This window comes from Lacihabitans lacunae, from assembly GCF_042649125.1.
GTDB lineage: Bacteria > Bacteroidota > Bacteroidia > Cytophagales > Spirosomataceae > Leadbetterella > Leadbetterella lacunae.
The window spans coordinates 4,094,674-4,210,016 of record NZ_JBHRYQ010000001.1; the positions used below are offsets into that span (position 1 = coordinate 4,094,674).

The following is a 115,343-nucleotide window of genomic DNA, read 5'->3' on the forward strand; positions in this document are numbered from 1 at the left end:
CTAAAGTAGCTGCAGATGTACTTGTGCAAGAGTATGGCCGTTATTTTGGAATGAAAACGGGTGTATTTAGAGGTGGTTGCCTTACAGGCCCTAACCATTCGGGAGCTCAATTGCACGGATTTTTGGCTTATTTAATGAAATGTGCCATAACGGGCAATCCATATACTATTTTTGGTTATAAAGGAAAACAAGTAAGAGACAACATCCACTCATGGGACCTAGTGAATATGTTTTGGCATTTTTACCAAAATCCTAAGCCAGGCGAAGTATATAACGCTGGTGGTGGAAGGTTCTCTAATGTTTCTATGATCGAAGGGATTCATCTTTGTGAGGAAATCACGGGTAATAAAATGAATTACTCGTATGCCAATGATAACCGTATTGGAGATCACATTTGGTATATATCAGACCTTACGAAATTTAAGGAGCATTATCCGACGTGGGATTGGAAATACGATTTGAAAACTACAATGGTTCAAATGTATGATAACATTAGCACTAGGGTTTAATATAATTATTTTGTTGTTTTTATAGATACAAAAGATCGTTCACTCGCTTTTTTGGATATATTTAGGTAGGTTTATTGAAAGTATATTTAAAAAGATAAAAACGCTTTATGCAATTTTTGTTTCCTGGAGTTTTATGGGGTTTGTTGGCTTTGAGTATCCCGCTCATCGTACATCTATTTAATTTTAGACGAACAAAAAAGATATTTTTCTCCAACGTATCGCTATTAAAAGCGGTAGACACCCAAACTTCTTCGTTTAGGAAACTCAAAAGGTGGCTAATTATGGCTGCCAGAATGCTGTTTTTAGCATGTTTGGTTTTGGCATTTGCTCAACCTATATGGTTCAAAGGGGCCGAAATAAAAGCCCAAAGCAGCGGAATAAATGGTATTTATATCGACAATTCATTGTCGATGGAAAATGTCACTGAGGGCAAGCATTTCTTTGACTTGGCTATTATAAAGGTTGACGAGCTTCTTTCTATTTTTAATAGGTCTTCTAATGTACAGCTCACCACCAATGATTTTGATGGGCAAGATCAGTTTGTGCAAGGAGCAAATAAGATTAAAGACAGACTTACTACACTTAAATATTCTGAAGCTCCACGCACGCTTGAACAAGTTTATAAAAGACAAAAAACGGTTGCAAACAAACATAACCCTTCTGGTGCAAATCACTTTTTTTGGTTTTCTGATTTTCAAAAAAGTACAGCAGGCAAGCTTTCTAATATTAAAGTAGATTCTTTAGATCAAGTTCATATTATTCCAGTGTTGGGCAAAGTTTCTCAAAACGTTTTTGTGGATTCTGTCTGGCTAAGTGTGCCTGTGGTTAGGGAGATGCAAAACAATGTTTTGAATGTAAAAGTCTTTAATTCAGGTAATACAACAGTTGAAAAGCTGCCACTTAAGTTAATTTTAGATGGAGTTCAAGCCTCTACATCTTCGGTTAATATTTCTCCAAACGCGTTTGCCTCAGCTACTTTTAATTTTACGGTAAAAGATAGAGGAACACATAAAGCCAAAATAGAATTTGACGATCAACCCATCACCTTTGACAACGATTATTTCTTTGTTTTAAATGCTTCTCCGACCATTCGGGTGCTGCATCTTTATGGAAATAAAAGTAAACAAGACTACATTGGTAAAATGTATGCCAACGATAGCCTTTTTAATTACACTTCGGCGAGTTTATCTAATGTAGATCCGGGTGTTATTCAAAACGCAGACTTAGTGATTTTAGAAGGAGCAAACAGTATAGATGGCGGTGTTAAAGAAAAGCTTGAGGCTTTTATTGCGGATGGTGGTAGTTTGGGGATTATCCCTGGTGAAAATATTTCAGTGAGTAGTTATGCCACTTTTTTAGGTAAATATGGCATTCAGTCTTTTTCGGATATTTCTGATGTGCCCACCGCACAGACACTTTCAGAACTTGCGGAGCCTGAGAAATCTAACATTTTCTTCGAAGGAGTTTTTGAACGAGCAGCTTCTAATATGGCCGTTTCTTTGCCTAAAAGTTCGCCTAAAGTCGTTTGGTCTGGTATTGCTAATAAGCTCTTGGTATATAAAAACGGTAAGAATTTTCTAACTCAAACCAAAGTAGGGGATGGTAATATATACCTATTATCGAGTCCGCTTAGTAGTGCCTACGGTAATTTCCAAGAGCATGCTTATTTTGTGCCTACTTTTTACAAAATGGCCTATTTGAGTGCCAAGCCAGAGCGTCTTTCATATAGGTTTAATGACCAAGTTCTAAAGTTTTTTATGCCTGATGCACCTAAAAATGCTACTTATAAACTAAAAAATGGCAATTTTGAAATGATACCTGTGCAGCGTTTGTATGGTAAGACGTTAGAATTGACTTTGCCTAAAAGTGCTGAAGTAAATCATGACCCAGCTTACACTTCAGGTTTTTATACTTTAGAAATAAACGGACAGGCCAAAAAGGTAATTGCTCTCAATCACGACCAAAACGAGTCTCGCCTAGATGTTTATACATCTGACGAACTGAAAGACATTTTCGAAAACAACCCAAATGTTATCGTGCACGATGACGTAACCGACGGCAGTTTTGTGCAAGCATTTAGAGACACTACATTAGGTACGCCACTTTGGAAATACTTTATTCTACTAGCCTTGGTGTTTCTTTTGATGGAAATACTATTAGCTCGTTTTATGAAGTCTTAATGTGATCCAGAAATGGTTTGAAGGCTCATTTCTAATACCTCGCCCATATTTTGACAACTCATAAACTTCTCCAATTTGTAGTGCTGAGCTAAGTCTGTTTTGAGTTTTAATAAGTTTTCGTCAAAAAAAATCTTGTCTCTTTTCATACACTCAATTAGGTCGTGTAATCTAACTTTTTCGGCTTTCATTCTATTCGAAATTAGTGATCGCTCTTCGGTTTGATATTGCTTGACAGACTCAGGCGTCATATATTTCATTCCTAATTCTATAATCGGCAAATTCTGTTTAAAATATTGCGGCATATATACCGACTTTGAGCCTTCGTATGACTGTTGGTCAAAATCAATGGCTCTTATACGATAATGGAAATCTTCGAAATCAGGGGTAATAATGACCACAAAATTAGAAGAATGCATGTCTCCAAGTAATCTTACAAAGCACCTTTCGTTAAATTTTATGAACTCTTTGGCTAACCTAATGGGATTTGAGTTGGTATCGTGTAAGTGGTTTTGGATAAAAAGGTCACCCGTTATACCTGCAATATGCTCTTCTACCAAAGTTTCATTATGAGTTACATAAGATATCACATTGGGAGATAACAAATGTTCGAGTTCTAATCCATACACTCGCGACGCATCTGCGTTTTTGATATAAAAATAATCGTAGTTGTCGTTTACTTTGTTGATTATCCGGATTCTGAAAGGGAGTGTATTGGCGTACGTACAAATATCTACGCGATCTACTACTAAGTGCTTAATTACTTCTTCGTTTCCATCGGTTTTTAAGTCGGCATATATAGATTTTAGGTTTTCATAAATCTCGTTCATGTCGTTTTGGGGGTAAAAAACCGTCTCCCAAAGGGTGTCATTACCGTTTTTGTCGTAAAGTATTATTTTGTTGTTAAACCTCTGAAGGTCATTGTATCTCAAAGGCAATTCTTTTTCTCTTTCATACTTAACTAAGTATTTTCGCAGTCTAGGTGAAATCTTAAAAGGGATTTTTTTCTTTGAAATTAATGCCATATCAGTCTAGATAGTCTAGGTTTTTGTGAAAAGTGTCTTTAATAAAAAATGTAGCGGTAAATGCCAAGATAAAACATATTACTCCCGTTACTGTTGCAGCATGTAGTGTACTTAACTGAAATTGGTCGATGGTCCATTGGTAAAATATCGCAATGGGTACTACGGCACCTCTTGCAAAGTTTGGAATAGTGGTAGCCACTGTAGCTCTAAGGTTTGTACCAAACTGCTCGGCCGCCAACGTGATTAAACTCACCCAATATCCTGCACCTAATCCCAATAAAACATAGGTAATATAAAGTGTTTCTTTATTTATTCCATGGCTATTTAGATGGAATAAAATTATGGCTAAGCCAAAAAGTAAAAAATATTGAATTGTACGTTTTCGATTACTTAAATATTGGCTGATAAGTCCAGAACTAAGGTCACCCAAAGTAAGTCCCAAATACACCAACATTACGGCCTTTCCTGAGCTAATTTCTTCTTTTATGCCTAACTGAACCGCTACTTCAGGTGCTAGTTGCATCAATATAGTTATGGTAAAAAAGATAGGTAAACTTATCATAATGCTGCTCAGGTAACGTTTTCGTTTGTCTGAGTTTGTAAATAAGGATAAGAAATCTCCGTGCTTTTTGTTAGAGCTTTTTGCGGATTTAAATAACGAAGATTCAAAACTATTTACTCTTAAAAATAATAAAAGTAGCCCCATGCTACCGCCTATGAAATAGGAATATCGCCATGGAGTAATATCCCCGAGTAATCCTGCCGCAAAAGCTCCTGCAGCTCCAGTGGCTGCTACTATTGCCGTTCCATATCCCCTGTATTTTTGAGGCATGACCTCTGACACCAAGGTGATGCCCGCACCCAATTCACCGGCCAAGCCAAACCCCGCAATAAATCGGAGTGCATAATATTGCCATAGCTCCTGCACCTGGGAGTTTAAAAGATTGGCAACTGAGTAAACCAATATTGAGCCAAACAAGACCGATAGTCTTCCTTTTTTGTCTCCTAATATCCCGAAAAAAATACCACCGAGAAATGTCCCGACCATTTGGGTGTTAAAAAGTGAGAGTCCAATCTGACTTAGATTTTGCTCGGATATTCCCAAGTCAATTAAGCTGGCTTTTCTTATAACCACAAATAAAATGAGGTCGTAAGCATCTACAAAATAGCCAAGTGCGGCTATTAATACTATGAGGTATTCTTTTTTACGAAAAATGGTATTCAAGGTGATTCGGGTTTTCAATTGTCGTAAAAATAGCTATTCTAAGAGAATATCAACCGCTATATCTCAATATTGCATGCGAAAATTCGTTTTTAGTATGTTATATAAAATAAAAGGCTATTTTTGCTTTAATAATCTAACCTAAAATAACAATTTACCTATGGAAGAAAATAATCAAAGTAGCAATACAGTAGTAAAAGCTGGGTTGATTTTGGCTCTCGCTTTGGCTGGAATATTTGGATACTTGTATTTTAATGAAAAGCAAGAGTCAACTCAAAAGAATGTTTCGATAACCGAAAAAACACAGGAATTACTCAGAACAAACACCAAGCTTGACTCTATTTCGGCTCAGTTAGATGCCAAAATAGCAGAAGTAACAGCTTTAGGCGGACAAGTAGAGGAGTTAGAAGCACTAAAGGCTCAGCTAGAACGCGACAAAAAGCAGTTGATGAGTTCAAAAAACTTCAGCTCAAAGGAGTTTCAAGCTAAAATCAAAAACTATGAGGCTTTGCTCTTAGAAAAAGACGCGGAATTGGCTAAGCTTAGAGAAGAAAATGCAATCTTAAATAACCAAAACCAAGTTCTAAATTCTGAAAATTCAGGTTTGAAGTCATCAAATTCAGAATTGAAGTCTGTTAAAGAGGCTCTATCTGACTCGGTGTATAGGGTAGGAGTTCAAAATAAAGAACTTTCTGAAAAAGTTACCTTAGCGGCTGCACTTAGACCAATGAACTATTCGGTATCTGCAATTAACTCAAGAGGTAAAGAGCGTGACGGAGAAGAATTTAAGGCCAGAAGAGTTGATAGAGTTAAAGTGGCTTTTAAACTTGCCGAGAACCCATTGACAAAAAAAGAGAACAAAACGGTTTATATGCGTATGGTAGATCCAACGGGGAGCGTTATTTCTGACATGGCTACTGGCTCAGGAGCATTTAACTTCGGTGGCAAAGAAACTATTTACACGGCCAAGCAAAATATCATGTATTCTAACTCAGGTCAAACGGTTGAGTTTATTTATAACAGAGGTTCTAACTACGAAAAAGGAACCTATAAAGTAGAGCTTTATGCGGATGGTTTCAGAATTGGCCAAACGAGTTTTACTATTAAGTAAGTACTGAGAAATTGACATAATTAAAAAAAGCGGCTTTCGGGTCGCTTTTTTAGTTTTAAAAATCTAGATATATTTTTTATTGTAAATCAGACACGTATTTTTGTTTGAAATTTTATATTCAACCCTACAAATATTATGTTTAAGAAAACCAGTTTTTTGTGTTTGTTGACTTTATCAGTTGTGGCCCAGCAGAAAGTTAAAATCTCTGAAAACCTTTCGGAGAAGAAAATCTCCGTAACTATTGGAGATAAGTTATTTACTAATTATTTCTACCCGGGGAAAGACGTGTTAAAAAAAGCAGTTTTATACCCTGTGTTTTCGCCTCAAGGAACCGCCGTAACCCGGGGGTGGCCTTTAGACCCCAGAAAAGGTGAGCGTGTGGACCATCCGCATCATGTGGGAGTTTGGTTAAACTACGAAGACGCCAACGGTCACGATTTTTGGAACAACTCCATAGAAATAGAAAAAGAAGGAACAAATCGCGTTTTTGGTACAATTGTGCACACGGGCGTATCGAAAATTAAATCAGGTAAGAAAAGCGGAGAAATAGCCGTTACGGCAGATTGGTTAGACAAAAAAGGAGAGCTGATGCTTACAGAAAAGACCGAATATGTTTTTTCGGGCGACGGTACTTCGAATGTGGTGGACCGCATAACCACATTGACTGCAGCAGTGGACAAGGTAGTATTTAAAGACATCAAAGACGGATTGTTTGCCATAAGAGTAGCTCGCGAACTTGAGTTGCCAAGCACCAAGCCCGAAATATTTACAGATGCTTCTGGTTTGGCTACCAAAGTGCCAAGTCTTAACAACGACGGCATCAGTGGAAACTACGTAAACGCACAAGGAATAATGGGAGAAGACACTTGGGGCAAAAAATCAGAATGGGTAAGTTTACAAGGAAATATCGGAAGTGAGGACATTTCTATAACTATACTTGACCACCCTAAAAATGTTTCTTATCCATCCTATTGGCATACCAGAGGTTACGGACTTTTTAGTGTAAACCCACTAGGCGTAAAGGTGTTTACTAATGGAAAAGAAGAACTCAACTTAACGCTCAAAAAAGGAGAATCAGTCACGTTTAGATACAGGATTGCGGTCAGCTCTAAAAAACTTTCAAAGGAAGAAATAAACAAGTCTGCGGACGATTTTAGTAAGAAATATTAAAAAGTGTATTTTAATAGAATAAGCTAACAGATTAATTTTATTTTTGTGTAAAAAATTAAACAACATACATGGAAGAACTTCTCACCACAGCCGCTTTTACCAGTATTTTTACGCTTACGTTGCTTGAAATTATACTTGGGGTAGACAACATCATTTTTATTTCGATTATTGCTGGAAAGCTAGAGCCTGCAGACCAAGCGAAAGCAAGGAGACTTGGATTGCTGTCAGCTATGGCTATTCGTGTTGGGCTACTTTTTGTTTTAGGGTTTATTTTAGGATTAGAAAAAGACCTATTCAATCTGCAAGACTTAGGCTTACCTGTAGATATGGGTATGAGTGGAAAAGACATGATCTTGTTGATTGGAGGCGTATTTTTGTTATATAAATCCACTTCAGAAATTCACCATAAACTGGAAGGTGAAGAAGACGATATGGATTCTAGCAAGCCTGGTGTAGTTGCAAGTCTTTCGCGTGCGGTAATGGACATTACGGTTATCAATGTGATTTTCTCTATTGATTCTATCATAACGGCTGTGGGTATGACAAACTCTATTCCGATTATGGCCGCTTCTGTGGTATTGTCTACCATTGCGATGTTGTTATTCGCCAAAAACGTGGGAGACTTTGTGGAGAAACACCCTACCGTAAAGATGCTTGCACTTTCGTTTTTGGTAATGATCGGTACCTTATTGGTAGCTGAGGCATTCCATGTGCATGTACCAAAAGGATACGTGTATTTTGCAATGGCGTTCTCGTTTTTAGTGGAAATGCTAAATATCAGAATGAAGAAAAATACTACAAAACCTGTTGAGTTGATTAAGCACGTAAAAGAAGATTAAGAAGCCATAATGAAAGTGATTTCAAAAGTATTGGGTTCTGTTTTATCTAAGATTTATAATATTTGGTGTATATTTTGGTTAGTTGCTATATTTTTAGTGCTCTTTCCATTTATGCTTTTTTGTATAAAAATAAAACCGCTCAATAGGTACGGTACAAAGCTTACCAACCTTTGGGCGGATTTGTTTTTTCCGATAGCCGGTATGCCTGTGAAAATTGAGCATAGGTTTACGCCAGACAAAAGCAAGGCCTATGTTTTTGTAGCAAACCATTTCTCATATTTAGATGTAGCCATTGGTATGCGTGTGGTACGCAACTATTTTTCCTATATGGGGAAAAGTTCTGTTAAAAACATTCCGCTGCTCGGGTATGTGTTTGCTAAGCTGCACATACAAGTTGATAGGAGTGATAAAAACAGCAGGAGTACCTCGCTTTTGCGATCTAAAAGAGCCCTTCAATCAGGCAGGAGTTTGTTTATAATGCCAGAGGGGGGCATTCTTTCTAAACACATTCCGCAAATGCTCCAACCATTTAAAGACGGAGCTTTTTTGTTAGCGATTGACGCTCAAGTACCTTTAGTTCCGATAAGTTTCTTAAATTTGTACGAAATTATGCCAGAGGCCAGTCTCAATTGGGGCATTCCGAAAGTTGTAGTGCATGAACCCATAGAAACTACGGGGTACACAAAGGTAGATTTAGATTACTTTAAAGCCAAGGTTTATCAAATAATCCAAAGCGAATTAGACAGTTACGTAGAAAAAAAGAACGCCAGCAAAAAATGAAGATAGAATTAAAGACAATAGAAAAAATGGCCCATTTGGCACGTTTAGCACTAAGCGAAGACGAAAAAACTAAAATGGCAGGTGATTTTGAGAAAATATTAGACTGGATGGATCAACTAAACGAAGTAGATACAGAAGGAGTGGAGCCCCTTATTCACATGCATGCCGAAACCAATGTGTATAGAAAAGACGTGGCGGATAATAAATTAACACGAGCAGAAGGTTTATTTAATGCACCTCAAAAAAACGAGTCATATTTTATGGTTCCAAAAGTTATCGAGTAGTTTTTTCTTTTGAAATAAGACATAAAAAAAGAGGAGATTTCGGTCTCCTCTTTTTTTATGAAGTAATATTGAATATTAAACAAAATGCTTTCCATGACTTTCAGCGTCAGCTACGAACTGCTTCACTTTTTGCTCATCTTCGAGTTTGCAAATCATTAGCACATCGTTAAACTCGGCTACTATATATCCACTCAGATCATTTATTACTACTAGTTTGTCTTTTGGCATTTTTACTACACAATTATCTGTTTTGTAAAGCATAGTTTTACCATCTATTACATTCTCATTTTCATCTTTGTTTGAGTTTTCATATACAGACTTCCAAGTACCCAGGTCAGACCAGCCAATGTCTGACAATACCACATAAACGTTATCTGCTTTTTCCATTACGCCATTGTCTATGGATATTGCCTTGCATCTTTGGTAGGCTATATCTAAGGCTTCGTGCTCTTTAGGTGTGTAAAAATGTTTTTGGGCTATCGCAAAAGCGTCTGCTATTTCAGGCAGATAAGCTGTGAATGCATTTTTTATCGATTTAAAACTCCAAATAAAAATACCGCCGTTCCATACATAGTCGCCACTCGAAAGAAACATTTCAGCTAATTCTAAATTTGGTTTTTCGGTAAAAGTTTTTACTTTATGTACACCATGATCTGCTTTTTCTTCGAATTGAATATAACCGTATCCAGTATCTGGTCGTGTAGGCGTAATACCCAAAGTTACCAGCACGTCATTGTTTTTAGAGTAATCAAGTCCCACATTTACGCGTGCCTTAAACTCTTCTTCTTTAAGAATGATATGGTCTGCCGGTGCCACTATAATATTGGCATTGGGGTCTTTTTTTGCTATTTTATAACACGCATAGGCTATACATGGAGCAGTATTTCTTCTACTTGGTTCTAATAAAATTTGTTCGTCACTCAAAAAAGGCAATTGCTCTTTTGTGATAGCGTAATAGTCTTCGCTAGTTACCACAAAGATGTTTTCTTGTGGGCAAATTCCATCAAACCTACTAGCGGTTTGTTGGATAAGTGTACTACCAGTACCTAAAACATCATGAAACTGCTTTGGGAAACTTTGTCTACTAAAAGGCCAAAATCTGGTACCCACACCGCCAGCCATGATAATCAAATAGTTGGTGTTGTTCATATTATTGTTGTTTATTTTTGAACTGTTTTATTCGTAAAGCTACATTTTCTCTTGTGTTCATCCAAAAAAGATTATAGTCTGCAAAATGCCATATTTTTATATTTAATAAACCTGCACCAGGTATGTGTGGCTTGCCTATCCAAAGCAAACCTTCGTGGGTTTTTGCGTCTACCGCTTTATTTATTAAATTAAACTTTCTGCCTACTCCTCCTAAATTTTTTTGTCTGCTAATTTCCTTTGGGTTGTCTGTACTCCAGCTTAATGGATTGGTGACAGTTGCCTTGTCTAATCCATTTTTATAATAGGTTGGAATATACCCTTCCGCAAAAGTATTCCAAGTTACAAAACCTCCCGTATCTTTTTCATTTTTGCTAACAGGAATTTCCTTAAATATATTAGACGGTATCGGCATGCCTACAAGGTAAGCTTCTACCAATTGTTTCTTTAAAGGTTTCTCGTCAAAATAATCTTTCAGTAATCGTATAGCATGAATCGTGCCTTGACTGTGACTTGCTATCACAATTGGTCTTCCTTCATTAAAATTTTCTAAATATTTATCAAAAGCAACCTTTATATCCTCGTATGCCAAGTCGAGAGATTTTTTACAGCTTTCTTTGTCAGAAGAGGTAAAAGCGGAGTAATGTGCTTGTCTATATCGGGGGGCAAAAACCCTACAAGAACCATTAAAAATGCTCGCTTGGTTTTTAATAGTTCCGTTATCTATTGCTTGGTTTAAATCGGTATCATTAATGTCCGCATTCCAAGTATAATTGTTGTTCGGTTCTTGGGTATAGATAGTCGGGTAAATAAAAAAAACATCTGCCTCAGCTACACTCTGCTGGTTTTTTAAACCGATCCTATTTTTAGGCACTAAATCTGCCGGATCTTCCTTTCCTGGGTGTGCTGCCCACTCATCTAGACTTTGATAGCTTGGAGCTGCAGGGATGTTTTTTTCGTCAAATGGGGTCGTGAGTTCGTATTTTTTTTGTGAATGAGCACCAAATGCCATAAAAATTATGGCAAAAGTCAAGTAAATGTTTTGAAGTTTCATTTTTTATAATTTTTTTTTGAAAAAATTGTATTGAAATAATTTATCTTTCTTAAATTTGAAGGTACGATACATCAATAATGATTTACTAAATAACCAAAATGTATGACGAAAAATTACTTTTTCCCCAAAAAAAACCTATTGGGATTAATATTCCTACTAGTGCTTCCATTTTTGGCCTCGGCCCAAACCGTAATAACCGGTGTTATTACAGACTCTGAAACTAAAGAACCTCTTGTAGGAATTAGTGTTCAAGTCAAAGGAAAAGTGATAGGTACTATCACTGACATCAAAGGAAAGTTCGAGTTCTCGACAACTACTCCTTTACCAATTCCATTGGTGATTTCATCTGTGGGATACCAAACACAAGAGTACACCGTAAACTCTGAAAATGCGACTATTAACATCAGCCTAGTATCGCAAGATATATATGGACAAGAAGTGGTAGTTTCTGCTTCAAGAGTAGAAGAGAGCATTATGAAGGCTCCGGTAACTGTTGAAAAAATGGATATCAGAGATATCAAACAAACAGCTTCGGCGAGTTTTTATGATGGTCTTGCGAATATCAAAGGTGTGGACATGACCACCCAAGGGCTATTATTTAAGTCTATTAACATGAGAGGATTTGGTGCTACGGGTAACCCTAGAACAGTCCAAATGATTGATGGAATGGATAACCAAGCTCCTGGTCTTAACTTCCCGATTGATAATATCGTGGGTATTCCTGAACTTGACGTAGAAAGTGTTGAGATTCTTCCGGGTGCAGCATCGGCACTTTATGGACCAAACGGTATCAATGGTTTAATCTTAATGAATTCAAAAAGTCCATTTTTATACCAAGGATTATCGGCTAATATAAAGTCAGGTATAATGAGTGCAAGTAACAGAGATGTTAAAACTACTCCTTTTTATGATCTTTCGGTAAGATATGCTAAAGCGATCAATAACAAATTTGCATACAAAGTAAACGTAGCATATATCGGAGCTCAAGACTGGCAAGCATCAAGCAATACCAACCTTAACGTAGGTGGTGTTGAAAACGGATTGCGTGGAGCTGGTGTAGACAATGACTACGATGGCGTAAACACCTATGGAGACGAAGTTCAATCTACTTTAGGTGCAGTTGCAAATGGTATTTTAGCTAATCCAGCTGCTACTGCCGCTCAAAAAGCAGGCATACAAGGTGCTTTGAACGCAGGTTTAATACCTGTAAATGAAATTGTAAGTAGAACAGGTTTTGCAGAGAGAGACTTGGTAGACTACAACACTAAAAGTTTAAAAGCAAATGCTGCCCTTCACTATAGAGTTAATGAGAAAGTTGAATTAGTAGGACAGGTTAATTATGGCTATGGTACTACAGTTTATACAGGAACGGGTAGATATTCACTTAGGAACTTTAACCTTACACAAGGAAAGTTAGAACTAAGAGGAGATAACTTTACACTGAGAACCTATACTACACAAGAAAGATCTGGGCAATCTTATGTGGCAGGCCTTGCAGCAGTAGGTATGTTAAATGAAGTAAAGCCTCATGCTTTATGGTTTGCTGATTATTTAGGGACTTATGTTGGAGAAAAATTGGCTGGACAAAGCAATGATGCAGCTTTTTTAACAGCTAGAGCTAAAGCGGACGACAATTTGCCTAAGCCAGGTACTGATGCTTACAATACCTTGTTTACTAAATATAGAGAGACAAATATTGCAAATAACGGTAGTGCGTTTTTAGATAGAACTAACTTATACCATGCTGAAGGGATCTATAATTTCAAAAACCAAATTAAGTTTATGGACTTAATGGTAGGTTTAAACCACAGAGTTTACTCACTTAGGTCTGGTGGTACTTTATTCTCAGACAATAAACCTGACGAAAACGGTAATGCAAGAAATGGTGTAATTAACATTAACGAAACTGGTGGATTTATTCAAGCTGGTAAGAGTTTATTTAATGACCATTTGAAACTTACGGCTTCATTGAGAGGTGATAAAAACCAAAATTTTGACCTTCAATTAGCTCCTAGAGTATCAAGTGTATTCTCTTTTGGTCAAAACAACATCAGATTATCATACCTTTCTGGATACAGAATTCCTACTACTCAAAACCAATACATCGACTTAAAAACTCCACAGGGTGTTTTGATTGGTGCATTGCCTGAGTTTGATTCAAGATATAACTTGGCTTCAGGAGTTTCTCTTCAAGTGTTAACTGATTTTGCAAAAAATGGCTTAAACTCACAGTTTCTTTCATCAGAAGCTAAGTCAAGAGCCATAGCCAGTGCAACAGCATATGCCACAGCAGCTGTGACTCCAGCTATACCTCAAATACAAGCTGGTGTAATCGCTGCTGCTCAAGCTTCTGTTACTGCAGCTGTTACAGCCGCTATAACTGCTCAGGTTCAGGCGGGAACAATTCCTGCTTCACAAGCTCCAGCTTTAATAGCCGCAGAAGTTACAAAACAATTAGGAGCATTGGTTACTGCAGAAGTTACTAAACAAGTCACTGCTGTTGCCAATCAAGTTGCACCTGCATATTTAGCAAAAGAACTTCCTAAGTATCAGAAAAAAGACCTTGTTCCTGAAAGAATCAGCTCATACGAGATTGGGTATAAAGGTTTGATTGCTAAAAAATTATTTGTGGATGCATATTACTATACGAGTACTTACAAAAACTTCATTGGTGGTGTAAGTGTAATCGTACCTACTGCAGCTGCTGGTCCTGGCTTACCAATTGAGTCTGGTGTAGCTAGTGCTTCTACTAGAGTTGGATATAGCAGAGTAGCAAATACTTCTGAAACTATCAAAGTAGATGGATGGGCTACTAGCTTAAACTATGCTATCAAAAACGGATACAACGTGAGTTTCAACATTGCGAATAACAATTTGAAAAACTTTACGCCATCTCCAGAGCAACAATACGCAGGATTTAACACTGCCAAATACAGATATAACTTAGGATTTGGTAAGACTATCGGTAGCGGAGATAAAGTTGGTTTCAATGTATCATTTAAACATCAAGACGCATTCTTATGGGAGTCTAGCTTTATGGTACCTACCACTACTAGTGTAAATCAATTCTCTAACACTACAGTACCAGCTATCAATAACATTGATGCTCAAGTTAGTTTCAAAGTGCCAACTATCAAGTCGGTAATTAAAGTAGGAGGTAGCAATATTGGAGGTAAGCCTTACGTACAAGCGTTTGGTAGTGCTTCTGTAGGTTCTATGTACTACGTGAGTTTATCGTTTGACGAGTTGTTGAATAAATAATTATTAACTCAAACCAAAAATTATCGGGACAAGGGAGGGTAACACCTCCTGAACTTCATAATTTTCTTTGGTTTAAGTAAAAAAAAGGCTTCCATTGGAAGTCTTTTTTTTTGGTTTTTATCTAAGAGACTTTACGTAAGTAACAATGTCTTCCTTAAGATTTTTGGAAGTGCCAATGATTCTTACAAACTGACTGCCTATTATAGCTCCTGAGGCATATTTAGCAGCCTTTGAAAACGTTTCCTTGTCTTTTATTCCAAAACCTATTAGGCGAGGGTTTTTGAGGTTCATGGCATTTACTCTGTTAAAGTATTCTTCCATTCCCGCATTTATGCCAGACGTGGCCCCAGTCACACTCGCAGACGACACCATATAGATAAATCCATCTGATATTTCATCTATTTTTCTGATGCGGTCTTCGCTCGTTTGTGGCGTAATCAAGAATATGTTAAGGATACCATAGCTTTCAAAAATCGCCTTGTATTCTCTAAAATATTCGTCTACTGGCAGGTCAGGAAGTATTAATCCATCGATGCCTATTTCTTTACATTTTTTACAGAAATTCTCAATTCCATATTGATATACGGGGTTTAGGTATCCCATCAAAATTATTGGAAGGGTAACGCCCTCGGCTCTGATGTTTTCAAGCTGTTCAAATAGCACTTTTATCGACATACCGTTTTCGAGAGCCGCCTGGTTAGAGTCTTGTATGGTTTCTCCATCTGCCACTGGGTCTGAATATGGCATACCTATTTCTACTATATCAGCTCCACCTACTTGCAGAGCCTTTAATATGTCAGGCGTATCGTTTAGCGTCGGAAAACCAGCTGTAAAATATATGTTTAATACGTTTTGGCTTTTTTCTTTAAAAAGAGAGGTAATTCTATTCATCTAATGGAAATTTCTGCAAACTTAATTATAATACGAATTATTGGAAAGGCATTTCTGAAAAATGCCCTTTTTATCTTTAAACACAAAAACGGAAAGCTTGTTTTTTTAATATCGTTCAGACAGTAAGCCAATCATAGTTTTTATACCATCGAAGTAATTTCCCAAGCGGAGGTTTTCGTTGGCACTGTGTTGGTTGTTGTCAGAGTTTACGGTCGGAATAATTACAGCCTCTACCCCAAGTTCGCTTACAAATGGCGAAATAGGAACCGAACCACCCATAGTAGGGAGTTTTACAACCTGAGCATTTGTAGTTTTGCTAATTGCTTTTTCAAGCCAAAGTCCATTTTTGCTTTGCATTTCAGTGCTAAATGCACCATAAGCTGGTCTTGTGTTAAACTTACAGATTAAGTTATGTTTTGCTCGTTCTTCGGGGCTGGGATCTTCGGTGGTGATGTAAAAGCCTTTAGAAACTATGTATTTCTTGAGCTTAGAGAGCAATGAGTCTGGATTACTTTGTTTTACTATCCGAATGTCTATTTCAGCTATTGCTGTATTTGGAATAATGGTAGCTGCAAGTTTTTCAACTTCACCAGACTTCAATCCTCTGATATTCAAAGAAGGGTAAATCAATGACTCTTGGTAGTTTTGGCCCACTTGGTCCGGGATTTTTATTCCCATTCGGGTGTTCAAGGCCGCGAGGTCGTCTGGTACAGTACTAATTTTCAGGCGAGTGGCATCGTCTAATTTAATACCTTCATAAAATCCCGGAATGGTGACTCTTCCTTCGTCGTCTTTCATGTCTGCCAGCAGCTTGGCCATACGGAGTGCCGGGTTAGGAATGTAGTTTCCATAGTGGCCGCTGTGTAGAGGCAAATACGGCCCGTAAGTGGTTAATGTAACTGTGGAAATGCCTCTTGCTCCAAATGTAATAGTGGGCAAGTTAGACGCATGAGCGGGTCCGTCAAATATCAGAAGCAGGTCAGACTTAAGGTCAGATTTATATTGTTTTATTAGGGAAGGTAAGCTTACAGAGCCTTTTTCTTCTTCAAAATCTACCACAATTTTTAAATTGTAATTGGGGCTAAGTTTTGAGGCCTCCATGGCATCTAAAGCAGCCAATAGCATCACGCCAGGCCCTTTGTCGTCAGATGATGCCCTTCCGAATATTCGCCATTCAGGGTCAATTTTCCCTTCTAATGAGCTGTAGGGTATTTCTTTCCAATCACCATTTGCATCTTTTTGTTTCAAAACAGGCTTAAATGGGTCTTCTTGAAACCATTCGCTGTTTTTTACGGGTTGACCGTCGGAGTGGTAATAAAACATGAGGGTAGGAGCCATCACATTTCTAGATTTTTTTTCTAACAGCAACACCGGTAAAGTTAGTGTAGGAAGCGTTCGGGCAGTAAATCCTCTTTGCTTAAACTGATTTTCTACCCAAGTGTAATTTTTTAAAATATCGGCTTTGTAGTTTGCATCGCAGGGAATAGAAAGGTATTCTTTCAAAGTGCTTAGATGCTTTCTTCCAAATTCTTGCGATAGTTTTTCGTAATCTAAATTTTGACTATAAGTTACTTTTGAAATCAAAAGGAGTACTACGACGATACTTTTTTTCATTTTTTTAGGTAGGTTTTATTTGGGCTTTACAAGTTTGCGTTTTCTTTCAGAAAAGTAAACATTAATGTTTTACCAACCGCACTTAAAGTGGTTTTGTCTATGGTGTCTATGTTATCACCATGTGTATGATGATGTTCAAAAAAAGTATTTTCTGTAGGTCTTAAATCTATGATGTCTATCATCGGTATTTTAGCATTTTGAATCACAGGTACGTGGTCGTCAGTAAGGGAGCCGCCTTCTTGCGAAACAAAAAACTGACTGAAGCCCAGCTCTGAGGCATTGGCCCAGATGCTGTTTACCACACTTGGGGCAACTTGCATAGAAACACCTTCATGTCTAAACGTAGCATCTTTGGCACCCACCATATCTAACAAAATGCCATAAAAAGCAGTATAGTTTGGCTTGTGGAGGTTTTTAGACCAATATTCTGACCCTAAGCAATAGCCTCCGTATGGGTGCTTAACTTCTTTGGTGTAGCTTTCGGGTGCACCCCAGTCTTCGGCGTCAAATAATATAAAGTCAACGCCTAGGTTTGACATGGATGAGTCTGCGGTAAGTTGTCTCGCTATTTCTATCATAACCCCAACGCCACTCGCTCCATCGTTTGCTCCATCTATAGCTCCGGTCTTGTTTGAGGGGTCTTTGTCTGCAAAAGGCCTAGAGTCCCAATGCGAGCTTAAAATTATTCTTTTGGTAGCTTTTGGGTTAAAACTAGCTATGATATTTCGGGCAGGAATTGACTTATTATCGTAAGTGATAGCCGTAAAGTTTTGATTTATGACCTCTAATCCCATGCTTTTAAATTTATTTGAAAGCCAATCGCCACATTTTTTATGAGCAGCAGTGCCAGGTACTCTCGGCCCAAAGTTTACTTGTTTTTCTACATAAGCAAAGGCCGAGTCAGAATTAAACTCGGGAGCTTTTATAGGTGTGCTATTGGTTTTACTATCAATTATTTCTGAGTTTGAGGTTGTGTTTTCGCTGCTGTTGTTTTTGCAGTTAAATAACGTGAGTGTAGTAAAAAAAACTACACATATTCTACTGAATTTAGATTTCATTTCGTTCTTTATTTTTAACAAAAATAATGTAATTCTTAAAGTAAATGAATTTTTTGGCACAGTATTTGAAAATTGTACTATCAAACGTCGAATAATATCGATTGTTGCTTTTCTAATATAACCCATAAAAAGATGAAAAAAACTGTATTCTCTTTCCTAAGTATTGTATTTGTGTTTGTCCTGTGTTCATTTTATAATCCCGAAAATAATTCTAACGTTTACGAATATTCGATTTTTGGTGATAAATACGCAAATACCCCAGTTTTAGATAATAAGCTAACCAAGCAAGTTTATTATATCATAAGCGGCCACGGTGGGCCAGACCCAGGTGCGGTAGCTACTGTAGACGGCAAAAAAATATGTGAAGACGAGTATGCTTACGACGTAAGTTTACGCCTAGCGAGAAATCTGATAAGTCATGGAGCTAAAGTGTACATGATTGTTAGAGACGAAAACGACGGCATTAGAGACGACATGTATTTAGAAATGGACAAAGACGAAGTAGTTTGGGGCGGAGACGCTATTCCAAGAAACCAGTCGGAGCGATTACGTCAAAGAACAAGAATCATTAATGACCTATATGCTGAAAATGCTCGTAAAGGATACAAAAAACAACGCGTAATAGAGACACACGTTGACTCAAGATACTCAGATCATAAAGTAGATATATTTTTCTATTACAATGATCAAAATCACGAGAGCCATATTATGGCAAGCAAAATGTACGAAACAATAAAAGGTAAATACGAAGAAGTGCAGTCAGGAAGAGGGTATTTTGGAGAAGTGAAGCCACGAAGCCTTTGGACTATCAAGCAGTCAGAGCCACCAGTAGTATTTATAGAATTAGGAAATATTACAAACGAGTTTGACAGAAAGAGATTGTTAGTCGCAGACAACAGACAGGCAATTGCCAACTGGTTTGCACTCGGCTTATTAGACGACTAGGATTAATTATAACAATAGATTGAAATTTGCTGGGAGCCACAAGCTTCTGGCATTTTTCGTTTTAGACCTTATGCTTTTTTTACACAAAAAAAAGGAAGAACCGAGGCTCTTCCTTTCTGTATGAAAATACGATTTTCTTTTATTCTTCCCAAGCCCAGTCTATGCGGTGTTTCATGTCTTTTATGGTCATGCCGTTAGCTTTAAAATAAGCTCTGATTTGGTCAACTTTGTCGTACTGCTGGTTGGCTTTGTATTCTCTGTAAAGTTCTAACATACCAAGTACCACCACTTCGTCGTTGCCAAGTTGTTCTTCTTTTAAACCTAAAATTTCTTCTATAAAAACCACATAAAATTTAACGAGCTTATCGAAAACTTCCTCGCCCAAGGCAGCAGGAGCCAATTGTTTCATGTATAACATGTTGATATATTTCAAAAACGTAAACAACTGAGCTATGGCTACAGCCGTATTTAGGTCGTCGTTTAGTGCTTCGTAAAAGGCATCGTATGCTTTGTTGATTTCAGCTATTTTTTTCTCGTCTAATGCTATTGTTTCCTCAGAAGTTTCATAAGTCAATGTTTTCGAAATTCGAAGTCCATTTATTAATCTCCTGTATCCTTTCTGAGCGGCTTTTAGGGCGTCGTTAGAAAAGTCTAAAGTAGACCTATACTGCGACTGAAGCATAAAGAATCTAACGGTCATTGGGCTGTAGGCTTGCTCGAGTAGTGGGTGACTTCCTGCAAAAAGTTCAGCAGGCAAGAAGCTGTTGCCGAGCGACTTAGACATTTTTTGCCCATTTACGGTTAGCATATTAGAGTGCATCCAATATTTAACCGGATTGATACCCGTTAGGCCAGTTCCTTGAGCTATTTCACATTCGTGGTGTGGAAACTTTAGGTCCATGCCGCCACCGTGAATATCAAATTGGTTGCCCAAGTATTTGGTGCTCATGCAGGTACACTCCAAGTGCCAGCCTGGAAATCCCATTCCCCAAGGCGAAGGCCACTGCATGATATGTTCAGGAGCGGCTTTTTTCCAAATTGCAAAATCTAAAGGATTCCGCTTTTCAGACTGCCCGTCAAGTTCACGCGTTTCATTCAAAAGGTCCTCTAATATTCTTCCTGAAAGCTTGCCGTAGTTATGGCCACCTTCGTTATATTTATTTATGTCAAAATACACCGAACCGTGTGATTCATAGGCCAGGCCTTTTTCTATCAAGCTCTTCACAGCTTCTATTTGCTCTACCATGTGACCGGTAGCCGAAGGTTCGATATTTGGCGGTAAAAAATTGAAACTTTCTAATACTTTATGGAAATCGTTGGTGTAGCGTTGTACAATTTCCATAGGCTCCAGTTGCTCTAGTTTGGCCATTTTGCCTATTTTGTCTTCGCCTTCGTCGCCATCACCTACTAAGTGACCCACATCGGTTATGTTTCTTACATATCTGACTTTATAGCCGCAGTGAAGGAGGTATCTATAGAGCACATCGAAAGTTAAAAATGTGCGGACATTGCCCAGGTGTACGTAGTTATATACAGTAGGACCACACACGTACATGCCCACATATCCAGGTGTTATCGGTTCAAAAACTTCCTTTTTTCTATTAAGGGTATTATATATTTTTAGATTTTGCATCAATTTGATTTTATCTTCGTTACAAATTTAGTGTGATTTGCCTAAATATTTTATGTTTAAACATCCATTAAAGTTAATACAAAAAAAATACATAAGTTTTAGTTCCAATTTAAACCTTTCTAAAGTTTAAAGAGTACATAAGCTATATATCTCCCTAAAAACAAATATGCAAAGTAGATTAGTTTTCGTTGTTTTCGCTTTCATCTCTATTTCCGCTTTCTCACAAAATGCCGATACTCTCAAACATAAACTACTTAGAGACAAAAGTATTGTGGTTTTGCCTGTAGTTTTTAGACTGCCCGAAACCCGCTGGGGAGCAGGAGTTGGAGGGAGTGCGAGTTTTAACTTTACCAAGGATTCTTCGTGGGCGAAGCCTTCGCAGGTAACTTTTGGCCTTACTTTTACCCAAAATAAGCAGATATTGTTTTTTGTGCCTTTTAAGATTTTCTCAAAAAATAATACATATTATTTTAACTCCGAAAACGGATGGTATAGGTATAACTACATTTATTCGGGCATAGGAGAAAACAAAGTGAAAGACGAAAAGTTTGATACCGATTATTTTAGGTTTAGATTTTTGGCGGCAAAACATATTAATGCTACTACGTATTTGGGAGCAAGGATAAATTTTGAAAATTATAGAATCACTGGAACCCAAGAAGGGGGCGAATTAAGCTCAGGAATTATAAATGGGTCGGATTATTCAAGGACCTCGGGTATAGGTTTAAGTTTAATTAAAGATACGAGAGATGCGGTTTTTTACCCTACGAAAGGGATTTTTGGTGAAGCCTACGTAGTGCCTTCCAATAAAATTTTCGGAGCGAATCGGAATTTTGTAAAAATATCAGTAGATGTTTCAAAATACGCCAGTTTGGGCAAAAAGACCGTTTGGGCAAACAATGTGGTGGGTATTTCTAATATCGGCGATGTGCCATTTAATCAGTTGGCTTTTTTGGGAGGTCAAAATCGACTCAGGGGTATATACGAAGGATATTTTAGAGATAAAAATGCCTTGATACTGCAAACCGAGTTTCGTCAGGAAATTTGGAAGATTATTGGAGCCGCTGCTTTTGGTAGTGTAGCTTTTTTAGGAAATGAAACGAGTATATTACGAATGAACCTTCCAAAATACACCTATGGTGCAGGTCTTAGAATAGCCACAAAAAATCATTTGAATTTAAGACTTGACTATGCACTTTCGCCGTATCACAGCGGGAATTTTTATGCTACTATCGGCGAAGCTTTTTAATTGTTTTTTTGGTAGTTATTAAAACTAAAACAATCTCTTCTGGTGTATCAGGCAAAATAAAGGCTGTGCAAGAGAGATTGGGTTACCTAAGCTAAAGATTTTTGTTAAATTGCATCTCAAAGAATATTATCCTTTCAAAATGAAAAAAATAGCAGTTTTTTTACTTTCTGTAATCGTGTTTTCGTGTTCCCCAACTCGTAAATACGAGAAAACGGCTAAGTCATGGGAGCCCGAAATTCAGAAACTAGAGGCCAAAGACAAAATTGAAAAAGATCCTGAAAACGCTGTTTTGTTTATTGGAAGTTCGAGCATTAGGCTTTGGAAAAACATAGAAAAAGACATGGCTCCATATCCGGTGATTCAGCGTGGATATGGTGGGGCAAAATTTACTGATTTAATTGTTTTTACCAAAAGAATAGTGGAGCCTCACAAGTTTAGAGCGGTTGCGATTTTTGTAGCAAATGATATCAGTGGATCCAAAGACGACAAAACTCCAAGAGAAGTATTGGGTCTGTTTAAAGGCGTTGAGAAAATCATCAGAAAGAAAAATAAGAATCAACCTATATTTTTTATTGCCATAACGCCTACCATGTCTCGCTGGCAGGTTTGGCCACAAATAAGAGAGGCAAATGCTTTGATAGAATCTTACTGTAAAACCAAGAAAAACCTGTTTTTTATAAATACAGAAGCAGCATATTTGGGTGCTGACGGAAAACCAATCGACGAGTATTTTATAAGTGATAAATTGCACCAAACCCAAAAAGGATACGATGTTTGGGCAAAAGCCATAAAAAGTGAATTTGATCAGGTTTTGAAATAAAAACTGTACCGATATTTGTGAAATGATTCGAAGAATTTAATAACCTTAGAAAGCCCAAAAATGAAAATTAAATTAATTGTTGCCGTATTAATCTCCATGTTAGTTTCTTGCTCAGTAAGCAAAGAGTCAAAGCAAAAGGGAAAAACCTATAGGTTTTTAGTTGGAGATTATTCTAAAAAAGGGGCTGAAGGGGTTTATTTCTGTGAGTTTAATCCCACCGAAAAAAGCACGAAAATAATTAGTCATTCTCCCGAATTAGAAGACCCTTCGTTTTTGGCCATAAGTGCCGACCAAAAACACGTCTATGCCATTTGTGAAACCAAAGGCGGAAGCGTGAAAAGTTTTGGGTTTGATGAAAAAACGGGTGCATTTACCTTTAAAAACATGGTGAGTTCGGGTGGAGCACATCCGTGTTACATTACATTAGACAAAACTGGCAAGTGGGCGTTTACTGGAAACTATACAGGCGGTAGTTTGGCTGTATTGCCTGTCAAAGCCGACGGCAGTTTAGAAGAGCCAAGTCAAACTATACAGCATGTAGGTTCGGGGCCAAACAAAAGTAGGCAAGAGAAGCCGCATGTGCATTCGGTTAATATTTCACCTGATAATAAAAATTTGTATGTAGCTGATTTGGGTACGGATATCGTGACCAATTATGCATTTGACGAGGTTACATGTAAGTTAAGTAAAGTGCAAGAAATGCCCGTAAAGGCGGGTTCGGGTCCTAGACATATTGCGTTTCATCCGAACCTTCCACTAATGTATGTGATACAAGAAATGGCGGGTATCATTACGCAATTTTCTGTAAAAGACGGAATGCTTACCAAAGTGGAGGAAGTGAGTACCTTGCCCAAAGACTTTAAAGGTGAAAACTCGTGTGCAGACATACACTTTTCGCCAGACGGAAAGTTTTTGTATGGCTCAAATCGCTTTTACGACATGATCGTTACTTTTGCAGTAGATGAGCAAACAGGAAAGTTAACGCAGCTTTCGCAAACTAGCGTAAAAGGCAAAGTGCCGCGTAATTTCGGAATTACGCCTGATGGCAAATACCTATTGGTGGCCAATCAGGAAACCGACAATATTGTGATATTTGAGCGAGATGCTAAAACCGGAGCTTTGAAAGACTTAAACCTTGAGTTAGAGATTTCGATGCCAGTTTGTATTAAGTTTTTAAAATAATTTTAAAGAAAAAAAATCTTCAGAAATAACAGATATGCAGAACATTTGTGCCGTCTTTGACATCGGAAAAACCAATAAAAAACTGTTGGCTTTTAATGAAAGCTTTGATGTAGTGTATGAACATCAAGTGGTGTTTGAAGAAGTCTTGGATGACGACGGCGATGTCTGTGATGACCTAAAGGCATTGACAGAATGGGTACTTGCTCAAATAGAGGTCCTTAAGTCTAACACTGAATTTACGCTTAAAGCCTTAAATTTTTCGGCCTATGGTGCTAGTTTGGTACATATTGGTGCTAATCTACAGCCTGTTACGCCACTTTACAATTACCTCAAAGTAATGCCTCGTAAACTCAAAGATGAGTTTTTGGCGAAGTATGGCCCAGCTGAAGATTTCTTTAGAGCGGTGGCTTCGCCAAACCTTGGCCTTTTGAACTCGGGCTTGCAGCTGTATTGGTTAAAATACGAGAAAGTGGAGTTTTTTAAACATGTCCGCTACTCGCTACATTTGCCTCAGTACCTTTCGTTTTTGTTTTCAGGAAAAGCTCAGGCTGAATTTACGAGCATAGGCTGCCACACTGCCTTGTGGGATTTTGATGCATTTAAATACCACAATTGGGTAGAAGCAGAACGCCTAAAATCTATAAGCTTGGAACCTGTAAAGGCCTCAGAAACTGTAGAAGCGGAACAGGTGGTTGTTGGTCCTGGTATTCACGACAGCTCAGCGGCTTTGGTGCCTTATCTTAAGTCGGCTGAAGACTTTGTTTTGATTTCTACTGGCACGTGGTGTATAACGCTCAATCCAAATAATCATACGGCATTGACCAATAAAGAATTGGAAAATGATGGATTGAATTTTATCAGTTTTGAAGGAAAGACCGTAAGAGCAGCACGGTTGTTTTCAGGCAATGAGCACGAGAGACAAGTAAAGCACTTGGCTAGTTACTTTAGTGTATCCGAAGATTATTATAAAAACGTTAAGTTTGATTATAAACTGATTCAGCAGCTACGCAAAGCCCACAAACAAGTCATGCCTGACCAAGTGGAATTGGGGGAGCTTAGAGAATGTCCTTTTGTAGAGCGAAATATCAATATGTTTAGAACTTATGAAGAGGCTTATCACCAGTTTATAATGGATTTGGTAACGCAACAAATAGCATCTACAAAACAAACTTTTGGAAACAATGCTCCTAAAAAGATATTTGTAGATGGAGGTTTTTCACGCAACGAAATCTTCATGAATTTACTTTCAGAGGCCTTCTTTAATATTGAAGTATACGCCTCAGAAGTAGCACAAGCTTCTGCATTGGGTGCGGCACTCGTTATCTCAGATGCCTGGACCAAACAGCCATTTGAAACCTCAAAACTTAAGCTAAAGAGGTATTTTTAAGAACTGTAAAATTAGAGTTTATATAAAGTCATGTGTTTTTTGTTTTATATAAAAGCCCTGTTTTTTGCTAAAATGCTGAATTTTAAATAAATATTTGAGTTTTAACAACCAAAACCTTCTGACTTCCGTAAGTGTTACAAATAAAAAAAAAGTAACATGGAAAATAAAACAGTAAACAGAGGACAGTTTTTAAAGACATTGGGCTTGTCTAGCAAGGCTCTAATCGCTTTTTATTGCATTGGAGCAGTAACTGCGTGCAGCAAAGACGAAGTTATGGCTGACGGTAACACCGGAGGCACTACTGGAGGTGGCACACCCAATATGGGCCTATCGGGCACCACCACTGGTGACTCGTTAGATTTTACTTTAGATCTCACAAGTGCAAACTACGGTAAATTAAAAAATGTGGGTGAATTTGTAATAGTTGGCGACGCATTGGTGGCAAATGCAAACGGCAATTATATCGCACTTTCTAAAACTTGTACGCACCAAGGCACTCAGTTGCAATACCGTAAAAACGAAGGAGATATCTGGTGTAATAACCATGGTTCGGAGTTCAACCTGACTGGTACGGTTAAAAAATCGCCTGCATCTATGAGTCTTAAAGTTTTTAAAACTACTTTTGACGGTACAACACAATCTTTGAGTGTTAAGGCGTAAATTGTTAGATTTGGTAAAACTAAACGTATAAAATATGAAAAAGCTATTGATTTTTTTGGTGATGTTTCCTTTCATGGCCCTTTGCCAAGAGATTAATACAGATAGCCTCTTACTTGATATTACAGGTGATTTAAGTCTAAATCAGGAACCACAAAGTTTACTACCTGAGCGAATGATGTTTACCCAAAGAATGCTTTGGGGGGAAAACGGGCTGTATCGTAAGGTGGGAATAGCCCCAAGGGTACTTACACCAGAAACCCGCGAACATGAGCTAAAAATAAGAAGAACCATGTTTCGTATTCATCAAGCGGTGGGTTTGACCACCGCAGCAGCTATGGTGGCACAGGGGTTCTTGGGCTCGAGGTTGTATGACGACAACAGGGAGTATAATCCGCAAGTAAAAAAATGGCACGAAGGTGTGGCTACGGGTATCAATATTGGTTATGCTACTACGGCTTTGATGAGTTTTACCTCGCCACCTCCTTTTATTAATCGTAAGAAATTTGACAATATTAAATTGCATAAAATACTCTCTTATGTGCACCTGACAGGTATGATTACGACCAACGTTTTGGCAGGTCAAATAAGTAATAATTTTACCTTAAAGAAGTACCATAGAGCAGCTGCCTACACAACTTTTGGGGCGTACGCTTTAGCGATAGCCTCTATTAAATTTGAATTATAGAAACGATTTAATCTTAAAATTTTATGAAAAATATATTAACCGCATTGCTACTGTTAGGAGTGCTATTAAATGCCAGTGCCCAGTCTAAAAGAAAAATAGAGGCAAACAAAAAATCATCAGAAATCGGCTATAGCATGAAACACCCTTTGCATGAATGGACTGCATCGGCCAAAGATGGGAAGTGTATCATAGTTTTTAATGACGATACACAAAAAGTGGAAGTTGTGGCTGTGGTAGTGGCTGTACGGTCTTTTGATAGTGAAAACTCAAATAGAGATTCACATGCTTTGGAGGTTTTAGAAGCTTTGAAGTTTCCCAATATTACATTTTCGGCTAACAATATCACAGATAATGGAAGTTCATTGCAAATAAAGGGGAATTTGGTTTTTCATGGAGTTACTAAACCCGTAGAAGTTACAGCAAAAAAGAGTATTTCGGGTAAAAAACTTTTGGTAGAGGGGGCTTTTGATATTAACATGACCGACTACAATGTGGTACCTCCAGGCTTGATGGGACTCAAGACCGAAGAGTTAATAAAACTGAATTTTAAATTCAATTTTGATATATAAGTTTTCGTTTTTGTAATAAATAAGGAATTCAATAGTTTTTTTTAACTTTTGATGTCATTATGAGGGTGTTTTGAAAGAAATTTTGAAATAGAAACAATATTTGATTTATTTTGAATCCGAATTCAAACTATCATCAATAACCCTAGAAAATGAAAACAAAGTATACCTTGCTTGCTATCGCTATTAGTTTAGCGTTAGCGTCTTCCACCACACTCTTAAATTACTTTCACGTAGTAGACATTTCGGAATCTGTTCTTGTAATTTTTAGGTACTTGTTTATCGCCGCTATGGTGCTTTTTGCATATCAGCGAAAGTCGCTTACCGTATGGATTTTGATAAGTATGATTATCGGTGCCGAAATAGGGCATGACTTTCCTGAGTTTGCGGTAAACCTTAAAGTTGTAAGTAAAATTTTCATAAAACTTATTAAGGCCATCATCGGGCCCCTGCTTTTTGCTACACTTGTGGCGGGTATTGCGGGTCATTCTGACCTAAAGCAAGTAGGCCGTATGGGCTGGAAATCGCTCCTTTATTTTGAAGTAGTTACCACGTTGGCCTTATTTATAGGTTTGTTTTTTGCCAACTGGATTAAACCAGGTGCGGGTATCAAGCAAATGCCAGGAGTAGCGGAAGAGCTCCCTCATGTGGATCCTCAAACGTGGCAAGACGTACTTCTTCATGTATTTCCTGAAAACATTGCTAAATCAGTAGCTGAAGGACAAACGCTCCAAATCGTAATATTCTCGGTGTTATTTGGTATAGGTTTGGCCATGCTAGAGAAGAAAAAACGCGAGAAAATGGTAGGCGGTATCGAACTTCTTTCTGAAGTGATGTTTAAGTTTACTTCTATCGTAATGTATTTCGCTCCTTTTGCGGTAGGTTCGGCCATCGCGGTTACAGTTGGTCACATGGGTTTTGAGGTTCTTAAAAATCTCGCTTTGTTACTTATGACACTTTACTTGGCACTAATAGCCTTCGTTTTGTTGGTTTTAGTACCTGTCATGTTAATCATCAAAGTTCCTGTAATAAAATTTGTCAAAAACATCTCTGAGCCACTTTCTATTGCCTTTGCTACTACCAGTTCAGAGTCAGCTTTGCCTAAGGCCATGGAGCAAATGGAGCGTTTCGGAGTGCCACGTCATATTGTGTCTTTTGTAATGCCAACGGGTTACAGTTTTAACTTGGATGGATCTACGCTTTACCTTTCTTTGGCGGCTATATTTGTTACACAAGCTGCGGGTATTGATTTTCCGGTGGAGCAACAAATCGTGATGTTATTAACCTTAATGCTAACCAGTAAAGGTGTAGCCGGAGTACCTAGAGCCACTTTGGTGATTTTGTTGGGAACTTTGGCTTCGTTTGGTTTGCCTGAGTGGCCCGTATTGTTAATTATAGGAATAGATGAGCTAATGGATATGGCCCGTACCACTGTAAATGTGTTTGGTAACTGCTTGGCTACTACAGTGGTGGCTCGTTGGGAGGGAGAGCTCGACGATGAGAAAATGCACGCAGAACCAATTTTAGATTAATAGTTTTTTTCGAATAAATAAAAGACCCTTGAGCATATGGCTGAAGGGTCTTTTATAGTTTTATTTGATTGCAAACCTGGCTGATAGCCCGAAGTTTTGAATATATAATCCCGGATAGTTTATCAGATTAAATTCTGGTTTCCAGTCAATACTCATGTTAAGTGGTATTTCGGTAAAGTTATATTCTAAGCCTACGATACCGTCAACTCCTACCTGAAAATTAGACTCAACGTAGTCTTTGTGTCTGTAATATGGAGCAGAGCCTAAGTGACCACCAAAACCATAGTACCATCTAAATCCGCCACCGTTAAATGCCGCTTGATTCCACTCAATCAATGCGGTTCCTTTTAGGCCTCTTCCAAAGCCATCAAGTAAAAACTCGGCACCTGCTTTCCCAAGTTTATTTGCTTTTAGGGTTAATCCCGGACTTCCATCAAATCTGGCTCCGACAGCGAACTTATATTGGGCCTGAACCGAAATGCTGAGTAATAATAAAAAGGTTATTTTTTGTAGGGTCTTCATAAAAATTAATTGTTTTTGATTAGATACGATAAAGTTCTCTAATTAGCCTAAGTTGGCTTTGAGAACTTAACAAAGTACTTTCTCGAAACTTAAAATAAGATTAATTCAACCTTAAATTTTTATTACTGTTAAACGGTTAATTTTTATTTTTAAAGAAAACATAGCTCAAACCTACCATTGAAGCCATTTTTTAATCATTTTGAAAAACACCCCCCTTTCATTAACTGGGTCGCCTGCCAGCGGGGCCTCCATTTTTTTTCGAAAAAAAACGGAGCAAAAAAAACTGCACCCTACAAACTCGCACAATTAAAATTCTTATTGTCAATGTTCTAAAAAAAAATATACTTCCCAAAAGAATTTTAACAGTGCTCAAACAGTGCAGGGCGATGTAATGATTTATTTTCTATTTTTTTACCTGTTTGACAGTGAATTTTTATTATACGCTTCTGCAAAAAATAATTGCACGGTTTATTCAAAAAAAACTAAAAGATTCTCGGGTATTATAATGCCTTCTTTGAGCATTAATTGTTTCTTTTTGAGTCCGTTTTCGCCGGGTAACCTAACTGGATTTTGAGGGTTAAGTGGTGTATTGTTTTTTGCATTTTCGACAAAATGTTGCATTTCAGATAAAAAATAATGCTCACCTCCAAATTTTGAAGAATCTATCACTTGTACAAATACCGAAGCACCCCATCTGCTCGGGTCGGAAACCCTTCCATGGCCGCCTAATGCTCCTGTTAGGGCTTCTATCATAATACCTAAGGCAAAGCCTTTGTAGCCGAGGTCCATGCCGCCTAAAGGCAAAACTGTGGCCGGCGGGTTGTCAAATATAGCCTGGGGGTCATCTGTAGCATTTCCGGTTTTGTCTAAAAGCCACGGTCCGCCCAGTTTTACATTATTTTTTGCGGCTCGGTTTACCACACCATTTGCGGTGGTTGACATGCTTACATCTATCAGTATAGGTTCACTTTCTGTCGGAATTCCGATAGCCAAAGGATTGGGCGAATACATGGGGATAGTACCACCAAATGGAGCTACCGCCTTATTTTTTGGGTCAGAGCAGGCCACTATTACAGTTAGGTTTTCTCGTGTAGTTTTTTCTAAAAAAGCTGCCAAGCAGGCTATGTGATGCGATTTTTGAATCGTTATGGTGCCAGTGCCGTATTCTTTGGCCATTTCGGTTGCTTTTTCTATGGCTTTCTCGGTTAGCCATGTGCCCGGCAGATAGCGTCCGTCCCAGGCTTCGGCCACAATGGTTTTGTTGAGCACTTCGTAGCTCCCGGTCTTTTCCATGGTGCCGCCTGCGAGTTCGTCTAAGTAGGCTTGCACCAATGCCAAGCCGTGTGTGGTATGCCCCAAAAGTTCTCCTTCGGTCAAGATTTCGGCTATAGATTTAGCCTTTTCGGTATCCAAACCTGCTTCTTTAAATTTTTTTGTGAGGGTTGAAATTATTTCTTCGTAACTTTTCTTTATCATTCTTTGGCTAGTGTTTTATCTATTTCTTATTTTAGAAAACAAGATAGCACAGAAGACTTAATTTTGAAACGGAATGTACATTTATTGAAAAACAGATATGTTTAGATTGTTAGTATTTTTAATCTTGGGGTTATTTTTTTCTCCAAAACCAAAACCTACGCTATTTTTAATAGGTGACAGCACCGTAAAAACGGGACAAGGAAAAGGCGAAAGCGATATGTGGGGATGGGGGAGTGTGCTCGATGCCAAGTTTGATACCACTAAAATAAACATAGAAAACCATGCGATTGGTGGCCGTAGTAGTCGCACGTTTTTAACGGATGGTAGGTGGGAACCACTTTTGGCTAAATTTCAAAAAGGGGATTATTTGATTATGCAGTTTGGTCATAATGACGACTGGGCCATCAATGACACCCTAAGAGCACGAGGAACCATAAAAGGCATAGGAGAAGAATCTGTAGAAATTGATAATGTAATCACTAAAAAACACGAATTGGTACATACTTTTGGGTGGTATATGCGAAAATTTGCGACTGAAGCTCAGGCCAAAGGCGTGGAGGTTTTTATCTGTTCGCCTGTACCGAGAAATAATTTCGAAGGAAATAAAATAAAAAGAACCGTAGAATATTACCCCAAATGGGCGGCCGAAGTAGCCAAACAGACCCATAGCCATTTTATAGATTTGCACGAAAGTTCGGCTGAGGTTTACGAAAGTTTGGGTACGGGAAAAGTTAAAGAACTATATTTTACCCAAAAAGATAACACCCATACCAATTTGGCAGGAGCAAAGCTAAACGCTGAAAATGTGGCTTTAGGTATTAAAAATACAAATAAAACCACGCTGAAGAGATATTTACTAAAATAGAAAAAAATGAAATTGAAACGCCTTAATTTATTTGTAATATTTTTTATTGGAATGAGTTTGCATGCCTTGGCTCAACGGACTCCTACCAAAAAAAGTGTGATAGATGTGATGGAGAAAACCAACGCATATTTTATGCGTGTTTGGCCAGATCCTGCTCAAAAAATAGTCTCTGATAAAGTACGAACCTCCAATCTTTGGACCCGCGGTGTGTATTACGAAGGCTTGGTAGATTTCAATAAAATTGCACCAGATAGTGCCTATTTAAAGTATATGTTAGATTGGGCAGAGGGCAATAATTGGAGTTTAAGATTCGGGCGGAATTCGAGACATGCCGACCCGATGTGTGCAGGTCAAACCTATTTGGATTTGTACCAACAAGACCCTCAGTCGCACAAGATTTTGGAGATACAGTATGCGGTAGATATGATGACGTACTCAGACAAAGCCGACGACTGGACTTGGATAGATGCATTGCAGATGGCGATGCCGGTATTCGCAAAGCTATCGGTCATGAAAAACGATGCCCGTTACAGCGAAAAAATGTATGATTTATATATACATTCAAAAAACATAGAAGGCGGTGGATTGTATAACTCAGCAGAGAAGCTTTGGTGGAGAGACAAAGATTTTGTGCCGCCATATAAAACGCCGGGCGGTCAAAACTGCTATTGGTCACGTGGGAATGGTTGGGTTATTGCGGCTTTGGCTCGTGTGATGGATATTTTGCCAGAAACTGACCCGCATTATCAAGAATACAAAACGACCTACCTAGAAATGATGGACGCACTGCTTCCACTTCAGCGGAAAGACGGTTTCTGGAATGTGTCGCTCACTGATCCGAGTGATTTCGGTGGGCCAGAATTATCCGGCACGGCACTGTTTGTGTATGGCTACGCTTGGGGAATAAACAAAGGATGGCTTTCAGAAGAAAAGTACTTATCTCCGGCACTAAAAGGCTGGAATGCCATGACAAAAAAATGTGTTCACAAAGACGGCATGCTCGGCTATGTGCAGTCCACGGGCAAAGAGCCCAAAGATGGGCAGCCACTTAGCTACGATAAAAAAGCAAATTTTGAAGACTACGGTTTGGGGTGTTTTTTATTAGCGGGAAGCCAAATATATCACCTAAGCAAATAAGCCAATTATAATGGCCTAAGTGCTTCTCCTTCGTAGTTTATGCCGTCCCATCCGAAGCTCATGAAGTTTCTGATATTGGCGTGGTCTTCCCCTTCAGGATTACCCAAAACATCGTTTCTGTAATAGTCTCCAAAACAGGTTAGGGTTTCCTCTTTGCTAAGGTTTTGGAGCTTCGCGAAGGCAAAAACCTTGCATGAACCTGAGTTTTGACCGGCTTCGTTAACAGCGTTTCCATTCGTGAACTTTGTGGGAGTAAACGCATAGTTTGCATCTATGGCACTTATAATTTCTTGGAAATTTACTTCGCTAGGCGAGTTCTTTATTTTCGATATTAATTCTTTCAATGTATTTTCTTTTTTGCAAAAATAAGGCAATCGCACAATATTCAGATTATTTTCTTCTAATTTGTACACACAAATCTTCTTTAACCTACTATGAGTCCAAAAGATATTTTTTTACACCTTAGGTTTCCATTTTCGTTTTTTTTGATGCCCATTTATTGGTTGGCACTTAGTCAGCAGCAGGCAGGGTACACCTTTGTCAATATTCTGATTTTTATTGTATTACATATCTGTATTTATCCGGCTTCTAATGCCTATAACAGCTATTTTGACAAAGACGAAGGCAGTATCGGAGGGCTAGAAAATCCACCTAAAGTGGACCGTAAACTCTGGAAAGCCGCCAATTATTTCGATGCGGCGGGTATTTTAATCGCCTTTTTTATGGTTGATCGCTTTTTTGGGCTTGGGGTTTTGTTTTATGTGGCGGTGAGTAGAATGTACAGCTACACCGGTGTTAGGTTAAAAAAATATGCGGTAATCAGTTGGCTCATTGTGGGTTTATTTCAAGGGGCTTTGGTGTTTTTTTTAGTGTTTACTTTTGGTCAAAAGTTAAATCCTGTAGAGTTTTTGGAGGCAACTACTCAAGCCGGAGAACCGGCATATTTGGGGGCAATCATGTCAGCATTTATCCTGTGGGCGGTTTATCCGCTTACGCAAGTGTATCAACATGAGGCTGACTCAAAAAGCGGCGATCGAACCATTAGCATGCTTTTGGGGGTTAAAGGTACTTTTGTTTTCAGTATGATTTTCTTTGCCTTTGCGTTTGTGGTGGCGTACCTATTTTTGCCTGCCTTTGAGTTTTATCGTTTCGTAGGTTTCTCGCTTCCGGTGGCTGGTTTTCTAAATATTTGGTTTGTGAAGGTCCTGAAAGACCAAAGCATGGCGGACTTTAAACACACTATGCAGCTCAATGTGTTGTCGTCAGTGATGCTTAATATTTGTTTTTTGCTTAATATTTTATGGTAAAAAACACGTAAGTAAAGCAAAACAATAAAAAACAAAAGCATTTTTAATCGGTTTGTCTTTTTGGTGACATCGAAAAAGCGACGAAGCCGTAAATTTTCCAAAAATAATTATGAGCGTAATAACACATATAGGTACGGCCGTTCCTGCATATTGTAATCAGCAGTCAGATATCCGCGACTTTATGTTGGGTATTTCTCAAGCCAGCGATTACGAAAAAAGAAGGTTGAGGCTAATGTATGCCAAGTCAGGAATAGACCAAAGATATTCGGTAGTAAAAGATTATGCATGCGATATAAATGAGCGAACGTTTTTTCCTAAAACACAAGACTTAGAACCATTTCCATCGGTAGAAAAAAGGATGGGCATATATGGCGAAAACGCTACCAAATTAGGGGTGTCGGCTTTTGAAGATGCGGGAATTGGAACAGATTATTCAAGTATTACACATTTGATAAGCGTTTCGTGTACGGGAATGTCTGCTCCTGGTTTAGATGTTAGTTTGGTAGAGAGCTTAGGGCTTTCGCCCGAAATAGTACGAACATCCGTAAATTTTATGGGCTGCTATGCGGCCATTCATGCACTCAAACTGGCGGATGCATTTTGTAAATCAGAGGCAAATGCCAAGGTGCTCATTGTGTTAGTAGAATTGTGTACCCTTCATTTTCAAAAAGAAGATACTTTAGATTATCAAATGTCAAACTTACTTTTTGGCGACGGGGCTGCAGCTTGTTTGGTTCAAAACCACGGTGAGGGATTTGATATCACCTCTTTTTATTCGAAACTATATCTCGAAGCCCAAGACACCATGGCGTGGCATATTAGTTCTACTGGTTTTTTGATGAGTCTAAAAACCGAAGTGCCGGAGGTAGTAGAGCAAAATATCAAAGAGTTTGTGGAGTCAGCTTTACACAAGTCAGGTCAAAAAATAAGCGATATAGATGCTTGGGCCATACACCCAGGAGGTAGAAAAATAGTGGAAGCCACTGGTAAAGCCTTGGCATTGAATGCCACAGATTTGGGTGAGTCATATGGCGTACTCAAAGACTTCGGTAACATGTCGTCATGTACGTTAGTATTTATTTTAAAACGAATGATGGCTAAATCTGCAAAAAAAGTCTTTGTGGCGGGGTTTGGACCAGGGATAACCATGGAAAGTATTTCTTTGCAAAAAATAGGATAAATGGCTACATTTAGTTCGAAATCAATCAATTAGGATGAAAAAAAGCAGGGAGTTAGAACTTTTAGACGCAGAGCACATTCCAAAAGAAGCACTTTATCAAAACCTGAAGGAGTTAAAAACAATCAATAGCTTATTGGGCGGGCACAAAGCGGTTTTGAGCGGATACATGAATTTTTATGCCTACGCCAACTATAAAATACTAGAAATCGGCTCAGGCGGTGGAGATAATTTGGGCATGTTAAAAAAGAAATTTCCGAATAACACGTATGCCGGATTAGACCTAAAGGAAGATTGTATAAGCTACAGTAAGTTGCAGGATGCTAACATAAACTGGATTCAAGAAAACTACAAACACCATACACCCGAAAAACCATACGATATCATATTTAACTCGCTTTTTTGTCATCACTTTTCTGATTATGAGCTAGTTGAGATGTTAGTTTGGATGAATAAAAATTCAAAAAAAGGTTTTTTTATTGCGGACTTACATCGACATTGGCTGGCCTATTATTCTATAAAGTTTTTAACAAAGGTATTCTCAAAATCGTATTTGGTAAAAAATGACGCACCCCTATCGGTTAAGCGTGGTTTTACCCGAAGCGAATGGGAGAAACTACTGGAAAGGGCAGGTATTCAGGATTACAGTATTCGCTGGGTGTGGGCGTTTAGGTATGTTATAACTGTTTACAAATAAGGCATATGGATACTCAAAAGCAATACGATTTGGCTGTAGTAGGGGGTGGACTTGCAGGGCTTAGTTTGGCTATTTTACAAGCCAAAGCAGGTAAAAGGGTTGTACTTTTTGAGAAAAATAAATATCCTTTTCATAGAGTTTGTGGCGAGTATATCAGCCTTGAGTCCTGGGACTTTCTAAATTATTTGGGACTAAACCTTGAACAACTAAGTCTGCCCATAATTAAAAAACTGCACGTATCTTCTCCTAAAGGAACGGTGCTTTCAGCTCCGCTCACCTTGGGAGGTTTTGGCGTAAGTAGGTATTTTTTGGACCAAAAGCTAGTAGAAATAGCTCGAAAACTGGGTGTAGACATTCATGAAGGCACCACTGTAAAACAGATAGAAGAGACTTCAAGTGGATTTGAAATAGCCGCGGATGCTTTGCGAATTTCGGCAAAGATGGCGGTTGGAGCTTTTGGCAAAAGGTCTAATTTAGATGTAAACTGGAAGCGAGAGTTTATCAATAAAAACCGTACATCGCTCAATCAGTTTGTGGGCGTTAAGTATCACATTGATTTTGATTTTGCGAAAGACACCATAGCTCTGCATAACTTTAAAGACGGCTATTGCGGTATCTCGGCCATCGAAGGCGATAAATATTGCCTCTGCTACCTGACCACCAAGAAAAACTTAAAACTAGCAGGAAATAGCATTGAAAAACTAGAGTCACAGATTTTGTCCAAAAATCCGTATTTAAAAAACATATTTCAAAATGCAACCAAACTGTGGGATGCACCCGAAGTAATTTCACAAATCAGTTTCGAAAAAAAACAGGCCTTTTACCAACATATCCCTTTGGCAGGTGACGCTTCAGGCATGATAGCTCCGCTTTGTGGCAATGGAATGAGCATGGCGTTTCACGGAGCGTTGCTTCTCAATGAGTCCTTGCTTTCAGGGCAAAGCCTCGACGATTATCAGCAAAAATGGAACAAGCAGTTTGCGGTCAGACTCAGAGCAGGGCGAATAGTGCAGAGACTCTTTGGCAACGAAATTACAACGGACCTGTTGGTTCGTAGTCTTACGTACTTCCCTTCGCTTACGCAAAAAATAATCGGACTTACGCATGGTAGTATTATAAAGGTGTAATAATTGGCTTTTTACAAGACTTTTTAAGATGAAGGCCCTTTTTTAAAAAAAATCCGCTCGGTTTTATTTTAGTTTTTCTCCAAAAACAATAGATTAGAAATTAATTTCACTTTATTTTCAAAAGAAAACCGCTCTAAACTTTAAAACATGAAATATTTCTTCAGTTTATTTCTCGTTTTTGGCCTACTTCAAATTAGCCTTGGGCAGCAAGTAGAGCAAAAGCTCAAAGAGCTAAAGATCGAGTTACCGACGGTATCAAAACCAATAGCCAACTACGTTACAGCTAACCGAGTAGGAAACCTGATTTACTTGTCGGGCAAAGGTCCTCAAAATGCGGACGGTAGCTATATAAAAGGAAAGTTAGGTAAAGACATGAGTATAGAAGAAGGTCAAAAAGCTGCGAGAATAACCGGAATCATGCTTTTGGCTGCTTTAAAATCAGAAATCGGCGATTTAGACAAAGTAAAAAGTATTGTAAAAGTGCTAGGCATGGTAAACTGTACACCCGATTTTGAAAGTCAACCGATGGTGATAAACGGATTTTCTAACTTGATGGTGGAGGTTTTCGGAGAAAAAGGAAAACATGCCCGCAGTGCAGTAGGAGTGGCGGCCTTGCCATTTGGAATGCCCGTAGAAATAGAAATGATAGTGGAGGTGATGCCTTAAAAAAAAACGATATTTAAATATACCTATAGATAAATTTTGAAAGGGTCAGAAGTTTTTTTTCTGGCTCTTTTTTTTGTGATTGTTAACAAATGAAATAAAATATTTCTAATTTCATGGATAATTATTCAACCAAAATATTCTATGAAATTTAAAACTTGCCTGCTACTTTTCTGTAGCTTTCTCACATTTGCCCAAAAAGAAATTAAACTATATAATGGGCCAGCTCCAGGCTCAGAAAATTGGACACGAGTAGAGAAATCTACATTTGGCCCAGATTCTAACCTGATTGTGTATAATGTGGTAGACCCCACTTTAACGATGTATTTGCCCGAGAAAAAAAATGCCACGGGAACTGCAATGTTGATTGCCCCAGGTGGAGCTTTTCATATACTTTCTATGGATTCTGAAGGGCACAAAGTAGCCAAAATGTTACAAAGCAAAGGTGTGGCCGCGTTTGTGCTAAAGTATAGATTGTCAGAAATAAAGACCGATAATCCCTTCGCGGAAGTCATGCAATTGATAGGAAACAGTAAAAAACTGGATGAAATAAATGCTCCAACCATAGAAATGGACATCAAAGATGCCCAAACGGCATTAACGTATATCAGGGCTAATGCCGAAGAATTTGATATCAATATCGACAAAGTGGGTATGATGGGTTTTTCGGCTGGAGGAACGCTCACGTTGGGCACTTTCTATGCCTCGCCACAAAATCAAAAGCCAAATTTTATAGCTCCCATTTATCCATATATTCCTGCGGTAGATTATCTCAAAAAAGTACCCACTTCGCCTACGCCTATTTTTATTGCCTTGGCTTCTGACGATCAGCTGGGTTTTGCTCCTGCTAATACACAGCTGTATTTAGACTGGCACAAAGCCGGTAACCCTGCCGAGCTGCACGTGTATGAAAAAGGCGGTCATGGATTTGGTATGAATGTCAAAAATATACCGACAGATACCTGGCACGAGCGACTAACTGACTGGATGAAAGCACAAGGGCTTTTGAGTAGAAAACACAAGGCAGATTGGGAAAAGCCATATACAGATTTGCAGCTAGAAGAAATGGCCAAAGCACAGGCCCTCAAACGCTCACGTGATTTTGCTAATCTCGAAAAATATAGAGAGGCAAATGCGGCTTTAGAGGTGCCAAGCAAAACCAAAAAGCGAGTGGTTTTTACGGGAGATTCTATAACAGAAGGTTGGGTAAGGGCTGATCCTGAGTTTTTTAAAGAAAACAATTTTGAAGGAAGAGGCATTAGCGGCCAAACGTCGCCACAGACCTTATTGCGTTTTCAGCAGGATGTAGTGGAGTTAAAGCCAGAGGTGGTAGTTATCAATATCGGGATAAACGACATAGCCGAAAACACAGGCGACTATATGGAGTATTACACGTTAGGAAACTACAGGTCTATGATAGCCGTGGCCAAGGCAAATAATATAAAAGTGGTGCTTGCCTCGGTGATGCCAGCGTATCAGTTTCCATGGAGAAAAGAGATAAAAGATGTGCCAGCAAAGGTGATTTCGCTTAACAAAGGAATTAAGAAGTTAGCAGACGAAAACGGCTTGGTGTATCTCGACTATTTTAATGCTTTAAAAGACGAAAGAAACGGATTGAGCAAAGAAATGGCGGGCGACGGCGTACATCCAACATTACCTTGTTATAAAATAATGGAGAAAATGGCTAAAGAAGCAATAGGGAAGGCAATGGTCAAAAAGTAAAAGATATTTTTTGCAATTAATAAACCAATTAAAATCATGGCAGAAGTAGGATCAAAAGAAAACCCTTGGAAACTCCAAACACCACCTTTATCATCAGAATATGATATGTATAAAGAGCAAAAAGACGGCAAGGACGTGATAGTTTGTGTGGTAGGAAAAACCACTCTTCTCTATGATTTTAATTGTATTGCAGATTTACACCAAATGCTAAAGCAGCATAATGACTGGATGGAGCTAGGCAGTGCAGACGAGCAGAAACCCGCCAAAGAAGGCACAGTGGAAGCATGGGGCAGGTCAGAAAGTAATCCGGTAGGTGGGTGGTATGGACTTAAGAAGGGTCTTCGAGGTAGATTTGGTATGTATATCCCACCTTTAATGGAACTCCTTGGTCTGGCAGAAGTAACACACGAAAAACGCGGTAACAAAATGAGGGCTATTTAAAGCCCTTTTTTTATACCCTTTTTTATATGAAATGGTTCGGGGATATTGGTTTTTCGAAATATTATTTTGGACTATTTAATTATAAAAAATAATAACAATTAGATTATTTCAGAATTAAAAATAATACGAATCCATTTATATAATTTTGCGAATTAGTTTCAATGTGATTTTTGTAAAAGCAGGAAAAACCTTGAATCGAATGACTTGAACAAACTACTATAAAATCGAGCTGTAAATATTTCATTAACTGAAACCTATGAATCTAGAATTAGCTCAGTTCGAACTCCCCTTTTTTACTAATCTCCTTATACTTTTGGTGACTGCTAGGCTTTTCGGTGAGCTATTTGAGCGGTTTAAACAACCCGCCATGATAGGCGAAATAGTGGCAGGAATTGTATTAGGTCCAAGTGTACTAAACCTAGTTCACCGCACCCACGACATAGAGGTTATTTCTGAGCTAGGCGTGTTTATGTTGGTTATTATCGCCGGTTTAGAAATCAATATCGACGAAATACTGAAGTCGTTTAAGGGCAAGAATATCTTCATTTCCTTTTCAGCGTTTTTCATTCCTGTGCTAAGTGGCATTTGGCTTGGGGTAGTTTTTAAACAAGACCTAATGACCACTGCGTTTATTAGCTTGTGTGTGGCTATAACGGCACTGCCAGTAAGCATTCGGATACTTATGGACCTCGGTAAACTCAATACCGAAGTGGGGCAAAAAATTATCTCGGTGGCTATCTTTGACGATGTTTTGGCATTGTCTATTCTGGGAGTTTTGCTTAATCTCAAAAACACAGATTTGTCTTTTGGAGCTGTAGCTGAGGTGGCTTCTATTTCTATTTTAAAACTTTTACTCTTTATCGCGATATTGAGTGCCAGTTATTTTGTACTTCAAAAAATCACAAACAAAGGAAATTATGTAGAATTATATTTAGACAAAATCCTTTCGGTTATTCGAGGTAAGGAGTCTTTGTTTGCCTTGTTTTTTATATTCATACTTTTGTTTTCTACCATCACCGAAACCCTCGGGTTTCATTTTATAATCGGGGCGTTTTTTGCGGCAATGCTCATCAGCGAGAAAGTGGTTGGGAGCGTGCATCTCAAAACGGTTGAAAAAACAACGAGCAGTTTGGCGATGGGATTTTTAGCTCCCATATTTTTTGCTGGAATCGGATTAGAATTCAACTTTTCGGCCATTCAAAACTATAGTTTATTGGCTGGAATACTGGCAGTATCGTATTTTTCAAAAATACTAGGTGGGCTATTTGGAGGATATTTGGCCGGGTTGGAAAACCGCATCTCTCTAATTTTAGGAATAGGACTAAATGCCCGTGGAATAATGGAGCTCGTTATTGTCAATATTGCCTTTAAGGCAGGTTATATCAATGCCGAAATCTTCTCGATTTTAATCGTAATGGGTGTGCTCACTACACTTACTACGCCTATAATGCTAAAGTGGAGTTTTAATAGATTCAAAATCTAAGGTTTGATTTATATCAAAATAAAGGTCAAAAAATATTGTAAAAAACAAAGTCTTTTATTCTTACTTTTGGAATCAATTAGTGATATGACTTTAATTTTTTGTATCTAAAATAAAAAAAGAACCTTTTGAAATTAAGAAAAGCCACTCAGGCCGACTATGACCAAGTCTGGGAAATATTCAAAGCCGTGATATCAACGGGGGATACCTATGTTTTTGACCCAAATACAGCTAAAGAAGACTTACAAAAACACTGGTTTGCAGACTACATGGATACGTTTGTGGTGGAGGAGCAGGGCAAAATATTAGGAACTTATATAATCAAACCCAACCAAATTGACTTTGGAAACCACATAGCAAACTGTAGCTACATGGTAAGCCCCAATGCTCAGGGCAAAGGCGTAGGCAAGTTGCTCTGTGAGCATTCGCTCGCATTTGGAAAAGAAAAAGGCTACAGGGCCATACAATTTAATATTGTAGTAAGCACAAACATAGCTGCCGTAAAACTTTGGCAAAAATACGGCTTCCAGATTATCGGAACCACACCGGAGGCATTTCGCCACCACTCACTCGGTTTTGTAGATGCGTATATTATGTATAAGCGGTTGTGAATTTTTTTAATAAAGACTTTAAGTTGGTTAATAAAAACCTACCCAATTCAGCACAAAAACAAGCACCTATCAAATGCTGCCACTTGATAAATAATAATTGCAATTAGCTCAGGTTTTGGCTAAATTTGAATAAGTTCCCCTATGCAAACGGCTATGCTATGAAAAAAAATCTCCTTGTTTTATGTCTTGTCATTTTGTCAATTCAGACTTTTGCCCAAGTAAAAACCGAAAAAATAACCGCAATAGGACAAGCCACCATAAACTTATCTGAGGTATCAAAAAATTTCGCTAGGCAGACAGAAGTCTTTAGTATTCCGGATATGAGTAATTCTACGCCCAAAATCATACCGTTGCCACGTAAATATCCAGACAGTCAGTCGGTTGAGTTTTATAAAGGCCCAAGTTATGCTGCTAAAACCTTAAACACGGTTTCGAGTGTAACTTCTCCTGCACCGAGTTTTAATTTTACAGGATTTGTAGACAATATCTCAAGTATTCCGCCTGATGTTCACGGGGCAGTGGGGCCAAATCATGTAGTTACAACTTTAAATGCACGAGTTATCATTCATAATAAAACCACAGGGGCGGTTATTTCTTCTGTCTCATTAGATAATTTTTGGAGTGGGTTAAACAGTGGCAGTTTTACTGCGGACGCATTTGACCCCAAAATATATTATGACCCATTTAGCAACCGATGGGTTTTTGTGGCTTGCGGAAACTCCCGCTCACCGGAGTCTTCGCTTTTGCTTGGTGTAAGTGCAAACACCGACCCTACGGGTGATTGGAATCTCTATCGATTTGATGTGGATGCTACCGATGTCAATTGGTTTGACTATCCGAGTTGTGGGTATAACAAAAACTGGTTTGTGGTCACAGGGAATATTTTTCCGACGGTTTCAGGGCCATTTGTGGGGGTTAAAATTTTTGTCTTTGACAAAACAGATTTATATAATGCTGGTGCTTTGTCAGTTACTACTTTTGACGATGAGGACGGCTTCACCATAGTACCTGCAGAAACCTTCGATAATTCCTTAAATACCCTCTACATGATGGAGGAATACTCTGGTGATGGGTACTGGCGAATGACCCAAATAACGGGTACAGGCCCGAGCCCCACATATTCTGTTTTAGGTGGAATTAGCATCGGGGCTGCCAATGAATATAGTTATACTTCGGGTGCTGCCAATAGCAGCTCTTTGCCTCAGTTGGGTTCTGTAAACAAAATTTCGTCAAACGACGCCCGAATACAGAATATGGTGTATAGGAATGGGTTTCTTTGGGCTACGCAAACAGTTTTTAAAGGCAACACCGTGCCAAAGCCCGCTGCCGTTCAGTGGCTTAAGTTTAACACCTCGCCTTCGTTGTCACTCAATCAGTTTGGTAGGGTAGATGACCCCACCAATGCGGTCCAGTTTGCCTATCCAAGTATAACGGTTAATGCCAACGACGACGTTTTGTTGGGGTTTTCTAAGTTTTCTGATAGTCAGTATGCCAGTGCGGCGTATGCGTATAGGAAGTCGAGTGATGCGGCAGGCACTATGCAAGACCCGTATCAATATAAAACCGGAGAGGCTCCCTATTTTAAAACCTACGGAGGCACTCGTAATCGCTGGGGAGACTACAGTGTAACCGCCATTGATCCATCAAACGACCTTGATTTTTGGACCCAACAAGAGTTTGCTTCTACCCCAACTACTGGTGGTACGGTGTATGACAGATGGGCCACCCAATGGGCCAAAGTGTGTGGTACACCCGACCAACCCGATGCATTTACGGTTTCAAGTGCGACGGTTTGTTCGGGTCAAAATGCGGTGCTTTATACTGCTTCTGCAGTTTCTGGAGCCACGAGTTATACCTGGCAATTTTCCGGAACTGGGGCTACATTTAGCAGTACTACCAATAGCGTCAGCATTTCATTCTCTCCAAGTGCTACTTCGGGTACTTTGAGCGTAACCGCTAATAATAGCTGTGGCCAAAGCACAGCTTTAACTTTGGCTATATCCGTGAGCGAAATCCCTGCTACACCCGGTGCTTTTACAACATCTACCACCCCAGTTTGCAAAGGTCAGAACGCCGTGGCGTATGCTGTTGCAAGTGTGAGTGGAGCCACAAGTTACACATGGGGGTATTCGGGAAGTGGAGCTACTATATCGGGTACTACCAATAGCGTAAGCGTTTCATTCTCTCCAAGTGCTACTTCGGGGAGTTTGAGTGTTGTGGCTAACAATGCAACTTGCTCGAGCTCACCTCAAACCTTGGCCATTAATGTAAACGATGTGCCAGCGGTGCCCGTAATTTCAACAAATAAAATCAAGATTTGCTCGGGCTTGGGTGCTATTCTTACGGCTACGGGTTGTTCGGGAACTGTTATTTGGTCAAATGGTGCTAGTGGAAACACCATAACCGTAACACCTACCGAAAACGCAATTTATAATGCTTATTGCAGTGCCATTCCGTGTGCCAACTCTGGGCCTTCAAACAGTATTTCTATTACGGTTATACCCCAAAGTCTCGCGGTTAGCTCTGCTACTCCGGCTCCTTTTGAGGCTACCGAACATATCACCACTACGGGCTCTGTAACTATTTCAGGTAATAAAACATACAAAGCCGGTAAAAGTATACTGTTAAGTCCATCGCCTACTACTACAATTGGTACAAGTCCGGGGGCTATTTTTGAAGCAAAAATAGAAGGATGTAACTATTGATAAACGGGTTACAACTTTTTTGCATGAAAAAGAATCATCATTATGAAACAAAACAATACGAATATGAAAACGAATAAAATTTGGGTGTTTTTGAGTTTGTGGAGTTTAATATTAATTGCGTGTGGCAGCGATGTCGTGACTCCTGATACGGGAGCCTTAGAAATAAAGATAACCGTAGGGCCGCTATGTCCGGTAGAGCCATGCAATAAAACCAAAGATGAGCTCAAACAGATATATGAAACCTACAGCGTGGTGTTATCAAACGAGCAAACAAAAAATGTGGTTTCTACTCAAAAAGTAAGCTCCGTAGAGACCTACGGCGAAGTCAAAATGGCAAATCTGCCGGTTGGGGAGTATGAACTAACTATAAAACCTTCCAATTTATTTACCAGTCAAAATTTCCCCAAAAAAGTAGGAATAGAAAAAGATAAAACCACGAGTCTTCAAATAGATATCGATACCGGTATTCGTTGAGGTTTTAATAGAAAGAAATTCTATTTTGTGTTTCACAAACAAATACCCTACATGGCAAATACCCAAAAAGCACTATTGATTATTGACATGCAGAAGGGCTCTTTTAACGCCTCTTCGCCTCGGCTGGATACTGATGGTGTAGTTTTTAGAATAAATGCACTTGCCGCTATTTTTAGAGAAAAGAATTTACCCGTAATTTTTATTCAGCACGACGGCACAGGTTCAGGCGATTTTGAGAAAAATACCACATCGTGGGAGCTTTTAGATGAACTTGACGTGTATGCTAGCGATATTTTGTTTGATAAATATGCCAACGACGTATTTTACGAATCGGGTTTTCAGTCGAAACTAAACGAATTGGGAGTAGGCGAACTATATATCACAGGCTGTGCCACAGAATTTTGTGTAGAATCTAGCATTCAGTCTGCTTTGGTAAAAGACTACAACATTACAGTGGTTTCAGATGGCCACACCACCGCCGACCGGCCGCATTTGGATGCCGAAAAAATAATAGAACACTACAACTGGGTTTGGCAAGACATGGTGCCCACCAAAGGACGCATAGAAGTAAAGCCATTTGATGAGATTGTGGTTGGTTTTTGACAAATAAAAGACGGTCCTTACTGTTTGGTTGGTTCTATAAGGTTATCTAATCATTGTTTTTTTTGAATGATATGAATCAAATGGTTTCGTTATTTCGTTTTAGGTCAACTAATAAGAGATTTTAATGAACAGAACCGAATTTCTAAAACTTTGCGGAATCCTTGGCGTGGGGCTGCCCATGCAGTCGGCTTTGGCATCTTGCCAGCAGAGCACGGTTGCACCCTCAAGTTTTACGGGCAAAGTGCTCATAATCGGTGCAGGAGCAGGTGGCTTGTCGGCTGGGTATTTGCTTAAACAGCAGGGTATTGCCTTTGAAATTTTAGAAGCCTCCTCTCGGTTCGGCGGTAGAATGCGGATAAACACCACATTTGCCGACTTTCCCATTCCCTTGGGTGCCGAATGGCTCGAAACCTCTCCTTCGGTATTTCAGGAAATAGTAAACGACGCCAAAGTAAGCGTCAATATAAAAACGGTGGCCGACGACCCCGACCGAAAATTTGTGGGCTCGTCGTGGTATTCCTTCTTTGAAGAATACATTGTTCCTGCTGTCTTGCCGCACATTCGGTACGACCACGTAGTGAGTTCTATCGATTATTCTAACCTAAAAATACAGGTAAACAGCTCAAAAGGAACATTTGTGGCCGACAAAGTGATAGTCTCAGTGCCATTGAAAATCTTACAAGACAAAGCCATTAGCTTTAGCCCGAGTTTACCCGCCGAAAAACTCAATGCCATCGCCAATACCAACATTTGGGAGGGTTTTAAAGCCTTTTTTGAGTTTTCCGAAAACTTCTATGGCGAAGGCCACGAGTACGCCATTTCTCCCAAAACTGACGGACAAAAGATCTATTATGATGCCAGCTTAGGCCAAAACACCCAAAAGCATATCTTGGGGCTTTTTGTGGTCGGCAAACCCGCACAAGTCTATCTTTCGCTTTCTGACGCAGCCCTGAAAAAATACGTGCTGTCAGAACTCGACGCACTTTATGCAAACAAAGCCTCGTCAAAATACCTCAAACACATCAGTCAAAACTGGAACGCTGAGCCCTATATCAGAGGCGGTTACATGTCAGACTATGCAGATTGGCGAACGGTAAAAATTTTGGGAGAACCAGTGGCCGACAAGCTTTATTTTGCGGGCGGAGCCTATACCGACGGCGAAGACTGGGTTTCGGTGCACACAGCGGCACGGTCAGCCAAGGTGGCGGTGGGCAATTTGCTCAAATGAGCATTTTCGGCTAAATAACAATTAAATTCTATTTTTAAAGGGCTATTAAAGTCGTTTATTTGGTTGATTTTCAGTCAGATGGTTAAATTGTTTTGCTTATTATTAAAACAAGAAACGCCACTTTGCTTAAAAGTAAAATATAGGTTTCTTCGTGCAAAAATCAATTTTTAAGACTAAGTTCGCACTCAAATACAGAATACTACCTATAATAATAAACATGTCGAATTTAAATAACATCAGCAATGGTGTGATGCTAAACGCATATCCGGATAGTATCGGAGGCAGTTTGCATGACAGCATTACCATGCTAAAGCTCCCCCAATTTAAGGATGCCTTCTCTTTGTTTTATGTGCTGCCCACTTTTTTTAACAGCGACCTAGACCGGGGTTTTTCTATCATAGACTATGACCTTAACACCGAGCTCGTTTCTGAGGCAGACCTTGCAGACCTCGAGCAGCTAAACATAGAGCTCAAGTTTGATATCATCCTCAACCACCTTTCGGTGGCGTCGCCGCAGTTCAAAGACCTCCTTGCCAACGGAGATGCCTCGCCCTACAAAGATTTCTTTATAAACTGGAACACCTTTTGGCAGGGCAATGGACAGATGGGGCCAGATGGCATTATGATACCCAATCCCGAGCACCTCAGCAAGCTGTTTATGCGAAAGGCCGGGCTGCCCATACTAAAAGTGAGGTTTCCCGACGGCTCCGAAAAACCCTTTTGGAACACCTTCTATCAGCAGATATCGTATCATAAAATAACCGCCGCCGATGTGCCCAACTGCACTCCGGCAGAAGCTGAGGCCATAGCCAACATCGTAAATGCCGCCATAGACGCCCAGCAGCCCATTCACAACATAGACTTGGGTGACCTGGAGGCCCACAAACCAGCCGTGATAGAGCTTTTGGAGCAAAAACGAACCTATTTGGGGCAAATGGACGTAAACGGAGAGTCGCCACTCGTGTGGGAGTTTTATGAGCAAACCCTCCAAAAACTCAAAAGCTACGGCTGCAAAATACTCCGACTAGACGCCTTCGCGTATTTGCACAAAGCCATAGGACAGTCTAATTTTTTCAACAAACCCGGCACTTGGCAATACCTCGAGCGGTTTAAGCAGCTCGCCACCAAATATGACCTCATCCTATTGCCCGAAATTCACGCCGAATATGGCCTGCACCTGCATGATGAGGTAGCTCAGCAAGGGTATTTCATCTACGATTTCTTTTTGCCGGGCCTCATGATTCACGCCCTCGAAAGCGGCAGCAACCAAGCCCTCCTAAAATGGGCAAATGAGATCATCAGCAAAGGCTACAAAACCGTAAACATGCTCGGCTGCCACGACGGCATCCCCGTGCTAGACCTCAAAGGCAAAGAAGTAGACGGCCACTACCAAGAAGGCCTCTTGGCAGACAGCGAGATAGAAGAAATAATGACCAAAATAATGGAGCGAGGCGGCCGCGTAAAAAACCTCTACGGCCCCTCAGGCGAAAAAATCTCCTACTACCAGATAAACGCCACGTTTTTTAGTGCCATAGGCGAAAATGACCAAAAAATGCTCCTCGCCAGAGCCATTCAGCTTTTTATGCCCGGCATACCCCAAGTGTGGTACCTCGATATTTTTGCGGGCAAAAACGACTACGCAGCAGTAGACAATGGCGGCTCAGGAGGCCACAAAGAGATAAACCGAACCACCCTTAGCCTGACAGACATAGAGGCAGGGCTCCAAAAAGATGTGGTGCTTAAGCAGCTCGAAATGATCCGCCTTCGCAACACCTCCAAGGCGTTTTTGGGCACGGTACAGTTTAACCCTTCCGCCCCACATCAGCTAGACATCACATGGCAAAACCAAGGCGAAACCGCCAACCTCAAAGCCGACCTACTCACTCATGCATTCACGGTTAGCCACAGCACCGCGGCAGGCACGAGTCACTAGGCCACAGCCACCCAAATATATACGAAACCTCCCCCTGACAGCTAGCAGGCGGAGGTTTTTTTATATCCCGCTATCACTCCAAGGGCGATAGAATTAACCTAACCAAAACAAATAGGAGACCCAAGTTTTTTTGGGCGGCTCTCGGCACAGCCGAGACCTGGCTATCCGTTCCCGCTTTTTGGCGGCCAAAGGCCAGCCAAAAGAGCTCCACTACTATCCATGCCGCAAATCGGAAAATACACGAGTAGTTTTTAACGGATAAAAACGCCTAACTTTTGCTATCTCAGTATAAAAAAACAAACCAAAGGACAGAAAATCCACAGCTCCAAAATCCCTGTAAAGCCTTCTAGATAGCCCAATAAGCCAATAAATACCACTCCATTGCAAATCTTAAAACCTTTGCATACATTTACAATAAATTCAAAAAATCCAAGCAGCCAAAATCCATTTACAGAAACCTTTAGCTGCCCAAAAAACTCACTGCTGGCTTATGCAATATGGATGCAAGTTTTGGTGTGGGTTTGATGTATTACTATGTTGTGCCGCATAAAATTATGAGCAGAGAAGATTTAACAAATTGGCTAATTCACTTTACCAAAGCAATTGATGCTAAGGACATAGTGGATGTGTTTTATAAAGGTGAATTTAAAGAGGAAGATTTCAAAGAGGAAAATTTTGCTGAAGATGACATTTCTGGGGATCAATTAGAATTAGATTTTACAAATCAACTTCCAGGTGGAATAAGTCGGTTTAGTGCATATGAAGCTTTGAAAAATATAATTGAGGAATGTGGAATAAGATATAATTTTTCGTTCCGAGATAAGATCACAACACTATATGGAGGCGAACCTGTTGTTTGTTTTACAGAAATGCCAATTCATTCCTTAATTGAGTATGCTAAAACTAGAAATGAAAAATCTAATTCAACTTATGGAATAGCTATACGAAAAAAGGATGCATACAGGTATGGAGCCCGACCTGTTCTTTATGGATTATCTGAAAGCAATACTTTTGAATATTTGGAAAAAAGCAATACCCGCAGGATCTTAAAGGAAAATGTTTTACCTCTTGCAGAACAATTTCGTCTAGTTCCACTTATGTTAGACAAAAACATAGATTGGACTCATGAAAGAGAATGGAGAATTAAACGAAGAAACGATATTCACCATCATACTTATATCAAGAATGACGTTTATCTTGAAGAAATAGAACATTTAAACATTTTTGAAGATGGTGGTCATTGTGAACAAATCATTGTAATTGTGAATTCTGAACAAGAAGCAAACGAAATGTTCGATATAATATTAACCTTGAAAGATGGTTCTGGGAATGAATTCGATACAAGCTTTAATCCAAAATCTATTGCAATACTAGTGCTTCAAAATCTAGAGAAAGAGGAAAAGGTTATTCGAAGAATTGAAGATATCAGTAACAAGTCCTATTTCAAAGTAGAACTAGAAGGTTTGTCTCAAGAAGAGCTTGATTGGTTAAAAAGACTTATTAGTCGATGTCAAAATCAGATCTCAAAAGATGCAACTGAAGAATACTTACAAAAACATAAATTAGATCCTAGATATAATGATTTTAAGGATTCTGCAGGCTTTAGTTCAATCGTTACTTACGAAGTACGGAACAAGTATCTGAGAGGATTAATTAATTTGGGAATAGCGTTTCCAATTGGATATGGATATTCAATACGTGCAGTAGGAACACATTTTCGTTCTCAAAGCATAAGCTTTCATGAATATGTGACTAAAAAAGTCTGCGATGAATTAAACAGAGAAATAGGTAATATATTTTATGTACATTCAAACTTAGATTAAAATACGCGGCATAACATGTGACATGACGATCATGCTTCCTTTGTCAGCACGCCGCATGTCACTGAGACGTTATACTTAATTAAAATAAAATATGACTAAAGAAGAATTCGAAACAAGATTATTCAAGGAAGTAGATTTCTTGAAAGATAATGGGAAAGAAAAAGCCATTAATTTTTTAATATGGTTTTTAGTCAATTATTTCCGGATAGAAGAGGAATTAGCTGTAGATTTAGTTTGTGATCATAAAAATGATAAAGGAATAGATGGTATTTATGTCGACAAACAATCCAAAGAAGTAATTCTTTTACAATCTAAATTAAGAGAGAAATTTAACAAAAGTGACGGAGATGGAGAACTAAGAAAACTTGTTGGTTCAGGCAAGTGGTTTAAGGCTGAAAATCTTGACAAACTTGAGCAAAGCAGGGCCGCCAAAGAACTGAAAAGTTTAGTTTCTGAATTGAAAGTTTTTGATTTATTAAATGAGGGTTATACATTAAAATTACTTTTTGTCACTACAGGTTATTTCGACTTTAGTGCTAAAGATTATATAAAGGTCACTCCTGAAGTTGAATATTGGGATAACAACAGACTATATTCCAACTTCACTTATAATGGCACTGAGGAACTAGTAAATGAAGAATTTATATTAGAAGCAACAGATAAAATAATTGAAAATAAATACACAACAGAAAATTCTGCATTTACTTTAGCATTAAAGGCCTCTGAACTATTAAAATTGAACGGAATTGTTGACAGATCCTTATTCTCAAAAAATGTTAGATATGGCTTAGGTAAAACAAATGTCAATAGATCAATTGCAAAAACGATAAAAGATAAAACAAAACACAATAAATTTATTTTGTTCCATAATGGAATCACAGTTGTTTGTCATAAGGCTGAAAAATTAATGAATGAAAAGTTAAAAATTACTAATTACTCTGTAGTGAATGGTTGCCAATCAACATTGACTCTTTATGAGAATAGAGAATATATTTCAGATGATTTACAGGTTATGGTTAAAGTTGTAGCTACTGGTGAGAATACAAAACTTTCGGATGAAATAACCTATTTTGCAAATAACCAAAACCCTATCAATCCAAGTGATTTAAAATCTAGAGAGAAATTTCAACTTGACCTTCAAAAACAATTTCAACACGAATATAATAGTACAGTTCATTACAAAATTAAACGTGGTGAAAAAGTAAATGATGGTGCTGTAGTAATTGAGAACACATTTGCAGCTCAACTAATCCATTCTTTCTCTTTAGAAAGTCCATTTAATTCACATTTAAAAACTTCAACTTTTTCAAAACAATACGACAAGATATTTACAAGACATACTGATATTCATCTAATTTATTTTTTAAATGAAACGTTTGATCTCATACAAAATAACTTAGATAAAATAAATGAACCTATAGTTAGATCGTATCAACCTACCAAATTCTTTATTCTATTCGTTTTAAAAAGAATTATAAACGAATCGGGTATTAACGAGGAGTTTAATGAGTCTACTCAAAAATTTCTATCAAAGTACAGTTCAAAACGGAAAGCTGGTTTTGAAAAGTTAATTCAGATAATAATGATTCAACTAAATTCAGACTTGGAAAATTTAAAAGATGAAGATGAGTATATTGATTATAAAAACATCTTAAGAAATTCAACTGAAGGTAAAAAATTGGCAAATTCGATTATCAAGGGATATAAAATACTCTTAGTCCACAATCCTGAAAACAAGTTGGAAGAATTATTAAAATAAAAACTAATCACAACCATGTATATAAAAAATAGGCGAAATAGTAATAAAATCAATGCTTTGGGCTCGTATCAAACTTTGTGCTTAACCTAAAATTTCGTACTTCGAAATCGCCAACTTTTCATATACTAACCGTTACACACAAAAAAATGAAAAAACTTGCTTTATTGTCAATCGTAATGTTTTTAGTAATTGTTTGTAAAGCTCAAAAGACTCCTTCAAAAATTGATGTGAGATTTGGTTTTGGCTCCTCACTACTTGGATCAGGCGATATGCATACCTTGATGTTTGAAAATGAATTAAATTTGAAACTTAGCAAATATTGGACGGTAGGTGGCGGTTTGGGTTTTGCAAAAAGCAATAAAGGTGTCTTTGAGCAAGCGTCATTTATTCAGGCAAATTCAAATATTTACATTTCGCCATTAAAAAACAATGGGAAAAATGATTTTAGATTAGGAACAGGGCTTAGTTGGTATACTGTTTCGGATGTTTATCTATCATCAGCCAGATATCAAAACGGTCAACTCATTAGTTCAGGATACGAATTTGATAATCGAAAATCCATAGGATTAAATGTGATTATTGAAAACACGTATTTATTATCAGCAAAATATATGATAGGTATCAAATTATTTACACAGCCTTATCAGAATGGTGACATAAATTCTGGAATTCTATTGAAATTTGGCACCAAAATCTAAAACATGGGTTATCCCTTTAAATGCGAAAAGACCCTCTAAACAGTCGCTCTTCGCATATCTTTTATAGATACAATAATTTAATCAAAAAAGAAGAATTATGAAGCACTTAATACAAGGGTTTACGTTTGGAATATCGATATCATTCATATCTTGGATAGTTGGAATGATAGTTAATAGTATACTTATGAAAACAAAACTCTATTTTAAGCTTTCTAATCTGAATTTTATTAAAAATAAAGATTTGAACAAAAAAATCGGAATGAAGCCTTTTAAATGGATTGTTAAAAATACATTTTTCAAATACTTCAACCAGAAAATTAAGGTGGAAAACCAAAATGTTGACTTAGCTGAAATACGTAAAGAAATGACATTCTCTGAAATAAGTCATTTAATCGGATTTGTTTTCGTAGCGATTGTGGCATTTTATCAAATTTATAGTAAAGGATTACTTTTTGGACTGACAATGATGATTCCTAATACTTTAATGAATTTGTATCCTTCTTTGTTACAGCAAGAGAATAAGAGACGAATTGATATTTTTCTAAAAAGCAAGACAACTTTAACACACAATAACTAAACCTTCATAGGGGCTAACGTCTAACCGGCAAAAGCGATCAGGCCCCAAAGGCTTGAAATCCTTCCTTCTTTAACTTTTAAGACAAAAAACAGAGAAATCATTCATCTCTCAAATGGCTACTAAGTGTAGTTTTAGCTAGTTTTAAAAACATTTCGCTTTCATTCGTGCATTCGTGGCAATAGCTAACGAGTTCAGTAAAAACAAGTCTTCAATCCTAAAATAAAGGTATTTGTAAAGCATAAAACCTTTGCATACATTTACCAAAAGATCCAAGCAGCCAAAATCCATTTACAAAAACGTTTAGCTGCCCAAAAAACTCACTGCTGACTTAAGCGATATTGACGCAAGTTTAAGTGTTGGTTAGATGTATTACTATGGTGGCAGTAATTCAAGAAAAGCATTCAAAATGACTAAAACATTACTAAAAGGAAAACTCACCACTTACGCTGAGCAAGGAATGGAAGGTGGAGTTTTATGCTTTCAAGATGCAAGTCAAATCAAAATGACTGATATAAAAACGCCATTTGGATTACATGAAAACAGAAAAGTCTGGGATAAAAATGACACTAAAAGAATTGGTGTGATATCGAATCTTGAGCTATTAATTGAAGGAGAGTGGAAAAATTATATAGATCCTATAACCAAAGATCAAGATTATAAAATTTCATCATTGTACTGTGGAGAATTAAAGGGTAATAAGAACGCTGATAAACGTCTTGCAGATAAATATGGTTTTAAAATAAAATATTCGACGGAAAGACTAAATGACTCTTATGGTCAAGGTAATTGGAAAATAGTTGGGAGTTTACCAAATGTTATTCTATTGGATGGAACTAAAGTTCATTTTGGTGATAGCCCATCCACATTACCTCAAAGACCTTATGGCATAACTCAAGATGCACAAACAAGGGTTTCTGTGGATTGGAATGATGGTATAACAGAAAAAGAAAAACTTACAAAAGAATTATTGATTGAAATATGGGATTTTAAAGGACTACATCAATTAAAGGAAACTGATTACTTGAAGGTCTTTTCAGTGGATAACAAGATTGTTGTTTGTGAAGGTCTAGTAAGTGAAATTCATTTAAGGTTATTTAGTCAAACTTTTAAAGGTCATTTTGACCAAGTCGTTGATGGAGATTATAAAAAGTGGGAAACATATTTTACTGATAAATACAATGCTGAATTACTAAGATAAAGAACTACTAACAATACTATATATATCAAATAGGGCGTTCAGCGGTTTTCGGAAGTTCAGTGCTATTTACAACCACCTCCAAATCGTTGATTTGGCTTTTAAGAATGAATAAATTAAAAACAAAATACAACGTTTTGGCTCAGTGCAAACTTGATACTTTAATGGTATCTTATGCCCTACTTGCCATATACTAAACGTTAGCGAGCATATGCAAATGAAATTCAAACCTTTATATAGCTCAATTCCTGTATTAGTCTTGGGACTTTTAATAACGTATTTGTTATTTCTGACAGGATGCGGTGGAATTGTTGAAATCTATTCTTCTATTTTTCTTGCAGCAATATTAATAATGTATGTAGTTGGTTATTCCTTGTACAGTATTGCGACCCACTTTGACAATAAAACCAAGATAAATTGGAGACCTTTATTATTAAGTCTTATTTTCATCGGACTAATATTCATTTTTAATTATTTCGACTCTGAAAAGTTTAATAGTAAGGTGATTTTAAAAGCGACCAATAATAAAGCATACGGGACAATTGACATAAGATTAAGGGAGAACAATAAAGTAGAGTTTTACTATGGACACATAGAAGAGAAATGTAGTTGTGAGGGTGAATATTTATTAAAGGGTGACACCATTCAAATCAAGGGAATTCAGAAGTCGAATAGACTTGAGACGTTTGACAGATATTTAATAACTAACGAATATGTTATACCGATAAAGGAGGGCAAACTTGAACAGGACACATCAAAGTATTTAAAAAGATTTGGTGAAGCAAACGCTCGCTAACAAAATGGTTCTGCAATGGTGCCGTGACGAGTTGTTTTTAAGTTTTATCTTCGTTCAACGTTTTCGTTTCGTGGGACAGGACGCGGCTTCGAAAAGGCACCACTGCAGAAACACAACCTTTGGCAATAAAACAGCATGCCATAGATTTTTTCTCCCCCATAAAAATAAAACTAGCAAAACTCTTTGCCTTATAGACAAGGACAGTGAGCTGAGAATGATTTTGTATATTCGGGTTTCAAAATCATATCTGATGAATAAGAATAGCCTAGCTCTCCTGTTTTCTATATTTACTTTTTCGGCATTTGGGCAATTTACCTCACCACGCTCCACCGAACCATTTTTGACCAAAACTCAAGTTGGAGCAGCGGCCATGCCTGAAGACATTGCCCCCATAGTGGCTCCTTTTGATATGCCACAGCTCAAGAAACCTAACTTTGCGGCTTATTCGGTAAATATTATTGACGCCGGAGCCAAGTCAGGCACAAAGGTTACCAAAGCCATACAAAACGCGATCGATAAAGTAAACCAACGTGGCGGCGGCACCGTAATAGTGCCTGCGGGCATTTGGCATATTGGTCGTATCAACCTAAAAAGCAACGTGAACTTACACCTGCTGCAAGGGGCTGAACTGCATGTCGGAGGCGAAATCGCCGATTTTCTTCCTGCCGTGTTTACACGTGTAGAGGGCATAGAGGTGATGTCGAGCGGCGGGTTTATTTATGCCTACCAAGCAGACAATGTCGCCATCACCGGCAAAGGAAAAATAATAGGCCCCGGACTAGACGCCCCCGTAAGAACCGCCCCCAGTCCACCCGAAGTAGTGGAGGTGGCAATAGACCAAAACTTACCCGTAAAAGACAGAAAATATGACAGCCACGAAGGGCGATATTTCTATAAACCGAAGTCGATCTGTTTGGTGGAATGCAAAAACGTTTTGATAGAAGGCATCACGATAGAGCGGAGCGTAACCTGGAATGTGACGCCCATTTATTGCGACGGCGTAATCATTCGCGGCATAACCGTAAACTCCGTAGGCATACCCACTGGCGACGGCATCGACATAGAGTCTTCGCGAAATGTGCTGATAGAATACGCCATCCTAAATAACGGCGACGACTGCTTCACCATGAAGGCGGGCAGAGACAAAGACGGCCTAAGGGTAAACAGACCTACCGAAAACATTGTGGTGAGGTATTGTCTTTCAGAAGCCGGCCACGGAGCCATAACCACCGGTAGCGAAACAGCAGGCTGGATTCGGAATGTGTACTTGCACGACTGCATTTTTGACGGTACAGACAGGGGGTTTCGGTTTAAAACCAGACGCCCGCGTGGGGGAGGGGTCGAAAATGTTTTTTACGAAAGGGTAATTATGAACATCAGCAAAAACGCCTTGGAATGGGACCTTTTAGGCAGCAGAACATACGTGGGTGCCCTCGCCGACCGTCTGCCCAAGTTGCCAATTAATGAGCTGACGCCTGTATATCGGAATATTTTTATGCGAGATGTAAAAATCACTACCAACAATAAATTTATAGTGGCCAACTGTATTCCCGAAGTACCGATGACCAATGTCATCATGGAAAACATGGACGTAAGCTGCAAGGAGTCTATTCTGATGCGAGATGTAAAAGACTTCACTATTCGCAATAGTACAATCAGAAGTAAGTCCCAGAATATCGAAATAACCGAAGGCCAAAACGTGAATTTTGAAAACGTAAAAATGATGTATAAAGACTAAAGTCTTTGGTGGTTTGATTGGATTTTAAGGATGAATAGAGAAGGGATGCAGATTATTTAGTAATAAGACAAAGCTAAATAATAGTTTTGAGTCCAAATAAAATTTGATTGGGGTATTTTGCTTTACGTTAAATATTTTTTGAATATAAATGCATTTTTATTGTTTATCAATAAATATTTATTATGTTTGCTGCATAATTTAAACAAATACAAATATGTCAAAAACAAATAACCTTGTTTTTTTAGGGCTAAAGATTGTCTCTTGGCTCATTTTTGTGGGCTTGTGTATTGAATCAGGTGGCCTAATTGTCAATTTTGTTTTTAGCCTTTATAAACCTGAAATGGTAGACAGGCTGTATCAAAAATTAGATTTGAGCGAAATGTACGCCAGGAGCGAATGGGCGTTTTATTGCATGTATAGTTTAATTTTGAGCATCTCTGTCTTAAAATCCGTGCTTTTTTATGTAGTCATAGTTTTGGTAACCAAAATAGACCTCGCCAAACCATTCAACAGTTTTGTGGCCAAGCAAATTTCTCAAATCAGCTACTTTACTTTATCTATCGGACTTTTGAGTTACATAGCGAGGCAGTCTTCCGGAAATTTAAAGAAACAGGGATTTGAAATCGATATTCTTAATCAGTTTTGGGCTGACAGCCAGGCATTTATATTGATGGCGGCGGTTATTTATATTATCGCCACAATATTTTCAAAAGGAGTAGAAATACAAAACGAAAACGACTTAACCGTATAAGCCATGCCAATTATTGTAAATTTAGATGTAGTAATGGCTAAGCGAAAAATCTCTTTAAATGAGCTTTCTGAGCGAGTCGATTTGACCTTGTCGAATCTTTCAATTTTAAAAACGGGAAAAGCAAAGGCAATCCGATTTAGCACTTTGGAAGCCATCTGTAAAGCCTTAGACTGCCAGCCAGCAGATATTTTAGAATATGTGAATGATTAGAACCTTAGCCCCGAGTAGTGGGCATATAGAAACCCGAAATACCTGTATAATAAAGCCAAAGGAATGTGATTTTACCAAAAACAGGATTGAAAAAGTGAGTTCTTATTTTTGTTTGTAAAATAAGAAGAATTGAATGTGGATATTCTGATTTTTTGTAGTTTAATTGCGATAGTATTTTACTTGTAAAAGTAAATCCAAACAGCAAAGTTTACTATAATCCAAATTCCAACATGGACCGCACACACTACAAAAAGCTTTTTAGAGCAGCAGCCATTCAGCTCCACAAAGAGAAATTCACCGAAAGGGGACTAGAAATAGCCGTTGGTGTGGTATTAGATTCTGTATGTTTAAAAGTGTACAAAAAATCATGGGCAAATCCGGCAATAGATCCCGTTACATCAGCCTCACGAGTATTCTTTTCTGTTTGGGTAAATGAAAGTTCCATCGCCAATCAAAGGATTTGTTATAACATTCACGCCCTAAAACTCCGACAGCTGAAAGGCTATAAAATTCAAAGTAGGCAATTTGCCGAAGTCTTCAGAGCAAGTTTCAAAAGCTTTGAAGCAAATTGGCCAAATGTGAGTGTGGACTTTGGTCCGCAAACCCTTATGGAAGGCTGGGTGAACTTCGAGGTAGATAACATAGAATCGAAAGTGGCCAAACTAGCTAATAATTTCCTAGAGATAGAAAATCTGATAGACGCAACTTTGGCAAAGTTTGAGGTCCAAGTGGCTATGGTTTAAGTGTTTTTGGAGGTTTTTTTATTAAAAACTCTTGCAAAAGTTTGAATAACGCTAAGATTATGAAATGCTATTAGAAAATCAAATTATTAAAATGCTAGTGTGCTCATAGCCAGCATATAATTTGCTCTGTTTTTTATAATAGTAAGGTGGGTTTATTAAAAAAGTATTAAAAATACATTAAAGAATAATTTAATTTATATTAAAATAGTTATATTTTAATGTTGCCGTTTTTCGACCTTTATTTTTCAAATATTAACAAATTCGGTATTTAATGTTAAGTAATTGTAAGTTTAACATTAGGAATATTAACAATTTACAAAGTTTGTTTTTCTCTGGTTCTTTCTATAAATAGTAATTCTACATTTGCGACCAAATAGGGGTTGAACTGTTGAATAAACTATGCTTGTGAAAAAAATACTTATATTTATCTTTCTTATTATAAACGTCTTAAATGTTTTTGCGGGTGCTATAAAAGGGAAAGTTATTGACTCAGAAAGCAAAGAACCTTTGATAGGGGCTACTGTTTTGTTAGAAAACACTAAAACCGGTACACTATCAAATCTGGACGGATCATTCGAATTTAAAAATCTAAAAGTTGGCTCCTATAAGCTCACTGTAAAGTACATTGGATATGAAAGTTTCGAGCAAGTAGTTTCTTTAAATAGTGCAAATTCTATAGAGGTGATGAGTTTTGCATTGAAAAGTCAAGACTTAATACTTGGCGAAGCTCAGGTGCATGGTTCTGCAAACAGAGAAAATGATGAGTTTGCCAGAAAATCGGAGCAAAAATCAGACAATGTATTAAATATTATCAGTGCAAAGACCATAGAATTACTACCTGACATTACGGTTGGTAATCTGTTGCAGCGGGTTTCGGGTGTTTCGGTAATTAGAAACAGCTCAGGCGACGGTCAATATGCGGTAATCAGGGGAATGGACAAGCGTTACAATTATACCTTGGTTAATGGCATCAAAATTCCGAGTCCAGACAATAAAAACCGATACGTGCCGATGGATATATTTCCAGCAAATTTGCTGGGAAGGCTAGAAGTTATTAAAGCACTTACACCGAGCATGGAAGGTGATGCCATAGGCGGAGCCATGAACATGGTAATGAAAGATGTGCCGGATTATTTGATAGTGGCGGGAACAGTTTCAGGCGGTTACAATCAGATTTTGAGTAGTCAGCCGTTTTCGGGATATACCAAAACTCCAAATTTCCAGTCGCCATCAGAAGCTAACGGTTCTAACTATAAGGCTTCTCCAGAAGATTTTTCGATTAAAACATTGCAATACCGAAATTTCAAGGCTCCCATTAATAGCCTAATGAGTTTTTCGATAGGAAACCGGATTTTCAATCACAAACTGGGTTTTTTATTGGGTGTTAGTTACCAGAGAGCGTATAGAGGCACAAAATCCTCGTTTTTTAGTCTAAATGGGCAGCCTAGTCCAGATCCAATTCCGAATTCACCGCTGTTTGAAACCGTACAAAATCGTACGTACTCCAATCAGCAGGCACGCTTAGGTACCAATCTAAAATTAGATTATCATTTTAATAATAGAAACAAGATTAGCTTATTTGGTTTATTCACGCAGTTAGAGGATTGGCAACATCGTCATTTGCTTAGTAATCAGTTAACCAAATATGGCGACGTAGGCAATAACGACCGTTCGGTGTATCGCAGGCAAAATATTATAAATGCAACCCTGCAAGGCGACCATGCCATTGGAGATAAATTTAACTTGAAGTGGTCCGCTGTGGCTTCAGAAGCAAAAAGCATTACACCAGACTGGACAGACCTTTCGGTAACATTTCGTACAGTGCAGGGGCCAGACGGAAATGCTATTGAGTCTGCTCGCTATGTAGATAACGTTTCTCATATTTGGACGCACAATACCGACCGCGACTATACAGGCTACGTTAATTTGACCTATAATTTTTCTCCAAAAATAGAATTAGCTACAGGCGGAATGTACCGCGACAAAGACCGTCATAATTACTACAACGACTACACGCTTTCTACGGTTTTAGAAGGTGGGGGGCGTCAGACTTTTACCTCTATAGATCAAGTAAAGTTTAGTTTTAGGCCCGCTTCGTTTGCTTACGCAGACAGCACAGACGCCAACAATTACTCGGCGGCCGAAAAAATAGGGGCGGGGTATCTACAAGCCAAAGTGAATATTTCTGATTTACAGATTTTGGGAGGAGTAAGAATAGAGCACACCAATCAATCCTATATGTCTCAACTTCCAGTTACTGCCATCGGAAAATCAGGTACCATTAGTTACATGGATATCTTGCCTAGTGTTCACCTAAAATATAGGCTTTCGGACAAAGAAAACCTGAGACTTTCGTATTTCAAAGGAATTACCAGGCCGGGATATTTTGAGTTAGTGCCTGCAAGTTTCCCTGGTGAATATTTTACTGAGTCGGGTAACTATAATCTGAAACACACCGTAGCTGACAATATTGATTTTAGATATGAAATGTTTCCTACCGGAAATGAGCAGTTGCTTATTGGAGCTTTCTTTAAAAACATCGTAAACCCGATTGAGTATGGCTTTAACCTTTATGGTAATAATTCGTATGTGTATGTGCCGCTTAACTTTGGTACAGCCAAAAACTACGGAGCAGAACTAGTTTTCTCTAAATATCTAAAAAACTTTGGAGTGTCTGGAAACTACACCTACACACACTCTCGCATCACCACTTCAAAGAAAATTTATGGGCGAGACGCAAACGGCTCAATCGTAAATACAATTGGTTCTCAAACCCGTCCGCTGCAAGGGCAAGCCGATCATATTGCCAATCTATCCTTGATTTATAAAAGCAGTAAGACCGGTCTTGATGCCCAACTTTCGTGGGTATACACAGGAAAGAAAATCAATATTGTTTCGCCTTATTTGGGTCTTGATTATTGGCAGCGAGGCACTTCACAACTTGACTTTTCAGCAGAAAAAAGTATCGGAAAAGGTCATTTTTCGGTTTTTACGAAGTTGACCAATTTACTAAATAACCCAATCATAGTTGAGCTTTTGAAGCCGAATAACTTCCAAGACTTGCCCGACCAAACCCGCACTGATCGCATTTTGGTTCAAAAAGATGTCTTGCAGCAAAGCTACCTTTTCGGCATCCGATATAAGCAAAAATAATAAGCGTCTAATCATTCTGTCTCTTAATACCGTATTCTAATAATTTCAAAAAAATGAAAAAAAGTAAAATTTTAAGTTGTTCGCTAGTTTTAGGAGCGGCAATATTTTTTGCCAGCTGCTCTAAATCAGAAGAGCAAGTAATTGTATCGGAGCCTTTATTTCAAGTAGGTCAATCGGTAAGTACGAGTGTGCCTCTTGCTGGGCCCATAAAAGGCACTTTGCTTGCTGATCAGGTGTATACTGTAGGCGGCGATGTGTATATAAACGAAGGCGACACTTTGGTGGTTCAGCCTGGTGCACATATTAATTTTCCGGGTGATATGCCCTATTGTTTTGTAGTAAAAGGCACTTTTCTTTCACTAGGAACACAAGAAAAACCCATATACTTTACTGTTCCTTCGGCTGTAAAAACTGATCAAATTGGAGCAGACCCAACAAAAGATCCTGCCTTACAAGGTCTTTGGGGTGGAATTTTGGGTGAAACAGGATTTAAAAGTATCATTATCAAGTGGACTCACATTGAGTTTGGTGGAGGCAAATTAGGTACATCTCCTGTTTCTTTTATCGCAAACGGGAAAACGTGTTATGCTATCTCAACTAATGACCCAAACGGTCTTTTGGTTTTAGAAGATTCGTGGATATACGGTGCACTTGATGATCCCATTAGACCATTTGGTTGCAAAATGCACATCATGCGAAATACATTCGAAAAGTGTGGTTTTACAGGTGGCGAAGCCATGAACATTAAGTCGGGTGTTGTGGGAGATTTTGCATACAATTTGATTATTGGTAGTGCTACAAACGGCCCGAAAGCTTCAAATAACGGTGGTAAAAATCCACAGACGAATATTAACATGTATAATAATACTATCATTACTTCGGGATGGAGAAGAAACTCTGCAGGTAGAGGTGGTTCACTAAACTACGAAGAGGGTTCTAAAGGCTTGTATTACAATAACTTAATGGTTAACTGTAAGTATGGTCCACGTGTGGTTGGTGCAACGGCAAACTACAACGGAAATGCCTTGGTGGTAGCGGATACCGCAAACATAAAAGGTGGGTATAACTATAACTACGTAGACAAAGCTGACATAGCTGGCGAAATATATCCGGTAGGTTTTGCCACTAAGCCTTCCGCTTTTGATATCCCCGCTCCAAGTACGTTTTTACCAGCCAAATATGTGCCAGGTCAAGTATATGATGGATCTTCGGTAGTTGGTAAAAACAATCCGCAGTTCAAAAACTTCCCTTTACCACAAACTACGCCAACCTTAGGCGACATAGCGGTAGTAGGTACTTTTGATTTCCATTTAACAGCTACTTCGCCAGCTATTGGAAAAGGATATACTGGGTTTGCACCATTGGGTGTTGTACCAGTAAATGCTAAATTTGGAGCTACCGAAATTACGCCTCCAAGTTCAGATATTGGTTGTTTCCCTTCAAACGGAAAAGGTAATAAGCATTAATTTTAGCTAAACATTGGCTTTTAAGGTCGGGTATTTTACCCGACTTTTTTTATATGCCTAATTTGAGTTTTGCTTAGGTAATTTACTGAAAATTAGAAAATTACGATTTATGATAAATTGTCTTTAAATATTCATTTTACAGCTCAAATATTCAATAGATTTACTTAAAAATATAAACAAATTAAAAAAATGAAATTAACCTTTTTGCTAACTTTTATTACGCTTTTGAGTTTCGGTCAAAAAGAATACCATTTTTCAAAAAAAATAATGCTCTCTGGAGATGGTAAATGGGATTATATGCAACTCGACGAAAACAAAAATCGCTTATTTGTGACTCATCAAAACAAAGTGCATGTGCTTGATTTAAAGTCAGATAGTGAAATAAAGTCTTTTGACAACCTCAACGGAGTACATGGCGTAGCTTTGGCGGTTAAGCATAATAAAGGTTACATTTCAAATGGAATGGATAACGTCATTACTATTTTTGATTATACTACCCTTGATGTACTCAAAACGATTAAAATTGAAGGCAAAAAAGCAGATGCAATCATATATGATTCATTCTCTGACCGTTTGTTTGTGTTTAATAATGGTTCGGGGGATGCCGTGGCTATAAACCCAAATGATGATGCAATAATTGGGGTACTAGAATTAGGCGGAGCACCTGAGTTTACTGTTTCTAATCAAAGAGGATTGCTATATAATAACAACGAAGACACCCAAGAAATAACCGTTATGGACAGTAAAACTTTAGCTGTAACCAAGCATTTTTCGATACTTCCAAGTGAAGTCCCTACTGGCTTAGCCATTGATTTAGAAAATAATCGTTTGTTTTCAGTTTGCAGAAAAGACCAAAATTTGGTAATTCTTGATGCAAAAGATGGTCATATAGTGCAGAGGTTACCTATTGGAGCAGGAACAGACGCAGCTCGATTTGATAGTAAAAGAAAATTGGTATTTGCGGCCAATGGCGAAGGGAATGTGAATGTTTTTAAGCAAATAGATGCAGACCATTTTGAGCAAATACAAGATTTAAAGACCGTTTCTGGAGCCAAAACCATGGAGTTTGACTCAAAAACTAACCGCATATTTGTTTCTGCCGCTGAATTTATAGAAGGAACTAAAAATCTAAAGAAGGGTACATTTGGCGTGTATGTGTATTCGGCAGATTGAGTTTGATTACATTATAACTAGTCTTTTGCTAAATAAAGAAGTCGAGATTATTACAGATGGTCGGTTAAAAGCCGATCATTTTTGTTTATAATCTTATTGTTTCTTAGTAGGATAAGTAATTTTAAAAAGCCCAGCTGGCACTTCTGCAGCTTCATTGGAAAGGAAAAGGTTATTGCCGTCTTTAAAGTCTAAGCCTTCGGTTTGCCACACACGTGAGGTGCTATCCAAATTTTTACGGATAGCTTTTCCTCCGAAAAAATCATCGCCCTCGATAGCACTAAAAAACCAAATAAAAGGGCGTATTTTTTGGTTCATGTAGCCCAATAAAGCCAATTCTTTGGTAGTGGTGTTGTAGGCGGCTGCCGTAACCTTTCCGGATGTATTAAAAGCACGGATTGGTGACACCGAATATTCTCCTGGCACTTTCGATATTCTGTAGCATCGGGTTTGGAGGTCGCTGTGATTTTTGGTGAAAATATAAAGGAAATCACCAACCGAAACCATGGCTTCGCAGTCATAATTGGAATTCGTGTTTTTTTCTAAACTTAGTTGGTCAGCATAAGAAAAATGTATGGTTTCGGCAGTTACTTTTTGGTTCGAAAGAGATAAGTCGATGTCATTTTTCTTGATTTTTAATATTTTCAAGTTATTTCGGTTGCCGTCGTTGTTGCCAAAGTCTCCGATGTAGATATAAAGCGAATCTGCAGAAATGTCTTCCCAGTCTGAATTTAGTTGGTTTTCAATTGTTAGTGTTTGTAGTATTGCCCCATTTGTGGTGTCAATTCGGTATAAGGTATTTGAATTGCCCGCATCATTAAAAGACCATAAATTACCATCCGTATAACATAGTCCAGACGATTCAGAAAGCTGAAAGGGTAGATTATGAATGAGTTTGAAAGTAAAATCGGGTATTATTATCTCATTCGCTTCTTGATGAAAAGGTATAGGCTCAGTTTTACAAGAAAAAAGATACCAAGCAATAAAAATACTATAGATATATTTTAACATCAGCAAATGCAGTTCGCTACTATTTGATTGGTCAAAGGCATTAATTATCCAAATTAAAAATTCAGCAAAAGAACGCATTTTAAATTACCTGAATGTTAAGGGATTGTTGTGAAATTGAAGTTAACTATGTGGAATAAATATCTAATTTTCTTGTGGGATACTTTGAAATTGTGTGCTAACTTTGTAATTACAAATTAAAGCTATTAAGATATGGAAGTTTCAATTGTGCAAATAGGGAATTCAAAAGGGATTAGATTCAGTAAAACTGTTATTGAAAAATACAACCTACGCGAAAAGGTAGATATGATACTCGAGAAAGGACAAATTGTTATCAAACCTTTGGATTCTCCAAGAAAAGGGTGGGAAGAGGCATTTAAGGAAATGTCAAAGCAAGGAGATGACAGGTTGCTGTTTAACGATGTATTTGACGATGAAAATCTGGAAGAATGGAAATAAGTCAATATCAAATCGTGCTTGTTAATCACGATCCTACAATTGGGAGTGAAATTAAGAAAACCAGGCCTTGTGTGGTAATTTCTCCTATCGAAATGAATAAGTATCTCCAAACAATTGTAATTGCTCCTATGACAATAAGTTCGAAAAATTATCCCACTCGAGTGGAAGTGAAACTCGAAAACAAAATCGGTTGGATTGTTCTGGATCAAATTAGGACAATTGACAAGCAGCGAATTATTAGGACGCTAGGTAGGCTTTCCAAACCTGAGATTAAAGAGGTTAAAAGTATTATAAAAGAAACCTATGTGGATTGATTATTTTACTTGTAGTTGCTTATATTCAAATAGTTAAAACCTAATATCAAAATAGCACAGCATGAATATACTGTTTGTCTGTAGCAGAAATAAGTGGAGAAGTAGAACGGCCGAAACCATTTATAAAAACCAAGGAACGCATAATTTTAAGTCTGCAGGAACTGAAAACTCAGCAAGAATCAGGGTTAATTTAGAGCACATTAATTGGGCGGATATAATTTTTGTCATGGAGAAAAAACATAAGCAACGTATTCAGAAAAAATTTGATTTGAACCTCCGTGATTATAATTTTGTGATTCTCGATATCGAAGACAATTACCAGTATATGGACGAAGGTCTGATTCAAATATTAAAAGATTCTGTAGATCCGTATTTATAGTTGAAATTTATGCCACGTATATTTTTAGAAACGGAAATTAATAATACCAAAGAGGTAGTTTTTGATCTTGCGAGAAGTATAGACCTACACAAAGACTCTACTAAAAAGACCAATGAAAGAGTAGTTGAGGGTAGAGATTCGGGCTTGTTAGAGTTAAATGAAGAAATAACTTGGCGGGCAAAACATCTTGGCGTTTATCAAAATCTGAAAGTGAAAATTACAGAATTAGAATTCCCCTATTTTTTTTGTGACGAAATGGTGTCAGGAGCTTTTAAATCATTTAAACATACGCACAAATTTCAGGATATAGATGGACGAACATTGATGACTGATATTTTTGAATATAAATCTCCTTTGGGATTTCTGGGACGTATTGCTGATTTTGTTTTTTTAGAAAAGTACATGAAAAAGTTCTTACTTATTAGAAATCAAGTGATAAAGGCTTATGCAGAGTCAAAAAATAAAGTATGAATAAAGCATTTAATTATTTGGTAGTAAGTGTTTTATGGAAAATTAATATTCAAATGGATAATCCATTTAAACAATGAATAAAGAAATAGCCTCCAAAATAATCGCGATTTGCGATGACAAAATAAGTAAAAAAGGTGAGAGCGTTGGGCTATCGTTTTATGCTTTTTTTGCAAATAAAAACGACAATCCCGCATTGCTGATGGAGGTAGCCGAATGGTGGATAAAAACCCACCGACTGAATCATTTCGAGAAAGCCACCAAAATCAAGGCGATGGTACAAAAAGAAATACACGCGTGAAAACATATAACATTTTAGGTATCAATGGGAGTGCAAGTAGCAATTCTTCAAATTTGCGTTTGCTTACTATCATTGGAAATCTAGCAGGAGAGCGTTTTAACCTTGAAATTTTGGATGATTTGAGCGTGTTGCCGCACTTTCGGACTGAGCTTACGAATGTCAATACGCCGATGGAAATCATCGACTTTAGAAACAAAATCAAAAATGCGGACGGTGTAGTCATTTGCACGCCCGAATACGTGTTTAGCATACCGAGTGGCCTCAAAAATGCCATCGAATGGTGTGTGTCTACCGATGTATTCTCTGACAAGCCTATCGGACTGATAACGGCATCTGCCAATGGCGAAAAAGGGTACGAGGAACTAAAGCTAATTATGCAAACTGTGCAGACTGTTTTTACTGCCGAAACCACGCTTTTAGTGCCAGGCATAAAGGGAAAATTAGATGCAAACGGCGAGCCCAAGTCTGCTGAGTTAAAGACTGATTTAGAGAAACTTGTCTATTCGTTTATTGGCTTGATAGAAAAATAGGGATGTTATTTATTGATTTAAGTAATAAGTTTTTTTTATCTTCTAAAATGTGAATTTTCGGACATTGGAAATCTAAAAAACATCCATATATTTACTAAAGAATAATATATCCGAACAACTATAAGTCCATTAAATAACTTTTTGCGTGAAATAGAAATATTATTTTTAAAAATCAGCATATATTATACTAAAAAAGTGTGTTAGTGGTTAGTACTTAATACGTGCTAACATTTACTTAAATACAAAATCAAGACCGGCCATGTTTGAACATAAAAATTACGAAATGCTAACTCTGGAAGAACTGATTGCAGAGCAAGCGAAGGTTTACAAGCAGAAGAATCCAATTCTGATTTTTACGGGCTTAGCCTTAAGTGTTTTAATATTTGCTACCATAAAAGAAACCCAAGGTTTTATTCATTACGTATTGCCGATAGTTTTGGGGTTTGTTTTATTTAAAAACTTACAGAAACTAAACATCATCAGAAAAGAACTGGACGCCAGGCGTTCCAAAGAAAACTTTCGTAGGGAATGAGTAGGGGAACAAGAGTAATTAAGGCCGGTTTTTAGCAAATTCAAGTTTTAATAAAATATATTTTTTAGACTTTCACACATGAAACATCTTTTACTATCTCTATGCACATTTTGCATGGTTTTTACTTCACATGCCCAAAAAAAAGAATCTGCCAAAGTCCAAATGGCATTGACCAAGTTTAAAGACTTTAATAAAGATATTCCGAAATACGAAGTTATGCTGATGGGCGTATTTCATACCGATTATCCCACTAAAGATAAATTTATGACCAATAAAGAAAACCAACTTGATATTCTTGCTCCACAACGACAAAAAGAATTGGATGATTTAGTAAATGAATTGGCCAAGTCAAAACCTACTAAAATATTTGTGGAATGGCCAATAGGACTTCAAAGCAGAGTAGATACTCTTTATCGAGAATATTTAGAGGGTAAATATCAAGACGAACCGTCAGAGATATTTCAAGTTGGGATGCGTCTTGCTAAAAAACTGGGGCATTCGAAAATATATCTTTCTGATGCAAATGGTGCTTCCTACACAGTACCGGCGGCTGATTCAATATCGTTTTTTAATAAAGTAAACTCACTTAGGATTCCTGAAATTGAAAAGATTTTTGAAGCATCCGAGAAAAAAATAAGGTGGCTTGAAGATTATCAAAAACAGCTGACTATCTCAGAAATATTTACATTGTATAATACGAGCAGTTTTATAGATACCGACATGGTGGCTACCTATTTCGATACGGACTTAGAGCCCTTTGGTTCAGATCAGTTTCCGACCTATTGGCACAACAGAAACATTAGAATTTTTTCTAATATAAAAAGGCACTTAGAGCCTAATGATAGGGCTTTTGTAATGTTTGGGGCCAGTCATATACCTATTTTAAAGCACCTTTTTGAGCATTCTTTGCAATTTAAGGTCTCTCAGTTTGGTCTAGATTTTTAGACTTGGTTTTGTTGGATAGTCGTTTTTATTTTATTTTGATTTAATAGAATTTTCAATGTAAAAATACATTACTATTCTTTTATCATTAGTTTTTATATTATGTATTTTTAGGCAATATGGGTCTTCTAAATCGAGTATCTCAAGCATTGAACAGAAAGATATAAGGAATTTAACTTGAGTTATGCATTAGAAAACCAATTACGACCTTAAAATACTGTATATCAACACGTAAGTCCTTTTTGGTTTTATTACGATAGCCCTTCAGCTACTCTTAGTTTAAACTGCTTCGCTAATTAAATTTAAGTGTCTGATTTATTGCATTTTAAGCCCAAATAACTAAGCCCTAAAGCATAAACGGGGTTTAAAAGCTAGGAATTATATTTTTATTCGGATAGCAGTAACATTCTATTTTACTTACCTTATTTTTGAGTGTAAAAAAGCTCTATTTTAAATAAATTTACCCGAATGTCTGAAGCTCCAATTCATATAAAGTTTAATAATAGCCAAAACCCCAATGCGGGCTTTGACATAATCAGACTGGAGGAGCTGTTTAAACGTGCCGACCTCGACCATACCCCTTTTTTGCCACATTTGGTTGAGTTCTACATGATCATATTGATAGAAAGTGGGGAGGGTGTACACACCATAGATTTTTTAGATTATCCCATTCAAAAAGGTACGGTTTTAACCATCAGAAAAGACCAAATTCATACTTTTCATGAGAGCGATTCCGTAAAAGGAACCTTGCTGTTATTTACAGATGATTTTTTGGTGACTTATCTCGAAAAACTAGAAGCTCAAAAGTCTTTGCAGTTATTTAATGAGGTGTTGGGTGTTCCAAAAATACAGTTGTCTTTTTCCGAAGAATTAGAATTAAAAGCTTTGGAACAGCGAATTCAGAATGAGTATTTTAGTATGAACGACGACTATTCTATGGGAATCATAAGAAGTGAGCTCCATATATTGATAGCCAAGTTATTTAGAATTAAATCTGGTAAAAATGAGATTTTGGTTGCTCGGAAATATTTAAATGAATTTATTGCGTTCCAAGACTTAGTTGAGAAAAATGCGGCCAAATACACCATGGTAAGCGACTATGCTGATATAATGGGGCTGAGTACTAAGACGCTCAATAATATAACAAAGCACATAGTAAGCAAGTCAGCCAAGGCATTTATAGATGAGATTTGCACCAAACAAATAAAGCGACTTTTGATAAATACAGATTTGTCTATCAAAGAAATCGCGTATGCCTCGGGTTTTGAGGAAACCACTAACTTCTACAAATACTTTAAGCGTCAAACTGCACTTACGCCTGAACAATTTCGGGGTACTTTTAGGTAGATTCCCATTTTTACAGTCATTGGGCTTTTTGTTATATCTCTTGAAGGTATTAAACCCGCCATCTTTGCATCATAATTATTTAACAAAACAAATGACAAAGATGAAATCAATAGCATTGGCAGGTTTAGTGGCTTCGGCTACATTTTTTGGCGGATGTGCCGCTAACAAAAGTTCAATTTCAAACAATAACAAAATTACGAAAATGGAAATTTCAAACAGAGAAAAAGTGGTGGCTTTGGTAAAAAGCATAGAAACCGGAGCTCACGAGCCAGTGGCATATATAAACCCAACTAAATACATTCAGCATAACTTGGGTGTGGCAGACGGGCTTGCGGGTTTTGGGGCGGTGTTGCAGCAGCTGCCACCTAATACGGCAAAAGCAAACACGGTGAGGGCTTTTCAAGACGGCGATTTTGTATTTACTCAAACAGATTATAATTTCTTTGGTCCAAAAATCGGATTCGATATTTTTAGATTTGAAGACGGCAAAATAGTGGAACATTGGGACAATCTAATAGAAAAGCCAACCTCGCCAAATCCAAGTGGACATACCATGATAGACGGCCCAACCGAAATCAAAGATTTGGATAAAACGGAGGCAAACAAAGCCTTCGTAAAAGGTTTCATAGAAGACATTTTGGTAAATGGCAAAATGGAGAAAATCGGCGGATATTTTGATGGAGATAACTACATCCAACATAATCCACAGATCGGCGATGGGCTTTCGGGTTTAGGTAAAGCTATGCAATACATGGCTTCAAAAGGCATCTCTATGAAAATAGATAAAGTGCACCGCGTATTAGGCGAAGGAAACTTCGTGTTAGTGGTGAGCGAAGGAACTTTCGGGGGCGTGCCTACTTCATATTATGACCTATTTAGAGTAGAAAACGGTAAAATAGCTGAGCACTGGGACGTAATGGAGACAATTGCTCCAAAAGCAGAGTGGAAAAATGCCAACGGTAAGTTTTAATTGGGAAGCCAAATAAATATTCATAGCATTCTCTAAATTTTACGCCAAGGTCCCTCTTTTGGGGCTTTGGCGTTTTCTGTATTTAGGAGTCTCTCCGAATTATAGCCTAGCGTGAACTTCTTAATTAAGTCTACTATATAAAATTGACATTTAGGTAAAAGTTTGTGAAATTCTACGGATTTTTTTTAAACAAGCTTTTATGTAAATACTAAAGAGCACGATTTAATTTTAGCTACTAAAACGTATTTAAAGTGCTTTTTTTATTATCAATGATAAGTTTCTGTGGCTGATGTTGCTTTCGTTTAAAAGGTATCAATATGTTTTTCATTTGGGGAAAGTGAGTTTGTTTTAATTAAATAAATTATTTCCTAAAATAATAGGAAGTTCAGAAAGGGTGTTTATATTTGTACTATGAATTACAAAGAAGCAAAAGAAGAGTTTATTCAGTTATGGGGTAGTCTTGGCACAAACTGGGGGATACCAAAAGCTATGGCTGAGATTCATGCTTTACTTTTGGCCTCCGAAAATCCGCTAAGTACCGATGAGATTATGGATGAACTAAAAGTTTCAAGAAGTAACGCAAATCTTAACATCAGGGCTTTAATAGATTGGAGTTTGATTTACAAAAAACGTATTCCTGGTGAAAGAAAGGAGTATTTTGTAGCTGAAAAGGACATTTGGGAAGTAGCGGTAAGGATAATTAAAGAGCGTAGAAGGAGAGAGGTGGATCCTGTAATAAGAGAATTGAAAAACTTATCGAGTTTTGAGGCTGAAAGTTTTGAAGAAAAGAACTTTAAAAATCTATTATCAGATACACACGAATTGGCAAAGAAGATGAATACAATAGGAGACATGGTGGAGCGTGCTGAAAAATTGAATTTCGTTAAGTGGGTAGTAAAAGGATTTTGATTTTTTTTAATTTTAACTTCCTAAAATTTTAGGAAATACGAAAAGTATAGAAATTTAACAACTAAAAAAATGAAAACATTAAACAATCACAAGCTTCTTATAGACAATGAATGCCCCATGTGTAGAATATACGGAGGGGCGTTTGAAAAGTACAAATATGTAGAAAAAGGCACCTGCTTGGCCTATCAAAATGCGGATGAGTATTTGATGACAGTAGTGGATAAGGACAGAGCACGAAACGAAATCGCATTACTTGACACCAGTACCAATGAGGTGATTTATGGAATAGATGCATTGACAAAAATTTTAGCTTTAAGAATTCCACTAATTGGTAAAATTATGGATTTGACTTTTGTGAAATTTTTCATGTCGTACGTATATAAATTTATTAGTCAAAATAGAAAGGTAATTGCTCCATCTAAAAACCCACAAAGCGTTTGTGTTCCTGATGTTCAATTAAAGTATCGAATAGCCTACCTAGTTTTAGTAGCTATTTTTTCTTCAATTGTCCTTAATAAATATATGATTGATGTTTATTCGCTCATAAATCTAAATTCAAGTTTTGGTAGAGAGCTTGTGATTTGTTTTGGGCAATTGTTTTGGCAATATCTCCTTTTGAATAAAATTTTAGGCTCTCAAAAATGGGAATACATGGGCAATTTAAGCACCGTTTCTTTAATAGGGACTTTCTTGGTTATACCAGGTTTTCTATTGCCGGTTGAGTTTAAAGTTATGTGGTTTGGTCTAGTAGTTTTGATTATGACTTTAGAGCATTTGAGACGAAGTAAGTTACTTCAGATTGGAATTTGGCCAACCGCTAGTTGGTTGATTTATAGGTTTTTAGTTTTGGGGCTTTTGTTTATATAAAATTATGAAAATAATAATAGCAGGAGGAAATGGCTTCCTTGGCAAGGCATTAACAAGACATTTTGAAGAAAATGGGCATCAAGTTATTATTTTAACAAGAAAACCAGTTGCTGCCAATCAAATAAAATGGGATGCAATACATTTAGGCGAGTGGACTGCATGTTTAGAAGGAGCTGATGTTTTAATAAACTTGGTAGGCAAATCGGTGGACTGTAGGTATACTCCCAAAAACAAAATTGAGATTGTATCTTCTAGGATTGACAGCACAAGAGTGCTTCAAAAGGCTGTTGAGGGTTGTATTAACCCTCCAAATGTATGGCTAAATGCCAGTAGTGCCACTATTTACATTCATGCCGAAACACAGATAATGACTGAAGAAAATGGAATAATAGGCGACGATTTCTCAATGAATGTTTGTAAGGCTTGGGAGAAAGAGTTTTTTGATTCTAGTAACAAAAATATAAGGAAAGTAGCCTTAAGAACAAGTATCGTGATGGGAAATAAAGGCGGTGCATTTCCAAAGCTTGCATTAGTTACCAAGTTAGGACTAGGTGGAATTCAAGGAAGGGGCAATCAGATGGTAAGTTGGATTCATATTCAGGATTTTTGTGAGGCGGTTTCTTTTATAATTCAGAACGAAGAGATTTCAGGTTCGATAAACATTACAGCACCTGAAAGATTAACTAATGCGTTGATGGTGAAAGAATTAATAGCCAAATTTAAGCCATTATTTGCACTCCCTTCGCCCGTGTTTTTACTTGAAATAGCTTCAATATTCTTGGGAACTGAAACCGAACTATTATTAAAAAGCCGAAATGTGTTTCCTCAAAAACTACTTGATGCAGGATTTGAATTTAAATATTCAGATTTTAATGCTTGTCTAAAAGCACTTTAAAATTTTAGAATTAAAAGTCCTTTTAGTTGTAATTATTCGTCTTTTTAAATAGGGTTTATTGAATAAAATCAGGGCTATTTAAATAATAGCTTACTTTTACCTAATTATAAAAAGCATAGTAAACTCATTTGTGACTCAAATTCGAATACTTCTCTTTAATGAATCTAAAAATACACCTCAAGCCATTCATTTATTTAAATATTGCATTTTTTGTGGTGGTTATTGTCGAGACCGTTGCACATGAGTTTGGGCACTATTTGGTGGCAGAAATGCTCGGCTATCATGCGAGGCTACACTTTGGTTCCACTACGTGGAGTAGGGGCGTGCTCGATACCGAGGTTGTGAAATGGAATCATTTTTTGATCACTTTGGGAGGGCCACAGCTTACTGTTACGGCAGGCACGGCAGGTTTGTTTTTTTTAGTGCTTTATGGAAAAGCATTTCCAAAAAAAATGCCGAGCTTCAAACAATGGGTTCTGATATTTACTTCATTGTTTTGGCTCAGACAAGGCTCCAATTTGATGGTGATGATCCTGCTTTTTATTAAAACGGGTAATTTTAAGTTTAAAAGCGACGAAATAAAGCTCACCCAATATTTAAATTTCCCTCCGTTTACGCTCACGTTTGTTTCTTCATTTATTAGTTTGGTAGTATTTGTATACGTGGTTCGAACCTATGTGCCAAAGTTTTTACAACTGACTTTTGTAGCAGCAAGTCTCATTGGCGGCATCTCAGGTTATGTACTGTGGCTTCACGGTTTTGGCAAATATATTTTGCCTTAAAATCTACTTATTTTACTTTTCGAAAGATTATTAGTATTAAAGTGTATTTTTGTTACGCAAGAGTTAATTTCTAATTATTAAATGAGAAAAAACAAAAACATACTCCCTCCAAAGGAATTTGCAAAGCGGGTGCTGAAATACAGTATTTTTTCGCTGTTATTGGTAGTGATTTCATTAGGAATTGGTATACTTGGGTATCATTATATTGGAGATTTGGGCTGGATAGATAGCCTTTATAATGCATCTATGATACTCACAGGCATGGGGCCAGTAAATGTCATGGAATCAAACAACGCCAAGGTTTTTGCGTCTATGTATGCTATTTTTAGTGGGGTAGTTTTTTTGAGTACAGTAGCCATTTTCTTTTCTCCTTTTGCCCATAGACTCATGCATCTGTTACACATAGAAGAAATTGAGGATTAACCTATTTGTCAAACATGTTTCTTATTTGGGTTTCTAAAATATTGAAGAGCTTAATATTTAACTGATTTTTTTTAAAACATTGATGATTTAAACATATAACATAATAGAATTTTACCATGAAATTTAAAGTCATTTTTAGTATTGTCGCCATGTTTATTGGTGCTGTTCAGTTTGTTTCCGCCCAAAAAACCAAGTTATTTAGTGCAAAACACAAGGATACTTTTTATGGGTTTGAACCCAGTTTAGGTCGCATAGAAAATCCTTCAGATTTGTTTAATATCGAAAACAAAAAAATACATCTTTTCGGGCCTAAACCGGGCTATTTAATTACGAAAGACTCATACAAAAACTTTGAATTAAGGGCTCAATACTGCTGGAACTTAGACTCAACGATTACTCAAAAACCAGGCAAGAAAAATAGTGGGCTTATGTATTTGGTACCTCACGGCACCAAAGATACCCTGTGGCCAAAAGGCTTTCAATATCAAATAAAAGAAGGCGGTACCGGAGACTTTGTATTGCTTCAAGAAGTAACTGTAGATGTAAAAGGCATCAAAACCACAGCAGGTAGAAGTGTAACTTCCGCTCGTTTTTTAGATGCAGAAAAACCATTGGGCGAGTGGAATACCATAGTTATTACAAAAAGCAATGGCGTGATAAAACAAGAGCTAAACGGTTTATTGGTAAATGAAGGAACAAACCCAAGTATAAATGAAGGCCGTATCTTACTGCAGTTTGAGGGCTATCCGATAGATTTCAGAAAGATTTATATTCGAAAAAAGAAGAAATAAGCATTTTGACTTTTGTGGTAAAAACCCACTTTTTTTTTAATAACCGCTATGAAAAGCCTACTGATACTTTTCCGTTAATTATTGGTGTCCTTTTTATTTTAGAATTGTACTAAGGTTTTTACGCTTATTTTTATAAAATAATATTCAACCTTTTCTATCAAGTTCTATGAAAAAAAGTTTTGCATTTCTATGTTTAATCTTGGTTTTTTCGGCCTGTAAATCTACCAAAAAAACGCTAGTCGGCTTCGTAAACCCAATGATAGGCACTGCACCCTCAAGCACACCAAGTACACTCAGACACAGCGAAGCCAAAGAAAATAACTCGCAAGTGGTGCCCTTTGTGACGGTGCCTTTTGGTATGACCAACTGGACGCCACAAACACAAGCCACGGAGATAAAATGCGTGTCGCCTTATTATTACAAAGATTCCATATTTACGGGTTTCAGAGGAAGCCATTGGCTTAGCGGCTCGTGTGTGCAAGACTACGCCAGCATGACCATTATGCCGGTTTCGGGGGCATTGAAAGTACAGGCCCAAGACCGCGGCGTAGTGTTTTCCCACAAAAACGAAATGGCTTCGCCCTACCTGTATACCTTAGATTTGGTGCCTTATAAAATAAAAACAGCCATGACGGCCACTTCCAGAGCGGGACTTTTTGAGTTTACGTTTGGCAAAGAAGGGGAGGCCCACGTAGTAGTAAATCCAAATTCTGACGAAGGCCAAGGATATGTGAAAGTTATAAAAGAAAAAAACGAAATAGTAGGCTACAATCCCGTGCACAGAATCTATCAAGGCAGCGGCACTTCGGCTGGTTTTAGTGGGTATTTTGTGGTTCGGTTCCAAAAAGCCTTCTCTGGTTTTGGAGTTTATGAAGGTCAAAATGTGTTGGCGAACCAAATAGAGATTTCGGATAAGAAAAACTTAGGAGGCTACGCTACTTTTAATGTAAAAAATGGAGAAAAGATATTTGTAAAAATAGGCACCTCATTTACCTCCATAGAAGAAGCCCGTAAAAACTTAGATGCAGAAACCACCAATTTGAGTTTTGCGGAAGCGGTTAAAAACCTTAAAGCATCATGGGAAAAAACACTTCAAAAAGTGAACATAGAAACGCCCATTTATGACGACAAGGTAAAGTTTTACACAGCCATGTATCACAGTTTTTTACACCCAAGAACCTATAGTGATGTCAGTGGCTCGTATCCAAAGTTTGGAGGTGGCCAAGAGGTCATGAATATTAAAGACGGAGTCTATTATTCAGATTTTTCTATGTGGGATACCTACCGAGCTTTGCACCCACTATTTAATCTTTTGATTCCGAAGCGAAACGGCGACATGATGCAAAGTCTCATGCTGACAGCCAAGCAAGGCGGTTGGTTGCCGATATTTCCGATGTGGAATAGCTACACTTCAGCCATGATAGGCGACCACGCAGTAGCGGCTATTGGCGATGCTTACATCAAAAATAACGTGGAAATAAGCGAAGAGTCGTATCAATATTTATTAAAAAATGCATTTGAATCTCCAGCCACTCAAAAAGAATACCTCGAAGGCAAAGGAAGGCGAGGCCTTACTTCTTACTTAAAATATGGGTATGTGCCGCTAGAAGACAAAGTTTTGGAGTCGTTTCACAAAGGCGAGCAGGTTTCTAGAACCTTGGAATACGCCTTCGATGATTTTGTATTGAGTCAAATAGCACAGAAAAAAGGAGATGCTCAAAATGCAGAAATCCTTAAAAAAAGGGCACTGAATTATAAAAATGTATACAGCCCGGCTGATTCTACAGTGCGAGGTAGATTTATAGATGGCAGTTTTACAGACCAATATGACAAGTTTATCCGAATGCCGTATATCACCGAGGGCACGCCTTATCAATACACGTGGTATGTCCCGCAAGACATAGCGGGCTTGGCTCAGATTATGGGCGGCGAGCAGGCTTTCGCAGCCAATCTTGACAGGTTTCATGCCGCAGGGCAGTATTGGCACGGCAACGAGCCGGGGCATCAGATTCCGTTTTTGTATAACTATGTTGGGCAGCCTTGGAAAACCCAGAAACTCGTGAGGGAGATTTTAGAGAGCGAATATGACAGCAATGTGGGCGGCTTAAGCGGAAATGACGACGGCGGACAAATGTCTGCATGGTATGTATTTGCGGCTATGGGTCTTTACCCGGTCAGCCCTGGGGTGCCTGAGTATATTATTTCTGGGCCGCAGTTTGAAAAGCTTTCTATCAAGTTCGAAAATGGTAATATCCTTAAAATGGAAGCCAAAGGGGCCTCACAAAAAGACAAGTATATACAGAAGGTTATATTTAACGGAAAAGAAATTTCGAGTCCGAGTATCTCACATTTTGAACTTATTAAAGGAGGGAGATTGGTGTTCGTGCTTGGTAATAAGCCAAGTAAGACTTGGGGGATTACAGAAAGACCTTACTCAATTTCGAAATGATATTTTTAATTGCAAAAAAATAAAAATATTTTTAATCCTTGCCGCAAGTTTTAAGTCCAAAGCGTATCTAATCAAATAGATCAGAATTGATTTGGAAGAAAATAAACTAATTTCTTTGCTCAAACAGCAAGATGAAGCTGCATTTAAATTTTTGGTAGAAAAGTACCAGAGGAAGGTTTATAATGTGGTGTTGTCATTGGTGCAAAACCTCGAAGAGGCCGAAGACCTAGCACAGGAAGTGTTTGTGGAGGTGTATCAGTCTGTTGGGAGTTTTAGGGGAGACGCTAGCCTAAATACCTGGCTGTATCGGATTGCCACCACCAAAGCTCTAGGATCTATTCGGAAAGCCAAAGCTAAAAAGCGGTTTTCGTTTTTGGGGAGACTTTTTGGTGAGGACGACGTGCCCGATGTGCCAGATTTTGAGCATCCGGGTGTGGTTTTGGAGCAAAAGGAAATGGCGGGCGTACTTTTTAAAAGAATCAACGAGTTACCCGAAAATCAACGAACGGCATATACACTGGCACAGGTAGAAGGCCTTAGTTATCAGGAAGTAGCGGCGGTGATGGAAATGAGTGTTTCGGCCATAGAGTCTTTGTTGTTTAGAGCAAAACAAAAACATGAAAAATCAAAATAAAATTAATAATATCTAGTTTCTAGAGAAGTTTGAAATTTTTGAATTGGAGCAAAGACTATAAAATAGATGGTGTACAACCACTATTACAGATAAAGATGGTAATGTTACATACTTTAAAGAAAGGTGTAGTGAACCAGCCGAAAATTAATAACTATTTTATCAAAATGGGGAAAGATTGTTTACATCTTTCCCTAACTATATATTTTAAATGAAAAATCTAATATTTTTTTTATTGACTGTTACACCATCTTTTGCCCAAAGTCTATACACTGGTAGAATTCTAAATAAAAATACAAATGAACCTATATTAGGTGTTACTATTTATTCACAGTTATCACCTACCACTGGAACAATATCCAATGAAAATGGTGAGTTTTCGGTAAAAATAAATGAAAATGGCGAAGAATTCATACTTAGCCATATTTCTTTTGATAAGGTAAAAGTTAAAATTTCTACCAATTCAAATGATACCTTTTATTTAAATCCAGCGAGTTTTACTTTACCTGAAGCCACAGTAGGCAATCCTGCCATTACTTTGATAAATCTGGTCATTAAAAAAGCAATCACTAATAAAAATGAAGAGTATTTTTCGAAGGCGTTTTATCAAAAAACCTCAATTTTTCAAGGCAATTACACAAAACTGCATGAAATGTTTTTTGAAATGTCATGGACTACAGAGGGTGTAAGGTTATGGCACCCAACTACAACAAGATATGCAGAAAAAAAATCACAAAGTTTTACTCATCAAAAATACATTTTTTCCTGTTTTTTGAAAACCAAAGTGTTCAGTGAGTATAAATATTATCCATTGAATACTCAAGATCCAAGTCAAAATTATAATTTTAAAATTATCAGATATTTAAATGAAGGAACTGAAAATGAAATTGCTGTAGTTAATTGTAAACCAAATAAAAGCTTTAAAAACTTTACTTCTTTTACTGGAGATTTGTATATAGATACTCAAAACGAAATTCTGTTAAAAATAGATGGTATTTTTAAGGTACAAGTTTCATCTAAGTGGCACAATACAGATAAAGTAGAGGTTGTCTTTGAAAAGATAAATGGTAGGTCGCAATTTAAATATTTGCATATTGTTTCTACCTCAAAAAAATCTTTTTCAAATAAAAAAAATATAGAAAAAGGTTGGATATATAGTATGGAACCTATTAATAACTTCTCTTCTGACAAATTATTTAAAGAAAATGAACCCGAAGATGATAGAGTATTTTTTAAAAATGCAAAGTATGTTAAAAGTTTTTGGGACAACCAGGTTCCCATTTTTCATACCCAGCTTGAAAAAGAGATAATTGCTTATTTTGAAAAAACAGGTAGTTTTATTGGAAATTTATGAATTTGCTAAAAAAAATACAATCTTTTTTTAGGGGTCGTATTTATTATTAGCAGTTTTTCTAAAGCCATTGACTCGCAATCTTTCATTTATAAATTATGGGAATATGGAATTGGTTATTTTAGCTATCTAGCACCATTGATTTCTGGCGTTGAAGTTTTTCTTAGGATTTTCGATATTATTAAACTGCAAATTAAGATTTAGTGCAATATTTTAATTGGAGCGAAGCATTCCCTCTAAAAGCAGCATCAAAATCAGTAAACTTATCAAATACATTTTGATCTAAAATAGACATTCTCTTGCCCGTGTCCATTGATATACTCCATAATTGTAGATTCCCTCATTCGTCATAAAATATCTGATTTTGCATTTTTAGACCAAGATAGCGTGGTTTTTTCTTCTGAAATGATGAAGAATAAAATCCATGTAGCCAATTTTATATTTACGAGTTGTGGCAGTATTTGCCCTACCATGACCAAAAACTTCAAGCTAGTAGGAGATGCCTTTCCCAATGATTCAGATTTTGAAATGCTATCGTTTTCGGTTACGCCTTGGATAGATACTCCCTCAAAGCTAAAAAACTACAAAACACAAAATCAAATCACACAAAAAAACTGGCATTTTCTAACAGGAAACAAAGCGGACATTTATGCTTTGGCTCGTACTTCTTATTTTGCCGAAGAAGACCTTGGATTCACCAAAGACAGCACCGAGTTTTTGCATACGGAACATGTACTTTTAGTCGATAAGAACCAGCACATAAGGGGAATTTATAACGGAACTCTTCAGCTCGAAATGGAGCAACTCATCAAAGATATTACTTCGCTCAAAAAAGAGAATTAATCAAGAATTTTCAATCTTATTTTTTCTTCTTATTTAAGAGTCATCTTTTAATAAAAAAGGTGGATTTGTCTCTAAGATTACCTTTATGTAATTTATTATGGCTTAGATTTGTTAATTATTTTTAGCTATTGTAAACTTAATTAGCTTCCAAGAGTTTTCTAAACTGTCAATTAAAGTTATTTTTTAGCACAGATAATCTATTTATTGACTATTTGCGTATTTAAATTGGTTAAAAAATAACTAGGAGTTAGATTTCCTTTTGCCCTATAAATAATTATTCTTGATTGCGAATTAAATAAAAGAACTATGAATCCAGTAAAATCCTTAAAAGCTCAAAAACATGCACTAGGAGAATCAGAATTTCAGTTACAAGTACTAAATGATTCTGAAAAAATAGGGAAAGAACTCACACATTTTAGTGATAAACTAAGTGCAATTGGCCTTTTTCCTTTAAAACCCCTAAGTTTAGACATTTTACAAATAAATGTGGGTAAAATGTGTAACCAAGTATGTACACACTGCCACGTAGACGCCGGCCCAGACAGAAAAGAAATAATGACCCAAGAGACTATGCAGCAGATAGTTGATTTGGTAGAAAAACATACATTTACCACACTTGACCTCACCGGAGGAGCTCCCGAAATGAACCCGAATTTCAGATGGTTTATAGAAGCGGTAAGAGCCGTGGATCAGCAAATAAATATCATCGTAAGGTGTAATTTGACTATCATTAGAGCTAATCCGAAATATTACGATCTGCCTGATTTTTTCAAAAAACACAGACTTGAAGTTGTGTCGTCGTTGCCAGCCACCAACATGTCGCGGACTGACTCGCAGCGAGGAAACGGTGTTTTCGATGACTCTATCAAAGCCCTTCAGATGCTAAATGAAGTTGGTTATGGACAAGACGGGTCGGGCTTAAAGCTCAATTTAGTTTATAATCCATCGGGTGCCTATTTGCCTTCTAATCAAGACAATATGGAAAAGGACTACAAGCGAGTGCTCAAGTCTAAATTTGATATTGTATTTAATTCGCTTTACTGTATCACCAATATTCCAATTAGTAGATTCTTAGATTATTTGCTCATCAGCGGAAACTATGGGCAGTATATGGAGAAGTTGGTGGAATCTTATAACCCAGTTGCCGCAGCCGGCGTGATGTGCCGAAGCACCTTGTCTATAGGCTGGGATGGGTATATTTTCGACTGTGATTTTAACCAAATGTTAGAACTTAAAGTTAAGTCAAAAGCCCAGCATATAGCAGACTTTGATTTTGATGATCTACTAAATAGGGAAATAATTGTCAACCAACATTGTTACGGATGCACGGCTGCCGCGGGTAGTTCGTGTCATGGTGAAGTAGCCTCATAATTTACAGCTTTCATTCATTTTATTTTTATGATAAAAAATATATTTCTTAGCAAAAGTCTCTATATAATGGGACTTGTCTTTTGGAGCTTGTTTGGTTTTTCTCAAGACCTAAAAAAGGTTTCAGGAAAAGTAGTAGATAAGCAAACTAATGAGCCGATTGTAGGGGCAGCTATTCAGGTTTTGAATACTAAAAAGCAAATTGGAACGACTTCTGACACCGAAGGAGATTTTACTTTAAATGTACCCGAAAATGCAGAAAAAATCAAAGTTTCGATAGTGGGGTATACTTCCAAAGAAGTCACGATTACAGGCAGTGTTTTAGCTATATTGTTAGAGCCGGGTCAAATTTTAGATGAAGTGGTGGTAACCGCACTAGGCCTTGAGCGTCAGTCGAAAAACTTGGGTTATGCTCTCCAAAAACTTGATGGAAAAGAGATTTCGAACACCAAAGCTGTGAATTTCCTCGATAATTTAGCCGGAAAAGTGGCCGGCTTAACCGTGGTTTCGGGCAGCACCGGCGTAGGAGGTACTTCGCGTATAAGTATCAGAGGCGAATCTTCATTTACGAACACCAATCCGCTTTTTGTTGTAGACGGCATTCCGATAAATAACAACACTATCATCAATAATGTAAACGACGACGCCAACGGTTTTATGGAGGTGGACTTTGGAAATGGAGCCATGGAAGTAAATCCCGATGATATCGCGTCTGTGTCGGTTTTGAAAGGGCCTTCTGCTGCAGCTTTGTATGGAACGCGGGCGTCAAATGGCGTGATAGTGATAACTACCAAAAAAGGCTCCCCCCAAAAAGGCCTCGGCATTTCATTTAACTCTACTTTTTTCTCTGAATCTCCTTTTAAACTTCCGCAGTTTCAAAACACCTACGGACAGGGAAACAGTGGAGCCTTTGCCTATAAAAATGGTTTGGGCGGCGGCGTCAATGATAACATTACTTACAGTTATGGGCCTAAGCTGGACGCAGGTATTAATGTGGCACAGTTTGATAGTCCGGTAACTTTGCCCAATGGCAGCACAGTAAGAGCGGGAGATATAGCGGTTTATAGTGGTCAAGCCATAACGCCAACGCCTTTTAATTCACAACCCAACAACCTCAAAGATTTTTACCAAACTGGCAATACTACAATCAATAACTTGGCTATATCGGGAGGTTTTGATAAGGGAAATTACAGGCTCTCGCTTACAAACTTAGACAGCAAATCTATTATTCCGGGTGTGGATTTACAGCGTAAAAACATTTCAACGTCACTAAATTTTTCACCTATACAGAAGTTGAAAATCAGTTCGAATATTAATTATGTAAATTCTTCGAGCGACAACCGCCCTGCTACCAAATATGGCTCTGAAAATGTTAATTACAGTTTAGTGGCTTGGCTTGGTAGGTCAAATAACATAGAGTCACTGCGAAATTACTGGCAACCCGGGCTTGAAAATGTAGAACAATATTCGTTTAATTATACCTACTTCGACAATCCGTTTTTTACACTTTACGAAAACCGAAATGGCTTTAACCGTGATCGAGTTTTTGGCAATATTTCGGCTAAATATGATTTCACGCCTGAGCTTTCGCTTTCCGTTCGGTCAGGTATAGACAATCAAATAGAAAAACGAACTTTCAGAAGAAACTTTAGCTCTAATAGATTTAAACAAGGAGCATACGCCGAGCAAAATGTTTTGTATAAAGAAGTCAACACTGATTTTCTTTTAAATTACAACAAAAACTTAGGCGATTTTATAGCTGATTTTTCGGCAGGAGGAAACCGAATGGATCAAAATGCGAACATGGATCAAACCCAAACACTTTCTTTAGCTCAACCCGGCATTTTTTCATTTTCTAATGCGGCTTCGCCATTGGAATACTACCAAACAGTAGGTCTCAAACGAATCAACAGTTTGTATGGTTTGGCTAAGTTTAGTTATAAAAACTATTTGTTTTTAGACATAACCGGCCGAAACGACTGGTCGAGCTCATTGGCAAGTATAAGTTCGTCTTCCAACACCTCCTTCTTTTATCCGTCTGTTTCGGGAAGTTTTGTGGTTTCTAATTTGGCCAATTTGCCCGAAAGTATCTCATTTGCCAAAATTAGAGCCAGCATAGCGAGTGTAGGAAATGACACCAATCCGTTTCAAACTGCGGGTACTTTTGTGAGCAGCACTGCCGTTGGTGGTTTGCCTACATTTACTGACCAAACCCAAATAGCGAACGCCAACCTAAAACCCGAGCAGATAACTTCGGTAGAAGTAGGGGCAGATGTGCGTTTTTTCAACGATAGATTAAAAATAGATGTTACGTATTTTAATTCATTAAATAAAAATCAGATTCTGTCTTTACCCATTGCGGTTTCGTCAGGTTATGACCAAAGAAGTATAAATGGTGGTGCCGTTCGTAGTCATGGTTTTGAGGCTATTTTGGGAATAGACCTTGTGCATAATTCGCCTTTTAAATGGAATACAAATTTTAACTTTTCTATGTACAAAAACATAGTGGAGAGTCTGCCTGACGGTGCCAAAACCATCACATTAGCTTACAATAGAATATACGACAACGTAAACCAGACCATTTGGTATCAAGTAAAAGAAGGCGGCCGAATGGGCGATATGTACGGAACTGGATACAAGAAAAATGAGGCGGGACAATTTATCATAGGTTCAGACGGCAGGTACATAGTAGACAATACCCTGATTAAACTCGGCAATTACAACCCAGATTTTATTTTGGGTATGTATAATACATTTTCTTACAAAGACTTTTCTGCAAACTTGCTTTTAGACTGGCGACAAGGCGGTCAGTTGGTGTCGAGAACCTTGGCTTTAGCAGGTGTGGCGGGGCAACTAAAAGAAACGGAAAATAGACCCGAAGCAGGTATTGTAGCCGAAGGTGTGGTAAATGTAGGCACAGTAGAAAGTCCTGTTTATCAGCCAAATACCAAGGCCGTAAGTGCAGAAACGTATTACAGAATGTATTATGATAGAAACCACGAGGAAAATAATACCTATGACGCCAGTTATCTAAAAATAAGAGAGGCCTCTATTACGTACAGATTGCCTATTCAATACAAAAGAATAGAAAATGTGACGGTGTCGGTGGTAGGTAGAAACCTTTTTGCATTTAGTAAAATACCACATTTTGACCCCGAACAGTTTGGTATTCAAGGTCAGAAACTCATGTCAGGTGTAGAAGATATGAGTTATGCCACATCGAGAAGTGTAGGATTTAAACTTGGGTTAAATTTTTAAGTAAAATGAAGAATTTTAAAAAGATAATAACAGGATTGCTAACATGTACAGCTTTGGCTTGTACCAGCGATTTTGAAGAAATAAATACCAATCCAGTGGCTCCGGTTTCTGTTCAGCCCGAGTTTTTACTTCGCCAAGTTTTGTATGACTTTACAGACCAAATGTCTTATGAAGGCTTTGTGGCAGGTAATTTATTGGGGCAGCATTTCACAGCCATAGATTTTAATTTGTTTGATAGGCACAGCCTCACCGAGGCTCAGTATGGGGGCAACCCGTGGGTATTTTTGTACAGAAACTTACGTGATAATGAGATTCTACTGAACTTAGCCATTGAAAATCCGGCGTATGAAGTTTATAAAGGGCCAGCCTTGATTTATAAATCATATTTGACATCGGTGCTCACAGACTTGTATGGCGACGTACCGTACTCAGAGGCTCTAAAAGGCAAAGCAGGCAATGTAACCCCAAAATATGACGACCAACGAAATATTTACTTAAGCAAAGGCGGTATTTTAGATAATATAGATGCTGGTATAGCTGCAATAAATGCCTACAAAGGAGCGATTAAACTAAACGGCGATATCATCTATAACGGCGATTTGAGCAAATGGGTTAAATTTGCTAATTCATTGAAATTTAAAAGTTTAATGCGTATATCTGCGAAAGAAAACGTAGCTGCTCAGTTGCAAACTTTAGCCACCCAAGGCAATCTGATTACCAAAGCAGCTGATAACGCTTTTTACAGTTTCCCGGCTGGGCCTCCCAATAACTTTAAGATGGCCACAGCTCGTATTGGAGATTTTAATTTGTTTATTATGTCAGCCACTTCTCAGGAGATTTTGGAGAAATATAACGACCCACGTAAAGCCGTTTTCTTTAGGCCTACAGCAAATAACGCCGCGGTGTATAAAGGACTTCTAAATGGACCAGATGCCTCCAAATTGTCTATTTCTACTGCTGATTATTCATTTTCGGGTAGAATATTTAGAGAAGACGCTTCTAAACTGAAAGCTAACTTTTTTGCCAGTTTCGAAATGAATTTCTTGTTGGCCGAAGCCGCCGAAAAAGGATTGATAAGCGGAGACGCTAAGGCATATTATGAGGCAGGAGTAAAAGACGCCTTTGGGTATTGGAATACGCCTTTACCTGCCGATTACTTGAGTGCAGGGGCTGCAGCATATAAAGCCAATGGAGCAAATGCCATAGAGCAAATTATAACCCAAAAGTGGATTTCTAACTATATTCACGGTTACGAAAGTTGGATAGAATACCGAAGGACGGGTTTTCCAGTTTTGAAACAAATTTCGGCTAGTTTAAATCAAAATCTGATTCCGCTTAGGTTGCCATACCCAACTACTGAAGATGTGCTCAATAACGCCAACTTCAAAATAGCGGCTACCGCTACTAATAATAACAGTGTAAATACGCCCGTTTGGTGGGATAAATAAACTATTAAATGACGGATCAAGCCTGGCAGTGGGTCATTTTGATTGGCACAAACATTCTTTTGTTTGTGCTTTCGCCTTGGTCAAATAAGGTCACCGATTTCTTTAAAGGAAGTAAAAACAACAAAGCCCCAAACACGCTGCTGCTCACCAGTAGCTTGGTTATTTGTTGGTTATTTGCCAAGTCTATCACCAATGCCGCCGACTTGGGCTACAAATATGGCATGGTAGGGGGCGTGGCGTATGCCGGCTATTATTTTTCATTTTTGGTTGCTGGTATTTTGCTTTATCAACTCCGCACCAAAGGGGCATTCCACAGCATTCATCATTTTTTAGAGACCCGATACGGCAAACTCGCTTTACAGTTTTTTACACTACTCATAGCTTTTAGACTTCTAAACGAAATCTGGTCTAACACCATGATCATCGGGTCATATTTTGGCGATTGGGGTTCGGCTTCTTATTTCTGGGCGGTTGGAGTTTTTACATTTTTGACTTTGGCGTATACCCTTAAGGGAGGCATGCAAACTTCTATTTTTACCGATATCATCCAAATGGCACTTTTTGTGGTGTTGTTGGTCATTATTTTAGGTATTGTGATTCCAAACAGTACGGGAGGGCTTTCGTCTTTGGTTACTTCCGGCACTTGGTCACTTTCTACGGGGCTCGACTTGTTCTTTGTGGCTATTATTCAGGTGTTTAGCTATCCTTTTCATGATCCTGTACTGACTGATAGAGGTTTTTTGAGTGATACTAAGACCACGCTTCGGTCTTTCATTTGGGCCACAGTGCTTGGTATAGTCTGCATTTTGCTCTTTAGTTTGGTGGGAATTTTTGCAGCTCAAAAAAACATGTCCGCTCCCGTTATATTGGCTGTTTCTAAGCTTTTTGGTTTGCCTATGTTGCTTCTGATGAACACCATCATGCTCACTTCGGCGGCTTCAACTATAGATTCTACGTTTACTTCGGCGGCCAAACTCGTGCATGTAGATTTATTAAAAGAAAGAGGCATTTCGGTTTCTAAAGCGAGAGTTACCATGATACTCATTGCAGTTTTTGGCACCATTCCCATATTTTTTAACCCCGAAATTTTAGACGCCACCACTATCAGCGGCACCATGGTTTTGGGGCTTGCTCCTGTGTTTCTATTTTGGAAAATCAAGGCTCCCAAGGCCTCCTTCTTTCTGTCGGTTTTAACCGGAATAGCATTTGGTTTGTGGTATATATTTTTCCCAATTCCCGAATGGATGTTGTTTTCAGAAGGGAAATATGCAACTTTGCTAAGCATTAATATTTTCGGCACTGTCGGCTGTTTTGGTGCGTTTTTTTTACCTATTATTATTAAAAAGAAAGATTGAATACGGATATCAAACATTTGGGTGAACTAAAAGGCAAAGTGCTTGTTTTTGGAGGCGTATACTCTAATTTACAAGCTTTAGAGGAGCTACAGTTTATCGCAAACAAATTAAATGTTTCGGCCCAAAATATCATCTGTACGGGCGATGTGGTGGGCTATTGTGCATCGCCTTCTCAGTGTTTAGACCTTATAGAAAACTGGGGCGTGCATGTCATAAAAGGCAACGTGGAGGAGAATTTAATAAATGGCACCGACGACTGTGGGTGTAACTTTGAAGAAGGTAGCCGATGTGATATTTTTTCGAAGCAGTGGTTCCCGTTTGCGGTTACTAAAATGACCGAAAAAAACATGCAGTACCTCCAAACCCTTCCAGATAGGATTGAATTTGAGTTCGCTGGCAAAAAAGTCCATGTGCTACACGGTGCCCATGATAATATTTCGGAGTTTGTTTATGCATCAGAGCCATGGGCCACTAAGTTGCAAGAGATCAATAAAGTAAATGCAGACGTAGTTTTAGCTGGGCACTGTGGTTTTCCTTTTGGTGCGAGCGATGGTGAAAAGTTTTGGCTCAACTCGGGGGTGATAGGTATGCCTGCCAACGATGGTACGCCACGAGTATGGTTTATGATTTTAGATGAAGCTGAGGGTAAGTTTACTTATAGCCATTGTAATTTCCAATACGATTCTTTTGAGGCAAATCAACAAATGTTAGAAAACGATTTGCCATATTCGTATGCCGAAACGCTACTTTCAGGTATTTGGGATAATCACGAAATACTGCCGGAAGCCGAAATAGCCCAAGAGGGAGTCGCACTTTCTTTTGAGAATCAGATTGATTTCTGAAAAAAAACAAACCAGACAAAGTCATGCAACAAAAGATTCTTAACGTTTTCTATAGCTGCATCTTCATACTTCTTGGTTCTTTGATTTTTCAAAAAATTGAGAATTGGAAGCAAGTGGAGGCTGATAAAAAAGAACTGTTCTCTCAGAATGCCCTGTTTCTACTCAAAGCACCGGATAGTCTTTCAACCAAAATAGTAGACTTTAGTTTAGAAAATAAACTCTTAATTAATGACTTTAAATCAAAAGTCATTGATGGTGGTTATAGGGAAAAGTGGTACGCATTTAAGGTAGATTTCGATAAAAAAAATGTTTCTGTCTATGATAAAACAGTTAATGTACCCATAGAATATTGGGTTGATTATCCTGGTGATAGATATGTTTCAATATGTATGAAATTATCTCAGTTCATTATAATTTATAAAGATTCTATAAATTATCAGAGAGAAGGTGGAATCGAACATAATCTTGCTTTTTTAGAGACAGAGTTATTGGGGTTTTATAATACTGAATTCATAAATAATAGGTATTTTATGAATACCATAATTCGTTTTGAAAATGAAGTTGATTCTGAATTTTTGGAAAATGTAATTTTAAAAATGTCTAGTTTTTACTTAAAGAAAGTAGGTACTATTATAAAAGAAGAGACGGGTAAAAACATTTCGGACTTGAGTAAAAGCGAATTGATGAGACATAAAATTAAGTTTCCATATGCAATTAGCATCGAATTTGGAGAGTTTAACACTATTCCTCCTCCACCTCCTGTGGAATTAAATTAAAAAGTATTTTTCACCTTTTCTTTCTAAACCAAGAGGAAGTATAAAACCACAACAAAAAACCACTCATAACCGTAATGAGCCCCAAGGTTGAGAAAATTCGAAGTAACCAATTGTTGATGTTATCACGTGATTCATAGTCCATGGTGTGGGTCATCCAAAGGAAGTCAAACCATCGCCAGTTGCGGTGCCTAAGCGTTTGAAATGTGCCGTCTGCTTGCGACACAAAGGCATTTATATCCTCATTTCCTTCAAAATTGATTACATACGCAGGGAGTTTTTTCTCTCTATACTCGTGGTGCATATTGGTTTCGGTAATCAGTTTTACGCTTAGGATTTGATACTCGTCTAAAACATTACGTCTCGCTATTTCTTTGGCTTCGGTGGCGGTTATTCCTGCTCTGGCTTCGCCCGATTGGGCATTTATCAGCAAAGAATCATTAACCCAATAATAGGGCTTATCTAATATTTGGATGAGTTTTAGACTCTTGATAGCCAAGTCAGGTTTGAATTTTTCTATTCCAATTAGGTTTTCAAAACTTTTTTCTATCGGTTTTTTCTTGAAAAAATCACCATGAATTTGGTCTATGTTTGTCCATGAAAAATATAAGCCACTGATGGTCCAAAATAAAAATTGAACACCAATAAAAAGCCCAAGGTATCGGTGGGCTTTTCTTATAAGTTTGGAGGTTTTCATGTGAAACTATACTTTAACTCAGTCTATCTCTTCAATATCCGCAATTAAAAACGAAGTTTCGGCTGGTACTAACTTGATTTTTCGGTGGTAGGTGGTTCTAAAAGCCACATCGTCTATTACCACATTGTAAAATAAATTGGTATCTGTTGGAGTCACTGAAGTTACCTGTATTTTTCCAAAATCTTGTCCCGAAATCATAAAGCCCAATCCCATGCCTGCCAACTTGGTATTAAACTTAGGGCTCCATTTTTTTATGAACTCCTCATCTTCCAGGCCGCCGTCGTACCCAACCTGAATCGCGTCTGATTTGTATTCGTAATATTCGGGTGTACAGAGGTATTTAAAATCTTCAGGCGTTTTTTTGAAATACGTTTCTATGTTGGTTTCGAGCCATTCTTGGGCTAAAATATTTAAGCTATCAGCCGAAATTTTGGGCTGTTCGGCAGTTGTTTCTTCTTTTTCTGTACTTTTTGTACATGAAAACTGTAATCCAAGTATCAATATGATGCCTGCAAGTATTGAAAATTTCATTGAGGTTAGGTTTATTTTTTAAACAAAAATAATACTTATTTGTCTTCTAAAATCAGTTCGCCTTTAATAATCCAAGAAATTCCGAAAGCCCAAAGTGCGATGCTCTCTAAAATGAAAATTACAGGGATGTTTAGGTTTAAATTTCCTTTTCTATTCACAATAAAATAAGCGAAAAGTAACACGATACAAACTACGATTATGATGCCGCAAGTTCTGAAAATTTTATTGCGTTTTAGTTTTTGTGGAGATGGGGTTTTACGTGGATCAGTTTTTGGAAATAAAACCAATGCAAAATAAGCGAGAATAACAAAAAACGCTGTGGCGGATATCAGGTGCAGGGTAGAGAATTCATAGTTGCAGGCTTGTGTACAAGCGTTTTGTAGTCGTGAAGTGGGGAAAAAAGCAACGCCAAGTGCAAATAAGCTGCCTAGGTTTGCGGCCAAGTTGTCTTTGGCGTCATAGCCCCTGTAAGTGAATAAAAAAATAGCGATTACACACAGTATACCCACAAAAAAGTCGTGCATATTGGTGTGGTAATAGTCGCTAATAGAGGGCAAAACATACTTACAGTCTGTACCTATATAAGTGCCAATAAACAGTATCATCGGCAGGGCGATGCCCATAAAACCTATGCCACGCCTGATCCACAAAAAAGAAATTAACTGATTGTCGTTGTTCATTTTTTCAATAGTTTAAGTATTGAAAATTAATGGATTAGATTTTATAAATATCGAAATTCACCTAATTTTTATTGTAAGGCGAGTACTATTCGTAGTTTTCCGTAGTCGATTTGTTCGCCCAAATGCTCAAACAAAGGTTTAAGGGGGTCGGTGGGTTTCATATCGAGCTCTTTTATAGCTTTGGTGACTTCGTCAAATGTCCAGTTGTCAACCAATGCTCTCAAGTCTACTTCTTCGCCATTTTCTTTCATTTTTACCAGATGCCCCACTATGGTAGTGGGAGAGAGGTTACGTTGCATGGCTATTTCTTCTACTGTCATGCCGTCTTTGTACATTTCAAAACTCATTACGTGGGTTAAGCCTTTTGCGAGTTTTATGCCTGAGTCAGACTGTGAGGCTATGTAGGCTCTGATTTCGTTAATAAACGCATCTCCAAATTTTCGCATTTTCTCTTGGCCAACCCCCGAAATGTCTAAAAACTGAACTTTGTCAATGGGACGAGCATCTGCCATTTCGAGTAGACTGGAGTCATGAAAAATGGTGTATGGAGGCAAGTTTAGCTTATCTGCTATCTCTTTACGTAACACGCGAAGTTTTTCAAATAGCTCATTTTTAATGTACTCTTTTTTGGTTTTGGTGCTTGGCACTTTGGCGTCTTCTTGCTCTTTTCGCTGCTGAGGACTTATGTATTCCGAAATCTGTACCTGGCGTTGCCCTTTCAGTATCTCCATGCTCGTTGCATTTAGTTTGAAAATGTGGGCTTCGTCGTAGGCGATATCAAAAGCTCCGTAGTTAAGCAGCTGCAATATATAATCAAACCAAACCTCGGATCTAAGGTCTTTTCCAACCCCAAAAGTCGGCAGTTGGTCGTACCCATATCTGAGAACTTGCTGATTTCTGCTCCCTCTCAATATATCTACGAGCATAGTCATGGCAATTTTTTCACGTGTTCGGCTGATAGCCGAAAGTGCCTTTTGGGCAATTACCGTGGCATCAATGTTTTTTCGAGGATTTTTACATACATCACAGTTGCCGCAATCTTTACCAAGGTCTTCATTAAAATAGCTAATCAATATGCGTCGCCTACAGATGTTGGCTTCGGCGTATTGCTGCATTCGGTTTAGTTTGGCTTCCATCAATTCTTTTTGCTCAAGGGGCATATCTGAGTCAAAAATCATCTGCCTACGCATCATTACGTCGGCAAAGCTATAAAAAAGTAAAGTTTTAGAAGGGCTGCCGTCTCGTCCTGCACGGCCAATCTCTTGGTAAAAACTCTCCACATTTGAGGGCATGTTGTAGTGGATCACCCACCTAACATTTGATTTGTCTATGCCCATTCCAAAAGCGATGGTGGCTACTATGATTTTAACATCATCGTTAATGAAATTCTCCTGAACTTTGCTTCGCTTTTCAGACGGAATTCCGGCGTGGTAATAGGCCGCATTTAGGCCCATTGCTTGTAGATTGGCGGCTACAGATTCGGTAGTTTTTCGACTCAAACAATAAATGATGCCCGATTGGTTGGGAACAGTACTTAAAAAGTCCTGGATCTGTTGCATCCGTTTTCTGCCTGGCAGTACCTCCAAACTCAGATTTGGTCTATCAAAACTACTTATAAAGGTATTTTCTTCTGCTATGCCGAGTTGTTTGCAAATATCTTTGCGGGTTATCTTGTCCGCGGTGGCGGTTAGGGCCACTATGGGCACCTCAGGAAATTCTGTTTTTATGATAGAAAGTTGTCGGTATTCAGGCCTGAAGTCATGCCCCCAAGATGAAATACAGTGCGACTCATCAATAGCAAAAAGACTGATTTTGAGTTCTTTAAAAAAAGTCATGGTGTTGCCCGAAAATAATTTTTCTGGGGCAATGTATAGCAACTTCAGCTCGCCAAGTTTGGCGGCCCACATTACAGCGTCTTGTTCTACGGATGATATACTGGAATTTAAAAAAGAGGCCTTTATGCCGTTTGCTCTGAGTGCTTCTACCTGATCTTTCATGAGGGCAATCAAGGGCGAAATCACCACGGTGAGGCCATCGAGAAGCATAGCTGGCACTTGGTAGCAAATGGACTTACCGCCACCCGTGGGCATCAAAACTAGCGTATCTTTTTTGTCTATTAATTGGTCAATTATTTCTTCCTGAAGTGGCCTAAAGGTATCGTAACCGAAATATTCTTTAAGTATGGAGTGTTTGGTCATATATAAAAATGTCGAATTTTAAATATAGCCTTTTTCTCTGATTTTGGCCTTGTTTTTATTCAAAAAGCTAAATTTTTTAGATTTCCGAAACCTCAATCTTGATTTTTATCTACCCAATCTTTAATTTTCATTTGTTGATAAAATGCTTCTTTAAGGTCATTCTCATTCCATATTAAATTCTCTAATATGATCACCGAAGTTTTGGTGGCAGGGTAAAAATAATTTAAGGTAATAAAACCCGCCGCATAACCCGTATGGCCTATTTCTACATGTTTTAGGTTTCTACTTATCCGGATGCCATAGCCGTAGTCTACTTCTCCCATTAATTTGTGGTTTTGTATCGAATAGCCGGTGGTCATGGCCGTGTAAGTTTCAGGTTTTAGGAGTTTGCCAAGGTGCAAGAGTCTATTCCATTTAAGCAAATCGCTGGCAGTAGAAATCATTAAGCCTCCTGCCACATATTTATCTGAAAAATCTTTAGGTTGTTCTATCAAATCCCCTTTTTCATTTCTAATAATTCCTACAACTAAATCGGTCTTTATACCAGTTGCAGAGGTGTTTTTTAGGCCTATTTCATTAAAAAACGTTTGGCTTATTTCGGCAAAAGGCTTTTGATATATTTTTTCTAAAATAATCGATAGTAAATGGTATCCGTAATCAGAATAGGCAAATGAAGTGCCTGTTTCAAAAGTTTTTGGGCCTTCCGGACCGCTGATGCCATGCTTGTGAGAAAGTAAGTGCTTTATTTTAACGTCCGCGTATGCAAAGTCCGGAATGAATTTAATTACACTGTCTTCTACCGAAAGTAGCCCATTATCAGCAGCTCTTAATACCTGCACTGCGGTTATTTGCTTGCTCAAAGAGCCAAGGAAGAACTTATCTTTTTTGTTTAAAACTTGGTTTGTAGAAACATCCGTAAATCCTTGTGCTTTAAAATATTTTATTTTCTTGTTTTTTGCAATTAATACTACGCCACTAAAAGGCTTAGGGGTACTTGAATACAAGATTTTGTCTAATTCTTCTTTTTGTGGAAATGCAGCAAATGAGCTTAAAAAAAGGAATAAGAGTGTGATTTTTTTCATTTATAAAATTTGTTTTCATGCTAAAATTAAGCTCACAAAAGTACAAGTTTTATAAAGCCTATCACTTGAGAAAGTAATATTAATTTTGAGCCAAAAAAAAGTCGTAGGTAGTCTTGCTTATTTGGGCAATCAACTCCTCGTTTGTCTGCATGTCTTCTTTGCTATCTTTGATATACACCACAATCACAAATTTCTTGTTTTTACTAATACTCACCACACCAACGTCGTTTATGGCTGCGGTTATGTTCATTTTATTAGTGGCAGAAGTTCCGGTTTTGTGTGCTACCGGTATATTTTTCGGCAATAGGCCTTTTATCCGATTTGGGCCAGTGGGGCTATCGACCATCATTTTGGTCAGCATTAGCGTGCTTTTTTTTGATAACAATTTTCCTTTAATCAGTTTTTCTAAAAGCTCGATTGTGGCCAAGGGAGTGGTCCAGTTTTCGTATTGAACCTTCCAGTCTTTATGCATTTGGGCTTCATTAGCCGCTATGTTGATGTTTTTGATGTTTTCTTTTTGATAAAAATTGTGAACCGCCACTGTGCCACCCACAAGCTTAAAAAGTATGTCGCAGGCGTTATTGTCGCTTTGTTCCACAGCATATTTAAGTAATTGGGCTACTGTTAATTCTACGCCTCCTTTTGGGTATTTTTGGGCTATAGGACTCCACGTGTCGGGTATTAAATCTTTGCTGTTTATTCTAATTTTTTGATTGATTGGAATCACATTTCTGTCTACATCGTTTAAAACCTTTATGGCTAAGTGGAGTTTAAAAACGCTTTGCATCGGGTAGTGTTTTGAACCGTTTATAGTCCAGATGTCTTCGGTTCTGAGGTCTTTTATTGCCACACCTACCGTAGCTTTTTTGCCATCAATAAGTTTTAGGATTTTCGTTTCTAATACTTTGTCTTTTTTGGAGCATCCCGCCAATAGCAAAAAAGCGGCGAATGTTAAAAAACGTTTTAACACAGTCATAGGTTTATTAGGGTAAGGGTGTTGTTCTAATTCTTTAATATTGAGCGAATTTGCTAAAGAATAGAGACTTAATTTTACGAAAAAAGTTTCATAAAACATGCACGTACTTCAAAAAAATCGTAGGCTGTCCGGGACTGTTAAGCTGATTTTGTCAAAAATATAGACCTTTTTCGGCATAATTTTTTAAACAAAAAATCTACTGCTGGGTTTTTACTATCAAATGGAATTAAACGAATTAGAAAAAGATAGAATTATAGAAATGGCATGGGAAGATCGAACGACTTTCGATGCCATAAAGGCTCAGTTTGGACTAAAGGAGCAAGAGGTTATTGAGCTAATGCGGTTAAATCAAAGTCCGCAGGCATTTAAGCGGTGGCGAAGAAGAGTTTCTGGTAGAAAAACAAAACATGAGAAGCTCAGGTCTGAGGAGGTAGATAGGTTTAAGTGTACCCGCCAAAGGCAGATTTCTCATAACAAAGTCAGTAAGAGGTCTTAATTTTAGGACCTCTTACTTTTTATTGTTTAAACTCCAAACTGAGTCAAATGGTGGTCTAGGTGCTTATAAAACATATTATTCCACTCATTTGCGGTGAGCGGACCAAACGAGTTTGAGTCTTTACCTTCAAAGTGTGCTTTCCCAAGTGAAACTGTTTTTTTTATGTAGTCTTCTAACCTCTTTTTTTCTGTTTCAAACACACGTTCGTTTTTAATTAAAAAAGCAGGAGCCGTTTGGCTGTTTTTCTTATAAGGTTTTTCAGAAACAACCGTGTTTTTAACCATCAATTTTAACATAAACTTCACAAATGCATTTGGCTGAGGATGAATGTTATCATACGCCATTTCGTAAGTTACGTTGCAGTGTGCCAGCATTTGGTCTACACTCATTTTGCCCCACAAAGGCTGGGTTTCGGGAGTAAGCTTATCTACTCTTGCCATCACTTGATTGGCTACTTTTTCGTCAAAAATATTTTCCATATATAGTGTTATTTGCTTTAAAATTAGCAGTTTTGTTTCAAAGTTTCAGCCAATTCACTATTATTTTACCATGAAGGATATTTTAAAGTCTTACGCACAGCTATTCACATTATCAATTTGTTTTTTGGTTTTATTGGGGTGTAAGGCCCAAGAGGTGCCGGTTATTCCAAATACTCCACCTGTGGTTATTGACCCAAACCTGCCAAACGATAAAATTTGGATTACCAGTAAAGATGGGACGCAGAAACTAAGTGCGACTTCTGCCATAAAATTTCCTGCCGACCTCGTTATAGAAAGTGATTTTTCGCCTTTACAAACGATAGATGGCTTTGGTTTTACGCTTACACAAGGCAGTGCAGAGGCACTAAGTGTTTTGTCTGCAACCCAGAGGGCTGCGTTTTTTAAGAAAGCCTTCGTAGATGACGGCATTTCGGTTTTAAGAATCAGTGTGGGAGCCTCAGATTTGAGCAATTCGGTATACACATATTCTCCTTTATCTAATGATTTCACCATGGAACATTTCTCTTTTAATGGTCCTGACAAGCAGTTTTTATTTCCCATTCTCAATGAGATATTGGCCTTAAAACCAGACATTAAAATATTGGCTACACCGTGGACTGCACCCGTTTGGATGAAGACTAATAATTCGTATGTAGGCGGAAAATTAAAACCCGAAAACTATGAAGTTTATGGACAATACCTGGTGAAATATATTCAGGAAATGGAAAAGTTAGGTTTTAAGATTTGGGCATTGACGCCACAAAACGAACCTGAAAATCCTAATAACGAGCCAAGTATGTTGATGGCGGCGGCAGAGCAAGTGGAGTTTGTAAATAAAGCTTTGGGGCCTTTGTTTCAAAAAAATAATATCAAAACTAAAATCATCGCGTTTGACCATAATTGTGACCATCCCGAGTATCCAATATATGTCTTAAATAACAGCAGTTTTGTTTCGGGAGCGGCGTTTCATTTGTATGGCGGAGATATCAAAGCCATGAGCGAGGTGCATGACAAAACACAAAAAGATGTATATTTTACGGAGCAATTTACGAGTTCAAAAGGTGATTTTGGAGGAGATTTGGCATGGCACATGCAAAACGTGGTGATAGGAAGCACAAACAATTGGGCAAAGGCGGTGCTAGAATGGAATTTTGCAACTGACGAAAAATTTGGACCTAAAACTTCGGGTGGCTGCTCGGAATGCCTGGGAGCAGTAACTGTAAAAAGTAACGGTGAGCTCATTTTTAATGTTTCGTATTATATCATTGCCCAAATTGCAAAATTTGTGAGCCCGGGAGCGGTACGGATAAAATTAAAGCAAGCCAGCGATATACCGCAAGTAGTGTTTAAAAACCCGGACGGGAGCATTGCAGTATTGGTATTAAATAACTCCAATTCTACTCGGAAAATAAGGTTTAGCACGCAAAGCCCTGACTACAGTTATCAATTAAGAGCAGGGGAAGTGGGCACTATTTTTATTCCAGCTTCCAAGTAAAAGTATTAGTAAATCAATATTTTGGTAGAGCATTTTTGAAGGTTGTTGTTTAAGCCTGAAATGGTATAAATGCCTGAGTTTGTAGAAGCAGATATTTTAATATAGTCTTCTTTTGTTTCAAAGCCTTGTATAAATACCTGGCGTCCGAGTATATCTTGAATTTTCAAGGTTTTTGGGTCCGCTTCGGGGAAGTAAAGCTTAATTTCGCTATGATTTCTGCTCGGATTTCCAATAGCCATACATTTTAGTTTTTTTGGTTGCCATACTACTTCTACTTCGTTTAGTTTCATTTTTATTTGATTCCCATAGTCGTAGCTTAGTCCATAGATATTTTTGTCATTAAATGGTTTGCTATCTGTTAGTATTAGGCTAGAGGTTGGCAGCTTAAATGTTTTTAATGAAAAATATTCTGTGTCAAACGACTTTTTAGATATCTGATAGCTTCCATTTGACAAGTCATTATTTTGATCGATTTTTAGCTCCGGGTTTTCCTTGATTTCAGCTGAAAGCGTAGCATTTGGAACCACGGCGTCCCATAATAAATACTCGCCCGAACCAGCCACTTGGGCTTCTAAATACGAGAAATTAACGTCTTCTGTATTTTGCCAAAACCCATGATCTATTAGCCAATAGCTATTTTCCAACGGGTTGTTTGTAAGTTCACAGTCTTGGTTTGGCCCTATGTAGTGTATGAGGGCAGTTTCGAACGCAAATGTGTTTTTTATTGTCTTGAAAGAATCGATTTCCTGATTTGACATAAAAAACCGAATAGAAATAGGGCTTTTAAAAGGCTTTTCGGTTTGTAAATTAAAGTGTCTTGGATAAAACTCTGTATTGTTTTGGTCTTTAAAATAGGTGTTTTCTGTTAAAGCATAACTGATTTTAGTTTTACCCAAAAACTGACCGTTTGTGTTTATTCGTATTACTACTTTTCCTTCTTTGGTATAAAAATCTCTCCAAGCGGTACTTGCTTCAAGGTTTTGGCTTAGTTCATTGCATGCCAATGTGTTAGTGGGTTCGTAACAGGTTTTTTGTATCATGGTTACTTTTACTTTGTCACTAAAGCAGGCGTTTTCGCTGATGCTTGCAGCATAAAATACCTGAGGAGATATTTCAGAAGACTTTAACACAAAAAAGTCTTCGGTGGGGTCGTCATCCCTTAAGTCTTTGAACCAATAAATAGATTGGGGTTCTGATTTTAGAATTTTTATGGGATCGCTATATTTGCAAAAACTGTACACAGTATCCAGTTTTGGTTTTTCAGGAGATTCGTTTACTTCTATGGTAACTTTTTGACGTGGGCTTACACAGCTGTTTTGGTCGGTGAAATCTATCCAATATTCAAAATTTCCGGCCTCCAAAAACTTCGGTGTTCCTGTAAGAGAAATACTGTCTTTTTGGCCTAAGTACCACTTTGTGCCATTTGCTAAACCAAGTTTTAGATTGTCTTTTAATTCAAATTGGCAAACCTCAAATTGCTTATTCTGACTCAGAGTTGGTAATGGATTTACCACTACTTGGAAGTTATCAGAATACCGAATGCAGGTGCTGCTTTCTTTTGTAGTAAATGCAAATCGAAGTCTATATGTGCCTGTTTTTAAGTTATCTATTGATTCTCCTTCACTTTCAGAAAGTGTAGTTATTTGTGTTTCATAGCTTGAGCCGTCTTTTAGTTGCCATTCTATTTGGGCGTAATCACCTATAAAAGTTGATTTCAAATCGTTGAAAGTTACCGAGCTACCTGCACAAAAAGTCAAGTCGCTAATGCCAGGGAGAACTTCATTTACAAAAAGACGTGCTTCGCTTGAGATTTCGGTTCTTTCTTGGTCTTTAACTATACACCTAAACAAACTCAAATGCGGGTGTAATTCATCACCCACATCGGGTATTTTGTAGTTTTTGTCATTAGCACCTTCTATGTTTCTAAATCCTACGTCGCTTGGTGTTTTTATTTGCCATTGGTAAGTAATCGGGTAGTCGCTTTCTGCTTTTATTGAAAATGTCACCGTATTGCCGTTGCAGTTTGTTTGGTCGCTTGGGTTAGTTTTGATGGTTAAAATCGGCAATATTTCCGATTCTATATATAACCTTGGCCCTTCACATCCAAATGCACTTGTTTGACTTACATAATGGTCATATTGGTCCACTTTGGTATATCTGGGCGATTCCTCTTTAAATGTCCTACCTGTTCTTGAAGAATACCATTTGAGGTTTTCGCCATTTGCCGTAAAAACTAATTCAGTGCCTTCTTTTACCGAACTTGGGGTGGTATTAAACGGATATGGTGCTTCCGGGTGGATTTTGACAGGAACCGTAACTAGCTCGCTCGAACAGCCCGCTTTGTTTTCTATTCTATAAAATAGCACAAAATCTCCGGGTGTTTCGGTGTCTATTTTAGGCTGAGACTTGTATTCGGTAGACAGTTCGGAGTTTTCTAAATACCAAAAGTCATCGTATTGTTTGTCAAGAAAAAGCTCCAGTTTGGGCGATTTGTCTCCTTGGCAAAATTCAAAACTTTTTGGGTCAGGTGTGGGAGGGAACTCTCCGACAGTAACAGTACTTAAATCAGTATTTTCTACGCAAGTTCCTGCTGTATTTTCAAATAAAACGGAGCATCTGTATTGCATTTCGTTTTCTATGCCGAGGTCTCTAATTCTTAAATGCAGCGTTTCGCTTCCTATTATTTGGTGGTTGTCTTGGAGGTTCGTCCACTCGGTGTTTGTTCCTGGCCTCGACTGCCAATTTATACTAAGTGGCGTGCCCGATATGCGGTGTGTAGTGTTTAAGTTAAATTCCAAAAGTTGTCCGAGGCATTTCTTTTGGTTATCAAGTCTGCCGTCAAGTTTGTTGGCCCACAAGGTTGCATTGGCACTAGTTAGGGTTGCAAAATCGTCTTTTAGTATACATCTAAACAAAGTTCCATCAGGATTTTCGTCGTTCCCGATGCTCCTTACTTTTAGTGTTTCAGTATCAAAGTTTTCTATGTACCTACTTTCACTATTTAAATCTGAAAAATCAGGTTCATTCTGTCTTTTTCTTTGCCAAAGATATTTTATTTCACCTGCCCCTTTTGCTTCTATTTCAAAAGTAGCCAAGTTGCCGGCACAGTTTCTAAATTCTTCGGTTTGACTGTTTATTGCCAACTGAGCCAATATTTCAGCTTCTATTTTTAGGCGAGGGCTTTCACAAATGCCAATGGTTTGACTTACGTAATAAGTATACATTCCCACGTCATTTCGAGTTGGGTTAGTAGTTTCTGCTATTCCGCCTACTTCTGATGTATACCATTTTAAGTTTTGTCCATCGGCTGTAAAAAGTAATGGGTTAGGAAATAATACAGAGGCAGGAGTAGTAGAAATAGGCTTTGGTATCCCCGGCAATACGTTGATATTAAAGCTTTTACTTTCACTCCCGCAAAATTGCGAACATGTAGCTGAATAAGATGTGTTTGTAATAGGTGTGACGGTAATGTTTTCTCCGAAACTTCCATTTGACCACACTACCTCTGACTTGCACCCTGAAGCAGTTAAGGTTATTTGATTTCCTTCACAAATGGTGCTGTCCGTGAAATTTTGTTCGAAATTCACCGAAGGAAACATCCATATTTCCAGGGGGGCGGAGTATGCTTTTTTACATGAGCTTAATTCACAATCTATTATTGCTCTTAGAAATACCTTTGTGGTTTCTTTTACATTTTCTGCAACGAAGTTAAATGACGATGCGGTGCCAACCGTTTCCCAGTTAGAAGAACTTTGGGAACTCGACGTATAGTTTTTTTGCCATGTAATTTCACAAGGCGAAACCCCGCCAATTATATTAGAAGTCAGTTGTGTGTTTAGGCCAAAACACAAGGAATCAACCGAAGTTTCTATTTCTATTTGAGGGTCGGGGTTTATTTTTATTTCGCTTATGTTTGAAGATAAAAATGAAGTGCACGAGTCGCTCACTATTCTTCTAAAACATGTGCTTACGCTTAGTGCAGACGGATTAAATGACAAACCAGTTTCGTTCGCAATCGTCACCCAATTAGGAGAGTTTGTATTGCAATTTTCTGACATTTGCCAAAATACTTTTATGTTTTTTCCTCCTGTTGGGTCTATTAAGCTATTGATAACCCCAGGGTTAAAACCTGCACAGTTTATTGTAGTATTTGTGGAGATTTCTCCGGCAATCAATGGCGATATTACTTCAATTTTTAAAATGTTACTTGTTCCTGAACTACAAAGTTCGCCTTTACAAATAGCGGATATTTCAAAGCTTTCATTTGCTATGAGTTTAACTTCTACCCCTTTTTCTCCATTTGACCAGACTATTTCGCCTTCGCAAGTTGTTGCATTTAAGATTATTTCTTCATTTTGGCAGAAAGTAGTTTTATTAACCGAAACGACTGGAGCGGTAGTTTGAAAGGGTATGACCTCAACAAGTAGACTATCAACAGACCATGATTCACAATTTTCAGTTAAGCATTTTGCTTTATAATAAGTAGATGCTGTGGGGCTAACCGTTATTTGGTTTCCTAATTCTGCATTTGACCAGATAATTTGTCCATTACAAGCAGATGCTTTTAAGATAGCACTTTGACCCAAACAAACTGTGGTATTTCCTTCTAAGGTCGGTACTTCAGGAATGACTACGGTTAGTTTACGCCCAGACGATGAGGTATTTATTATGCATGTGCCACTTTCAGAAGTCTCAAAAACTATTCTGTTTCTATAATATCCTTCGTTTTCTTTTCTGATTTCTGCAAACGAATAAATCGAATCACCTCCAGATTCTAAGTCGCTCCATGAACCAGATGTTCCTACTCTATATTGCCATTGCGAAGTATTTATATTTCCGGTTATTTCGTATGAGGCTAAATCGTAAGTGAGTGGTTGCCCTTCGCACACAGTCGTACTCGCGTTTGAGCCCTCAACTGAATTGACAAAAAGACTTGCAACCTCAGAAAATACCTCGCAATCAGCAGAACTAAGTTTTACTCGATATTCACTTAAATGTGGATTTTCTGAATCTCCGGAGTTTCCTATTTTAAGATTTAAATTTGTTTCTCCTATAATATCTGTAAAGTCCGTTTCTAAAGGGGTTTTTCTCTGCCAAATAACTGAGGTGTAGTTTGTAGCTGTAATGCTAAAATTTGCCACATTGGTTTTGCACTTTATTACATTTTGTGGTTGTTGTAGTATCGTTATTTTGTTTGTTTTTTCTAAAACTACCAACGTGTCTTTAATACATCCCTCAGCGTCAGAAACTTTGATTTGATATTCGCCTTCAGCTAAATTCAGGAACTCACCCGATGGGATTGATTCTTCTGAGTTTATACTAAAACTAAAAGGCTCTATGCCTGTTTCAGGATTAATTTTTATGCTTCCAGAGTTTTGGTCACCGCATAATGGAGGTGTTGCTATAATATCTAACTCTAAGCTCGGCTTAAGTGATATTTCAATTGCTTTTCTTTCAGATTCACAGTACAAATCGTCTTTTTGGGCTAAATATGATACATAAATAGTTTGCGGATTTTGGATATTTTGTATAGTGAAACTTTCTCCTGTAGCTAAGTTAAAGCCGGTATATGGGTCTTGCCACCAATTAAATGCTCCAGCTGTAAAATCTCCACTTGCGTATAACGTGGCGTTTTGGCCTAAACATACCGACACGTTTTGTGTAGTTATTTCATTTTTTATTTCTGGAATGAGTGAATTGATATTAACTTCATTTTCTATAGAGCAAAATCCTTTTTGTACTTTTAGGGTATATAATCCGGGCGATTGTACGGTAAAATTGCCTTCTGAGTTTTCTGATATTTCTTTTTCATCCAAATACAGTTGGTAAGAAATTGGTAAATCTTCTGATTCAATATGTGTTAGTAGGCTGTAAATAATTGCCTCGCTATTAAAGTTTCCAGTTTCACAAATTGCAGGGGTACTTTTTCTAATCGAATTGATTATAGCCCCACTTATTTTAATGTTTACCTGAGCAGACGGACTCTTACACGAATTACTATCTTTTTGAGCCACGAAGTATATCATTTCCGTAGTTTCGCTTGTGTTTATGCTTGGTTTGGGAATTTCGTCACCTGACTGATTCATCCAGATTTCGGTATGCTTCGCTAATAATTCAGGGTTTATGGTAGGGTCAGTTTGATTTTGACAAAATCCATAAATTTCTTTTATTATCGGGGCATTCGGTATGTCATCTACCGAAAGAACTGCCTCATTTGACCAAATAGCGGGTTCGCACTCACCTGAAATTTTACATTTAATAATGGCTTGATTATCAGAAAGTGGTAGGTTTTCTAAAGTAAGCCTGGGAGCATTTTCTCCAACTGCTTCGTCATTTTTGTACCAAGTATAAATTAGAGTACCTGAGCCAGTTGCTTCAATTTCAAAACTTGCCGTTGTATTTTCGCAAACAATCACATTTTCAGGCTGTTTACTTATGCTGGGTTTGGGCTTTACCGTAATTATTGCTGTTTCTGAGTTTATAGTGCTGCATTTGCCGCTAACCTCAACCGTGTAATTTCCGGAGGCGGTATTTGTGATATTCTCAAAAGCTAAACTCGCATTGGTTTCGTCCTCGATTGGGTTTGAATCTTTTAGCCATTTGTATGAAAAAGGCCCTTCGCCACCCGCAACTACACTCAGTGTTTGGGTTCCACCTTCGCATAATATGGCGGATGCTGGTTCCGTAGTTATTTTGGTATTTTCTAGGATTGTTAGACTTAAGTTGCTGGTATCTGAGTAGCAACCTGTAGTATTGTTTTTTACGAAAAATTTGAAATCGTAAGTTCCTGCGTTTTTAATTGTTGGTAGTGTAATTTCATTTGTTTGGTTTAGCGAAGCATTACGTATTTCCTCAAATCCATTGAGTTCATTTTCGCCTTTGGTAAAATAAAAGTGACTTGGATCATGGGTCAAATCCGAAATTTCAAGATTTAGAATAGCAGCGGACGGACATATTTCCTCGGTTAGGATTGCTTTTGCACTTGGTCTGTTTATCACCTTAGCTTCAAATTCTCTTCTAAAACTTTCACAGCCCTTATTATCTTTTTGGGAAATGTAATATTTGCTAGTTTCTGATATTTTTGGCGTTTCAAAACTCGTAGAATTCTTAAGCAAAGCATTTGTTAAAGTATCTTTGTACCAATTAAAATTTCCAATCTCTAAAGTCTCAAAAGTAAAAACTGAAGGTCCACAAAATGACTGATCATTGGGCGGAGTGGGGGCAAGTGGCCTTTGGTTTATTGTATAGCCTGTTCGAGTAGCGTTTAATGTACATGTGCCTTCCGAAATGCTTCCATCATTACTTTGAGTTTTGGTTAAAAAATCTACACTTAATCTAAATCCGAGTTCACTGCTTTGTATGCCCGTAACTGTTAGTCTTTCGGTTTTTGTGCCCGCATAATTTTCATCGTCGGATATGGATTGGTAAGTGCTCGCAGCAATCGGTTTGGTGAGCCAATCAAAGGCTTGGGCTGTTCCTACTATTTTGGAAGAGAAGAATTCTATAGTATCACCTTCACAAAAAGGTGTGGAAGCGGTTGGTTGAATGGCACTTAGGCTGTTTATGTGAAGCTTAGAAATTGTCGAGTTGTTTGTACAGCCTTGTTGGTCAGTAGCTTCTGCGAAATATCTGTTTAAATGAAAAGAAGTGGTAGCGGAATTTATTGACAAACTTGCGGTGGTAGCGTTAGCGTATTTTCCACTATTGTTTATTTGCGAGAATCCTCCTGTTTCGTCTGCTTCAAACCATTTGTAGGATAAGGCACTTGCTCCTTGGGCATTGGCATAAAAAATCACGGAGCTTCCATTGCATATATATTGGTCTTGGCTGATAAAATCAAAAGTAGGCTGCTGGGGGCTTATGGTGTGTTCGTTGCTGATGGTCGTTTCTGTGCCATTTGAGATTAATACGCGTACTTTTATGGGTACCGTGATTGTATAAAAAGTATGGGAAATATTTCCCTCGTTTGTGCTTGGGTCACCATTTGCGGAATTTACATTTTGCCAAACCGATAGGCTTTCAGAGTATGTTTGAAACTGATACGAGGTGGCGTTTTGTACTTTGGCAGAAACTTTTAAATCACCGCCTTTACATACAAAGGCAAACTCGGGTGAAAGCTTAAGTGTGAAACTGGGAGTTTGTGCAAATCCTGAAATTGATACTAATAAAAATACTTTTAGAAAGTAGTGCTTTAATTTAAAAATTGTCATAGTTGGGGTGATTTCTAACTAAAATTAAAAATTTAAAACAAAAAAACCGACGAAACGCCGGTAATTTTGTATCTAACCCTAACCATTATGAAGTATATTCTTTGTAAATTATTTTTTAATATCTGATTTTAATAAACTAATCAGTTGGTATAAGCCAACTACAAAAAGTACCAATGTGCTCAATAAAATTATGGGAATATTGAGAGGTAAGGCTGAAATACCTGTTTGTTCTAGCTTATTAAATAATTCCATGGGTGTTACTGTTTTGGTTAACAAAGTAAATAAAAATGCATCTAGGTCTTTAGCGTATAAATACGTAATCTGTATTTTTTTAGATCATTTTTATTAAACGGTTGATAAAAATTAATCGGCTTTGTGCTAATTTTCTTTTAAGACCATCCTAACATCCAGAAGTCACATACATTCTAGAAATATTGTACTTTTAATGCTTTTAAGTGCTGTTTTGCATTAGGTTTTAGTCTAATTCTGGTATTCTATTTAACTCACCTTATTCTTTAATTAGTATTTGTTTCGTTTAATCTTATGTATGTCCGTAAACCATTTGTGGGTTTTAAGGTCAAATGCATTGTGTTTAAATATAAACGAAATTTCTTATGTGATTTAATATTGAAATGCATCCAAAAAGTTATTTTTTGGGACGTTTTTTTTTAATTTTTCAATCTTTTTTTAAGGAGAAAAATCATTTCTCTCGTATTGTATATTGAGCTAAGGTTTTAATAGAAAATTACTGTCAAACGGGAAAAAAATAGGAAATAAATCTTTACATCGCCCTGCACTGTTTGAGCACTGTTAAAATTCTTTTGGAAGGATATTTTAATTAGAATATTGACAATAAGAATTTTAATTGTGCGAGTTTGCAGGGTGCTGTTTTTTTTGCTCCGTTTTTTTTCGAAAAAAAATGGAGGCCCCGCTGGCAGGCGACCCAGTTAATGAAAGGAGGTGTTTTTCAAAATGGTTAAAAAATGGCTTCAATGGTAGGTTTAAGCTATGTTTTCTTTAAAAATAAAATTTACCCGTTTGACAGTAATAGAAAATTAATTTTTAATAATTTGAAACAGATATGATGAAAAAGAAAAGTTTGATGTTTGCAGCGATGGTTTTGGTAGGTATGAGTGCTTATGCACAGCGTCCAGGTGGCGGTGGAGGCGGTCAAGGTGGTGGAAGACCACAAGGGCAAGGCGAAAGACCAAGTGCCGCCCAGATGATGGCAATGCTTGATAAAAACAACGACGGTAAAATAGACAAAACGGAGGCATCTAACAGTCCCAATAAACGTTTTGCTGAAAATTATGATAGATTAGATGCAAATGGCGATGGCTTTATAGACCAAGCGGAGTTGTCAAATATGGGAAGGCCAAACGGTGAAAAACCAAAAGCGGTGAATGCCAAAAGTGCATTAAAAGATATGGATGCAAACAAAGACGGAAAACTTGACAAAGAGGAAGTTTCTCAGAAAAACAACAAGGCATTAGTTAAAAGCTTTGATAAAATAGATACCAATGCAGATGGTTTCTTGGATAAATCAGAATTGGATACTTTTGCAAAAGAAGCAAAAGATAGAAGAAAAGACCAAGAATAATATTTGTACCAAAAACAAAAAAAAGAGGCAGTTTGTGAATCACAAACTGCCTCTTTAGTTATAATTCTATCTGATTGGTTAAGCCAAGTCAAATCTGTCTAAGTTCATAACTTTGGTCCATGCTGCTACAAAATCCTTTAAGAATTTATCTTGAGAATCTGCACATCCATAAACTTCAGCTATGGCTCTTAATTCTGAGTTTGAACCAAATACCAAGTCTGTTCTAGATGCAGTGGCCACCTTCTTTCCTGTACTTCTATTTCTACCTTCAAAGAAGTCAGCGTGGGCGGTTGTTGGTGTCCAAACAGTGCTTATATCTAATAAATTCACAAAGAAATCATTAGTTAAGCTTTCTGGATTACTTGTAAATACCCCGTGCTGCGATTTGTCAAAATTGGTATTTAAAACTCGCATACCTCCTACTAAAACCGTCATCTCAGGAGCAGTTAGGGTTAAAAGCTGAGCTTTATCAATCAGCATTTTCTCCTCAGGGGTAGTATAATGTCCTTTTCTATAGTTTCTAAAACCATCCGCCAAAGGCTCTAATACAGCAAACGACTCAACGTCTGTTTGTTCTTGTGAAGCGTCAGTTCTACCCGGAGTAAATGGCACCGTGATAGTTTTGCCTGCATTTTTTGCCGCTAGTTCTATTCCTACTGACCCACCTAACACTATAAGGTCTGCCAAAGATACGGTGTTTCCTTCTTTGTTAAATTCAGCTTGAATACCTTCAAGTACATCCAATACTTTGGCTAACTGAACCGGATTGTTAACTGACCAATACTTTTGGGGAGATAATCTCACACGAGCACCATTTGCCCCACCTCTTTTGTCTGATCCGCGGAAAGTAGAAGCAGACGCCCAAGCAGTAGAAACGAGTTCAGATATACTTAAGCCAGAAGCTGCGATTTTTTCTTTAAGAACCACGATGTCATTTGCATTTATCGGAGTACCAGTAGCCGCTGGAATCGGGTCTTGCCAAATCAAATCTTCAGCCGGAACCTCAGGTCCTACATATCTTACTTTTGGACCCATGTCTCTGTGTGTCAGCTTAAACCATGCTCTTGCAAATGCGTCGGCAAACTGGTCTGGATTGTCATGAAACCTCTTAGAAATTGGTCCATATATTGGATCCATTTTTAGAGCAATGTCAGTAGTAAACATAATAGGAGCATGACGTTTCTCTGGGTTGTGAGCATCAGGTACAGTATCGGCACCCATTCCGTGTTTTGGTATCCATTGGTGTGCTCCGGCTGGGCTTTTGGTTAACTCCCAATCAAATCCCATAAGATTCCAGAAATAGTTATTGCTCCACTTTGTTGGTGTTGAGGTCCAAGCACCTTCTAGTCCTGAAGTAATCGTAAACTCGCCATTTCCGGTTCCAAAACTATTTTTCCATCCTAAACCTTGCTCTTCTATACTTGCACCTGCTGGTTCGGCACCTACATATTCGCCTGGGTCAGCGGCACCGTGTGCTTTTCCAAATGTGTGTCCACCCGCTATCAAAGCTACCGTTTCTTCGTCGTTCATGGCCATTCTTCCAAATGTCTCGCGAATGTCTTTAGCTGCCGCAAGTGGATCTGGGTTACCATTTGGACCTTCTGGGTTTACATATATAAGTCCCATTTGTACAGCAGCCAGAGGGTTTTCTAATTCACGATCTCCCGTATATCTTTTGTCTGCTAGCCATTCACCTTCTGATCCCCAATAGATGTCTTCTTCTGGCTCCCAAACATCAGCACGGCCACCACCAAAGCCGAATGTTTTAAAGCCCATAGATTCTAAAGCACAGTTTCCGGCAAGAATCATTAAGTCAGCCCAGGAGATTTTCTTGCCATACTTTTGTTTAATCGGCCAAAGCAATTGACGAGCCTTGTCTAAGTTTCCGTTATCTGGCCAGCTGTTAAGTGGAGCAAATCTTTGACCACCAGCTCCAGCACCACCACGGCCGTCAGCTATACGGTATGTGCCCGCACTGTGCCATGCCATACGAATAAAAAATGGACCATAATGGCCATAGTCTGCCGGCCACCACTCTTGCGAGTTGGTCATGAGTTCATATATATCTTTCTTTAAAGTAGCAAAATCTAGCGATTTAAATGCATCTGCATAGTTAAAATCGGGATCCATCGGGTCAGACAAAGTAGAGTGTTGACGAAGGATTCCTAAGTTTAATTGATTTGGCCACCAATCTTGATTTCTGGTTCCGCCACCAGCACTTTGGTTTACTGCTCCGTGATTAAAAGGGCATTTTGCCTCTCCATTTGTAGATGAGCCCGCGGCTCCATTTGCATGAGTATTGTCCATAGTTGTTTTAATTATTTTTTGTAAAAGTAAGTTTAATGTTTTAAAAGTTTTTATTGATATTTATTATAATCATATAGATATAATCTATTATAAGTTTTTTATTCCTTTGAAATTAATAAGTTATCGTGTAAATAAAAATGATAGGCGTCATGCTTGATTAAAACTTAATGGTATTTTAATTGAATGGACTTTGATGAAGCTGATATTCTATATTTTGGCCAAACATAATTCCAAAGTAAAAATAAATTTAAGCCCTGTAGAATTGTTCTATTTCAAATAGTAGCGTTAATTAAACATGTAGTTTTTACCTTTAAATAAAAAAAATGGGGAATAAAGTAGGACTCTTATCCGAATAATAGTGTACTCTGTTTTTTTTATTTATCTTAAAATCAGAGAAAAAGAATATTAAAGTATGGAAAGTTTTACTTCTCTATTTTTTGGTTTTTTTTAATAAAGTAGATAATGGAACAGATCGTAATAATTTCTGGAAGTATTCGGAAGAGGAGTCAAACCCTCAAGATCTCTAAATATTTACATAATTTCATTTTGGAAAAATATGATTACCCTACCGTTTTGGTTGATTTGAAAAAGTATAATTTTCCAATATTTAACGAGCGATTTCATTACATAGAAAATCCTACGGCTGAACAGATTGAATTTCGAAATATAATAAATGATGCCAGCCACATTATCATTGTTTGTCCGGCGTACAACTTAAGTTTACCAGCAGCAGTAAAAAACATTATAGATTTTTTGACGGAAGAATGGAAGGGGAAAATCGTAGGTTTTACAACAATATCTGAAGGTACGTTTGGGGCCAAAAACGTATGGGAGGACTTATCAAAAATCATGACACACCTTAAAGCTTCTCCAATAGAAACAGGTATATTAATGCCTTCAGTTCAAAATTATTTTGATGAAAACGAAGCTATTGCAGACCCAATATCTATGGAAAAGCATGCGGATGCTTTTGTGAAAAAATTAGTTTCTGATTGATTGTTCTTTAAAAAAACTAAACCTTAGTTTTATGACCAAACATTGTCTTTAAGCGAGCGTAAAGCTCTGGATGTTGCTCTTTTAATAGCCTAGGTTGCTTAAAGAAATATTCACTCACTACTGCAAAAAACTCGGTTTCGCTACTAGCGGCATAGGTGTCTATATCAGATTCGCCTTTTCTGATTTTCTCCATTTCGTCTTTCATTAGCTTTATCCATGGAAGCGAATATTTGTGTTGTAGCAAAACCTCAGGAACTCCATCGGTAGCTCCGTCTGCTTTATCTATCAAATGCACAAATTCGTGAATGGCCGTGTTAGAATCGTTATTGTCATTCATAAAACCGTCTCTCAAAAAAGGCTTCGACAGTATTACGGTGCTTTGCATGGCTCCGTTTCCTACCATACCTACAATATGGTTTTCGCCTTCAAAATTAAAATTTTGGTCAAATGGTTTTGGGTATAAAAGCACCTCATTGATGTGGGTGTACGCCCAGCCTTCAAACTCAAAAATAGGAATAATGGCGGCTGCCGCAACTAAGGTTTTGTCTGTATCATCTACGGTAGTGTCAACCCCAATTACTTTTACATTAGAGAGAAAATTGGCCACTCTTTCATAAAACCCTGCCTTTCTTTCAGATGATAAGTTTTGATAAAACCGAACCTCTTTTTCTAAAATCCCTTTGATTATTTCCTCTTTCGGGATAGCATTCGGCTTCTTTTTTTTGAATAGTGGACGAATAATTAAAGCCAAAAGAAGTAATAAGGCAACTGCAACGATTATCATTTTTATGTTTTTTATTCCAATCTCTAAATACGCAAACTGAACAAAGTTACGATTAGAATATCTGATTATGTTGAAATTAAAAACAAAGGCTTTTAACTCAAACTAAAATCATGATTTTAGCCATATTTTTTTATCAATCCGTCTAAAAGTCGAGTAGTTTCTGGGTTTATGATCATCCTTTTAGGGTCAGCCTCAAACCAAGCTAGGGTTTCTTTTATGCCTTCTGCGTAGGGTATTGTGGCCACATACTCAGGTACTAGTTTTTTTATTTTGGAGTTGTCAAAAATAGCACAGTGCGACTTGTCGCCCCAAAGTCCACCTTCTTCGGATGCGAAGCCATTTTGGTCTGCATAGTCAATGATGTTTTTGGATGTTATGTGCACTATTTTCGCTTTTACGCCAGCCGCTTCTGCCAGTTGCTCATATATTTGATTCCAAGTTAAAACCTCATCGGAAGTAATATGGTAAGCCTCGCCGATGGCTGCTTTGCGGCCCATCATTCCTAAAAACGCCTTGGCAAAATCTCGAGCATGCGTCACCGTCCATAGCGAAGTGCCGTCGCCCTGAACCACTACAGGAAGCCCTTTTTTCATTCTATCCACGGCATTGTATTCGGTCCAGCCACCCAACGATAGCGGAAAAACTGAATAATACGTATGCGAAGGACGCACGATTGTCATCGGGAAGTTATCTTCTCTAAATGCCTTAACCAGAAGGTCTTCACAGGCTATTTTGTCGCGAGAATATTGCCAATGCGGGTTTTTGAGTGGAGTAGATTCCGTGATAATCGGGTTGGTGGGCGGTTTTTCGTAGCACGAAGCCGAACTTATGAAAACGTATTGTTTGGTCTTATTTTTAAAAGTTTCAATATCCCTTTGCACTTGTTCGGGTGTAAATGCAATCCAGTTTACGACCACATCCCACTCGTGCGATTCTAATACTTTTCGGGTTTCCTCGGTGTTTTCTATGTCGGCTATTAGTGACTTCACGCCTTTGATTGGGAGGTTATTTCCCCTGTTTAAGTGATATAAGTCCACGCCTCTTTCAACCGCCATTTCACTCACGGGAGTGCTGATATTTCCTGTGCCACCGATAAATAATACTTTCATTTTTTAAGGTTTGATTTCGAAAAACAAGTTATTGCTTTTTAAATATATTCTAAGTATTTATTTGAGGTTTTTTGGATTTTCTTTGGCTTGGTGAAGTGTATATTTTAGGGATTTAAAGTAATTGGCTTTACAGGTTTTTGTGATCAAATGGATCTAGAATTAAAGGAAATAAAAGCTGGCCAAGTATTTATTTTTGAAAATTTAATAAATATGAAGAAAACTAGGACCTATGAAGATACTTGAAGTTTTATATAAAATAATTGCTTAAATATGCTATTTCAAAAGGTTGGTTTTTAGTTATTTGGAATTAGTTTATTTGATTTATTGTAGGTGTAAAAACCTTCGAAACTCAGGTCTTCGTCAAGCCTTTCCCAGTGTATACCAAATGGTGATAAAGTAAAGTCTTCGCGTTCTGTTTTAC

101 protein-coding genes (2 of these 101 only partly in view) are annotated in these 115,343 nt (G+C 37.9%); 77 read left to right on the plus strand and 24 right to left on the minus strand.

The annotated features are described in order from the left end of the window. Both ACFOOI_RS17560 and ACFOOI_RS17565 read left to right on the plus strand, forming a co-directional pair. On the plus strand, positions 1–509 hold the final stretch of the coding sequence (locus ACFOOI_RS17560) for an NAD-dependent epimerase/dehydratase family protein (RefSeq protein ID WP_379839351.1). It extends 553 nt beyond the left edge of the window; only the last 509 of its 1,062 coding nucleotides appear in the window; its start codon lies beyond the left edge, outside the window; its stop codon occupies positions 507–509. A 107-nt stretch (positions 510–616) separates the two neighbouring features. Continuing rightward, positions 617–2,689 carry a BatA domain-containing protein gene (locus tag ACFOOI_RS17565; protein ID WP_379839352.1) on the plus strand — a complete coding sequence of 691 codons (2,073 nt, stop codon included), beginning with the start codon at positions 617–619 and terminating at the stop codon, positions 2,687–2,689. Here the strand turns inward: ACFOOI_RS17565 and ACFOOI_RS17570 are convergent. Further along, positions 2,686–3,711, minus strand: coding sequence for a hypothetical protein (locus tag ACFOOI_RS17570; RefSeq protein WP_379839353.1), 1,026 nt, complete (start codon positions 3,709–3,711; stop codon positions 2,686–2,688). The two genes, ACFOOI_RS17565 and ACFOOI_RS17570, sit on opposite strands and share 4 nt — an antisense overlap. 1 nt (position 3,712) lies before the next feature. Further along, positions 3,713–4,936, minus strand: coding sequence for an MFS transporter (locus ACFOOI_RS17575; protein WP_379839354.1), 1,224 nt, complete (start codon positions 4,934–4,936; stop codon positions 3,713–3,715). Between the two features lie 157 nt (positions 4,937–5,093). Between ACFOOI_RS17575 and ACFOOI_RS17580 the strand changes: the two genes are divergently transcribed. The 5 genes from ACFOOI_RS17580 (at position 5,094) to gatC (ending at position 9,117) form a co-directional block, all read left to right on the plus strand. Further along, the gene (locus tag ACFOOI_RS17580) at positions 5,094–6,044 is read left to right on the plus strand and encodes a hypothetical protein (RefSeq protein WP_379839355.1); all 951 of its coding nucleotides are present in this window, start codon (positions 5,094–5,096) and stop codon (positions 6,042–6,044) included. Between the two features lie 135 nt (positions 6,045–6,179). Continuing rightward, the gene (locus ACFOOI_RS17585; protein WP_379839356.1) at positions 6,180–7,214 is read left to right on the plus strand and encodes a DUF6807 domain-containing protein; all 1,035 of its coding nucleotides are present in this window, start codon (positions 6,180–6,182) and stop codon (positions 7,212–7,214) included. A gap of 68 nt (positions 7,215–7,282) precedes the next feature. Beyond that, a complete protein-coding gene (locus tag ACFOOI_RS17590; RefSeq protein WP_379839357.1) occupies positions 7,283–8,053 on the plus strand; it encodes a TerC family protein in 771 nt (256 codons plus the stop codon). 9 nt (positions 8,054–8,062) lie between these two features. Beyond that, positions 8,063–8,833 (plus strand): lysophospholipid acyltransferase family protein, encoded by a 771-nt coding sequence (locus ACFOOI_RS17595; protein ID WP_379839358.1) that lies wholly within the window; start codon positions 8,063–8,065, stop codon positions 8,831–8,833. After that, positions 8,830–9,117, plus strand: coding sequence for an Asp-tRNA(Asn)/Glu-tRNA(Gln) amidotransferase subunit GatC (gene gatC / locus ACFOOI_RS17600; RefSeq protein ID WP_379839359.1), 288 nt, complete (start codon positions 8,830–8,832; stop codon positions 9,115–9,117). Before ACFOOI_RS17595 ends, gatC begins: the two co-directional genes overlap by 4 nt. 75 nt (positions 9,118–9,192) lie before the next feature. Here gatC and ACFOOI_RS17605 read toward each other — a convergent pair whose 3' ends face one another. Beyond that, entirely contained in the window at positions 9,193–10,266 is a 1,074-nt protein-coding gene (locus tag ACFOOI_RS17605) for a mannose-1-phosphate guanylyltransferase (RefSeq protein ID WP_379839360.1), read from the minus strand. Position 10,267: 1 nt separating this feature from the next. Continuing rightward, positions 10,268–11,317 carry a DUF3089 domain-containing protein gene (locus tag ACFOOI_RS17610; RefSeq protein WP_379839361.1) on the minus strand — a complete coding sequence of 350 codons (1,050 nt, stop codon included), beginning with the start codon at positions 11,315–11,317 and terminating at the stop codon, positions 10,268–10,270. Positions 11,318–11,419: 102 nt separating this feature from the next. On the opposite strand from ACFOOI_RS17610, the gene ACFOOI_RS17615 reads away from it, so the two are divergent. Further along, a complete protein-coding gene (locus tag ACFOOI_RS17615; protein ID WP_379839362.1) occupies positions 11,420–14,578 on the plus strand; it encodes a carboxypeptidase-like regulatory domain-containing protein in 3,159 nt (1,052 codons plus the stop codon). 117 nt (positions 14,579–14,695) lie between these two features. Here ACFOOI_RS17615 and trpA read toward each other — a convergent pair whose 3' ends face one another. The 3 genes from trpA to ACFOOI_RS17630 form a co-directional block, all read right to left on the minus strand. Next, positions 14,696–15,469 carry a tryptophan synthase subunit alpha gene (gene trpA, locus ACFOOI_RS17620; protein WP_379839363.1) on the minus strand — a complete coding sequence of 258 codons (774 nt, stop codon included), beginning with the start codon at positions 15,467–15,469 and terminating at the stop codon, positions 14,696–14,698. A gap of 105 nt (positions 15,470–15,574) precedes the next feature. Continuing rightward, positions 15,575–17,083, minus strand: coding sequence for a M20/M25/M40 family metallo-hydrolase (locus tag ACFOOI_RS17625; protein ID WP_379839364.1), 1,509 nt, complete (start codon positions 17,081–17,083; stop codon positions 15,575–15,577). Positions 17,084–17,109: 26 nt separating this feature from the next. Further along, a complete protein-coding gene (locus ACFOOI_RS17630; RefSeq protein WP_379839365.1) occupies positions 17,110–18,141 on the minus strand; it encodes a M28 family peptidase in 1,032 nt (343 codons plus the stop codon). 132 nt (positions 18,142–18,273) lie between these two features. Between ACFOOI_RS17630 and ACFOOI_RS17635 the strand changes: the two genes are divergently transcribed. After that, the gene (locus tag ACFOOI_RS17635) at positions 18,274–19,086 is read left to right on the plus strand and encodes an N-acetylmuramoyl-L-alanine amidase family protein (RefSeq protein WP_379839367.1); all 813 of its coding nucleotides are present in this window, start codon (positions 18,274–18,276) and stop codon (positions 19,084–19,086) included. A gap of 139 nt (positions 19,087–19,225) precedes the next feature. Here ACFOOI_RS17635 and cysS read toward each other — a convergent pair whose 3' ends face one another. Beyond that, a complete protein-coding gene (cysS, locus tag ACFOOI_RS17640; protein ID WP_379839368.1) occupies positions 19,226–20,719 on the minus strand; it encodes a cysteine--tRNA ligase in 1,494 nt (497 codons plus the stop codon). A 166-nt stretch (positions 20,720–20,885) separates the two neighbouring features. Here cysS and ACFOOI_RS17645 point away from each other — a divergent pair, with 166 nt between their 5' ends. The 8 genes from ACFOOI_RS17645 to ACFOOI_RS17680 all read left to right on the plus strand — a co-directional run bounded on the left by ACFOOI_RS17645 (position 20,886) and on the right by ACFOOI_RS17680 (position 28,800). Then, complete coding sequence (locus ACFOOI_RS17645) at positions 20,886–21,968, plus strand: BamA/TamA family outer membrane protein (protein ID WP_379839369.1); 1,083 nt, start codon at positions 20,886–20,888, stop codon at positions 21,966–21,968. A gap of 139 nt (positions 21,969–22,107) precedes the next feature. Further along, a complete protein-coding gene (locus tag ACFOOI_RS17650) occupies positions 22,108–22,788 on the plus strand; it encodes a hypothetical protein (RefSeq protein WP_379839370.1) in 681 nt (226 codons plus the stop codon). A gap of 60 nt (positions 22,789–22,848) precedes the next feature. Beyond that, positions 22,849–23,970: a lactonase family protein gene (locus ACFOOI_RS17655; RefSeq protein WP_379839371.1), complete on the plus strand. Its 1,122-nt coding sequence runs from the start codon at positions 22,849–22,851 to the stop codon at positions 23,968–23,970. 34 nt (positions 23,971–24,004) lie between these two features. Further along, positions 24,005–25,357 carry an FGGY-family carbohydrate kinase gene (locus ACFOOI_RS17660; RefSeq protein WP_379839372.1) on the plus strand — a complete coding sequence of 451 codons (1,353 nt, stop codon included), beginning with the start codon at positions 24,005–24,007 and terminating at the stop codon, positions 25,355–25,357. A 156-nt stretch (positions 25,358–25,513) separates the two neighbouring features. Continuing rightward, a complete protein-coding gene (locus ACFOOI_RS17665; protein WP_379839373.1) occupies positions 25,514–26,017 on the plus strand; it encodes a QcrA and Rieske domain-containing protein in 504 nt (167 codons plus the stop codon). A gap of 34 nt (positions 26,018–26,051) precedes the next feature. Then, positions 26,052–26,702 (plus strand): hypothetical protein, encoded by a 651-nt coding sequence (locus ACFOOI_RS17670; protein WP_379839374.1) that lies wholly within the window; start codon positions 26,052–26,054, stop codon positions 26,700–26,702. A 23-nt stretch (positions 26,703–26,725) separates the two neighbouring features. Then, positions 26,726–27,271: a YceI family protein gene (locus ACFOOI_RS17675; protein ID WP_379839375.1), complete on the plus strand. Its 546-nt coding sequence runs from the start codon at positions 26,726–26,728 to the stop codon at positions 27,269–27,271. A 149-nt stretch (positions 27,272–27,420) separates the two neighbouring features. Beyond that, entirely contained in the window at positions 27,421–28,800 is a 1,380-nt protein-coding gene (locus tag ACFOOI_RS17680) for a dicarboxylate/amino acid:cation symporter (RefSeq protein WP_379839376.1), read from the plus strand. Positions 28,801–28,860: 60 nt separating this feature from the next. Here the strand turns inward: ACFOOI_RS17680 and ACFOOI_RS17685 are convergent, their stop codons facing one another. Beyond that, positions 28,861–29,322, minus strand: coding sequence for a hypothetical protein (locus tag ACFOOI_RS17685; protein ID WP_379839377.1), 462 nt, complete (start codon positions 29,320–29,322; stop codon positions 28,861–28,863). A 468-nt stretch (positions 29,323–29,790) separates the two neighbouring features. Further along, positions 29,791–30,798: an Ldh family oxidoreductase gene (locus ACFOOI_RS17690; protein WP_379839378.1), complete on the minus strand. Its 1,008-nt coding sequence runs from the start codon at positions 30,796–30,798 to the stop codon at positions 29,791–29,793. 97 nt (positions 30,799–30,895) lie between these two features. On the opposite strand from ACFOOI_RS17690, the gene ACFOOI_RS17695 reads away from it, so the two are divergent. Further along, positions 30,896–31,663, plus strand: coding sequence for a rhamnogalacturonan acetylesterase (locus ACFOOI_RS17695; protein ID WP_379839379.1), 768 nt, complete (start codon positions 30,896–30,898; stop codon positions 31,661–31,663). A gap of 6 nt (positions 31,664–31,669) precedes the next feature. Then, positions 31,670–32,800, plus strand: a complete 1,131-nt coding sequence (locus ACFOOI_RS17700) for a glycoside hydrolase family 88/105 protein (RefSeq protein WP_379839380.1) — start codon at positions 31,670–31,672, stop codon at positions 32,798–32,800. 5 nt (positions 32,801–32,805) lie between these two features. Here the strand turns inward: ACFOOI_RS17700 and ACFOOI_RS17705 are convergent, their stop codons facing one another. After that, positions 32,806–33,144: a HopJ type III effector protein gene (locus tag ACFOOI_RS17705; RefSeq protein WP_379839381.1), complete on the minus strand. Its 339-nt coding sequence runs from the start codon at positions 33,142–33,144 to the stop codon at positions 32,806–32,808. 90 nt (positions 33,145–33,234) lie between these two features. Between ACFOOI_RS17705 and ACFOOI_RS17710 the strand changes: the two genes are divergently transcribed. From ACFOOI_RS17710 to ACFOOI_RS17835, 27 genes are all read left to right on the plus strand, one after another. After that, entirely contained in the window at positions 33,235–34,107 is an 873-nt protein-coding gene (locus tag ACFOOI_RS17710; protein WP_379839382.1) for a UbiA family prenyltransferase, read from the plus strand. A gap of 109 nt (positions 34,108–34,216) precedes the next feature. Then, positions 34,217–35,287, plus strand: a complete 1,071-nt coding sequence (locus tag ACFOOI_RS17715) for a type III polyketide synthase (protein ID WP_379839383.1) — start codon at positions 34,217–34,219, stop codon at positions 35,285–35,287. 34 nt (positions 35,288–35,321) lie between these two features. After that, the gene (locus ACFOOI_RS17720) at positions 35,322–35,981 is read left to right on the plus strand and encodes a methyltransferase domain-containing protein (RefSeq protein WP_379839384.1); all 660 of its coding nucleotides are present in this window, start codon (positions 35,322–35,324) and stop codon (positions 35,979–35,981) included. A gap of 5 nt (positions 35,982–35,986) precedes the next feature. Further along, the gene (locus tag ACFOOI_RS17725; protein WP_379839385.1) at positions 35,987–37,108 is read left to right on the plus strand and encodes an NAD(P)/FAD-dependent oxidoreductase; all 1,122 of its coding nucleotides are present in this window, start codon (positions 35,987–35,989) and stop codon (positions 37,106–37,108) included. A gap of 147 nt (positions 37,109–37,255) precedes the next feature. Beyond that, positions 37,256–37,774, plus strand: a complete 519-nt coding sequence (locus ACFOOI_RS17730) for a RidA family protein (RefSeq protein WP_379839386.1) — start codon at positions 37,256–37,258, stop codon at positions 37,772–37,774. Between the two features lie 141 nt (positions 37,775–37,915). Next, positions 37,916–39,493 carry a GDSL-type esterase/lipase family protein gene (locus ACFOOI_RS17735; protein ID WP_379839387.1) on the plus strand — a complete coding sequence of 526 codons (1,578 nt, stop codon included), beginning with the start codon at positions 37,916–37,918 and terminating at the stop codon, positions 39,491–39,493. A gap of 36 nt (positions 39,494–39,529) precedes the next feature. After that, positions 39,530–39,934, plus strand: coding sequence for a DUF6855 family protein (locus ACFOOI_RS17740; RefSeq protein WP_379839388.1), 405 nt, complete (start codon positions 39,530–39,532; stop codon positions 39,932–39,934). A gap of 256 nt (positions 39,935–40,190) precedes the next feature. Next, positions 40,191–41,417: a cation:proton antiporter gene (locus ACFOOI_RS17745; protein WP_379839389.1), complete on the plus strand. Its 1,227-nt coding sequence runs from the start codon at positions 40,191–40,193 to the stop codon at positions 41,415–41,417. Positions 41,418–41,542: 125 nt separating this feature from the next. Then, positions 41,543–42,025, plus strand: a complete 483-nt coding sequence (locus tag ACFOOI_RS17750) for a GNAT family N-acetyltransferase (protein ID WP_379839390.1) — start codon at positions 41,543–41,545, stop codon at positions 42,023–42,025. 158 nt (positions 42,026–42,183) lie between these two features. Further along, positions 42,184–44,730: a 3-coathanger stack domain-containing protein gene (locus ACFOOI_RS17755; protein ID WP_379839391.1), complete on the plus strand. Its 2,547-nt coding sequence runs from the start codon at positions 42,184–42,186 to the stop codon at positions 44,728–44,730. A 63-nt stretch (positions 44,731–44,793) separates the two neighbouring features. Next, on the plus strand, positions 44,794–45,204 hold the full coding sequence (locus ACFOOI_RS17760; protein WP_379839392.1) for a hypothetical protein: 411 nt from the start codon (positions 44,794–44,796) through the stop codon (positions 45,202–45,204). Between the two features lie 51 nt (positions 45,205–45,255). Next, the gene (locus ACFOOI_RS17765; RefSeq protein WP_379839393.1) at positions 45,256–45,807 is read left to right on the plus strand and encodes an isochorismatase family protein; all 552 of its coding nucleotides are present in this window, start codon (positions 45,256–45,258) and stop codon (positions 45,805–45,807) included. A gap of 124 nt (positions 45,808–45,931) precedes the next feature. Continuing rightward, positions 45,932–47,035 carry a flavin monoamine oxidase family protein gene (locus ACFOOI_RS17770; RefSeq protein WP_379839394.1) on the plus strand — a complete coding sequence of 368 codons (1,104 nt, stop codon included), beginning with the start codon at positions 45,932–45,934 and terminating at the stop codon, positions 47,033–47,035. A gap of 217 nt (positions 47,036–47,252) precedes the next feature. Then, complete coding sequence (locus ACFOOI_RS17775) at positions 47,253–48,968, plus strand: hypothetical protein (protein WP_379839395.1); 1,716 nt, start codon at positions 47,253–47,255, stop codon at positions 48,966–48,968. A 554-nt stretch (positions 48,969–49,522) separates the two neighbouring features. After that, a complete protein-coding gene (locus ACFOOI_RS22025; protein ID WP_449274517.1) occupies positions 49,523–50,791 on the plus strand; it encodes a hypothetical protein in 1,269 nt (422 codons plus the stop codon). Positions 50,792–50,882: 91 nt separating this feature from the next. Beyond that, entirely contained in the window at positions 50,883–52,550 is a 1,668-nt protein-coding gene (locus tag ACFOOI_RS17780; protein WP_379839397.1) for an AIPR family protein, read from the plus strand. A gap of 146 nt (positions 52,551–52,696) precedes the next feature. Next, entirely contained in the window at positions 52,697–53,248 is a 552-nt protein-coding gene (locus tag ACFOOI_RS17785; RefSeq protein ID WP_379839398.1) for a hypothetical protein, read from the plus strand. Between the two features lie 184 nt (positions 53,249–53,432). Further along, entirely contained in the window at positions 53,433–53,825 is a 393-nt protein-coding gene (locus ACFOOI_RS17790; protein ID WP_379839399.1) for a glycosyl-4,4'-diaponeurosporenoate acyltransferase CrtO family protein, read from the plus strand. 406 nt (positions 53,826–54,231) lie between these two features. Next, on the plus strand, positions 54,232–55,023 hold the full coding sequence (locus ACFOOI_RS17795) for a hypothetical protein (protein WP_379839400.1): 792 nt from the start codon (positions 54,232–54,234) through the stop codon (positions 55,021–55,023). 214 nt (positions 55,024–55,237) lie between these two features. After that, positions 55,238–55,816, plus strand: a complete 579-nt coding sequence (locus tag ACFOOI_RS17800; RefSeq protein ID WP_379839401.1) for a hypothetical protein — start codon at positions 55,238–55,240, stop codon at positions 55,814–55,816. 250 nt (positions 55,817–56,066) lie between these two features. Next, positions 56,067–57,554 carry a glycoside hydrolase family 28 protein gene (locus tag ACFOOI_RS17805; protein ID WP_379839402.1) on the plus strand — a complete coding sequence of 496 codons (1,488 nt, stop codon included), beginning with the start codon at positions 56,067–56,069 and terminating at the stop codon, positions 57,552–57,554. A 214-nt stretch (positions 57,555–57,768) separates the two neighbouring features. Continuing rightward, a complete protein-coding gene (locus ACFOOI_RS17810; protein ID WP_379839403.1) occupies positions 57,769–58,305 on the plus strand; it encodes a DUF2975 domain-containing protein in 537 nt (178 codons plus the stop codon). 3 nt (positions 58,306–58,308) lie between these two features. Further along, on the plus strand, positions 58,309–58,515 hold the full coding sequence (locus ACFOOI_RS17815; protein WP_379839404.1) for a helix-turn-helix domain-containing protein: 207 nt from the start codon (positions 58,309–58,311) through the stop codon (positions 58,513–58,515). 230 nt (positions 58,516–58,745) lie between these two features. Next, positions 58,746–59,258, plus strand: a complete 513-nt coding sequence (locus ACFOOI_RS17820) for a hypothetical protein (RefSeq protein ID WP_379839405.1) — start codon at positions 58,746–58,748, stop codon at positions 59,256–59,258. A 405-nt stretch (positions 59,259–59,663) separates the two neighbouring features. Continuing rightward, positions 59,664–62,411, plus strand: coding sequence for a TonB-dependent receptor (locus ACFOOI_RS17825; RefSeq protein ID WP_379839406.1), 2,748 nt, complete (start codon positions 59,664–59,666; stop codon positions 62,409–62,411). Positions 62,412–62,464: 53 nt separating this feature from the next. Beyond that, entirely contained in the window at positions 62,465–63,877 is a 1,413-nt protein-coding gene (locus ACFOOI_RS17830) for a hypothetical protein (RefSeq protein ID WP_379839407.1), read from the plus strand. Between the two features lie 189 nt (positions 63,878–64,066). Next, on the plus strand, positions 64,067–65,050 hold the full coding sequence (locus ACFOOI_RS17835; protein WP_379839408.1) for a YncE family protein: 984 nt from the start codon (positions 64,067–64,069) through the stop codon (positions 65,048–65,050). A 93-nt stretch (positions 65,051–65,143) separates the two neighbouring features. On the opposite strand, the gene ACFOOI_RS17840 is transcribed toward ACFOOI_RS17835, so the two are convergent. Beyond that, positions 65,144–66,136, minus strand: a complete 993-nt coding sequence (locus ACFOOI_RS17840; RefSeq protein WP_379839409.1) for a hypothetical protein — start codon at positions 66,134–66,136, stop codon at positions 65,144–65,146. A 132-nt stretch (positions 66,137–66,268) separates the two neighbouring features. Here ACFOOI_RS17840 and ACFOOI_RS17845 point away from each other — a divergent pair, with 132 nt between their 5' ends. From ACFOOI_RS17845 to ACFOOI_RS17970, 26 genes are all read left to right on the plus strand, one after another. Next, complete coding sequence (locus tag ACFOOI_RS17845; protein ID WP_379839410.1) at positions 66,269–66,514, plus strand: AbrB/MazE/SpoVT family DNA-binding domain-containing protein; 246 nt, start codon at positions 66,269–66,271, stop codon at positions 66,512–66,514. A gap of 14 nt (positions 66,515–66,528) precedes the next feature. After that, entirely contained in the window at positions 66,529–66,828 is a 300-nt protein-coding gene (locus tag ACFOOI_RS17850; RefSeq protein ID WP_379839411.1) for a type II toxin-antitoxin system PemK/MazF family toxin, read from the plus strand. A 61-nt stretch (positions 66,829–66,889) separates the two neighbouring features. Next, the gene (locus ACFOOI_RS17855) at positions 66,890–67,207 is read left to right on the plus strand and encodes a low molecular weight protein tyrosine phosphatase family protein (RefSeq protein WP_379839412.1); all 318 of its coding nucleotides are present in this window, start codon (positions 66,890–66,892) and stop codon (positions 67,205–67,207) included. Between the two features lie 9 nt (positions 67,208–67,216). Then, the gene (locus tag ACFOOI_RS17860) at positions 67,217–67,678 is read left to right on the plus strand and encodes an SRPBCC family protein (RefSeq protein ID WP_379839413.1); all 462 of its coding nucleotides are present in this window, start codon (positions 67,217–67,219) and stop codon (positions 67,676–67,678) included. 73 nt (positions 67,679–67,751) lie between these two features. Next, a complete protein-coding gene (locus tag ACFOOI_RS17865; RefSeq protein ID WP_379839414.1) occupies positions 67,752–67,976 on the plus strand; it encodes a DUF6500 family protein in 225 nt (74 codons plus the stop codon). Continuing rightward, positions 67,973–68,506, plus strand: coding sequence for an NADPH-dependent FMN reductase (locus ACFOOI_RS17870; RefSeq protein WP_379839415.1), 534 nt, complete (start codon positions 67,973–67,975; stop codon positions 68,504–68,506). Before ACFOOI_RS17865 ends, ACFOOI_RS17870 begins: the two co-directional genes overlap by 4 nt. Before the next feature lie 259 nt (positions 68,507–68,765). Next, a complete protein-coding gene (locus tag ACFOOI_RS17875) occupies positions 68,766–69,038 on the plus strand; it encodes a hypothetical protein (RefSeq protein WP_379839416.1) in 273 nt (90 codons plus the stop codon). Between the two features lie 78 nt (positions 69,039–69,116). Further along, positions 69,117–69,983 (plus strand): DUF5694 domain-containing protein, encoded by an 867-nt coding sequence (locus ACFOOI_RS17880; RefSeq protein ID WP_379839417.1) that lies wholly within the window; start codon positions 69,117–69,119, stop codon positions 69,981–69,983. Between the two features lie 465 nt (positions 69,984–70,448). After that, complete coding sequence (locus ACFOOI_RS17885) at positions 70,449–71,327, plus strand: AraC family transcriptional regulator (protein ID WP_379839418.1); 879 nt, start codon at positions 70,449–70,451, stop codon at positions 71,325–71,327. A 100-nt stretch (positions 71,328–71,427) separates the two neighbouring features. Continuing rightward, complete coding sequence (locus ACFOOI_RS17890; protein WP_379839419.1) at positions 71,428–72,297, plus strand: nuclear transport factor 2 family protein; 870 nt, start codon at positions 71,428–71,430, stop codon at positions 72,295–72,297. Between the two features lie 411 nt (positions 72,298–72,708). After that, positions 72,709–73,206: a GbsR/MarR family transcriptional regulator gene (locus ACFOOI_RS17895; RefSeq protein WP_379839420.1), complete on the plus strand. Its 498-nt coding sequence runs from the start codon at positions 72,709–72,711 to the stop codon at positions 73,204–73,206. 69 nt (positions 73,207–73,275) lie between these two features. Continuing rightward, positions 73,276–74,073, plus strand: coding sequence for a DCC1-like thiol-disulfide oxidoreductase family protein (locus tag ACFOOI_RS17900; protein WP_379839421.1), 798 nt, complete (start codon positions 73,276–73,278; stop codon positions 74,071–74,073). Between the two features lie 4 nt (positions 74,074–74,077). Further along, positions 74,078–74,968, plus strand: a complete 891-nt coding sequence (locus ACFOOI_RS17905; RefSeq protein ID WP_379839422.1) for a TIGR01777 family oxidoreductase — start codon at positions 74,078–74,080, stop codon at positions 74,966–74,968. 158 nt (positions 74,969–75,126) lie between these two features. Next, positions 75,127–75,750: a hypothetical protein gene (locus tag ACFOOI_RS17910; RefSeq protein ID WP_379839423.1), complete on the plus strand. Its 624-nt coding sequence runs from the start codon at positions 75,127–75,129 to the stop codon at positions 75,748–75,750. A gap of 81 nt (positions 75,751–75,831) precedes the next feature. Beyond that, the gene (locus tag ACFOOI_RS17915; protein WP_379839424.1) at positions 75,832–76,173 is read left to right on the plus strand and encodes a hypothetical protein; all 342 of its coding nucleotides are present in this window, start codon (positions 75,832–75,834) and stop codon (positions 76,171–76,173) included. Positions 76,174–76,289: 116 nt separating this feature from the next. Then, positions 76,290–76,964, plus strand: coding sequence for a 3-keto-disaccharide hydrolase (locus tag ACFOOI_RS17920; protein ID WP_379839425.1), 675 nt, complete (start codon positions 76,290–76,292; stop codon positions 76,962–76,964). A gap of 166 nt (positions 76,965–77,130) precedes the next feature. Continuing rightward, complete coding sequence (locus ACFOOI_RS17925; RefSeq protein ID WP_379839426.1) at positions 77,131–79,413, plus strand: GH92 family glycosyl hydrolase; 2,283 nt, start codon at positions 77,131–77,133, stop codon at positions 79,411–79,413. Positions 79,414–79,504: 91 nt separating this feature from the next. After that, the gene (locus ACFOOI_RS17930; RefSeq protein ID WP_379839427.1) at positions 79,505–80,047 is read left to right on the plus strand and encodes an RNA polymerase sigma factor; all 543 of its coding nucleotides are present in this window, start codon (positions 79,505–79,507) and stop codon (positions 80,045–80,047) included. Between the two features lie 208 nt (positions 80,048–80,255). Then, on the plus strand, positions 80,256–81,398 hold the full coding sequence (locus ACFOOI_RS17935) for a carboxypeptidase-like regulatory domain-containing protein (protein ID WP_379839428.1): 1,143 nt from the start codon (positions 80,256–80,258) through the stop codon (positions 81,396–81,398). A 309-nt stretch (positions 81,399–81,707) separates the two neighbouring features. Then, entirely contained in the window at positions 81,708–82,238 is a 531-nt protein-coding gene (locus ACFOOI_RS17940; RefSeq protein WP_379839429.1) for an SCO family protein, read from the plus strand. Positions 82,239–82,544: 306 nt separating this feature from the next. Continuing rightward, complete coding sequence (arsS, locus tag ACFOOI_RS17945) at positions 82,545–83,609, plus strand: arsenosugar biosynthesis radical SAM (seleno)protein ArsS (protein ID WP_379839430.1); 1,065 nt, start codon at positions 82,545–82,547, stop codon at positions 83,607–83,609. Between the two features lie 66 nt (positions 83,610–83,675). After that, complete coding sequence (locus tag ACFOOI_RS17950; protein ID WP_379839431.1) at positions 83,676–86,864, plus strand: SusC/RagA family TonB-linked outer membrane protein; 3,189 nt, start codon at positions 83,676–83,678, stop codon at positions 86,862–86,864. A gap of 5 nt (positions 86,865–86,869) precedes the next feature. Next, positions 86,870–88,312, plus strand: a complete 1,443-nt coding sequence (locus ACFOOI_RS17955; RefSeq protein ID WP_379839432.1) for a SusD/RagB family nutrient-binding outer membrane lipoprotein — start codon at positions 86,870–86,872, stop codon at positions 88,310–88,312. An 8-nt stretch (positions 88,313–88,320) separates the two neighbouring features. Continuing rightward, positions 88,321–89,667, plus strand: a complete 1,347-nt coding sequence (locus ACFOOI_RS17960) for a sodium:solute symporter (RefSeq protein ID WP_379839433.1) — start codon at positions 88,321–88,323, stop codon at positions 89,665–89,667. Further along, on the plus strand, positions 89,664–90,509 hold the full coding sequence (locus ACFOOI_RS17965) for a metallophosphoesterase family protein (protein ID WP_379839434.1): 846 nt from the start codon (positions 89,664–89,666) through the stop codon (positions 90,507–90,509). Before ACFOOI_RS17960 ends, ACFOOI_RS17965 begins: the two co-directional genes overlap by 4 nt. A 23-nt stretch (positions 90,510–90,532) precedes the next feature. Next, positions 90,533–91,285: a hypothetical protein gene (locus ACFOOI_RS17970; protein WP_379839435.1), complete on the plus strand. Its 753-nt coding sequence runs from the start codon at positions 90,533–90,535 to the stop codon at positions 91,283–91,285. 10 nt (positions 91,286–91,295) lie between these two features. Here the strand turns inward: ACFOOI_RS17970 and ACFOOI_RS17975 are convergent, their stop codons facing one another. From ACFOOI_RS17975 to bla, 6 genes are all read right to left on the minus strand, one after another. Continuing rightward, positions 91,296–91,979: a PepSY domain-containing protein gene (locus ACFOOI_RS17975; RefSeq protein ID WP_379839436.1), complete on the minus strand. Its 684-nt coding sequence runs from the start codon at positions 91,977–91,979 to the stop codon at positions 91,296–91,298. 18 nt (positions 91,980–91,997) lie between these two features. Next, on the minus strand, positions 91,998–92,510 hold the full coding sequence (locus ACFOOI_RS17980) for a hypothetical protein (protein ID WP_379839437.1): 513 nt from the start codon (positions 92,508–92,510) through the stop codon (positions 91,998–92,000). 35 nt (positions 92,511–92,545) lie between these two features. Next, positions 92,546–93,190, minus strand: a complete 645-nt coding sequence (locus ACFOOI_RS17985) for a hypothetical protein (protein ID WP_379839438.1) — start codon at positions 93,188–93,190, stop codon at positions 92,546–92,548. Positions 93,191–93,258: 68 nt separating this feature from the next. Next, on the minus strand, positions 93,259–95,388 hold the full coding sequence (recQ, locus tag ACFOOI_RS17990; protein WP_379839439.1) for a DNA helicase RecQ: 2,130 nt from the start codon (positions 95,386–95,388) through the stop codon (positions 93,259–93,261). A gap of 92 nt (positions 95,389–95,480) precedes the next feature. Further along, positions 95,481–96,470 carry a serine hydrolase domain-containing protein gene (locus tag ACFOOI_RS17995; protein ID WP_379839440.1) on the minus strand — a complete coding sequence of 330 codons (990 nt, stop codon included), beginning with the start codon at positions 96,468–96,470 and terminating at the stop codon, positions 95,481–95,483. Between the two features lie 79 nt (positions 96,471–96,549). Further along, positions 96,550–97,446: a class A beta-lactamase, subclass A2 gene (bla, locus tag ACFOOI_RS18000; protein WP_379839441.1), complete on the minus strand. Its 897-nt coding sequence runs from the start codon at positions 97,444–97,446 to the stop codon at positions 96,550–96,552. 220 nt (positions 97,447–97,666) lie between these two features. Between bla and ACFOOI_RS18005 the strand changes: the two genes are divergently transcribed. Then, positions 97,667–97,942 carry a TIGR03643 family protein gene (locus tag ACFOOI_RS18005; RefSeq protein WP_379839442.1) on the plus strand — a complete coding sequence of 92 codons (276 nt, stop codon included), beginning with the start codon at positions 97,667–97,669 and terminating at the stop codon, positions 97,940–97,942. A gap of 26 nt (positions 97,943–97,968) precedes the next feature. Here ACFOOI_RS18005 and ACFOOI_RS18010 read toward each other — a convergent pair whose 3' ends face one another. Then, entirely contained in the window at positions 97,969–98,421 is a 453-nt protein-coding gene (locus tag ACFOOI_RS18010; RefSeq protein WP_379839443.1) for a DUF1569 domain-containing protein, read from the minus strand. Positions 98,422–98,491: 70 nt separating this feature from the next. On the opposite strand from ACFOOI_RS18010, the gene ACFOOI_RS18015 reads away from it, so the two are divergent. Next, positions 98,492–99,916, plus strand: a complete 1,425-nt coding sequence (locus ACFOOI_RS18015) for a glycoside hydrolase family 30 protein (protein ID WP_379839444.1) — start codon at positions 98,492–98,494, stop codon at positions 99,914–99,916. Between the two features lie 5 nt (positions 99,917–99,921). Here ACFOOI_RS18015 and ACFOOI_RS18020 read toward each other — a convergent pair whose 3' ends face one another. After that, entirely contained in the window at positions 99,922–108,126 is an 8,205-nt protein-coding gene (locus tag ACFOOI_RS18020; protein WP_379839445.1) for an Ig-like domain-containing protein, read from the minus strand. A gap of 175 nt (positions 108,127–108,301) precedes the next feature. On the opposite strand from ACFOOI_RS18020, the gene ACFOOI_RS18025 reads away from it, so the two are divergent. Together ACFOOI_RS18025 and ACFOOI_RS18030 are read left to right on the plus strand one after the other, a co-directional pair. After that, positions 108,302–108,475, plus strand: a complete 174-nt coding sequence (locus ACFOOI_RS18025; protein ID WP_379839446.1) for a hypothetical protein — start codon at positions 108,302–108,304, stop codon at positions 108,473–108,475. Between the two features lie 732 nt (positions 108,476–109,207). Further along, entirely contained in the window at positions 109,208–109,726 is a 519-nt protein-coding gene (locus tag ACFOOI_RS18030; RefSeq protein ID WP_379839447.1) for an EF-hand domain-containing protein, read from the plus strand. 78 nt (positions 109,727–109,804) lie between these two features. On the opposite strand, the gene katG is transcribed toward ACFOOI_RS18030, so the two are convergent. Continuing rightward, a complete protein-coding gene (katG, locus tag ACFOOI_RS18035) occupies positions 109,805–112,033 on the minus strand; it encodes a catalase/peroxidase HPI (RefSeq protein WP_379839448.1) in 2,229 nt (742 codons plus the stop codon). A gap of 462 nt (positions 112,034–112,495) precedes the next feature. Here katG and ACFOOI_RS18040 point away from each other — a divergent pair, with 462 nt between their 5' ends. Beyond that, the gene (locus ACFOOI_RS18040; RefSeq protein WP_379839449.1) at positions 112,496–113,029 is read left to right on the plus strand and encodes an NADPH-dependent FMN reductase; all 534 of its coding nucleotides are present in this window, start codon (positions 112,496–112,498) and stop codon (positions 113,027–113,029) included. 16 nt (positions 113,030–113,045) lie between these two features. Here ACFOOI_RS18040 and ACFOOI_RS18045 read toward each other — a convergent pair whose 3' ends face one another. The 3 genes from ACFOOI_RS18045 to ACFOOI_RS18055 all read right to left on the minus strand — a co-directional run. Beyond that, positions 113,046–113,813 carry a M90 family metallopeptidase gene (locus ACFOOI_RS18045; protein WP_379839450.1) on the minus strand — a complete coding sequence of 256 codons (768 nt, stop codon included), beginning with the start codon at positions 113,811–113,813 and terminating at the stop codon, positions 113,046–113,048. A gap of 116 nt (positions 113,814–113,929) precedes the next feature. Continuing rightward, on the minus strand, positions 113,930–114,922 hold the full coding sequence (locus tag ACFOOI_RS18050; RefSeq protein ID WP_379839451.1) for an NAD-dependent epimerase/dehydratase family protein: 993 nt from the start codon (positions 114,920–114,922) through the stop codon (positions 113,930–113,932). Between the two features lie 293 nt (positions 114,923–115,215). Then, positions 115,216–115,343: the 3' portion of a DUF2442 domain-containing protein gene (locus tag ACFOOI_RS18055; protein ID WP_379839452.1), read on the minus strand. It continues 121 nt past the right edge of the window; the window shows 128 of its 249 coding nt (coding positions 122–249); its start codon lies beyond the right edge, outside the window; it ends in the stop codon at positions 115,216–115,218.

Bases quoted from the DNA above. Each gene is read 5' to 3' on its own strand.
- ACFOOI_RS17565 (WP_379839352.1), top strand. From the start codon at position 617: ATGCAATTTTTGTTTCCTGGAGTTTTATGGGGTTTGTTGGCTTTGAGT.
- ACFOOI_RS17570 (WP_379839353.1), bottom strand. From the start codon at position 3,711: ATGGCATTAATTTCAAAGAAAAAAATCCCTTTTAAGATTTCACCTAGA.
- ACFOOI_RS17580 (WP_379839355.1), top strand. From the start codon at position 5,094: ATGGAAGAAAATAATCAAAGTAGCAATACAGTAGTAAAAGCTGGGTTG.
- ACFOOI_RS17585 (WP_379839356.1), top strand. From the start codon at position 6,180: ATGTTTAAGAAAACCAGTTTTTTGTGTTTGTTGACTTTATCAGTTGTG.
- ACFOOI_RS17590 (WP_379839357.1), top strand. From the start codon at position 7,283: ATGGAAGAACTTCTCACCACAGCCGCTTTTACCAGTATTTTTACGCTT.
- ACFOOI_RS17595 (WP_379839358.1), top strand. From the start codon at position 8,063: ATGAAAGTGATTTCAAAAGTATTGGGTTCTGTTTTATCTAAGATTTAT.
- gatC (WP_379839359.1), top strand. From the start codon at position 8,830: ATGAAGATAGAATTAAAGACAATAGAAAAAATGGCCCATTTGGCACGT.
- ACFOOI_RS17605 (WP_379839360.1), bottom strand. From the start codon at position 10,266: ATGAACAACACCAACTATTTGATTATCATGGCTGGCGGTGTGGGTACC.
- ACFOOI_RS17610 (WP_379839361.1), bottom strand. From the start codon at position 11,317: ATGAAACTTCAAAACATTTACTTGACTTTTGCCATAATTTTTATGGCA.
- ACFOOI_RS17615 (WP_379839362.1), top strand. From the start codon at position 11,420: ATGACGAAAAATTACTTTTTCCCCAAAAAAAACCTATTGGGATTAATA.
- trpA (WP_379839363.1), bottom strand. From the start codon at position 15,469: ATGAATAGAATTACCTCTCTTTTTAAAGAAAAAAGCCAAAACGTATTA.
- ACFOOI_RS17625 (WP_379839364.1), bottom strand. From the start codon at position 17,083: ATGAAAAAAAGTATCGTCGTAGTACTCCTTTTGATTTCAAAAGTAACT.
- ACFOOI_RS17630 (WP_379839365.1), bottom strand. From the start codon at position 18,141: ATGAAATCTAAATTCAGTAGAATATGTGTAGTTTTTTTTACTACACTC.
- ACFOOI_RS17635 (WP_379839367.1), top strand. From the start codon at position 18,274: ATGAAAAAAACTGTATTCTCTTTCCTAAGTATTGTATTTGTGTTTGTC.
- cysS (WP_379839368.1), bottom strand. From the start codon at position 20,719: ATGCAAAATCTAAAAATATATAATACCCTTAATAGAAAAAAGGAAGTT.
- ACFOOI_RS17645 (WP_379839369.1), top strand. From the start codon at position 20,886: ATGCAAAGTAGATTAGTTTTCGTTGTTTTCGCTTTCATCTCTATTTCC.
- ACFOOI_RS17650 (WP_379839370.1), top strand. From the start codon at position 22,108: ATGAAAAAAATAGCAGTTTTTTTACTTTCTGTAATCGTGTTTTCGTGT.
- ACFOOI_RS17655 (WP_379839371.1), top strand. From the start codon at position 22,849: ATGAAAATTAAATTAATTGTTGCCGTATTAATCTCCATGTTAGTTTCT.
- ACFOOI_RS17660 (WP_379839372.1), top strand. From the start codon at position 24,005: ATGCAGAACATTTGTGCCGTCTTTGACATCGGAAAAACCAATAAAAAA.
- ACFOOI_RS17665 (WP_379839373.1), top strand. From the start codon at position 25,514: ATGGAAAATAAAACAGTAAACAGAGGACAGTTTTTAAAGACATTGGGC.
- ACFOOI_RS17670 (WP_379839374.1), top strand. From the start codon at position 26,052: ATGAAAAAGCTATTGATTTTTTTGGTGATGTTTCCTTTCATGGCCCTT.
- ACFOOI_RS17675 (WP_379839375.1), top strand. From the start codon at position 26,726: ATGAAAAATATATTAACCGCATTGCTACTGTTAGGAGTGCTATTAAAT.
- ACFOOI_RS17680 (WP_379839376.1), top strand. From the start codon at position 27,421: ATGAAAACAAAGTATACCTTGCTTGCTATCGCTATTAGTTTAGCGTTA.
- ACFOOI_RS17685 (WP_379839377.1), bottom strand. From the start codon at position 29,322: ATGAAGACCCTACAAAAAATAACCTTTTTATTATTACTCAGCATTTCG.
- ACFOOI_RS17690 (WP_379839378.1), bottom strand. From the start codon at position 30,798: ATGATAAAGAAAAGTTACGAAGAAATAATTTCAACCCTCACAAAAAAA.
- ACFOOI_RS17695 (WP_379839379.1), top strand. From the start codon at position 30,896: ATGTTTAGATTGTTAGTATTTTTAATCTTGGGGTTATTTTTTTCTCCA.
- ACFOOI_RS17700 (WP_379839380.1), top strand. From the start codon at position 31,670: ATGAAATTGAAACGCCTTAATTTATTTGTAATATTTTTTATTGGAATG.
- ACFOOI_RS17710 (WP_379839382.1), top strand. From the start codon at position 33,235: ATGAGTCCAAAAGATATTTTTTTACACCTTAGGTTTCCATTTTCGTTT.
- ACFOOI_RS17715 (WP_379839383.1), top strand. From the start codon at position 34,217: ATGAGCGTAATAACACATATAGGTACGGCCGTTCCTGCATATTGTAAT.
- ACFOOI_RS17720 (WP_379839384.1), top strand. From the start codon at position 35,322: ATGAAAAAAAGCAGGGAGTTAGAACTTTTAGACGCAGAGCACATTCCA.
- ACFOOI_RS17725 (WP_379839385.1), top strand. From the start codon at position 35,987: ATGGATACTCAAAAGCAATACGATTTGGCTGTAGTAGGGGGTGGACTT.
- ACFOOI_RS17730 (WP_379839386.1), top strand. From the start codon at position 37,256: ATGAAATATTTCTTCAGTTTATTTCTCGTTTTTGGCCTACTTCAAATT.
- ACFOOI_RS17735 (WP_379839387.1), top strand. From the start codon at position 37,916: ATGAAATTTAAAACTTGCCTGCTACTTTTCTGTAGCTTTCTCACATTT.
- ACFOOI_RS17740 (WP_379839388.1), top strand. From the start codon at position 39,530: ATGGCAGAAGTAGGATCAAAAGAAAACCCTTGGAAACTCCAAACACCA.
- ACFOOI_RS17745 (WP_379839389.1), top strand. From the start codon at position 40,191: ATGAATCTAGAATTAGCTCAGTTCGAACTCCCCTTTTTTACTAATCTC.
- ACFOOI_RS17755 (WP_379839391.1), top strand. From the start codon at position 42,184: ATGAAAAAAAATCTCCTTGTTTTATGTCTTGTCATTTTGTCAATTCAG.
- ACFOOI_RS17760 (WP_379839392.1), top strand. From the start codon at position 44,794: ATGAAAACGAATAAAATTTGGGTGTTTTTGAGTTTGTGGAGTTTAATA.
- ACFOOI_RS17765 (WP_379839393.1), top strand. From the start codon at position 45,256: ATGGCAAATACCCAAAAAGCACTATTGATTATTGACATGCAGAAGGGC.
- ACFOOI_RS17770 (WP_379839394.1), top strand. From the start codon at position 45,932: ATGAACAGAACCGAATTTCTAAAACTTTGCGGAATCCTTGGCGTGGGG.
- ACFOOI_RS17775 (WP_379839395.1), top strand. From the start codon at position 47,253: ATGTCGAATTTAAATAACATCAGCAATGGTGTGATGCTAAACGCATAT.
- ACFOOI_RS22025 (WP_449274517.1), top strand. From the start codon at position 49,523: ATGAGCAGAGAAGATTTAACAAATTGGCTAATTCACTTTACCAAAGCA.
- ACFOOI_RS17780 (WP_379839397.1), top strand. From the start codon at position 50,883: ATGACTAAAGAAGAATTCGAAACAAGATTATTCAAGGAAGTAGATTTC.
- ACFOOI_RS17785 (WP_379839398.1), top strand. From the start codon at position 52,697: ATGAAAAAACTTGCTTTATTGTCAATCGTAATGTTTTTAGTAATTGTT.
- ACFOOI_RS17790 (WP_379839399.1), top strand. From the start codon at position 53,433: ATGAAAACAAAACTCTATTTTAAGCTTTCTAATCTGAATTTTATTAAA.
- ACFOOI_RS17795 (WP_379839400.1), top strand. From the start codon at position 54,232: ATGACTAAAACATTACTAAAAGGAAAACTCACCACTTACGCTGAGCAA.
- ACFOOI_RS17800 (WP_379839401.1), top strand. From the start codon at position 55,238: ATGAAATTCAAACCTTTATATAGCTCAATTCCTGTATTAGTCTTGGGA.
- ACFOOI_RS17805 (WP_379839402.1), top strand. From the start codon at position 56,067: ATGAATAAGAATAGCCTAGCTCTCCTGTTTTCTATATTTACTTTTTCG.
- ACFOOI_RS17810 (WP_379839403.1), top strand. From the start codon at position 57,769: ATGTCAAAAACAAATAACCTTGTTTTTTTAGGGCTAAAGATTGTCTCT.
- ACFOOI_RS17815 (WP_379839404.1), top strand. From the start codon at position 58,309: ATGCCAATTATTGTAAATTTAGATGTAGTAATGGCTAAGCGAAAAATC.
- ACFOOI_RS17820 (WP_379839405.1), top strand. From the start codon at position 58,746: ATGGACCGCACACACTACAAAAAGCTTTTTAGAGCAGCAGCCATTCAG.
- ACFOOI_RS17830 (WP_379839407.1), top strand. From the start codon at position 62,465: ATGAAAAAAAGTAAAATTTTAAGTTGTTCGCTAGTTTTAGGAGCGGCA.
- ACFOOI_RS17835 (WP_379839408.1), top strand. From the start codon at position 64,067: ATGAAATTAACCTTTTTGCTAACTTTTATTACGCTTTTGAGTTTCGGT.
- ACFOOI_RS17840 (WP_379839409.1), bottom strand. From the start codon at position 66,136: ATGCGTTCTTTTGCTGAATTTTTAATTTGGATAATTAATGCCTTTGAC.
- ACFOOI_RS17845 (WP_379839410.1), top strand. From the start codon at position 66,269: ATGGAAGTTTCAATTGTGCAAATAGGGAATTCAAAAGGGATTAGATTC.
- ACFOOI_RS17855 (WP_379839412.1), top strand. From the start codon at position 66,890: ATGAATATACTGTTTGTCTGTAGCAGAAATAAGTGGAGAAGTAGAACG.
- ACFOOI_RS17860 (WP_379839413.1), top strand. From the start codon at position 67,217: ATGCCACGTATATTTTTAGAAACGGAAATTAATAATACCAAAGAGGTA.
- ACFOOI_RS17865 (WP_379839414.1), top strand. From the start codon at position 67,752: ATGAATAAAGAAATAGCCTCCAAAATAATCGCGATTTGCGATGACAAA.
- ACFOOI_RS17875 (WP_379839416.1), top strand. From the start codon at position 68,766: ATGTTTGAACATAAAAATTACGAAATGCTAACTCTGGAAGAACTGATT.
- ACFOOI_RS17880 (WP_379839417.1), top strand. From the start codon at position 69,117: ATGAAACATCTTTTACTATCTCTATGCACATTTTGCATGGTTTTTACT.
- ACFOOI_RS17885 (WP_379839418.1), top strand. From the start codon at position 70,449: ATGTCTGAAGCTCCAATTCATATAAAGTTTAATAATAGCCAAAACCCC.
- ACFOOI_RS17890 (WP_379839419.1), top strand. From the start codon at position 71,428: ATGAAATCAATAGCATTGGCAGGTTTAGTGGCTTCGGCTACATTTTTT.
- ACFOOI_RS17895 (WP_379839420.1), top strand. From the start codon at position 72,709: ATGAATTACAAAGAAGCAAAAGAAGAGTTTATTCAGTTATGGGGTAGT.
- ACFOOI_RS17900 (WP_379839421.1), top strand. From the start codon at position 73,276: ATGAAAACATTAAACAATCACAAGCTTCTTATAGACAATGAATGCCCC.
- ACFOOI_RS17905 (WP_379839422.1), top strand. From the start codon at position 74,078: ATGAAAATAATAATAGCAGGAGGAAATGGCTTCCTTGGCAAGGCATTA.
- ACFOOI_RS17910 (WP_379839423.1), top strand. From the start codon at position 75,127: ATGAATCTAAAAATACACCTCAAGCCATTCATTTATTTAAATATTGCA.
- ACFOOI_RS17915 (WP_379839424.1), top strand. From the start codon at position 75,832: ATGAGAAAAAACAAAAACATACTCCCTCCAAAGGAATTTGCAAAGCGG.
- ACFOOI_RS17920 (WP_379839425.1), top strand. From the start codon at position 76,290: ATGAAATTTAAAGTCATTTTTAGTATTGTCGCCATGTTTATTGGTGCT.
- ACFOOI_RS17925 (WP_379839426.1), top strand. From the start codon at position 77,131: ATGAAAAAAAGTTTTGCATTTCTATGTTTAATCTTGGTTTTTTCGGCC.
- ACFOOI_RS17935 (WP_379839428.1), top strand. From the start codon at position 80,256: ATGAAAAATCTAATATTTTTTTTATTGACTGTTACACCATCTTTTGCC.
- arsS (WP_379839430.1), top strand. From the start codon at position 82,545: ATGAATCCAGTAAAATCCTTAAAAGCTCAAAAACATGCACTAGGAGAA.
- ACFOOI_RS17950 (WP_379839431.1), top strand. From the start codon at position 83,676: ATGGGACTTGTCTTTTGGAGCTTGTTTGGTTTTTCTCAAGACCTAAAA.
- ACFOOI_RS17955 (WP_379839432.1), top strand. From the start codon at position 86,870: ATGAAGAATTTTAAAAAGATAATAACAGGATTGCTAACATGTACAGCT.
- ACFOOI_RS17960 (WP_379839433.1), top strand. From the start codon at position 88,321: ATGACGGATCAAGCCTGGCAGTGGGTCATTTTGATTGGCACAAACATT.
- ACFOOI_RS17970 (WP_379839435.1), top strand. From the start codon at position 90,533: ATGCAACAAAAGATTCTTAACGTTTTCTATAGCTGCATCTTCATACTT.
- ACFOOI_RS17975 (WP_379839436.1), bottom strand. From the start codon at position 91,979: ATGAAAACCTCCAAACTTATAAGAAAAGCCCACCGATACCTTGGGCTT.
- ACFOOI_RS17980 (WP_379839437.1), bottom strand. From the start codon at position 92,510: ATGAAATTTTCAATACTTGCAGGCATCATATTGATACTTGGATTACAG.
- ACFOOI_RS17985 (WP_379839438.1), bottom strand. From the start codon at position 93,190: ATGAACAACGACAATCAGTTAATTTCTTTTTTGTGGATCAGGCGTGGC.
- recQ (WP_379839439.1), bottom strand. From the start codon at position 95,388: ATGACCAAACACTCCATACTTAAAGAATATTTCGGTTACGATACCTTT.
- ACFOOI_RS17995 (WP_379839440.1), bottom strand. From the start codon at position 96,470: ATGAAAAAAATCACACTCTTATTCCTTTTTTTAAGCTCATTTGCTGCA.
- bla (WP_379839441.1), bottom strand. From the start codon at position 97,446: ATGACTGTGTTAAAACGTTTTTTAACATTCGCCGCTTTTTTGCTATTG.
- ACFOOI_RS18005 (WP_379839442.1), top strand. From the start codon at position 97,667: ATGGAATTAAACGAATTAGAAAAAGATAGAATTATAGAAATGGCATGG.
- ACFOOI_RS18010 (WP_379839443.1), bottom strand. From the start codon at position 98,421: ATGGAAAATATTTTTGACGAAAAAGTAGCCAATCAAGTGATGGCAAGA.
- ACFOOI_RS18015 (WP_379839444.1), top strand. From the start codon at position 98,492: ATGAAGGATATTTTAAAGTCTTACGCACAGCTATTCACATTATCAATT.
- ACFOOI_RS18020 (WP_379839445.1), bottom strand. From the start codon at position 108,126: ATGACAATTTTTAAATTAAAGCACTACTTTCTAAAAGTATTTTTATTA.
- ACFOOI_RS18030 (WP_379839447.1), top strand. From the start codon at position 109,208: ATGATGAAAAAGAAAAGTTTGATGTTTGCAGCGATGGTTTTGGTAGGT.
- katG (WP_379839448.1), bottom strand. From the start codon at position 112,033: ATGGACAATACTCATGCAAATGGAGCCGCGGGCTCATCTACAAATGGA.
- ACFOOI_RS18040 (WP_379839449.1), top strand. From the start codon at position 112,496: ATGGAACAGATCGTAATAATTTCTGGAAGTATTCGGAAGAGGAGTCAA.
- ACFOOI_RS18045 (WP_379839450.1), bottom strand. From the start codon at position 113,813: ATGATAATCGTTGCAGTTGCCTTATTACTTCTTTTGGCTTTAATTATT.
- ACFOOI_RS18050 (WP_379839451.1), bottom strand. From the start codon at position 114,922: ATGAAAGTATTATTTATCGGTGGCACAGGAAATATCAGCACTCCCGTG.